Here is a 109,923-nt window from a genome sequence, read left to right on the forward strand (position 1 = left end):
AGAAGGCCTGCGCTTTGCCATCCGCGAAGGCGGCCGCACCGTCGGCGCCGGCGTCGTCGCAAAAATCATCGCGTAAGGAGCGGGTATGTCCACCAAACAAAAAATCCGCATCCGCCTCAAGGCCTTCGACTACAAGCTGATCGACAGCTCGGCCGCCGAGATCGTTGACACCGCCAAGCGCACCGGCGCGATCGTCAAGGGCCCCGTGCCCCTGCCGACCCGCATGAAGCGCTTCGACATCCTGCGCTCGCCGCACGTCAACAAGACCAGCCGCGACCAGCTCGAAATCCGCACCCACCAGCGTCTGATGGACATCGTGGACCCGACCGACAAGACGGTCGACGCCCTGATGAAGCTCGACCTGCCGGCTGGTGTGGACGTCGAAATCAAGCTGCAGTAAGTTTCTCGCTTGAGCACCGTCGGGCCAGTCGCCCGGCGGTGCTTGCAGAGAAAAAGCCCGCCGGTTATACTGGCGGGCTTTCCGGCTTCTGGTCGGAGATTTCGTGGTGCCGTTTGATCCTGAATCATCGGCCCTTAGCGCGGAGCCTCGGTTCCGCACCATCAGCCCCGGCCAATTGAAGTCGGGAACGGAGAAAACAATGAGTCTTAGCAACTCCCTCGGGTTGTTGGGTCGCAAGGTGGGCATGATGCGTCTGTTCACCGATGACGGGGACGCAGTGCCTGTCACGGTGGTCGATGTGTCGAACAACCGTGTGACGCAGGTCAAAACCCTGGCCCATGACGGCTACGACGCGCTGCAGGTCACCTTTGGTGCCCGCCGTGCCTCCCGCGTGACCAAGCCCGAAGCGGGCCACCTGGCCAAGGCCGGTGTCGAAGCGGGTGAAATCATCCAGGAATTCCGCGTCGCCTCCGACGTCGCTGCCCAGTACCAGCCCGGTGCCGTGGTGGCCCCCAATGCGATCTTCGCGGCGGGTCAGAAGGTGGACGTGCAAGGCACCTCGATCGGTAAAGGCTTCGCCGGCACCATCAAGCGCCACAACTTCAGCTCGCAGCGCGCCTCGCACGGCAACAGCCGTTCGCACAACGTGCCGGGCTCCATCTCCATGGCCCAGGATCCGGGTCGCGTGTTCCCCGGCAAGAAGATGACCGGGCACATGGGCGATGTGACCAAGACCATCCAGAACCTCGACATCGTGCGCGTGGACGAAACCCGTCAACTGCTCATGATCCGCGGCGCCGTTCCCGGCTCCAACGGCGGTTTCGTGACCGTGCGTCCCGCCATCAAGGCCAAATCCGGCAAGGGAGCAAACTGATGCAAGTTGAACTCCTGAACGACCAGGGTCAAGCCTCGTCCAACGTGGACGTGCCCGAGACCGTGTTTGGTCGCGACTACAACGAAGCCCTGATCCACCAGCTCGTGGTGGCTTATCAGGCGAACGCCCGTCAAGGTACGCGTGCACAAAAAGACCGCCAGATGGTCAAGCACTCGACCAAGAAGCCGTTCAAGCAGAAGGGCACCGGCCGCGCACGCGCCGGTATGACGTCTTCGCCGCTGTGGCGCGGGGGCGGTCGCATTTTCCCGAACAGCCCTGACGAAAACTTCACCCAGAAGCTCAACAAGAAGATGTACCGCGCCGGCATGGCGTCCATCTTCTCGCAGCTCGTGCGTGAAGGCCGTCTGGCCGTGGTCGATTCCCTGAAAGTGGACTCGCCCAAGACCAAGCAGCTGGCCGACAAATTCAAAGCCATGAACCTGCAATCGGTGCTGGTGATCGCCGAGGAAGTCGACGAGAACCTGTACCTGGCTTCGCGCAACCTGCCCAACGTGCTGGTGGTCGAGCCGCGTTACGCCGATCCGCTGTCGCTGGTGCATTACAAGAAGGTCATCGTCACCAAGGCGGCGATCGACCAGCTCAAGGAGATGTTCGCATGAGCGTCACGAAATACGACGAAGGTCGCCTGATGCAGGTCCTCGTGGCACCGATCGTGTCCGAGAAGGCCACCCAGGTTGCCGAGCAAACCAACGCCGTGATGTTCAAGGTGTTGCGTGATGCCTCCAAGCCCGAGATCAAGGCGGCCGTTGAACTGATGTTCAAGGTCCAGGTCAAGGGCGTTTCCGTGCTCAACCAGAAGGGCAAGTCCAAGCGCTTTGGCAAGACCGTCGGTCGTCGCGACCACGTTCGCAAGGCCTATGTGACGCTGATGCCCGGTCAAGAGCTGAACTTCGGCGGAGAGGGCGTTTAATCATGGCAGTCATCAAGATGAAACCGACTTCGCCAGGCCGTCGCGGCATGGTGAAGGTCACGCGTGACCAACTGCACAAGGGTGCGGGTTTTGCGCCCCTGCTGGAGCCCCAATTCCAGAAGGCCGGCCGCAACAACAACGGTCACATCACCACCCGCCACAAGGGCGGTGGTCACAAGCACCACTACCGTGTGGTCGATTTCCGTCGCAACAAGGACGGCATCCCGGCCAAGGTCGAGCGCATCGAGTACGACCCGAACCGCACGGCGCACATCGCGCTGCTGTGCTACGCCGACGGCGAGCGCCGCTACATCATCGCCCCGCGTGGCGTTGAAGTGGGCGCAACCTTGCTGTCCGGCTCGGAGTCGCCGATCCGCGTGGGCAACACCCTGCCGATCCGCAACATCCCGGTCGGTTCGACCATCCACTGCATCGAGCTGCAGGTCGGCAAGGGCGCGCAAATCGCCCGTTCCGCCGGCGCCTCGGCTGTGCTGCTGGCCCGCGAAGGCATCTACGCCCAGGTGCGCATGCGCTCGGGTGAAGTGCGCAAGGTCCACGTGGATTGCCGCGCCACCATCGGCGAAGTGTCCAACCAGGAACACAGCCTGCGCCAGTTGGGCAAGGCCGGTGTGAAGCGTCACATGGGCATCCGCCCGACCGTTCGCGGTACCGCGATGAACCCGATCGACCACCCGCACGGTGGTGGTGAAGGCAAGACCGGCGAAGGCCGCGCTCCGGTGGATCCGTGGGGCAACCTGACCAAGGGCTATCGCACCCGCAACAACCGCCGCACGCAGTCGATGATCGTCTCGCGTCGCAAGAAGTAAAGGGTTGACAACATGACTCGCTCACTCAAAAAAGGTCCGTTTGTCGACCATCACCTGTTGGCCAAGGTTGAAAAAGCCCAAGCCACCAAGGACAAAAAGCCCGTCAAGACCTGGTCGCGCCGCTCGATGATCCTGCCCGATTTCATCGGCCTGACCATCGCCGTGCACAACGGCAAGCAGCACGTGCCCGTGTACATCACCGATCAGATGGTGGGACACAAGCTCGGCGAGTTCTCGCTGACGCGCACGTTCAAGGGCCACCCGGCCGACAAAAAAGCGAAGAAGTAAGGACTAACCATGGAAACCCGTTCAATCGTTCGAGGCGTTCGCCTCTCGGTCGACAAAGGCCGACTGGTTGCCGACCTGATTCGTGGCAAGAAGGTCGACCAGGCCCTCAACATCCTGGCGTTCACGCAGAAGAAGGCCGCTGGCATCGTCAAGAAGGCTCTTGAGTCCGCCATCGCCAACGCGGAACACAACGACGGCGCCGACATCGACGAACTGAAGGTCAAGACCATCTACGTCGAGCAAGGCACCACGCTCAAGCGCTTCTCGGCCCGCGCCAAAGGCCGCGGCAACCGCATCAGCAAACCCACGTGTCACATCTACGTGACGGTTGGCAACTGAAGAGGTCACAGGAATATGGGACAGAAAATCAACCCCACCGGGTTCCGCCTCGCAGTTTCCCGCAACTGGGCCAGCCGCTGGTACGCGAGCAACCGTGACTTCGCCGGCATGCTGGCCGAAGACATCAAGGTGCGCGAGTACCTCAAGGGCAAGCTGAAGAACGCCGCCGTTTCGCGCGTCGTGATCGAGCGCCCCGCCAAGAACGCCCGCATCACCATCTACTCGGCGCGTCCGGGCGTGGTGATCGGCAAGAAGGGCGAGGACATCGAGAAGCTGAAGAAGGAACTGGCCGCCAAGCTGGGCGTGCCGGTTGCGGTCAACATCGAAGAAGTGCGCAAGCCCGAAATCGATGCCAAGCTGATCGCCGACAGCATCACGCAGCAGCTCGAGAAGCGCATCATGTTCCGCCGCGCCATGAAGCGCGCGATGCAGAACGCCATGCGCCTGGGCGCACAGGGCATCAAGATCATGTCGTCGGGCCGTCTCAACGGCATTGAAATCGCTCGTTGCGAGTGGTACCGCGAAGGTCGCGTGCCGCTTCACACCCTGCGCGCCGACATCGACTACGGCACGTCCGAAGCCAAGACCACCTACGGCATCATCGGTGTCAAGGTCTGGGTCTACAAGGGCGACACCCTGGGCCGCAACGATGCGCCCGTGGTGGCCGAGCCGCGTGTGGAAGAAGAGCGTCGTCCGCGTGGTCCGCGCCGCGAGCGTCCGGCAGGTCCTCCTGCCCGCGCCGCAGTTCGCCGCCCTGGCGCCAATGCCGCTCCGGCCGATGGCAGCGACAAGCCTGCCGAAGCCACCGGCACCGAAACCAAACCCGCCGTTAAGCGCGTTCGCAAAGACGCCGCGCCCGCATCTGCAGCTGCGGACGGCAAAGGAGAATAAACATGTTGCAACCTGCTCGCCGCAAGTTCCGTAAAGAACAAAAAGGCCGCAATACCGGCGTCGCCACCAGTGGCGCCACCGTCGCGTTTGGCGACTTCGGCCTGAAGTCGACCGACCGCGGTCGTCTGACGGCTCGCCAGATCGAGGCCGCACGCCGTGCGATCTCCCGTCACGTGAAGCGTGGCGGCCGCATCTGGATCCGCGTGTTCCCGGACAAGCCGATCTCCCAGAAGCCTGCCGAAGTCCGTATGGGCAACGGCAAGGGCTCGGTGGAGTACTACGTGGCCGAGATCCAGCCTGGCAAGGTGCTCTACGAAATCGTGGGCGTGCCCGAACAGCTGGCCCGCGAGGCATTCACGCTGGCGGCCGCCAAGCTTCCGTTGCGCACCACGTTCGTGACGCGCATGTTGGGTCAGTGATTCAGGAGAACACAAGATGAAAACTGCTGAACTGCGCCAAAAGGATGTGGCCGGCCTCGAAGCCGAAGTGAAGGCACTGCAAAAGGCCCACTTCGGTCTGCGCATGCAAAAAGCCACGCAACAACTCAACAACAACGCCACGCTGGGTGACACCCGCCGTGCGATCGCTCGCGCCAAGACCATCCTGGCCGAGAAGCAGCGCGCCGCCGCCGCGGCCAAATAAGGAGTGACCATGACGGAAGCTAAAACATCCCTCAAGCGCACCTTGGTTGGCAAGGTGGTCAGCGACAAGCGTTCCAAGACAGTGACGGTGTTGGTGGAGCGCCGTGTGAAACACGAGCTCTACGACAAGATCGTGGCGAAGTCCAGCAAGTACCACGCTCACGACGAAAAGAGCGAGTACAAGATGGGCGACGTGATCGAGATCACCGAGAGCCGTCCGCTGTCCAAGACCAAGAACTGGGTCGCCACGCGCCTGGTGCAAAAGGCCGCGCTGGTCTGAGCCCCATTGCGTTGCTTGCAGCGCAGATCGAAAAAGCGACCGACAATCCGGTCGCTTTTTCTTTTTCCGGCCCGGCATGAACGGGCCTTCCAGCCACGGCCTGCGGGCCACACAACGAGGAGCACGACATGATCAAAGTGGGTGACAAGATTCCGGCGGCCACGCTGATGGAATACAGCGAAGTCGAAGGCAATGGCTGCAGCATCGGCCCGAACCCGGTGGACGTGCAGAAGGCGTCGGCGGGCAAGACGATCGCCGTGTTCGCGCTGCCCGGTGCGTTCACGCCGACCTGTTCCGCCAAGCACGTGCCGGGCTTTGTCCAGCACGCCGCCGACTTCAAGGCCGCGGGCGTGGACGAGATCTGGTGCCTGAGCGTGAACGACGCTTTCGTGATGGGCGCCTGGGCGCGCGATCAGAAGACGGGTGACAAGGTGCGCATGCTGGCCGACGGCAGCGCCGATTTCGCCAAGGCCACGGGCCTGACCCTGGACCTGACCGGCCGCGGCATGGGCCTGCGCAGCAACCGTTACTCGATGCTGGTCAAGAACGGCGTGGTGCAGTCGCTGAACGTGGAAGGCCCCGGCAAGTTCGAGGTGAGCGACGCCGACACCCTGCTGGCCCAGGCCAAAGCCGGCGCCTGATCCGCCACCCAAGAAAAAAGCCGCCGGTGTCGCCACCTGGCGGCTTTTTTGTGGGCGCTTGTCCGGCTAGAGATCGACCTTGAGGTAATGCGCACCCGGAATGGGGTTGTGGTAATACGGCGCCACCTCGACAAAACCCATCTCCTGGTACAGCGCGCGCGCCGTTTCCATGTCGCTCAGGGTGTCGAGCAGCATGGTGGTGTAGCCCGACAGCTGGCCGTCCGACAGCACGCGCTCCACCAGCAGGCGGCCCAGGCCGAAGCCGCGAAAGGCCGGGCGCACGAACAGGCGCTTCATCTCGCAGGCGTTGAGGTGGTCGGTGTTGTAGAGCGGGCGCATGGCGCAGCAGCCGGCGGGTTCGCCGTCCACGCAGGCCAGCAGCAGCGTGCCCGCCGGTGGGGCGTAAGCGCCGGGCAGTTCGGCGAGCTCGGCGTCGAAGCCCTGGAAGCACAGGTCGATGCCCAGTCCTGCCTGGTATTCCAGGAAGAGCTGGCGAACGGTCTGCAGATCGTCGGGAAACTGGGCCGGTCTCAGCGAGATCACGGCGGTTCCGGTGTCGGTCATGGCGGTGGGGAGGGCGGGCGCGAGGCCCGGTGGGTGGCGTGGCTGCCACTATACGACAGCATGGGCCGACCGCCGCCTCAGAAGGCGTTGCCCAGGCTGACCAACCAGCTCACCGCCGCGGCGCACAGGCCAAGCACCACCAGGGCCAGCAGGCGCGTGCCCGCCGTGTCGCGGGTGCTGGGCACGGGGACCGGCACCTGCTTGTCGCCCACCACCATGGGGCGCACGAGGCCCTGCTTCTTCACCCACTTGTAGTAGGCGATGGCCAGCAGGTGCAGGCCCACGAGCACGAAGACGATGAGCTTGCCGACTTCCTTGTGGTAACCGGTCGCCAGCGACACCGTTTCGCCCGAGACGAAGCGCACCAGCGGGCCGAAGAAGGCGATCTCGTCGTCGCTCATGAGACCGGTGCCCACTTGGGCGGCGAGGATCAAGAGGAGCGCGAAGACCGAGAGGGCCCCCAGCGGGCTGTGGCCCACCGAGTGCTCGGGCCGGCCCCGTCCCCGGAGGTAGGCCACCAGCGACGAGGGGGCATAGATGAAGCGGGTGAAGCGCGACCAGTGGCCGCCGATGAAGCCCCAGACCAGGCGGAACAGCAGCAGGGTCAACACCGCGTAGCCCAGGCGAAGGTGCCAGTTCATCCAGTTGCCGCCGATGCTGCCGGTGACGATCAGCCCGATGACGCAGGCCGCGAGCAGCCAGTGGAACAGACGGGTGGGCAGGTCCCAGACGCGGATGGTGTGCATGGTGATCGTGGAGGGTTGGATTCGGAATCGAGGAATAGAGAAGGTATATCGGAAAACGTTCCAGTGGAACTTTGGCCAATTCCCTACACTCCTGAGCGGGTGGCTCCCGGAGCCACGCCGCAACGCCCCACAACCTCCTCAGGAGTTTTCATGAAAATAATCGCTCCCCTCGCCTTGGCCCTGGCCTTCGGCACCCTGTCGGCACCCGCCTTCGCGCAATTCCAGAAGCCCGAAGACGCGGTGAAGTACCGCAAGGGCGCCTTGACCGTGATGGCCAACCACTTCAGCCGCATCGGTGCGATGGCCAACGGCCGCGCGCCCTTCGATGCCAAGGTGGCCGCCGAGAGCGCCGCGATCGTGGAGACCATGAGCAAGCTGCCGTGGGAAGGCTTCGTGCCGGGCACCGACAAGGGCGACACCGGCGCCTTGCCCGTGATCTGGACCGAACAGGCCAAGTTCAAGGAGAACTCGGAGAAGCTCCAGAGCGCCACCGCCCAGCTGGCGGCCGCCGCGAAAACGGGCAACCTCGACAGCGTGAAGACCGCGTTCGGCGCCACGGCCCAGACCTGCAAGGCCTGCCACGACGCGTTCCGCAAATAAGACGGATCGCCTCCAAACAAAAAGGCCGGGAACGATCCCGGCCTTTTTTCATGGAAGCTCGCGCGTGAAGGTTCAGGCCTGCTGGGCCAGCAGCTCTTCGATCAGCTTGTGCAGCGCGGGAAAATCGGGTTCCCCCACATAGCGTTTGACGATGCGGCCCTGTTTGTCCACCAGGTAGGTGGTGGGCGTGAGCTTGACGTCGCCCCATTGCTTGGCGATGTCGCCGGTGTTGTCCAGCGCGACCTTGAAGGGCAGCTGGCGCGACTGCGCGAAGTTGAGCACCCAGGCCGGCGGGTCGTACTCCATGGCCACGGCCACGGTCTCGAAGCCCTGTCCCTGGTACTTCTGGTACGTGGCGACGATGGAGGGCATTTCCTTCACGCAGGTGACGCAGGTCGTGGCCCAGAAATTCACCAGCGTGACCTTGCCCTTGAGGTCGGCGGTGGTGGCCTTGCTGCCATCGAGCAGCACGAAGGTGGATTCGGGCGCCGCGTCGCGGCCCGCGCAACCCGCCAAGCCCAGGGCGCCGAGGGCACCCAGCGCGGCGGCCGCTTGAAGGGTGCGCCGGCGGTGCTGGCCGCGGGGGCTGAGATCGGTCATTGTCTTTTCACTTCCCGGGGGCTACATTGCCCCACGTCATTCATTGAACAGCTTGCTTCCCGGAGGAACCGCCATGCAGCGCCGCCAGTTTACCCAGTCCACCACCGCGATGATCGGCCTTCTGGTCCTCGCCGCCCATCAGCAGGCCAGGGCCTTGTCCTTGGGCGATCTCACCGAAGGCGACGCCAGCCAGGGCATCAAGGTGGCCTTGGAAAAGGGCGCGCTGGCCGCGGTGGCCTTGCTGGGCAAGACGGATGGATTCCTGGGCAACCCAAAAGTTCGGATTCCCTTGCCCGGATTTCTCGAGGATGCGTCCAAGCTGCTCAAGATGACCGGCCAGGGCAAACGGGTCGACGAACTCGTCACCAGCATGAACCGGGCTGCCGAGGCGGCCGTGCCGATGGGGCGCGATGTGCTGGTGGGGGCGGTGAAGTCCATGAACGTGACCGACGCAAAGAACATCCTGGGCGGGGGCGACAACGCCGTGACGCAGTTCTTTGCTGAAAAAACGCGCAGCCCGCTGGGCGAGAAGTTCCTGCCCATCGTGACCAAGGCCACCGAGAAGGTGGGTCTGGCCAACCAGTACAACAAGGTGGCTGGCAAGGCCGCGGGCATCGGGCTGGTCAAGTCGGAAGACGCCAACATCCAGCGCTACGTCACCGGCAAATCGCTCGACGGGCTCTACACCATCATTGGCGAGGAAGAGCGCAAGATCCGCCAGGACCCGGTGGGCACCGGCAGCGCCATCCTGAAAAAGGTCTTTGGCACCTTGAAGTAAGCGCCTCCTTGCGATACTTTTTCGAAATTACTTGAGCTTCTGCCTGGCCTCGGCCAGGCGGGCCTCCAGGTACTCACCGTAGAAGTCGGGCACCGCAATGCCGACCAGGCGCTCGGCGAGTTCCCGCCCGTCCGGGCCGAAGAACAGCACCGTCGGCGTGAAGCGGGCCTTCCACGCCCGAGCCTGCTCGGCCGGCGTGCTCAGTTGCCCATCAAAACCTTGCAGGTTGCCGGTGCGGTCCATCACGTCGATCTGCACCGCGTGGACCTTACCTTCTCGCCGCATGGGCAGCAGGTAGTGGTTGCGCACGATGGCGCAATAGGGGCAGCCGGTCAGCGTGGTCATCACCACCAGAGGCTCGCCGCGGGCGGCCGCGGCTTGCGCGGCGCCGCGCAGCGAGGTGGGGGTGGGCAAGGCCTGCGCGGCGGTGGCGGGTGGGGGCGTGGCGATGTCGCTCATGGGTGTCACGAAGTTGGGGCGTCGTGGTTCAGACCGCGCCGCGGCGTTGAAGTTCGGCCAGGCGCTCGGGCGGGCAGGCCAGCCAGTCATCCAGCACCTCGGCCGTGTGCTGGCCCAACAGCGGTGGCGGCAGGTCGTTGCGCACCGGCGTGGCGCTGAGCTTGAGCGGGCTGGCGACGAGGTCGACCGCCTCGGCCAGCGGGTGCGACCAGGTGTGCACCATGTCGCGCGAGCGCACGTGCCCGTCGGCGAACACCTCGGCGAGGTTGTTGATCGGGCCGCAGGGCACCTTGGCGGCCTCCAGCGCGGCCAGCCAGTCGGCTTTGCCGCGCGTCTTGAGCAGGTCGGCCAGCAAGGGCACCAGCACCTCGCGGTGGCGCACGCGGTTCTGGTTCTGCGCGAAGCGCGGGTCGGTGGCGAGCCCGGGCCGTCCGGCCACCGCGCAGAACTTGGCGAACTGGCCATCGTTGCCCACGGCCAGGATGATGTATTGCGCCTGACCTTGTGCATCCGGCGCGACCTCAAAGGCCTGGTACGGCACGATGTTGGCGTGGGCATTGCCCGCCCGGCCCGGCACCTTGCCTTCATCCCGGCCGCGCACCAGGTAGTTGGCGCCCAGATTGGCGAGCATGGCGACCTGGGTGTCAAGCAGCGCCATGTCGATCTGCTGGCCTTCGCCGGTGCGCTCCGCGTGGCGCAGCGCGGCCTGGATGGCGATGGTCGCGTACAGGCCGGTGAACAGGTCGGTCACCGCCACGCCCACCTTCTGCGGGCCGCCGCCGGGCAGCGCATCGCGCTCGCCGGTCACGCTCATGAGGCCGCCCATGGCCTGGATGGCGAAGTCGTAGCCCGCGCGGTCCTTGTAGGGACCGGTCTGGCCGAAGCCGGTGATGGAGCAGTAGACGAGTCGGGGGTTGATCGCGCGCAGCGCGGCGTAGTCCAGACCGTAGCGCGCCATGTCGCCGACCTTGTAGTTTTCGACGAACACATCGGCCTTGGCGGCCAGCTCGCGGATCAGGGCCTGGCCCTCGGGCGTGGCGATGTCGCAGGTGATGGAGCGCTTGTTGCGGTTCGCACCCAGGTAGTAGGCCGCCTCGGCGGTGTCCTGGCCATCGCGTCCCTGCAGAAAGGGCGGGCCCCAGCCGCGGGTGTCGTCGCCGCCGGGATGGCCCGCGCCCGGAGGGCGCTCCACCTTCACCACATCGGCGCCCAGATCGGCCAGCGTCTGCGTGCACCAGGGGCCGGCGAGCACGCGCGAGAGATCAAGTATGCGGATACCATCCAGAGCATTCATGTTGCCATTGTGCGCGACCCCGCCTTCGCTGCGGTGTCCCGGCGGTGGCCTCTCTGGCTGGAATTCCATGTCTGTCCCCGTTCCCGGCGGTGCGCCGCGCCGCCGCCTGCGCCCGCTGGGGCTCGCGCTGTCCGCCGGGCTGGTCCTCAGTGCGTGCAACCCCACCTTCAACTGGCGCGAATTGCGCCCCGAGGGCACGACTTTGCTGGCGCTCATGCCCTGCAAGCCCGAGTCCGCCGCGCGGCCGGTGCCGCTCGATGGCGGTGCGCCGGCCGAGTTGCACATGCACAGCTGCGACACGGGTGGCCTGACCTTCGCCTTGGCCTGGGCCGAGCTGGGTAACGCCGCCCGCGTGCCCGCCGCGCTGAACGGCTGGCGCCGCGCCTCGCTGGGGGCCGTGCGCGTCGACCCGGCGCGGGCCGACGACCCCGCGACACGCTGGCCGGCGGCTGTGCCCGGCGCCACCCAGGCCCTGGGCCTGGCGGCGCAAGGCACCGACCACCAAGGCCAACCGGTGCAGGTGCGCGCGGTGCATTTCGCGCGCGGCACGCAGGTGTACCAGGCGGCGGTCTATGGCCCCGCGCTGCGCGACGACGTGACCACCGCCTTTTTTGACGGACTCAAGCTGCCATGAACCCGACTGTTCGACCCGGTCCCGTGCGCCTCGACGGCGCGGTGGCGCCGCGCCCCCCGCAAAGCGAGTTGCTCGCGCCGCGCACGGTGGTCATCGTCTTCCTGACCTTCGCGCTCGCGTATTTCCTGTCGGCGCTGTTGCGCGCCATCACGGCCACGCTCTCGCCCACCCTGAGCGCCGAGATGTCGCTCAATGCGGGCGATCTCGGCCTGCTGGCCGGAGGCTATTTCTTCGGCTTCGCGCTCACGCAACTGCCGCTGGGCAACTGGCTGGACCGCCATGGCCCGCGCACCGTGATCCTGTGGTTCCTGGGGGTGGCGGTTGCCGGCTGTGCCGCGTTCGCGCTGGCCACCAGCTTCACCTGGCTGCTGGCAGCGCGCGTGCTCATCGGCATGGGCGTGAGCGCCTGCCTGATGGCCCCGCTCACCGGCTATCGGCGCTGGCTCACGCCCCTGGCGCAGATGCGCGCCAATTCCTGGATGCTCATGACCGGCTCGTTCGGCATGGTGGCCGCCACCTTGCCGGTGCAGTGGCTGATGCCGCTGACCGGCTGGCGCGGCCTGTTCTGGCTGCTGGGCGGGTTGATCCTGCTGTCGATGGTGGGCATCGTCTGGACGGTGCCGCGCTGGCGGCGGACCGAGCCGGCGGAGCCTGCTGCCCCAGTCTCCGAGCCGGGTTACGGCATGGTCTGGCGCCATCCCTATTTCCGCCAGATGGTGCCGATCGGCTTCGTCAACTACGGCGGCATGATCGCTGTGCAGACGCTGTGGGCCGGGCCCTGGATGGTGAAGGTCGCGGGCTACACGCCGGAGCAGGCGGCCGGCGGCCTGTTCGGCATCAACCTCTGCATGCTGTGCACCTTCTGGCTCTGGGGGGTCTTCAACCCGCGGCTGGCGCGCCAGGGCTGGCTGCCCGAGCGCCTGATCGCCTGGGGCCTGCCGCTGAGTTTCGTGGTGCTGGGCGCCATCGTGCTGCTGGGCGAGCGCGCCGGGTGGCCGCTCTGGGCCCTGTATTGCGTGAGCTGCACGGTCGGCTCGCTGTCCCAGCCCGCCGTGGCCCTGGCCCTGCCGGCCGAGGCCGCCGGGCGGGCGCTCTCGGGCTACAACCTGGTCATCTTCGGTGGCGTGTTCGTGGTGCAGTGGGGCATCGGGCTGCTGATCGACGCCCTGGGGCTGTTCGTGGACAACGAGGTCGCCCGCTACCGCGGCGCCATCACCCTCTTTGGCGTCTGTGGCGTTCTCGCCTACGCCGTGTTCCTGCGCGCCCACCTGCGCCGCGCGGCCGGCCGCGCGGGCTAAACTGGGGCCATGAACGGCATCCTCATCATGGCGCACGCGCCGCTGGCCTCCGCACTGCGCCAGTGCGTGCTGCATGTGTTCCCCGACAGCGCCGACGCGGTGTCGGCGCTGGATGTGCAACCCAACGTGCCGCCCGAGGAGTCGCTGGCGCAGGCCCGCGCGCTGATGCGCCAGATGCACCTGCCGCAGACGCTGGTCGTGACCGACGTGTTCGGCGCCACGCCCTGCAACGTGGCGCAGAAACTCATCGACGGCATCAATTCCAAACTCATCACCGGCGTGAACCTGCCCATGCTGTTGCGCACCGTGTCGTACCGCCATGAATCGCTGGATGCGCTGATCTCGCGCGCCATGATCGGCGCCACGCAAGGTGTCATCCAGGTGGCGGTGACCGCGCCCCAGAACCAGGCCAAACGAGCCACGCATGATCAAGACCACCGTGACCATCAGCAATAAGCTCGGGCTGCACGCGCGCGCCTCGGCCAAACTCACCAAACTCGCCGGCGGCTTCGCCTGCGATGTGTGGATGTCGCGCGGCGAACGGCGCGTCAACGCCAAGAGCATCATGGGCGTCATGATGCTGGCCGCCGGCATCGGCAGCGTGGTCGAGATCGAGACCGATGGCAAGGACGAGCAACCTGCCATGGACGCGCTGGTGGCGCTCGTCAACGACAAGTTCGGCGAGGGCGAATGACCATCTCCATCCACGGTCTGGCGGTCTCCCGGGGCATTGCCATCGGGCGGGCCGTGATCGTGGCGTCCAGCCGTGTGGACGTGGCGCACTACTTCGTGCAGGCCGAGCAGGTCGAGAGCGAGATCGAACGCCTGCGCCACGCGCGCAACGCGGTGGCCGAGGAAATCGTGAAGGTGCAGCACAGCCTGCACGACCTCGGCCCCAATGACGCGCACCCCGAACTCACCGCGCTGCTCGACGTGCACCTGATGCTGCTGCAGGACGAGCAGCTCACCAGCGGCGTGAAGCACTGGATCGTGGACCGCCACTACAACGCCGAATGGGCGCTGACCACCCAGCTCGAGGTGATCGCGCGCCAGTTCGACGAAATGGAAGACCCGTACCTGCGCGAGCGCAAGGCCGACCTGGAGCAGGTGGTCGAGCGCATGCTGCGCTTCATGCGCGGCGTGGCCTCGCCGGTGGCGCCGGGTGGCGAAGCCAAGGCGGTGCACGACAGCAGCATCGAGGCGCCGCTGGTGCTGATTGCGCACGACCTGTCGCCCGCCGACATGCTGCAGTTCAAGCAGAGCGTCTTCGCCGGTTTCGTCACCGACGTGGGCGGCAAGACCAGCCACACCGCCATCGTCGCGCGCAGCATGGACATCCCGGCGGTGGTGGGCGCGCGCTCGTCCAGCCAGCTGATCCAGCAGGACGACTGGGTCATCATCGATGGGGATGCCGGCGTGGTGCTGGTCGATCCCTCGCCCATCCTGCTGGCCGAGTACGGCTTCAAGCAACGCCAGGGCGAGGTCGAGCGCGAGCGCCTCTCGCGCCTGAAGAACACGCCGGCCGTCACGCTCGATGGCCAGAAGATCGAACTGCTGGCCAACATCGAACAGCCCGAGGACGCCGTGGCGGCGCTCAAGGCCGGCGCCGTGGGCGTGGGCCTGTTTCGCAGCGAGTTCCTGTTCATGGGGCGGGCCGGCAAACTGCCCGACGAGGAAGAGCAGTACCACGCCTACCGGCGCGCGGTCGAGGGCATGCAGGGCCTGCCGGTCACCATCCGCACGGTCGACGTGGGTGCGGACAAGCCGCTGGACCGGGGCGCCTCGCGCGCGGGCGAGGACCACCTCAACCCGGCGCTGGGTTTGCGCGCGATCCGCTGGAGCCTGGCCGAGCCGGCCATGTTCCTGGTGCAACTGCGCGCCATCCTGCGTGCCGCCGCGCACGGCCCGGTGCACCTGCTCATTCCCATGCTGGCGCACGCCAGCGAGATCCGCCAGACCCTGGCGCTGGTCAACCGCGCCCGCGAACAGCTGGACAACGCCGGCATCGCCCATGGCCACGTCAAGCTCGGCGCGATGATCGAGGTGCCGGCCGCGGCCTTGACCATTCCGCTGTTCCTGCGCTATTTCGATTTCCTGTCCGTCGGCACCAACGACCTGATCCAGTACACGCTGGCGATCGACCGCGCGGACGAAGCGGTGTCGCACCTCTACGACCCGGTGCACCCGGCGGTGCTGCACCTGCTGGCCAGCACCATCGAGCAATGCCGGGCCAAGGGCAAGGGCGTGAGCGTGTGTGGTGAGATGGCGGGCGACGTGAGCCTCACGCGGTTGCTGCTGGGCCTGGGGCTGCGCAGCTTTTCCATGCACCCCTCGCAGATCCTGGCGGTCAAGCAGCAGATCCTGCGCTGCGACACCACGCGCCTGCAGACCTGGGCGCAGAGCGTGCTCGCCGCGGAAGACCCCGCGGCCCTGATGACCGACTAGTTGCCGTGCTCCGGCGCCGGCTGCGGCTGGTGCGCCGAGATGCCCGCCAGCACGCTGGCGCTCACGAGCACCATGGCCAGGGCCTCCAGCGCGGTGGGCCAGCGCGCCTCCCACAGGAAGCCGTAGAGCAGGGCGAACAGGGTCTCGAACAGGATCATCTGCCCGATCATGGTCAGCGGCAGCAGGCGGCTGGCCCGGTTCCAGAACGCGTTGCCGAGGATCGAGGCCACGATGGCCATGCCGGCGGCCACGCCGATGAAGCTTCCCCATTGCGCGCCGGTGTGGTCGCTCAGGCGGCTGCCCATGAAGGCTGGCACCGCCAGCAGCAGGGCCAGCCCACCCGTCACCAGGCCTGTGAGCAGGCTCCAGTCGTGCGAGGACACATGGTCCAGGCGCACCAGCCAGCGGCTGTTGCTCACGGCGTAGGCGGTCCAGGCCGCCAGCGCACCGAGGGCGCAGAGAAAACCTGTGAGGCGGTCGGCCACCGGCGCCTCGGACGGCACGCCCAGCGCCTGCCAGGCCACGCAGGCGATGCCCGCGATGCCCAGCGCCAGGGTGAGCGCGAGCCGGCGCAGCGGTACGGCCCCGTGGCCCCGGCTGCCGATGAGCGTGACCGCCACCGGCAGGAAACCGATGACCAGCGAAGTCATGGCCATGCCACCGAGCTGAACGGCGGATGCCAACAGCACGTAGTACAGGATGTTGCCCAGCAGGCTCAGGCGCAGCAGGGCCCACCACTCCGGTCGGCCCAACCGGGGCGCCACGGCGCGCCAGCGCGGCGCGATCAGGGCCAGCGCCACCAGGCCATAGGCCAGGTAGCGGGCGGCCGAGAGTTGCAAGGGCGAGAAGTCGCGCGCGAGTTCGGGGGCCAGGAACACGAAGCCCCAGGCGGCACCGGCGGCGGCGCCAAAGCCGATGCCCAGTGCCAGGGAGTGGTTGGGCCGGCTCATCGGTGGCCGGGCAGGAAGGAGAGGCTCATGCCCGGAGCTTAGCCCGGGCCTTCGTCGCGATCCGCTGGTGTGTCGTCGCGTTTCGCGGGTCTTGAGTGGCGCTCAGCCGCGGGGCGGCTCGCGGCGCAGGGCGGCCGTCAGGGCCGAGGGCGAGCGGTAACCGATGCGCCGCGCCGTCTCGGCCACGCTCAGCCCATGGGCGCGCCAGGCGCGGGCCTGGGCCAGGCGCTGTCGGCGCAGCCACTGCATGGGGCTGTCGCCCTGCTCGGCCTGGCAGCGCGCGGTGAACTGCGATGGGCTCAGGTGCACCTGCGAGGCCAGGTCGGCCACGGTCAGCGGGGTTTGCCAGCGCGCTTGCAGCCACTGGTTCAGCGCGGCCCAGTCGATGGGGCGGCGAGGCCGTTCCAGGGGCAGGGCGGTGGCGGGGCCGTGTTGCAACCAGGCTTCGAGCAGCAGGCCGGCGCCGGCCTGGCGGGCGCGTGGCAGGCCCGCCGACACGGCGGCGGCCAGGTAACGCGCCAGGGGCTGCACGCCGGGGGGCGGCGCCGCGACGGCCCGGGCCCAGGCGGGGTCGTGCGAGTCCAGCACCAGGCAGCGCGTGGCGTCCCGTCCTTCGAAATCGTGGTGTTCGCCCGGCGGCACCACGCAGCCGTCGCCGGCGGCGATGCGTTGCCCGCGTCCCGCCACCTCCAGTTCGAGCACACCTTCCAGGCCCACCAGGATCTGGAAGTGGTCGTGGTCGTGGCTGCCGTGCGAGGCGCCGTAGTCGCGCACGCTCAGGTGGTCGTGCGCGGCGGGCATGTCACTTCACTTCGGGGTTGAGCACGCCATGGGCCTGCTGGTCGGCGTGGTACGAGCTGCGCACCATGGCGCCCACGGCGGCATGCGTGAAGCCCATTTCGTAGGCCTTGGCCTCGAACATCTTGAAGGTGTCGGGGTGCACGTAGCGGCGCACCGGCAGGTGGTGGCCGCTGGGGGCGAGGTACTGGCCGATGGTCAGCATGTCGATGTGGTGCGCGCGCATGTCGCGCATCACCTCGAGGATTTCCTCGTCGGTCTCGCCCAGGCCGACCATGAGGCCGCTCTTGGTCGGCACGTGCGGGAACAGCGCCTTGAACTTCTTGAGCAGGTTCAGGCTGAACTGGTAGTCCGAGCCCGGGCGCGCTTCCTTGTACAGGCGCGGCACGGTCTCGAGGTTGTGGTTCATCACATCGGGCGGCGCGGCCTTGAGGATGTCGAGCGCGCGGTCGTCGCGGCCCCGGAAGTCGGGCACCAGCACCTCGATCTGCGTCTGGGGCGACAGGGCGCGGGTCTTCTCGATGCAGGCGACGAAGTGGCCGGCACCGCCGTCGCGCAGGTCGTCGCGGTCCACGCTGGTGATCACCACGTACTTCAGGTTCAGCTGCGCGATCGTCTTGGCCAGGTTGTCGGGCTCGTTCACGTCCAGCGGATCGGGGCGGCCGTGGCCCACGTCGCAGAACGGGCAGCGGCGCGTGCACTTGTCGCCCATGATCATGAAGGTGGCTGTGCCCTTGCCGAAGCACTCGCCGATGTTCGGGCAGCTCGCTTCCTCGCACACCGTCACCAGCTTGTTGGTGCGCAGGATGTCCTTGATCTCGTAGAAGCGGGTGGTCGGGCTGCCGGCCTTGACGCGAATCCACTCGGGCTTCTTCAGCACCTCGGCCGGCACGATCTTGATCGGGATGCGCGCGGTCTTGGCCTGGCTTTTCTGCTTGGCCGTGGCGTCGTAGCTGGCAGCGGGCTGGGCGTCGCGGACGGTGCTGCTGGCGGGGGCCGTGGGGGTGTCGAGGCGGGTCATGGCATGGGCGCGGTTGGGGTCAGGGGCTCAGGGTGGCGATGAGCTTCTGGCTCAGCACCGCCGCGGCGTCGTCCCAGGAAGCCGCGACCCCGATTGTAGAAAGGTCGACCGTGGGCAGGCCCGCGTAGCCGCAGGGGTTGATGCGATCGAAGGGTTGAAGATCCATCGCCACATTGAGCGCCACGCCGTGGTAAGTGCAGTGGCGGCTGACCTTGATGCCCAGCGCGGCGATCTTGCCCAGGCCGGTGAAGTCGGGTGGGGGCAGGGGTTCGCCCGGGTTCCGTTTCTGCGGCCGCTGCGGCAGCAGGGCGTGGCTGCCGGGGTCGTCCAGCCGCACGTAGATGCCGGGCGCGCCAGCCACGCGGTGGCCGGTCACGCCGAAGGTAGCCAGGGTGCGGATCACCGCCTCTTCCACGCGGTAGACATACTCCTTGACGAAGTAACCCGCGCGCTGCAGGTCGATCAGCGGGTAGGCCACCACCTGGCCCGGCCCGTGGTAGGTCACCTGGCCGCCGCGGTTGGTCGACACCACCGGGATGTCGCCCGGGGCCAGCAGGTGGTCTTCGCGACCCGCCAGGCCCTGGGTGAAGACGGGGTCGTGTTCGCAGATCCAGAGTTCGTCGGGCGTGTCGGCCGTGCGCGCCGCGGTGAAGGCCTGCATCGCCTCGTAGGTGGGCGCGTGGTCCACCCGGCCCAGTGTGCGAATGATCACAGCACGACTTTGACCATCGGGTGCGTGGTCAGCGTGCGGTAGAGCTCGTCGAGCTGCTCGCGGCTGGTCACGTGCACCGTGAGCGTGAGGCCCAGGTAGTTGCCGGCCTTGCTCGGGCGCTGTTCGATCGTGCTTTCGTCGAAGCCGGGGTCGAAGGCGCGCGCCACATGCGTCATGGCGGTGGCAAAACCTTCCACGTTGGCGCCCATCACCTTGATGGGGAAGTCGCTCGGGTAGGTGATGAGCGATTGTTCGGGGGGGATGTCGGGCGGGAGTTCCATCGGTCCATTTTCCAGTTCTTCAGATCGATTGCGCGGCCACCGCGCGCTGGTAGCCCGCATAGAGGCTCGCGCAGACGGGGCCAGGCTGGCCGCGCTGGGCGCCATGCCCCACCGGCGCGCCGTCCAGCGTGGTGATGGACAGCACTTCCTTGGTGGCCGAAGACAGCAGCAGCTCGTCGGCCGACAGCACCTCCGCGCGCGTGACGCGGCGAAGCTCGTGCCGGAGGCCTTGCTGCCGGCAGAGTTCCTCGACGAGCCCGAAGCGGATGCCCTCGAGCACGAGGTTGTCCTTGGGCGGGCCCATGACCACGCCATCCTTGACCGCCCACACGTTGCTGGACGCGCCTTCGCTCAGAAAGCCGTCGCGGAACATCACGACCTCCACCGCGCCCGCATCGGCGGCGATCTGGCGCGCCATCACCGAGCCCAGCAGGCTGGTGGCCTTGATGTGGGCCTTGCGCCAGCGAAAGTCATCGGCGGTGACGCAGGCCACGCCGTGGGCGCGTTGCTCCGGGGTGGCCAGCTTCATCGGGTTGGCCATCGCGAACACCGTGGGTTGGAGGCCGGGCGGCATCACGTGGTCGCGCGGGGCCACGCCCCGGGTGATCTGTATATAGACGAGCTGGTCGTGCACGCCGCGGGTCTGCTGGTCGGCGATCAGGCGCCGCGCGATGCCCAGCCATTCGTCGGGCGAAAACGGGTTGGGAATGCGCAGTTCGCGCAGCGAGCGCTCCAGCCGCGCCATGTGTTCGGCGAAGCGGAACACGCGGCCGCCATAGGCGGGGAGCACCTCGTAGATGCCGTCGCCAAAGATGAAACCGCGGTCGAGCACACTCACGCGGGCCTCCCGCAGCGGACCGTAGTCCCCATCCAGGAAGCACAGGGAGTCGGGCAGGTCGGTCATGGCGGGATTATCGGCCGCACCCTCAGGGCGCGTGGCGGGCACGGTTATCCCGTCCGCCGAATATTGACGGAGGGCTGGGGTTTCTACGTATAATGAGCGGCTTTGCAACCCAGGCGCTTTGTCGTCTGTTTGTCACGCGCGAGGTCGAACATGACGCAAGGCCATTCGATCCCGCCCGGTTGGACAGACCAGGAAGATGGGGAGCAGGAATCCGATTTCAAGCCATTGACGCGCGAAGAAGCGCAGCAGTGGCGGGTTGGCCAGCCAGTGCTCTCGCTCTGGCGGCTGGTGATGGTGCAGTGGCTGGTGGGGCTGGCGGCGAGCATCGTGGGTGGACTGCTGTGGCAGTCGTCCTCGGTGGCGTGGTCGGTTCTGTATGGCGCGGCGGCGGTGGCAATTCCTTCGGCTCTCATGGCCTACGGGTTGACCTCCAGTGCAATGTCCCGTGTGTGGGCGAAGCACGCCAACGCGGCATTTGCCGGCTTCCTGCTGTGGGAGGGCGTCAAGATCCTGTTGGCGGTGGTCATGTTGGCCGCAGCCCCCTGGGTGGTCTCTCCCTTGAATTGGTTCGGCCTTCTGGTCGGGCTTGTGTTGGTTCTCAAGGTCTATTGGTTTGGATACCTCATCCAGGCCAAGCGATCAAATGCAAACGGTTGACTCTCCGGCTCATCGGACACACGAACATGGCTGCTGAAGGCACTTTGACCCCGGGCGAATATATCCGCCACCACCTCGTCCACTTGACGAACCACAAGCAGGAATCCATCGTCGATTTCTCGGTGATCAACCTCGACTCCGTCGTGGTGAGCGCGCTGCTGGGTCTGCTCACGGTGTTCGTGCTCTGGCGTGCCGCCCGCGTGGCCACGGCCGGCGTGCCCGGCCGCTTCCAGGCCGCCGTCGAAATGCTGGTGGAAATGGTCGATTCGCAGGCCAAATCCGTCATCCACAACGCCCAGAGCCGCAAGCTCGTCGCCCCCCTGGCGTTGACGGTGTTCGTCTGGATCTTCATGATGAACTTCATGGACATGATCCCGGTGGACCTGATTCCCCAGATCTGGCACAGCGCCGGCCCGGCCATGGGCTTCAAGGACTACCTGCGCGTCGTGCCCACCGCCGACCTGTCGACCACCCTGGGTCTGTCGGTGTCGGTGCTGCTGATGTGCCTGTTCTACAACATCAAGATCAAGGGCCTGGGCGGCTGGGCGCACGAACTCGTGAGCGCGCCTTTCGGCACCAGCAAGAACCCGGTCTGGGCCCTGCTGCTGGGCATCGTCAACTTCCTGATGCAGATGATCGAGTTCGTCGCCAAGACGGTCTCGCACGGCATGCGGCTGTTCGGCAACATGTTCGCCGGCGAGCTGGTGTTCATGCTGATCGCCCTGCTGGGCGCCTACGCCACCCTGTCGCTGGGCGGCTCGCTCTTCTTCATCGGTCACCTGATCGCTGGCACGGTGTGGACCTTGTTCCACATTCTGGTCATCACCTTGCAAGCGTTCATCTTCATGATGCTGGCCCTGATCTATCTGGGGCAGGCGCATGACGCGCACTGACGCGGCTCTCTAGGTCGCATTCGGTTTCTCTCGTTTCTTTCCTTTCTCAACAAACTTCCACTTCATAGGAGTCATCATGGAAAACGTTCTGGGTCTTGTCGCACTGGCTTGCGGTCTCATCGTCGGTCTGGGCGCCATCGGCGCATCCATCGGCATCGCGCTGATGGGCGGCAAATTCCTCGAATCGTCGGCCCGTCAGCCCGAGCTGATGAACGACCTGCAGACCAAGATGTTCATTCTGGCCGGTCTGATCGACGCTGCCTTCCTGATCGGCGTGGCCATCGCCCTGCTGTTCGCTTTCGCGAACCCGTTCACGCTGTAAATCGGCTCGCTGCCCCGCGCGGGCTGGTGTTGCGGTGACGGCCTTCCATCCCGTCGCCACCATCCGCCACCCGTGTCGGCAGTCGGTGCGTCACCCCTCTTGTCAACACACAGAAAGGCGTTGCGATGAACATCAATGCAACCCTCTTTGCGCAGGCCATCGTCTTCGCGATTCTGGTGTGGTTCACGATGAAATTCGTGTGGCCACCCATCGCCAAGGCGCTCGATGAGCGTGCGTTGAAGATTTCCGAAGGCCTGGCCGCTTCCGAAAAAGCCAAGACCGAACTGGCCGTGGCCAACAAGCGGGTGGAAGAAGAGTTGAGCAAATCGCGCAACGAATCCGCCACCCGCCTGGCCGACGCCGAGCGACGTGCCCAGACCGTGATCGAAGAAGCCAAGGCCCGTGCCACCGAAGAGGCTTCGAAGATCGTGGCGGCCGCCCGCCAGGACGCCGATCAGCAGGTCGTCAAGGCCCGCGAAGCCCTGCGCGAGCAGGTGGCTGCCTTGGCCGTCAAGGGTGCCGAGCAGATTCTCAAGCGCGAAATCAATGCCGGCGTTCACGCCGAATTGCTGGGCCGCCTGAAGACCGAGCTCTGATCCGAGCCTGACGCCACCGACCGGCATTCAAAGGACCACCATGGCAGAAATCGCCACCATTGCCCGCCCCTATGCGGAAGCGCTGTTCAAGGCCGCAGGCCCTGACGCGGCTGGCGCCGCGGCCTGGCTCGACGAGCTGGCTGCCCTGGCCGCCAATGAACAGCTGCGTCAGTTCGCCGACAGCCCCAAGACCGAACCCGATCAGGTGCTTTCGCTCATGACCGGCCTGCTCAAGAGCAGCCTGCCCGCCATCGGCCAGAACTTCCTGCGCACCGTGATCGAGAACGGCCGCATCGAGGCCCTGCCCGAGATCGCCGCCCAGTTCCGCGCGTTGAAGAACGCGCAGCTGGGGGCGTACGACGCGGTGGTCCACAGCGCCTTCGAGGTGGACAGCGCCACGCTGGCCGAGCTCTCCGGGGTGCTGGAAAAGCGCTTTGGACGCAAGCTCAACCTCCAGGTGAAACTGCAGCCCGATCTGATCGGCGGCATTCGCGTGGTGGTGGGCGACGAGGTGCTCGACACCTCGGTCAAAGCCCGCCTGGAACAAATGAAGATTGCCCTGACGGCCTGACGGCTGTTTTTCCGGGCGCGCCTGCACACCATTTAACGAAAGAAGGAAAGAGTCATGCAACTCAATCCCGCCGAAATCTCCGAACTGATCAAGTCCCGCATCGAGGGTCTGGGCGCATCCAGCGATGTGCGCAACCAGGGCACTGTGGTCTCGGTCACCGACGGTATCGTCCGTGTCCACGGCCTGTCCGACGTGATGCAGGGCGAAATGCTGGAATTCCCGGCCAACAAGGATGGCGTGCCTTCCTTCGGCCTGGCGCTGAACCTCGAGCGCGACTCCGTCGGCGCCGTGATTCTGGGCGAGTACGAGCACATTTCCGAAGGCGACACCGTGAAGTGCACGGGCCGCATCCTGGAAGTGCCGGTCGGTCCCGAGCTCGTTGGCCGCGTGGTCAACGCCCTGGGCCAGCCGATCGACGGCAAGGGTCCGGTCAACGCCAAGATGACCGACGTGATCGAGAAGGTCGCCCCGGGCGTGATCGCCCGCAAATCGGTGGACCAGCCGGTGCAGACCGGCCTGAAGTCGATCGACTCCATGGTGCCCGTCGGCCGTGGCCAGCGCGAGCTGATCATCGGTGACCGCCAGACCGGCAAGACCGCCGTGGCGATCGACGCGATCATCAACCAGAAGGGTCAGAACATGACCTGCGTCTACGTCGCGATCGGCCAGAAGGCCTCGTCGATCAAGAACGTGGTGCGTGCCCTGGAGCAGGCTGGCGCGATGGACTACACCATCGTCGTGGCCGCTTCGGCTTCCGAATCCGCTGCCATGCAGTACCTGTCGGCCTACTCCGGCTGCACCATGGGCGAATACTTCCGCGACCGTGGCCAGGACGCGCTGATCGTTTATGACGATCTGTCCAAGCAGGCCGTGGCCTACCGCCAGGTCTCGCTGCTGCTGCGCCGCCCACCAGGCCGCGAAGCCTACCCCGGCGACGTGTTCTACCTCCACAGCCGTCTGCTCGAACGCGCAGCCCGCGTGAACGCCGACTACGTCGAAGCCTTCACCAAGGGTGAAGTCAAGGGCAAGACCGGTTCGCTGACCGCACTGCCCATCATCGAAACGCAGGCCGGCGACGTGTCCGCTTTCGTGCCGACCAACGTGATCTCGATCACCGACGGCCAGATCTTCCTGGAAACCAGCCTGTTCAACGCCGGTATCCGCCCCGCCATCAACGCCGGTATCTCGGTGTCGCGCGTCGGTGGTGCTGCCCAGACGGACCTGATCAAGAAGCAGTCCGGCGGCATCCGTACCGACTTGGCCCAGTACCGTGAACTGGCTGCGTTCGCGCAGTTCGCTTCCGACCTGGACGAAGCCACCCGCAAGCAGCTCGACCGCGGTGCCCGCGTGACCGAACTGCTGAAGCAGGCCCAATACGCGCCGCTGTCCATCAGCCTGATGGCCGCCTCGCTGTTCGCTGTGAACAAGGGCTATCTGGACGACATCGACGTCAAGAAGGTGCTGTCGTTCGAAGCCAGCCTGCACGCCTTCCTGAAGGACAAGCACGCCGCCCTGCTGCAGAAGATGGAAGGCGGCAAGGCGCTGGACAAGGACAAAGAAGCCGAAGCCCAGCTCGCCGCCGCGGTTGCCGATTTCAAGAAGACCGGCACGTACTGATCCGCCCCATTGACCAGCTAAGGAGCCCCAATGGCAGCAGGTAAGGAAATACGCGGCAAGATCAAATCGGTGGAGAACACCAAGAAGATCACCAAAGCCATGGAAATGGTCGCCGCCTCCAAGATGCGCAAGGCGCAGGAGCGCATGCGCTCCGCGCGTCCCTACGCCGAGAAGGTGCGCCAGATCGCTGGCAACCTGAGCCGGGCCAACCCGGAGTACACGCACCCGTTCATGCAGACCAACGACGCCAAGACCGCCGGTTTTGTCGTGGTCACGACCGACAAGGGTCTGTGCGGTGGTCTCAACACCAACGTGTTGCGTGCGGTGACGACCCAGCTCAAGGAACTGCAGGCCCAGGGCGTGAGCGCCGAGGCCGTGGCCATCGGCAACAAGGGCCTGGGCTTCCTCAACCGCATCGGTGCCAAGGTGGTGTCCAGCGTGACCGGGCTGGGCGACACGCCTCACCTGGAAAAGCTGATCGGCCCCGTCAAGGTGCTGCTCGATGCGTACACCGAAGGTCGCATCAACGCGGTCTACCTGTCGTACACCAAATTCATCAACACGATGAAGCAGGAATCGGTGATCGAGCAACTGCTGCCGCTCAATGCAGGCACCTTGCAGGACAACGCCGGTGGCCGCGACTGGGACTACATCTACGAACCCGATGCAGCCACCGTCATCGACGAACTGCTGCTGCGCTACGTGGAAGCCCAGGTGTACCAGGCGGTCGCCGAGAACATGGCGTCCGAGCAATCCGCCCGCATGGTGGCCATGAAGGCCGCCACCGACAACGCCGGCAGCGTCATCGGTGAACTCAAGCTGGTCTACAACAAGACCCGTCAGGCCGCGATCACGAAAGAACTTTCGGAAATCGTCGCCGGTGCCGCCGCGGTCTGAAGCAGCCGCCCAACCGAATCCAGAGAAAACAGAAGGTATCCATCATGTCTCAAGTACAAGGCAAGATCGTCCAGTGCATCGGCGCCGTCGTGGACGTGGAATTTCCGCGCAACCAGATGCCGCGCGTTTACGACGCGCTGAAAATGGAAGGCTCCACCCTGACGCTGGAAGTCCAGCAGCAGCTGGGCGACGGCGTGGTGCGCACCATTGCGCTGGGCTCGTCCGACGGCCTGCGCCGCGGCATGGTGGTGTCCAACACCGCCAACCCCATCATGGTCCCGGTCGGCAAGGCCACCCTGGGCCGCATCATGGACGTGCTGGGTGCGCCTATCGACGAGCGTGGCCCGGTCGATCAGACCCTGACGGCTTCGATCCACCGCAAGGCTCCCGCCTACGACGAACTGTCCCCCTCGCAGGAACTGCTGGAAACCGGCATCAAGGTGATCGATCTGGTCTGCCCGTTCGCAAAGGGCGGCAAGGTGGGTCTGTTCGGTGGTGCCGGTGTGGGCAAGACCGTGAACATGATGGAACTCATCAACAACATCGCCAAGGCCCACAGCGGTCTGTCGGTGTTCGCTGGTGTGGGTGAGCGCACCCGCGAAGGCAACGACTTCTATCACGAGATGGCCGACTCCGGCGTCGTGAACCTCGAGAAGCTCGAGGACTCGAAAGTGGCCATGGTCTACGGCCAGATGAACGAGCCGCCGGGCAACCGTCTGCGCGTGGCCCTGACCGGCCTGACCATCGCCGAGTCGTTCCGCGACGAAGGCCGTGACGTGCTGTTCTTCGTGGACAACATCTACCGCTACACCCTGGCCGGTACCGAAGTGTCCGCCCTGCTGGGCCGCATGCCTTCCGCCGTGGGCTACCAGCCGACGCTGGCCGAAGAAATGGGCCGTCTGCAAGAGCGCATCACCTCCACCAAGGTCGGCTCGATCACCTCCATCCAGGCCGTGTACGTGCCTGCCGATGACTTGACCGACCCGTCGCCCGCCACCACCTTCGCCCACTTGGATTCCACCGTGGTGCTGAGCCGTGACATCGCCGCGCTGGGCATCTACCCCGCCGTGGACCCGCTGGACTCCACCAGCCGCCAGCTCGATCCGCTGGTGGTGGGCCAGGACCACTACGAAACCGCCCGCGCCGTGCAAGGCACGCTGCAGCGCTACAAGGAACTGCGCGACATCATCGCCATCCTGGGCATGGACGAACTGGCGCCGGAAGACAAGCTGGCCGTGGCCCGCGCCCGCAAGATCCAGCGTTTCCTGTCGCAGCCCTTCCACGTCGCTGAAGTGTTCACCGGCTCGCCCGGCAAGTACGTGCCGCTGGCCGAAACCATCCGTGGTTTCAAGATGATCACCGCCGGTGAATGCGACCACCTGCCCGAGCAGTCGTTCTATATGGTCGGCACGATCGACGAAGCCTTCGAAAAGGCCAAAAAGGTGGCGTAAAGCGGCGCCCCGGGGCGTCTGGCGTTGTTGCCGTGCTCGCCGTACCTTGGTACGGCTCCGCGCGGCGCCTAGCCAGCCACCCCGCTGCTTGCTTTCCACTCACCTTTTTTATTGGAGTAACTATGAGCACCATCCGCGTCGATGTGGTCAGCGCCGAAGAATCCATCTTCTCCGGCGAAGCCAAGTTCGTGGCGCTGCCGGGCGAGGCCGGTGAGCTGGGCATCCTGCCCGGCCACATTCCGCTGATCACCCGCATCAAGCCCGGCGCCGTGCGCATCGAGAAGGCCGATGGCGGTGAAGAATTCGTGTTCGTGGCCGGTGGCATTCTGGAAGTGCAACCGCACCACATCACCGTGTTGTCCGACACCGCGATCCGTGGCCACGACCTCGATGAGGCCAAGGCGACCGAAGCGCGCCGGCAGGCCGAAGAGGCCGTGAAGAACGCCAAGAGCGATCTCGATCTGGCCAAGGCCACGTCGGAACTCGCGGTCATGGCCGCGCAGATCGCCGCTCTGCGCAAATACCGCCAAAAGAAATAAGCGACGACTTCGTGTCGTTTATCAAAGAAGGACCGGCCTCGTGCCGGTCTTTTTGTTGGCTTTTGCGGCGAGCCGTGTGACAGTCCGCATACCATCTCGGACAAGACAAGAACACGTTGGGAGCATCGCCGATGTCATCCATTTTTGAGAGCCCCGACATGGCCCCGGAAGAGGTGGCAGCCCGTTTGCTGGTCACCTCGTCGGCGCTGGCCGACCTCACCCTGAGCGATGCGTTGAAAGTGGTGGGCTACATGCGGCCCAAGCTCATCAAGGCGGGCGCGGTCATCATCCAGGAGGGGGAGGTCAAGCAGACCGACTACATGCTGCTGGTGCTGGAAGGCGACATCGCGGTCGAGAACGAGTTGCCCGGCCTGCATGAGAGCATGGTGGTGAACATCATGGGCCCCGGCCACCTGATCGGGGAAATGGGCGTGCTCGATGGCGCGCCGCGCTCGGCCACCTGCACCGCCAACACCGACATCGCGGCGGCCGTGCTCTCGCGCACGGCCTTGATGCGCCTGCTCAAGGATGACCCGAGGTTGGGCGCCCGCTTGCTGCTGGCGATCTCCAAGCGCATGGCCGATCGACTGCGCGAGACCACGCGCAAACTCAAGACCTTTGCCCAGATGAACAAGGCGCTGCAGCAGGAGTTGAATGTGGCGCTCAACAACGGCCGCACCGCGCAGGACAAGCGGCGCGGCTGAGTCCGCCGGCGCTCTTCAGCGGCGCACGACGCCGTCGGCCAGCTCGTTGCGCCGGGTGGTGCCGGCGTCGGCCGGGAAGTGCAGCACCAGCAGGGCGGACACTTCTTCCAGGGCCTGCGTGAGCCCATCCTCGAACGCCCCCTCGCGCAGGCGCGCGCCCAGACGGTCCACGATGGCCTGCCATTCGGCCGGCGCGACGCGTTGCGCCAGCGCCCGGTCGGCCACGAACTCGATGGCGTGCTCGGCCAGCAGCAGGTAGATCAACACACCGTTGTTGTGCTCGGTGTCCCAGATGCGCAGGCGGCCGAACCAGGTCAGCGCGCGCTCGCGCACCACGGTGGACAGCGGGGTGCTGGCATTGATGCGCCAGAGGTAGCTCAGGGGCAGGGCGGCTTCGACGCACAGCCGCACCTCGCCGCTGTGCCGGCCTTCGCTGGCGGCCACGCGCCGCGCCAGGCGCTCGGCCATGTCGTCGGGCACCGCGCGCGCGGTGTCCGAGGCGTCCAGCCAACGGTGCTTCAGGATGCGGGCGAGTTTGTTCATGGCCTGTTGCCCTCACCAGCCGCCGGAAGCGCCGCCGCCGCCGAAATTGCCGCCACCGCCCGAGCTGAAACCACCACCGCCAAAACCCCCTCCGCGTCCTCCGCCCCCACCTCCGAAGCCGCCACCGCCCCAGCCGCCGCCACGCCCGCCGCGGCTGGAGCCTCCCGAAGTGGGTGCCGGCAGGAACTGCAGGAACAGCGCGGCCAGCATGCCGAGCAGGCCGGCGCCGATGGCCACCCAGACCACGGCGGTCAGCACCCAGGCCAGGCCACCGGCACCGATGCCCGTGAACACCGTGCCCAGCTTGTTGCCGAAGATGCCGCGCAGCACGGCCGAGAACATGGGCACGGCAAAGACCAGGAACACCAGCACCTCCATGCCGTCGAAATCGTCGAGGCCGGCGCCATCGCGCGTGGCCTGTTCCGCGGGCAGGGGCAGGTTCTCACCCCGGATGCGCGCCAGGATCTGATCGACCCCGGCCTCGATGCCGGCGGCGTAGTTGCCGATGCGGAACGCGGGCGTCACCGCGCCGTCGATGATGCGCTTGGCCATCAGGTCGGGAATCGCGCCTTCCAGCGCCTTCGCGGTGGCGATGCGCAGGCGCCGGTCGTCCTTGGCGATCACGAACAGCACGCCGTCGCCCACATCGCGCCGCCCGATCTTCCAGGCGTCGCCCAGGCGCTGCGTGTAATCGGCGATGTCTTCGGGTGCGGTGGTGGCCACCATCACCACCACCACCTGCGAGCCGTTCGTCTTTTCAAAGGCCGCGAGCTTGGCTTCGATGGCGGCGAGGCTCGCCACATCGAGCGTGCCCGTCTGGTCGATCACGCGCGCGCGCAATTCGGGGATGGGCTGCAGGCCTTGAGCCAGCACCCAGGTGGGGAAGAACCAAAGCCCCAGGGTGGCCAGCAGCCACCGGGCCAGGCGCAGCGTCATGGCTTCTTGAAGTCCACCGTGGGTGGTGTCGAGATCGCGGCCTCGTTGGCGACCTGGAAGTTGGCCTTGGGGCTGTAGCCGAAGACCATCGCGGTGAGGTTGGTGGGGAAGCTGCGCGCGAGCACGTTGTACTCCTGCACGGTCTGGATGTAGCGGTTGCGCGCCACGGTGATGCGGTTCTCGGTGCCTTCGAGCTGCACGCGCAGGTCGCTGAAGCCCTGGTTGGCCTTGAGGTTGGGGTACTGCTCCACCACCACCATCAGGCGGCTGAGCGCGCTGCCCAGTTCGCCTTGCGCGGCCTGAAACTGCTGCATCGCCGCCGGGTTGTTCAAGGTCTCGGGCGTGACCTGGATCGACGTGGCCTTGGCGCGGGCCTCGATCACGCGGGTGAGCGTTTCCTGCTCGAAGTTGGCCTCGCCCTTGACGGTGGCGACGATGTTGGGGATCAGGTCGGCTCGGCGCTGGTATTGGTTGAGCACCTCCGACCAAGCCGACTGGCTCTGTTCGTCCAGGCGCTGGAAGTCGTTGTACCCGCAGCCCGTGAGGCTGGTGGCGAGCAACAGGGCGGCGGCCCAGGTGGACAGGCGTCGAATGGATGTGCGCATAAAACCTCCGCTGGATGAGATCAGGTCGATCAGCGGGAATATACCCGGGGGTGCACCCGGGCAACCGGGCACTGGCGGCAAAATAGCCCACATGCGAAAACCCAAACTGCCCCCCGGTTCGGCGGACGACACGGAGGCGGCCTTCTACGACGCGCTGCAACACGCCGACATCGAGCGCCTCATGGCCTGCTGGGCGGACGAGGACGACATCGTGTGTGTGCATCCGGGTGGTCCCCGGCTCGTGGGGCACGCCGCGGTGCGCGCCGCGTTCGAGACCATGTTCGCCAGTGGCAGCGTGCAGGCCCAGCCCGAGAAGGTGCGCCGGCTCGATGCCGGTGGCTGCAGCGTGCACAGCGTGGTCGAGCGCGTGGCCGTGATGACGGACGATGGCATGCAACACGCCTGGGTGGTGGCCACCAACGTCTATGCCAAGACCGCCCAGGGCTGGCGCATGGTCGCGCACCACGCCAGCCCCGGCTCACGCACCGAGCCGCTCGAGGCCTTCACCACCCAGCCGGTGCTGCATTGAAGTCCGACCGCTTTTCCTACCGCGCGCCGTGGTGGTTGCCCGGAGGCAACCCGCAGACGGTGTGGGCCGCGCTGGCCAGCCGCCGCCATTTCGGACCACCGCCGCGCTGGAAGCGCAGCCGATGGAAGACGCCCGATGGCGACTTCATCGACGTGGACCAGGCCTTGCACAGCAGCGCGCCGGAGGCGCCCCTGCTGGTGCTGTTCCATGGGCTGGAGGGTTCTTCCGCGAGCCAGTACGCCGTGGCCTTCGCCGATTTCGCCGCCGCCCACGGCGTGGCCTACGCGGTGCCCCACTTCCGGGGATGCTCGGGCGAACTCAATCAGGCGCCACGCGCCTACCACTCGGGTGACTTCCAGGAGATCGACTGGATCCTGCGCCGTTTTGCCGAGGAACACCCGGGCCGGCCGCTGATCGCCGTGGGCGTGTCGCTGGGTGGCAATGCGCTGATGCGCTGGGCCGGTGAGATGGGCTCGGAAGCGACCTCCTGCGTGCGCGCCATCGCGTCGGTGTGTTCCCCGCTGGACCTGGCCGCGGGCGGCCACGCCATTGGGCGCGGCTTCAACCGCGTGGTCTACACCCGCATGTTCATGCGCTCCATGGTGCCCAAGGCGCTCGGCAAGCTGGAGCAGCACCCTGGCCTGTTCGACCGGCAGAAGCTGCTGGCCGCGCGCGACCTCTACGAGTTCGACAACCTCTTCACCGCGCCCCTGCACGGCTTCAAGGACACGACCGACTACTGGGCGCGTGCCTCGGCCAAGCCGGTGCTTCACAGCATCCGCGTGCCCGCGCTCGCGCTCAATGCGCGCAACGACCCCTTCGTGCCCGCCGAGTCCCTGCCGACCCAGCAGGACGCGGGCCATCACGTCACCCTGTGGCAGCCCGAGCAGGGCGGCCATGTGGGCTTTCCGGTCTCGCACGGACCCCTTGGCCTTCCCGGGCATGTGCGCGCGATGCCCGAGGCCGTGGGAAACTGGCTGCTCGCCCACCTTTGAGGAGCCTCGCCATGGACGACATCGTCAAGGCCGCGATGGCCAAGTGGCCCAATGTGCCGCACTGTTATGGCTGGCTGGGCCTGGATGCCCGCGGCAACTGGTACATGCGCGACGACCGCACGCAGGCGCAAGGGCCTTTTCCCGCCAGCAAGGGCTCGCTGCTCAAGCACGACAAGCTCATCGAGTTCATTCACCGCAACTACGCGGCCGACGCGCAAGGCCAGTGGTACTTCCAGAACGGGCCGCAGCGTGTGTACGTCGAACTCGAAGCCACGCCGTGGATCTGGCGCCTGCAGCCCGAGGGTGGTGTGTTGTCCCACACCGGCCTGCCGGCGCGCGTGCAGGAAAGCCTGCTGGACGAATTGGGCCGGCTGTACCTGGTGACCGATCTGGGTGTCGGGCTGGTGCACAGCGCCGACATGAACCTGGCCGCCGACGCGGTCGAAGCCGGCCGCTGGCGCCCGGCCGAGGTGCGCGCCGATGCGCTGCCAGCGCGGTTCGGCTTCATTCCCCATCCCCAGGCGCTACAAGCCGCCTGAGGGCGGCCGCGCGCGGGCACAAAAAAGCCGGCACGGGGCCGGCTTTTTGGGGGGAAGGGGACGCGCCTTACTTCACCGCGTTCAGCATGTACTGCACGGCGGCCTTGATGTCGGCCTCCGCGGCGGCGCCTGCGCCGCCCTTGGGAGGCATCGCACCCTTGCCCTTGATGACCGTGGCGGTCAGGGTGTCCAAGCCAGCGCCCACGCGGGGTGCCCAGGCGGCCTTGTCGCCGAACTTCGGTGCACCGGCCACGCCGGCCACGTGGCACACGGCGCAAGCCTGCTTGTACAGGGCCTCACCGGCGCCAGCGGCCACGGTGGCCGAGGCGGCAGGTGCGGGCGCAGCGGCAGCGGGCGCCGGAGCCGCTGCGGCCACGGCAGGAGCGGGGGCAGGCGTTGCAGCGGCCGGCGCAGCGGCCGCGGGGGCTGCTCCAGCGGCGGGTGCCGGTGCCTGGGGTTCGGGGAACTTGCCGCCAGCGGCGTTGGCCAGGTGCACCACGGCGCGGCCGATCTCGGCGTCGCGGAAGGCGCCGCCGCCTTGCGCGCCCATGGCGCCCTTGCCCTTGAGGGCGGAGGTCAGCAGGGCTTCATAGCCGGTGGCGATGCGGGGGCCCCAGGCGGCGGCGTCGCCGAACTTGGGCGCACCGGCCAGGCCCGCCGCATGGCAGGCCGCGCACTGGGCGGTGTACACCGACTCGCCGGAAGCCAGCGGGCGGTTGGCGTCGCGCAGCTCCACCGTGCCCACGCGCTGGATGCGCTGGGCAACGGCTTGCTCCATGTCCACCGCGCCGGCCGCCGGCTTGTTGGCCGAGACCACGTAGTACACCAGGCCGATGATGATGAAGATGGGCGCGACGAACGCAAAGAAGGCCGTCCACATCAACTGGGTTGGCGTCTTGATGGGACCGGTATGGTGTTCTTCGTGCGCGTGGTCGCTCATGATGTCCTCAGGGGGTGGCGAAGCAAGGCCTGTTCGGGTGTGGGGCGTGCCCGTGTCAGGCCGGGCAAACAGCCTTGGATTATAGCCAAGCCCCCTTGGCACCCACCGGGCGCCGCCCCCTCGGCTGATAGAATCGCTGGCGTTGCGGCTGTAGCTCAGTGGATAGAGTATTGGCCTCCGAAGGTTGTCGTCATGGCAGCTGGCAGCAACGAAACGAGTATTGGTCTTTTTACAGCATGCGGCTGTAGCTCAGTGGATAGAGTATCGGCCTCCGAAGCCGAGGGTCGTGGGTTCGATCCCCGCCAGCCGCACCAAGTCTCAACAAGTCCTTGATCGAGCAGGACTTTCCCGGCTAGAACGCCCCTGCAGCACCACCCTAGAGCAAAGGGCGGATATGCAGAACCTTGAACGGCGTACCAGCGGGGTCTACGTCGCACGACTTACAGTTCCCATGCGGCTTCGCACAGTCGTGGGCGCGAGCGTATTTGTGGCGAGTACGGGAAGCCGTAATCTCGCGGTTGCCAAGGTGCTCGCAGCCGAGCAGATCGCGCGCTGGCGGCGTCACCTGTTTGACCTTGACCGGCTCAGCCTATTGGGACCCTCGATGACCCCCGAGAACATCCTCAAGATCGCCGACGGCCACCCGCTTCTGGTGGCCGGTGGTTACCTTCCCATCACGCAGGCCGCAACCGTCGTCGGGCTGACATCCCAGGACCTGCTGCGCCAGGCGGCCGACGGTCAACTTGCACTCTACTGCCGCCTGCAGGGCGAGATGGGCTATGTGACACCCTCGTGGTCGTTCGAGCCAGATGACCCCGAACTTGGGACGGTGCTGGTGCCGAGAACACGTCACCGACCCGCCGGATCAAGAGCTCACCGTGCGTACGGCATGTACCGGATTTCGCGCAACGAGACGGACGCCGTGGCCAACTTGCTGCTGACCAAAGGCTCTGCCTCGATCTTGGCGTTTGACGAGCAGGCTCTAGGTGCCGACGAGCTCGTTTTTGTCCCCGAGGTCATCTTCGAACTCAACGAGCAGCTTGTCGAGGTGTCCGCGGTCGAGGTGGATGTGTTGCGCAGAAGAATGGCCGATGCCATCTCTCCTGCTGCGCTGGAGGCAGCCCGCCAGACGCTTCAGAGTGGGACAACACAAGCATCCGCAAGTCCGAAGGCGTCGCTTCCTCTTTCTCAAGCCATTGAGGAGTACTGCCGGGCGCATCTACCGCAGTCGATCAGCTCTCCCAAGGAGGTCGTGCGAATCCGCAACGGGCTCCTGTTGCTTGTCGAGTTCGAGGGCGATTTGCCGATCCTGCAGTTCAGTGCGGATATCTTGCGCAGCTTTCGCGACACGCATCTTGCCCTGATGCCCGCGAAGGAAAACCAGGTGCGCCAGAAGTTCGGCACGAAAACCATGGCCGACTCCATGCGTGTCATCGAAGACACGGACTGGCCGCGCATGTCGGCGAGCGAGCGTGACCTTCGTATGCAGTGGCTCTATCGTATGTTCCGATGGTTTCATGCGCAGAAATGGATCCCTGACGATCCTTGCACCGGGTTGAGGGGTGAATCCGTCCTGACCAAGGTCGAGCGAAAGCAGGCAGCCGTTGTTCGCAAGGAGCGGACGGCGTTCAGCGAAGAGGAGATCGCCAGGATTTTTGCCGCACCGGTCTTTCAGGCTGGAGCATGGAAGGCCACTCAAGCAGGAACATTCCGGACTTTCCAGCCGTTCCACTACTGGCTCCCTCTGCTGGGACTCTTCACGGGTGCGCGCATAGGTGAGTTGTGCCAACTCTACCTGGATGATGTGCGCTGCGAAGACGACGCGTGGTTCATCGATATCAATCAACGCACTGTAGACAAGAGTCTGAAAAACACTTGGTCTGCACGGAAAGTGCCTTTGCACCCTAGGCTTGTGGAGCTGGGTTTCATCCGCTGGTGTGATCAGCTCCGCAGCGACGGATACAAACGCGTTTTCCCAGAACTCTCATGGAACCCGACCAACCGCTACGCGAAAGAGCCCATACGAGCCATGTCGCAGTTCCTCGAGAAGCTGGGATTGCCGCGCGACGGGACTAAGGTTTTTCACTCGTTCAGGCACGGCGTAAACGATCAACTGCAGAAGCGCTCCTCCATGCCTGACATCATGAGGAAACGGATGATGGGGCACGAGCCGGGCGAAGGTGTGAACGAGCGCCACTACCTGACTGACCCCAAGCCGAAGGACATGCTGCAATTCATCGGCGAATTGGGTGCAGGATTGCCAGAACTGAGTCCCTTTGATCCAGCTGTCGGTGCTGCTGCGGTTCGGGATGCCTTGCGCCGCAAAAACGGAGGGCGAGGCGCCGAGGAGACCTTGGGTGCGGTAGCGGCATCGTTGGCACTTCTGCTACTACCTCTCCGGCACGAAACTTGAATTCACGATAGTTATTCAAATGCGACGCCAGCAAGGGCGCTCCTGTCCCCTCGCGTGCGCTTGAGTGCCTACTAGGTCTCCAAGTACAGCCGGAGCGAGGTTTTCGCAATTATTTATTCGCAGGCGAAGTGTAGTAGGTGGTGGTTTGAGCTTTTGCTTGGTGCGTTGCAGCAGCTATTGACGAAGCCTGATGTGACAAGGGACCACCGCGCCGAATGCATTCTGGGAGTCCGTCGTATATAGGTATGAACCGCCCTCTCAGGGCATCCACTAGGGAGCACATCATGAGTAGACCCAGTCGCGGCAGACCTCCTGAGAGGACCTCGCAGGACGATGTCCCTGAGAGCTTTTGGCGATCAGTTTCTTACATCGACACAGTCGAGATCGTGCTGATGGAGCGTATGGACGATGAGGAGTTCAAGAGATTCTGGGCGTCCCGCCTTGGCGAGCCACAACAGCACGATCCGCGATACCGCGTTCGAAAGATTTGGACGACGGATGTTTTCTACTTTTTTAAAGTCGTTCTGCACCAGCCTAGCGGGGCCGAGTTGCTTGTGCTGAGCGACATGGAAGCCCAGGGCACATGCAAGCTGACTAGGGTGCACGTTGCGCTGGACCTACATACACGTGATGGCTGCTCGCCCGACGAGCTCCGGCGACACATTGAATCGCGCCTTGTGCCTACTACACGCGCAAGGCATTTCGTGCGAGGTCGCTATGACAGGGAAAAGAGGAGATCAGTCGACCGCCGAGGAGAGACCACTTACTACTTTAGACCCGTACCTGCTGGTGTTGAGATCGCTCTTTACTCTGATCGACATTCAAAAGCGGGGTTTGGATGGCAGTGCTGTCACCTTGAGTTTCGTATCAAGGGCGCAAAAGCGCTCGAGGTGTCAGGGCTTTCGACCCTTGGCAACGTGTACTCCCTTGATCACAGGAAGTTCTGGGACTCAAAGTTAGAGTTTTGGCGCCCACCTACTGCCGCAGCATTGGCCCGATGCAGCAACGGTGCAGCTCGATCACGAACACAAGAGTCTCTGGGCGATGACAGAAATCAAAGACATGCGCACGCAATGATCAGGCTTGCTACGCATCATCACTTGGGGTTGCTGAACGCTTACCAACTGCTTCTAGAGCTGCATAAGTGCGTGCATAAGTACCACCCGCGCCCGCTACGCATGTTTCAGAAGGTTGACCATACATGGGCACTTCCGTCGCCTCGGAACTACATGTGGCCTGTCCGAACTCGCATTCTTGCAGGGTATGAGTAGTAGACGATGAGCCAGTTAATTGTGCTCATGTAGCCAAAACACGCAGTGAGCAGGATAGAGCTAATGCAGACTAAGACGCAGGTCTGAATTCCAGTAGTGCGTAGCTGCTCGGTAGTGAAAATGGCAATGCGCGGGAGAACTCCATGAGGACGTGAAATCGCTTGGGCGTCGATTCGATCTGGAGAAGGGCTGGAAACGAAAACCTAGAAGCCTTGGCGATTGCGAACATGCCGAGTGAGGGCTCTTCTCCGCGATTCACCAAGTGGCAGTGGTCGCGGTCGAGGCGGACTACGGAATCCGTCTACGAGACCCTTGGCGGCCGCTAAGTGCGGTGGATAAAACGTCTATAGCCGCGGCCGGTTCTAAGCCAAGCGCGCGAGTCCACTCCACGTACTCAAGGACGTCCAGTCGCCTTTCAGGTCTCTCAACCTTTGCAACAAACGACTGCGGCTTCCCGAGCGCGGCCGCTAAGTCGGCTTGAGTGATTCCAGCGCTTTTACGCTGCTCACGTAGCCATCGCATGTGGCGCTCGTAGGCAAGGAAGTGGATTGTTTTCAAGGCATCGCAACGCAAGTAAGCCTTGATGCTCATCCCATCTCAGGATAATCCCAAAACAGGATTTTCTAGGTAAAATGGGCCCAGCAGTCGCTGGGTAGACGGCTTCTGGCGTCTCGTCTTATGGCCAGACCATTAACTGTGATGAAGTGAGAAATTCGCCCAAGAAAATCCCAAAACAGGATTTTGGTTTGGGGCTGTAGACAGAGAATAGAAGAGAGGCGTATGAAGAAGTCCTATGTTGTTCAGCTCATTCTTACCCTCTTCCTGGGCCCGTTGGGACTGTTCTACTCCAGTACCCCCGCTGCTCTCGGATTTCTTCTGACAAGCATCGTGCTTGTCCCGCTAAGCATGGGACTCGCAGTTCTACTGATCTGGCCCATTTGCATATTGGTAGGTTTTGCACAAGTTGCTAAGCACAACGGAAGAGTGGCACTGGACCAGGAGCGCCATGAGCAGCTACTCAAGGCTGTCCGTGCAAAGCAGAGTCCATAGCAATGTGAGCAAGGGTGACCCGTCCCCGTGTTTGGACCCGGCTGGCTACAGAGAGGACCGGCATAGTTACCCTTGCCGCAATGTCGATCGCGTCAAGCCCCTTCCCCGCCTGCCCGCAGAGCGTCGAGCACCGCGGACCAATAGCGAGATGTAGCCGTCTAGGATTCAGCTCCCAGGAGCCTGGTGAGGCGGCGTTGGCGATTATCAAAGCGATCGATTTTTAATCATGCGTGACATCGAACTTGTAAGACCGCTGGAGTCCTTGGAGAGCCGCGGCTTCTCGCAGCCAGGCTGAAGCCGTCTTCGATTTTCGAACTGCGACTTTGCAGGGCGGATTCAACCGGGCGAACCCACATCGTCTCCTTCCATCCATCTCACGGTCATATGTGGATTCCCGAGCTGATGGCGAATGCGAGGGAGCGACCTTGGACATGCTTTTGCTCCCAATATTCTTCGCTAGTCTCTCGGTCAGCGGCTCTGCAATTCGGATCGGCATTTAGTGCCGGTAGAAGGCCTCAAATTGCTCAGGGGTTCCCCCCACGGTGGCGGATCACCCTTCTTACGAAGGAAATCGAAGTCAGCCGACAATATTTTGCAAGGAAAGCTGTGCAGCGGCGTTCACGGTGCCTCCCAATGGCGTGGCCTCCGAAAACGCAAAGTCCGCCTTGTCCAGCGGACTGAAAGGATTTCCCTTGATGTCGATAGCGTAGTAGCGCGCCTGACCGCCGAACTTCCCCAAGGCCACCCCCGTAACCTGGGCGGCGCCACCCGCACGTAGGAGTGCGGCCGCGACTCCGAAAGACACCCCATAGGTTGTGCAGTCGTCCACCACGATGACATGACGACCATTCAGTCGGCCCTTCTCGGCGTAGTGAGGATTCAAGTGGAGCGTCAGTAGCTGTTCAGTCGGGTCGGTCCGGTCCACGCCACCGCCTGCGGATCGCTTGGCTGAAGGCTTGTGCCGGATGAACAACGGTTCGCCGCGGGATGCCATGCGGACCTGCGAAACGGTAGTCCGCAGGCGGTGAACGAAGTCACTGAGAACTTCGGTGTCGTCATTGTCACTCGCAGAAGAGGGATACGCACCAAAAAGAAGGCGGCTCTCGTCCACGAAACCTTCCATAAGCAAGGATCTGGCCGTTACCGCCAAGAGGGCTTTCAATTGACTACCGCCGCCTTTTACCGTGGCAGTGAGCGCTTGAGCGAACGCTTGCTGCGGAGCGGAAAGACCATATTTCTTTGTTGACAGGTCGGACAATGCTCGTACATGGTACTTTTCCGCAGATGCGGAAAAGTACCATTGGCCGCCCCAGTTGGCTGTTAGCTTGACGATGTTGAGCAAGTCTGCCGGGTCATCTATTTGGACACCGAGCGACTTGACTCTTTGATCCTCTGCCCAGCTCGCGCCAAGCAAGAGGGCGCCGCCGTTTTTGCCCATGGCTACATCGTCGGGCTTGCTCGCAAGGGTAAGCACGTCAAACGGGCGCAAGGCGAACTTCTTCGCATTGCGCCGGACGACGCCGCCGTCTTGTCTTCCAATGTCGTGGATGAACTGAACCTTGCTGCCGCCGAAGACCTGATCAAACCAGCTTGGCTCGCCTTGATTCGAGATAACCCCGACAGGGTTACCCGCGTCCCCGATCTCTCTCAATGCTTTGACCATCTTTTGGTCAGGCACGCCATTGCGCAATACTGCATCCGGTGAAGTCATAACTATCAGCATGCGGCCCCTTCTCTCGATTGTCCTACGGCTGAAGGCACTCCACTAGTTCGAGCTCCCTGCCGGCCTGCGCCAATGGCGGATGGGTAGTATCAGGCGGTGGTAAGCACAGATCGGGAATTGCGGCTGCAGAGGGCGGCTGTGGGCCCCTTCGGCTGGACGATACATGCGCGCTGAGCGAGAATGGGTTACGGAGGAATGATGCAGCAGGAGAGATCGACGAGCAACCAGGAAGATTTGCCCAGCCCTACGGCTTCATCGCCTGTTGATCCGGCATTTGGCTATTTTGGCTCAAAGCACAAGATCGCAGGGCAGATTGCCGCCTTATTGCCGCCTCACACCGCTTGGGTCGAGGCTTTCTGCGGTTCCGCCGCAGTCACACTTCGGAAGGCTCCAGCCAAGATTGAGATCATCAATGACCTTGATGACCAGATCTTCAATTTGTTCTATCAACTCCGAACTCGACCAAAGAAGCTGCTTGAGCAGGTTGCGCTCACGCCTTACTCGCGGAGTGAGTACCTGAAGGCTTGGCATGAGCCACCGCCGAAAAGTGACCTCGAAAGGGCACGACGCTTTTTGGTGGCCTCGATGATGACCATCAACGGTTCAGTTGGCAGTGACCATGCGGGCTTCTCGTTCACCGACAGCTATGAGCGCGGAGGTCGAGAGGCGCGCGTGAATCGCTGGTACAACCTGCCGGAGCGGCTTGCCGACGTGGTGGAGCGCCTCCGTTCTGTGCGAGTGGAGAAGATCGATGCAATCAAGCTGCTGAAGAATTTTTCAGATCGGCCCGCAACGCTGGTCTATCTCGACCCGCCCTATCTTATGGATCGCGACCACGGATATTCGGTCGATGCGAACTGCAAGGACTTTCACACTGAGCTGCTTGCCGTAAGCAAGAAAGCCAAGTGCATGGTAATAGTGAGTGGATACAAGAGCCCCTTGTACTCCCGCATGCTTACGAAAACGGCGGGATGGATTTCGAAGACGATTGTTGCAAGCACGCGAGCGACGGACGGCATCGATCTTGAGCGGCAGGAGATGCTCTGGATGAATGAGCCGTTCCAACGGGCCGCGCGGAGTGGACGGCTCCCTGTGTCACTTAGCGCGACGGAGCGACGGCTAAAAAAAATCAACCCAAAGCGTCGCTAGCAAGCAAAAAGGGGAGAGAGGATGTCGAAGCTTGATAAGAGTACGGTTGCGCTGACGTTCAAGTTTGATTGCGATCGGTTCCTTCGATACCGTTTGGCAACGACGCACGAGATCAAGTCGAAGCTGGTGCCGGACTCGGTGGAGATGCGAAGCCGGTCGAGGCCTGGCATTAATCTGATCACTGCCCAGGGACGGGCATGGGAGGCCTATTGCTACGACGACATCGTCATTGCCGCCAAGGATCAGGTCGAGTTCAGGAAGGGCGAATTTGATTCCGAGATTGACCGGCACAAGTATGCGGAACTGGATGTGCTCGGACTGCTTGCCAAACCAACCCCTCCCACATTCATCATTGAGGGAAAGTTTTCGGTCCCTGGTGCGCTCAGCCCGGGACTGAAGGCGGCTCTGGATAGCAAGCGCCTTGAGGAGGCTAGCGGGCGACCGGATTTGCTCTGGATCCGGCCCTACTCCGCCGGAGTACCTTTGGTGAAGGCGGCCGCAAAAGAATGCGAATTCATCATTCATGTCATTGACGTCAAGCTTGCGGCAGAGCCTTCCCTGCGGCACTTCGTCGAGGTCACGTTCTACGCTTTGGGTCTTCAAGCTTTCCTTGATGAGCGGGGGCTGTCGGGGCGGTACGGCGTTGCCGCCGCAGGACTGGTGTGGCCGGGAACTCACGAGGCATCTGCTTTCAAGAACCTCATCGCCAAATTGAAGGCCGATGGGGTCGATGGCCCGTTAGCGGCGGCCCTGGACCAGACTACTCATGCAGTGCCGTATGAAGTCTATAAGCCACGCTTGCAGCAGTTTCTCGATCAGCGGTTGCCGCGCGTGCTGGGCACAAAGCCTGGCGATGCGGGTTGGCACGTGTCCAAGAAGTGTCAGCTCTGCGAATTTTTCGACCATTGTCAGAAGGAGGCGTTGGACAGCGACGCGCTCGCCCAGGTACCGACGCTGACGGCGGGTCAAGCGGCAACGCTGACGAAGGCAGGCATTGCAACCCTTTCGCAGCTGCGCGCCGCTGTTGGCGCGCAATCGCCCGAATGGCAAATTGCGCGGGCGGAGAGTCACGCGCTTAGGGCACAAGAGTCAGCGATCGACGCGCGCTGTAGCGCGCTTTTTGAAAAGAAGGTGGTTCCGATTCCGGGGCGCCGCACCGCTGCGACGCCAAAGTTCGCACACCTGAACATCTTCATTACCGCGCATTTCGATCCTGGGACCGGCATCACATTCGCGTTTGGCGCACACAAGGTGCATTTTGCGGGTGATGGCTCGAAGCCAGATGTTGAGGAGGTGCACCTCCCGGTGGACAGCATCGATGTGCCGGGAAACATCATGTCGCCCAGGTCCGAAGGAATTCGGCTTGCAGAGTTGTGCCAGAAGCTACGGGGGTGGCTCGAGCAGCTCGACGCTGGCAACAGCGTGTCTACGAAAGAGGACCAGCAGTTCGCCCACATCTATGTCTGGGAGCAAATGGAGGCTCGTCAGCTTGCACGCGTAGTCGCACGACACCTGGGGAATGAGGAAGTGATGGAACACGCAGCATTCCTGCTGCGCGTGTTTCCACCAGAGATGGAACTCTCGGATCCCGATGCCTGGAAGTCTCAACCGCTCACCGTCCTCAAGCCCGTTGTCCGGGACCTGTTCGCGCTACCCGTGCCTTTCGAGTACACGCTAATGGACGCTCGCAACTGGCTTGCGCCATTCATAAATGACCAGCAGGAGCACGTCATCATGCGCCATCGTTGGGGATTCGCCACGGCCATGAGCGATCAGATCCCTCTAGAGCGCGCATATGAGCTCTGGCAGGACCGTCCGATGTTGCGCAAGTTCCATCCGACGAAGCCTCCGGCCGAGTGGCCGAGGTACACCAAGGAGGAGATACGTGATGGGATCAAAGAGGCGCTTCGCCAGCACTTGAGCGCGTTGCGCGCCGTTGTGGGAGTTCTGGGGACAAAGCATAGAGAGAAGTTGCTGCTGCGAAAGGAGCCGTTCTCGCTCTTGAAGGCTCCGCCAAAGCCGAGACTACCACTGAATTCGGTGTACGTGATCACCATGGAAAAGCTCGGCTCGATCGCCGAAGAGCTTGAAAATCGGCAAATCCTTGCGATGCCCGTGGAAGAGCGCGAGGCGCAATTCTTCTCAATGCGGGGCATACGCGTCGCGTCGGGATCTGTGCAGGCCACTCGACTCGAAAACGCCGTTCGAGCAGACGCGCGCTATGCAGGACAGCTCGCTGGGAACGGAAAATTGCTCAAGGTGTTCGAGTTCAGTTCGGATTCGCGTGACACGCGGCTTCGAGATGGCACATTTACCGTGGTCTTGAGGAATGAGGACAGCCAGGATACGTTGGAGACGAAGTGGTATCGCGCCGCTGGCTTTGAAACGTACGAGGACGCTGCGTTGGCGGGGCATGCTCGGCCAGCGAAGTGGCTTCAGTACGAGGCGTTGAAATCGCTTCTTGGGGTGACGATCGCCCGGATCGATTCCACGGGGGACACACCTCTTGTCGCGCTGATTTTCGATAAGGAGCGACTCAGGGTCGCAAAGGCGTGCGGAATCCTGAAGACGAGCGAGCCAATGGTCCTCGACCCGATTCACCGGGACTTTAGTACCGACTGGATTGAGAAGGCGGTACGTCGCGTGGGAGGAAAGGCGAAATGAGTGCGACTCTTGAACCGGCGTACTCTTTTTTCTATGCACCCAAAACCCTTAAGGTTGTGCATACCTGCGACGCTGAAGCAGCGATCGCCGCCGTTAATAAATACGTGCGATATCCGCTCAACCTTTCGCAGGAAGCGGCAATCAAGCAGTCTTTTGCGGAGCGCGTCTCTCTTCTGTGGGGCCCGCCCGGAACTGGAAAGACATGGACGCTCGCCGCACTGATTGCCACGTGGGTGGAAGCGGCCCTCCAAGGAGGGGCGCCTATCACCATCCTGGTTGGTGCAGCCAATTACAACGCGATCGATAATGTTCTCTTGCAGTTCAAGGATTTGCTCGCTGAACGAATGTTGGAGGCGCCTGCGGTTCGCATCATGCGGGTGCGAAGCGACTCATCGGAGCCGCTTGATGTTTTGCCGATCGAAGACGTTGTGCAGAGGGACGCAAAGGATCTTCGCGCAAGGTGGGTCAAGCCTGCGCAGTGCACAGTCGTCGGAGGAACGTACCTTCAGCTTCTCAAGGTTTCGCAGGACTACATTTCGGAGAAAGCAATCGGAGCGCCATTCTTCGACGTCGTCGTGTTGGATGAAGCCTCGCAAGTGAGTACCGCTTCTGCAATGGCCTACGCTGCTTTGGCCAAGCAGAACGCGCATTTGGTCGTTTGTGGCGACCACAGGCAACTCGGTCCCGTACAGCACGTGAAGCTCGAAGACACTCGAAGCGGGCTTCTCGAGTCGGCGTTCTCCTATCTGCGTGAACATCATGGGATCTTGCCGGTGTCGTTGTCGGAAAACTACCGGTCCAACGAGGCCATCACTGGCTGGCCATCGCAGCGGTTCTACGAAGACGGGTTTGTGTCGATTCGCAGCAAGCGCCGGCTCGAGATGCCGGTCAACGCGCCTGGGGTGCCAACTGGATGGCCTTCAGAGGCTCCCTGGGCTGACGAGTTTGATGACATCCTTTCTCCTGATGAACCGGTCTCTGTCATCGTCTACGACGATCGGAGTTCTACGGTCTCAAATCAGTTCGAGGCCTGGATTTCAGCGTCCCTCATTCGTACGTATTTCCTCCGCCTGAAGGCCCAGAACCCGGACCTTGATCTCAAGCACTTTTGGAAGGAAAACGCCGGCTTGGTTACGCCACATCGAGCACAGATCGCCACCATCCGCAATCTGATTGGGTCGGAGATGATGCCCGAGCATGGAGGTCTCTCATTCGTAGATACCGTCGATCGGTTCCAAGGCCAGGAGCGAGATCTCATCATCGCCTCCTACACCGTGTCCGATCCGGATTTCATCGCGAACGAAGAGGATTTCATCCTTGACCCCAGGCGGTTTAACGTCACATTGACGCGTGCACGATGCAAGTTCATTCTGCTGGTGAGTCGCACGCTCTTGACCTACTTGCCGGCCGACCTTAAGGTGGCTAACGACGCGGCGCACCTCCAGCTCTTCACTGAAAACTACTGCGGCATGCCGCGTTTCGTGCAACTGCCTTTTCGAAACGTGGCGGGCACGGTTGAAACGCGCACTTGTGACCACTACGTCAGGGCATTCCAGCTTGATACGTAAAACCGAAGGTGGCTTGGCAGTTCACACGCCAGTCTTGCGGTAGCTCCCTCAAGTAGTCCAGCTCTGCGTAGATGGCGCGCACCTTGGCTTCGTCGACATACCCACTGTCTAGAAATGCCTTTACCAACTGGTAGCCACTCCAGGCATCACACAAGTCAAGCTCTTGAACGGTGAATCGAACGCCTGCATCGTCGGAGACTACGACCGCTCGTTTGCCGTGCACTTCGGAGATGGTGATGGCGTAAGCAATGAGCAGGCAGTCGGCAGGGGAGGGTACCGTGATGTTCCGCTTTCGGTACTCAGCAGAGTTCATGCGGGCGTATCCCTGAACCTGTGAGCGCCATTGCATAACTGGCTTCATCCCTACGCTGAGAGCAGACAGAAGATTGCCCGTGCGGTTCGCGCAATAGCTTGGCTCAGTCACCCAGTAGAAGGTGCGCGCAAGGGACTGCTTGTCTTCAAACTCCCGATCCACTTCGCTGATCGTTCTGCACAAGCGAGGCGGCGTCCCGACGGACCGACCTAGAAGCGGATCGAGCGCTCTTCCTACCTTGAGGTAGGTCGTCGTATCAATCAACGCTACGCTCAAGTGGCGCTCCTCGCAATTCTTCATGGAGCGCGATTGCGTCTTTCATCGAGCAATGAAGCACTCGGCGGATGAATGCAGGTCCGCTGGCAGAAGTCTCTAGATATTGGGCAAGTACCTGAAAGAACTTGGTTCCGAATCTGGACTCGCACGCGGCAACGTATTCCTTCGCTGTGGGCGAGTCGCCGAAGAAATGTCTTCTGATCTTGCCGATTCGCCGGTCGAGAAGTCTGCGGGTTTGATGCAGTCGCTCTGGCTTGATCACAAGTGGTGCAGTTCCTTTTGCCTTCGCGAGTCGGTCGCATTGCATGAAGACCGTGTTCAATGAGACGCCGGCCTCAGTGGCTGCGCGTTCCAGTGCCTGCATGCTCTGCGTCGGAGTCTTTGCGCTTACCGCTGCGCGATATGCAGCAGCCGCTAACCGCTGGGGAAACAACAACGCGCCGGCAAACACGTCGGAGAAATCTTCCCCCTCGTCAGTTCCGACCAGCGATGGCGTCAGCATGTGCGCCATTTCATGGGCCAGCCAAAACTTGAAGTCAAGTTCTTCGCTATCGAGGTTGATGTAGATGAAGGTGTGTCCGCTCGAAGGGAGGTGAATGTGCAGCGCGTTTCCGTGATTTTCACGCTCTCCCCAAAAGACGGGCACGAGGATCGCTTGCTGTTTGGCGAACCACGCTACGAGCGCTGACCACTCGACTGGGCCTGAGTCCTTTGCGGAGATTTCGGGACGAACGGTTGCTGCGAGCTCTTCGATGTGGTCGTAGGCAGTGGTGGGATTGCTGAACTCCCGAGGCTTGAATAGCCGCGGCCCAAGGAGCGTGGCAAGTCTTTCGAGCGCGAAGCCTTGATCGAGCGCCTCATCCTCTTGAAAGGCCGTTGTCTGTTGTTGGCCCTTTCGCCTGTATGCCACCAACGGCTGGTCCGATGCGACTGCGTCAGAGATCAACAGCCTGTCGACGGGCGCGCCGAGGGCCATGGCGATCTTGAGCAACATGCCGGGCCTGGGCAAATGCTCCCCACTGAGCCACTGGCTCACCGCAGCATCACTCACTCCAACCGTCTGGGCAAGTTCAGCCTGCTGCCAGCCTCTTTCGGTGAGGGTGGCGCGTAGGTACGCGGTATCGAGGTGCCTGTCCATTTAAGTAATTTTAAGTTTAGTGTACCATTTGTCTCGGCCGGTCCAATGGGGAAACACGCGTGCCGCTGCGTTAACTCCTGCTGAGAGGCGAGAATGCATGAAATGATTTGCGTGCATACGCGGCGCCGCAGCAGTATGCGCAACGCGCCTTCTTGAGATGAATCTGCCTTCCGACAAGACCCTATTTCTGCTGAGACTCTCATTTCTAAAGGGTGTGGGCCCAGCCACGCTCAAAAAGGTTGCTGCGCTTCCGGCATTTGAGACCCTTAGCCTTGATGATCTGGCGGAAGCTCTGCCACAGATCCGTCGCTCGATCGTTTCCGTTGATGCGTGGGCGAAAGCGGCGCAGGAAGTAGAGCATCAGGTGTCACTGGCCAGGCTTTCGGGCGCGCGCATCTTGTCGGGCGCGGATCCGGGATATTCCAAGCTGCTCGCAGAGACATCGGACGATCCATTCGTCCTGTTCGTGAAGGGGGAGCTTGCTCCGGACGCAAAGAACGTAGTCGCTGTGATCGGCACTCGTGAACCGACTGCACATGGCGAGCAGATTGCATCCCGCGTAACGGCCTACTTTGCGGAGCAACAGTGGAGCGTTGTGAGCGGCCTGGCGATTGGCTGTGATGCAGTGGCCCACCGAACGGCGATCCAGTGCAAGGCTCACACGGTTGCGGTCTTGGCGCATGGGCTTCACATGATTGCTCCGGCTCGGCATAAGGACTTGGCGGCGGAGATTGTTGAAAGTGGCGGAGCACTGGTGACTGAGTATCGGTTCGGCCAGGACGTGCAAAGGCAGCAGTATGTCAAGCGTGACCGCATTCAGGCCGGCATGTCGCTGGGCGTTGTTATGGTGCAGTCCGATACTGTCGGCGGGAGCCTTTACGCGACACGTGCGGCGCTGGAGTACGGAAGGTGGATCGGGGTGCCGTACCCAACTGACCGTGATCGGGAGCAACAAGAGCCAAAGGTGCAGGCGAACTTGCTCATTGCGGAAGGTAGCGAAGAGGAGCGATGCAGGCTCTTGAAGTGCGATCCACTGTCCCTTGGCAAAGTCATTGTTCTCCGCGGCAAGGAGGATTACCTGCGCATGACCGTTGGCGTCGCAGAGTCTGAGGCGTCGCATCTCACCAAGCAAGCGCCATCCTCATCGGCGTCCGCTAGGCAGTTTGACATGCTCGCCGATGCGGCCCCGGAGACCCGCTCTCCTTTGGATAGTGTGTTTGTGGACGATCCGAGTGCTGAGATGGTTCGAGCGAGGGGGAAAATTGCACTGTCGAAGATTGCCGAGGTCGATGTCATGCTTCAGTGCTTAGCAGACCCAACGACTGGGATAGCACCGATAGAGGCACGTATTGAACTTGAATCGGCGTTGCTCCAGATGCGTACGTATGTGTGCGCAGTCCGAAGTGCGCAGGGCCACGACCGAACTCTCGCGAACGCTGCTAAGGAACTGCTCAAGGAGCTCGACGAACTAGAGGCGGTGATCGGGATGCACAGCGATTCGCGATCCTCGCTGGCTCTGCGGTTAGGTGCGCAAAAACCCCGCCAGAGCTATGCCCGCTTGACTTCATTGTTCAAGCAACTTGTCGCGAAAGTGAACGGCGCCGTTCTTCCCGCGTAGGCTATTGCGGCCTGTCGTCATTCTCCATGTTCATGCTATGGCTGCATGCTGGTGTCTGATTCCACCCTGTACAACTCCAGAACTTCTCCAAGGTCCTGCGGTTTGTGTTCACTCTCATATCGCGTCCGCAAAGAGGGCATTGCTTCTTGACCAGTGGCTCGCTATGGCTGCAGGGACTCAACGGGCTACTGAACCCCGAGCAACCCCAGAAATGGTCCCCTGTCTTGCTGTTGCGCTTTACGCGCATCGTTCGGCCGCATTGCGGACAGGGTCGCTCGTCCTCCATGATGCTCACGGTCTTTGCGAGAGCTAGACCATAAACAGACGTGGCTCCGGCTGACAATGCCAAGGTGCGCGCGCGAGTCAATGTCGAGCCCGTTGTGGTTACGTCATCAATGACGAGTACTCGCTTGCCAGCCAAGGCTAGCGCCCGTCCGGTGCTTTGCAACGCGCGGTTGGCCTCGAAAGAGCGCTCGTTGCGAGGCAGGAACTTCTGGCTTTGTGCATCGGGTACGAAAAAGAATACATCCGGAATGAACTCAGGACGATTGGCGTCGCCCTGCATCCGCTGTGAGATGCCATCGAGCAGTCTCTCAAGACGTGGGTCCTTGCCCTGCTTCGAGGGGATGATGGTGACAACGTCGAAGCGCGATTGCTGATCGAAGACAAACGCCGCGCCGTGCCTGATGGCATGGACCAGCAAGTCATACCAATGCGCTGGAATCTCGAACGAATCCTCTTCTTCCTTTCGCTGGATCTCGCGGGACAGCGCGTGTCTTTCATGGAACCAGGATGTGACAGCGCCCTTCTGGCTGAAGTAACGCCCAAGGCAAAACGCAGTCATCTCCTCCTTGACCGTCACGACATTGGCTGAGTCATCGAGCGGCAAGAAGTAAACACCTTTCCGCTGGTAATTGGCGCCCCCGGTTTCAGCAGCACGCTCTGCGAACAGCTTGTACTCGGCAGGGTCATTCAAGTAGTCGAGCAGTTGAGCCGAACTCATCTCGATTGCTGGCGCCACGGAAACCGGCTTTCTAGTTGCCCAAGACGGCATGACCGGCGTGATCCCTGCTCTGTAGGCGGCAACATGATCATGGTTGTCATCGCCGACGTAGAGGATTTCTGGAGACGCGTCGATGCCCAGTTTCGCCAAGGCGAGAAGAATGCCCTTGTTCGAGGGCTTCATTCCCTCTGCCTTGACATCCGTATACGTCACGATGGCGTCGAAGGAATTCTGCAGCCCTAAGTGAGCCAGAACTGGACCGACGTACCCCGCGCCTGAGTTCGTCACGATCGCGAGCTTTGTGCCCGTTGCTCGTATGGCTTGCAGTAATGCCAGAACTGGGTTGTAAGCGACTACTCCCTGCAAAGCTTCTGCGGTGAGGCGTTCGTACGCTCCCGTTTCGCGAATTTCCCGGAGGCTGTCAGTGGCAGCAATGGTGTTGTCGAAGTCGAAAATAATGGCCGGAATCATTTGCCCTCCCGTGCACGTTGTTTGTGCGCTTGGGGATTATGTGACGATTTGTTTCATCCTCCAAAGTTACGTCAGCTCCTCCACCCTCCGAGCGGTGGGAGCTTGCAACTTTGGCCCGCAGCTGGAGGCCCTGGACATTGGCTGTTGAATTCCGCCGATCTCTGACCCGAGATTTCCATCGAATACTGACCCACCGCTTTGTGAGCAAAGCAGCTCACGGTGTGGATAAGTGCTTCGTTTTCTCCTTTTCAGATCTAGGGATCGCAGAGCTATTTTTGAACCGATAGCTATCGTTTCCAGTCTCCAGGATATGGCATCGGTGAGTCAGCCGGTCCAAGAGCGCGGTTGTCATCTTCGCATCACCGAAGACGCTAGACCATTCTCCGAAGCTCAGGTTCGTGGTGATCACCACGCTGGTTCTTTCGTAGAGTTTGGACAACAGATGGAACAGAAGGGCCCCTCCTGACTCGCTGAAGGGCAGGTAGCCCAGCTCGTCCAGGATGACCAAGTCGACATGCATCAGTCGATTTGCCAAGTGCCCTGTGCTTCCATTCGACTTCTCGACCTCCAGTGCATTGACCAGTTCAATGGTCGAGAGGAAGCGAACGCGGCGATGCTGGTTCTCGATGGCCTGGACACCGATCGCAGTGGCCAGGTGGGTCTTTCCGGTTCCAGGTCCACCGACAAAGACGGCGTTGTAGGCCTTGTCAAGGAAGTCACCTCTGTGGAGCTGCCGGACCATGGCCTCGTTCACTTCGCTCTGCGCGAAGTCGAACCCAGCAAGATCTCGATAGGCAGGGAACCGGGCCAGCTTCATTTGATACGCCATCGAACGCACTTCCCGTTCTGCGGTTTCTGCCTTCAGCAGTTTTGCCAGAATGGGTTGAGCCGCTTCGAAGGCAGGCGCCCCTTGGTCACCCAGCTCCGCAACCGCATGGGCCATGCCATGCATCTTCAGGCTTTTGAGAAGAGCCACGATGGAAGTCGTTGCGGGATCATGTCCCATGGCGAACCTCCTCGTTGAACCGTGCCTTGCGCAAAGAGTCGTACCGCTGGACGTTCGCTTGAGGTTCCGTCGAGAGCTTCAACGCCTGGGGCGCCTTGACTTCCGCAACGGCCGTCTTCCCGTCCACGAGGCGGTGCAGGACGTTCAATATGTGAGTTTTCGTGGCCACACCCACTTCCAGAGCCGTCTCGACCGCTGCAAGGACAGCTTGCTCGTCGTGGTGCAGGACCAGGGCCAGGATCTCCACCATCTCCCGGTCACCTCCTGGCTTCTTGAGCAACATCGCCTGGAGTCGTTTAAATGACGTCGGCAGCTCTGCAAAGGGCGCACCGTTCCGAAGTGCTCCCGGCTTTCTCTGCAGAACAGCGAGGTAGTGCCGCCAGTCGTAGATAGTCTGCCCTGTGCTGTCGTGACGCCGGTCGATGATCCGCTTGTGCTCGCAAACGACCTGGCCCTCCGCGACAACCACCAGCCGGTCGGCATACACCCGCAGGCTGATCGGGCGGTTGGCAAAGGATGCCGGGACGCTGTAGCGAGTGCGCTCGAACGTGACTAGGCAGGTCGGAGAAACGCGTTTGGTATGTTCCACGAAGCCGTCAAACGCAGGCGGCGGTGGCATCAGGTAGGGTTTTTCCTGGGCCCAGATGTCCGCCACGGTGCCTGGCAACTGGCCATGCGCAATCTCGTTCCACAGTGCCTTGCAGCGGGTTTCCAGCCATGCGTTGAGTTCAGCCAAGGACGGGAAGGCTGGGATGGGCTGCCAGAGGCGGTGTCGAGCGTCCCGAACATTCTTCTCAACCTGGCCCTTCTCCCAACCGGAAGCCGGGTTGCAGAACTCGGCCTCGAACAGGTAGTGGCTGACCATCGCATTGAAACGGGCATTGACGTCGCGGTCTTTGCCGCTTCGGACTTTATCCACAGCCGTCTTCATGTTGTCGTAGATGCCGCGCTTGGGCACGCCTCCGAACATCACGAACGCGTGGTTGTGCGCGTCGAACAGCATCTCGTGCGTCTGCAGCAGGTAAGCACGGACACTGAAGGCCCGGCTGTGGCTGAGCTTGACGTGCGCTACCTGGAGCTTGGTGCGCTCCCCATCGATGACAGCCCAGTCTTCGCTCCAATCAAACTGGAACGCTTCGCCCGGCCCGAAGACCAGCGGAACAAAGGTCCCGCGGCCAGCCGTGCGCTGCGCTTCCTGCCGTTCGGCCTGCCACTTGCGGTGGAAGGCCGCCACTCGCCCGTAGGAGCCGTCGTAGCCTAAAGCCACCAGGTCTGTGTGGAGCTGCAGCAAAGTGCGCCGCTGTTTGCGCGACTTTGTTGCCTCGATCGACAGCCAGGTTGAAAGTTTGTCGGCGAATGGATCGAGCTTGCTGGAGCTCGCACGCCTGGCGTAGCGGGGTTCTTCATCGCCCGCCCGCAGGTACTTCTTAACGGTGTTGCGAGCCAGGCCTGTACGCCTGGAGATCTCGCGGATGGACATCTGCTCGCGCAGTGCCCAGCGTCTTATGACACTCAGTGTCGCCACGTCTATCACTCCTGAAATCTCCTGCTGCCAAAAGCAGCAGGATAGGGTTCTTACGTGGGTCAGCTTTAAATGGAAATTGCAGCTCTAACTGGGTCAGTTTTCAGCGGAAGACAACAGGGGGCCGATTTTTCACTGAAATTTGATCCATCTGCGTGAAGTTTTCCGTTCAGGATTGCCCCCCATTTTTTTGCTCTGTGTGCGCTTGCAAGTGGTGGGTGAGGGGGTCAACAGTGCATCAAGAGGCGGGTCATGCGAGGATGAAAATCGACGGGCTCAACACCACTTGCAAGCCCTGACAATGGCACGGTCGAGAAAGGACCTCTGTCTACGGCCGGGTCATCCACCAGGATGGAGGGAAATCTGCGCTGCTGTGGCAACCTTCGCGGCGGTAAAAGCCCAGTACAGCAATCTCGTGGTGCAAACGCGAGGGGCTTAGCCGATTGCTCGCAGGTGGCGGGAGAGTTGGGGTCATCCCCTTCAGTCGGCAACGCTTCACAAAAGCTCACGTGAGCGATCAGGAGGATGCACTTCGATCGCTCTCAAGTTGCTTCGTCTGCTTTGCTGACGGTGGTCGAACTGGCGGAGGATGGGACATTGCTAGCGCTGACCGTTTCGTCAATCTGGTGTTCGAAGGCATACCGCAAGGCCTTTGCATGCGCCGCACGGAGAAAAATGCGGAAGTGTTCATCGCGCCAGAATGGAAGGCGACGTGATCCAGAAGATCACCATCGCGCCGTGATTTCTCGGCATCGCGGCGTCGCGGAACCGGCCGTCTGCAGTGTGGTACGTTTCGACTTGGAGAGCTGGTCGGTCTCCTTAAGCCAATTGCGGAGCTTTGTGCAAGGAAGTCTCCACGCCCCCAGCGGCATCCTGAGCTCCGGGACGTTACGACCTCAGCAGAGGTTGGCCTTGGAAATCTCACCAAGAAGTTTCCGTACAGCAAAACCCTAATGCAACTGACTAGGGGTCGCTATGTGTTCAAAGGTGCAGCCAGAGTTCGGGTCAATTCACGCAAACCGCGCTAAATCTCGAAAGATCAGGCCAACATGATGCGGCGGATCTGACCATGCCCGCCTTCAACGAATTAGCTTGTCACTCTAGCACCAGCTTTCCCTTTGCTTGAAATGGGCTTCGCCAAGACTCGTAATCGTCTCGGACCGGACGAGTCGGTAACAATCTGTCTTGAAAGGTGCAAGTCATGGAAAAGACACTGATTGACATTGACGGAGCCGCGACAGCGCTCAGGCAGTTTGCAGAAGAGCGAGACTGGCAGCAGTTTCACTCGCCCAAAAACTTAGTCATGGCCCTCTCGGGCGAGGTCGGCGAGCTCACCGAAATATTTCAATGGATGACGGAAGCAGACTCGCACGTTGCGGCGGCCTCTCCGAAGACCGCCCAGGCCGTGCGCGATGAACTCGCGGATGTTGCGCTGTACCTGATTCGGCTCGCCGATGCCCTGGGCGTCGACCTCAACGCAGCCGTCACCAGCAAGCTCGCATCCAACGCCGCCAAGTACCCCATCGAGGCCTCTCGGGGCGTTAGTACCAAATACGACCAATTGCCTAAGCCATGATCGTCTATCAGGCTGACAAGAGGGAGTTTCTGCGCGACTACAACGACCGCGACATCGAAGAAGTCATTCATGCCAAGTACCGAGCAGCGACGAGCCGCAAGGTCGCCCAGGCAGAAGTAAGGTCCTGGCGGGAATCACTGGGGTACGTCGCCCGTGTTCTAAGTGATCCGGACATTGCCGATGACGTGGGGGTGGCCATCGAGTTCATCCTTCCCCAGTCGGCCAAACGCATCGACGTGATTCTCGCGGGACACGCTGACGATGGTTCGCGGCGTCTGATCGTCGTCGAGTTGAAGCAGTGGTCATCGGTGGATGCTACAGACCGGGATGCGATCGTGCTGCTGCGTGGCGGCAGCCGATCGGACCAGGTGCGCGTCCATCCCAGCTATCAAGCGTGGTCGTACACGGCGTTCTTGGAGGGCTTCAACGAGGCGGTCTATGACGGCGGGCTTCAGTTGCGCCCCTGCGCCTACCTGCACAACTATGAGGCCGATGGCGTCATCGACGCGCCCCACTACCAGCCGTACATCGAGCGCGCTCCGTTGTTCCTGAAGGGTGACGAGGACCGCAAGCGGCTCCGCGAATTCATCAAGCAGCACATCCGCCATGGACGAGGTCGTCAGGTGCTGTTTGACCTTGAAAGCGGCCGCCTGCGGCCCTCCAAGGCGCTAGCGGACGTCGTCGGCAAGCTTCTCAAGGGCAACGAAGAATTCGCGCTAATCGACGATCAAAAGGAAGTTTTTGAGGCAGCCAAAGCTGCATGTCGTCAGGCCAATGCCTCTAACAAACCTCGTGTCGTGATCATCGAGGGTGGGCCAGGAACGGGCAAGTCGGTTGTTGCAGTTAACCTGCTGGCGGCATTGCGCGAAGGCCTGACCGTCAAGTACATCTCGAAGAACGCCGCCCCGCGTGCGGTCTACAGCGACAAACTCGTCCAAACCCTTGAGAACGCGCACCTCGTCAACCTCTTCGGTGGGTCAGGCTCATTTACCGAAGTCGCACAGGATGCCTTTGACGTGCTGGTCGTGGATGAAGCACACCGCTTGACTGAGAAAAGTGGTTTCTATGGCAACCTTGGCACCCACCAGGTGAAGGAGCTGATCGATGCGGCGAAGTGCAGCATCTTCTTCATCGACGAGGATCAACGCGTAACGCTAAAGGATGTGGGTTCCAAGGCCGTCATTCGCGACTTTGCTGCCGCCCGCGGCGCGGAGGTTGAAGAGTTTTCGTTGACCTCACAGTTCCGCTGCGCAGGCTCCGATGGCTACCTTGCGTGGGTGGACGAGGTGCTGCAGATTCGACCCACAGCCAATAGCACGCTGGGCGGCATCCCATTTGATTTCCAGGTGTTCGACGACCCCGCGAAGATGCATGCGGCGATCGAGGCGAAGAACGGTAACAATCGCGCGCGCGTGGTCGCCGGTTACTGCTGGCCTTGGCTCAGCAAGAAGAACTCAAAACTGATGGATGTGGTGATTGGTGACTACGAGCGCCAGTGGAACCTAGACGAGGACGGCAGCCTCTGGATCGTTGCCCCCGAATCCGTCCACCAGGTGGGATGCATCCACACATGCCAAGGACTGGAAGTGGACTACGTGGGGGTGATCATCGGACCCGACTTGGTGATGGATGGGGACAACCTGAAGTCTGTGCCCCGAGCCCGTGACCGGCACGACAAGACCATCAAGGGTTTCGTGAAGATGTCAAAAGCGCAGCCTGCCGAAGCCGCCCGGTTAGCCGACACGATCATCAAGAACACGTATCGCACGCTGATGACCCGGGGCATGAAAGGGTGCTACGTCTACGCCACCGATGCGAATTTAACGGAGTACCTGAGGGCAAGGACCTAGCCAGCACATAGGCCTTTGTCATGAGGTCAAAACCTGGGTCATTGAGGCGGCGATCTGAACCGCAGCACCGTCACACACGACCAGCGCGAGCCCCTACAGGTCGCATCGACAAATCTCGCTCAGTCCCTCAAGTTGTTCCAACGAAACAATGGACGAGAGGCCTCGAATGCCACCGCGCCAAGAAGGCCGGCAGACAGCTGAAGCATCCATGAATCACCCGCCTGCTCTATGGAGTGTATGAGATGCCGATTCATGCTATCCACAGAATGCGATGCGCAGAGCTGGCGTAACTACCCGAAGTGATCGCGAGTTGTGCCGTTTGCCGACTAACGTAAAGTTCCGCGGCCACGGTCTAGCGTTTAACGTAGCAGTGCCGCCGTCGTTAGTGACAGCGTGATCAATTACCGGTTCTCGGTTTATGCTGCGCGCAAGCATTGAATTCTCGTGCTTACATTGTGGGCGAGGTGCACTTCAAGCGACGTCCACATCGTCGCCGTAGAGACCGGTTGTGTTGTTTGACGAAGAGAGGAAATTGAATGCAAACACTTCGCCGAGGGGCGATGGAAGAAATACTGCGAAATTTGAATCGACAATTTCTAACAAGCCAGCATTTCTCCGTAAAGTTCAACGACGTGAACGGGACGGTTGTCCACATTACCTACCTTGATCAGCCAGAATACACTTTCCGGATGCTGCAAAGAGGTAGTGAGCCCTCCGCATGGCAAACAATAGAAGCACCTGGGCGGATCTTTACGGGTGCTGAGACTACGGAGCATCACCATCGGTACGACTCTGCTCTTGGCTCTGTGTATGCATGGATAGATCGCGTGTGCGATGAGATTCTTTTCGCCGCTAAAGAGCACGGAGAGCACGGGCCTCTTGACTCACTGCGGGATCAGGTCGCCGCCGCGGCCAATGAGCTCCCCAATCCCGAAAAGCCGTTCACCAGTGCTGAACTGGATGAATGGATGGACAAGCTCAAGGCGTTGCTTGCCAAGATCCAAACGCTGGAGCACTCACATGAGATTCAGCAAGCTCGGATTGATCAAGTACTGCGTGAGCTGGACGAGTTGAAAACAATGGGGACAACCATCCCCAAGCGGACGTGGCTAAAGACTGCTGGCAACAAGGTATTAGATCTCATGAATACCGCATCGACTGAAGGCGTCAAGAAGCTGGCCACTGAAGGCGCGAAGCTCTTGGTGGATTACATGCGTTCAAGCGGATAGCCCATGCAACTTCTATCTACTGCTAGTAGCTTTAAGAGGCACCTTACACGGCTCATCCAAACCTACCCGAACATTGCCTTTGGTGTGGCGTGGGCTTCCGCCTCCACCAAACCCTTTGAGTTGCTCTTAACGCACAAAGGAAAGGTGAAAGTCGGAGTTATCGGTACTCATTTCTATCAGACTCATCCTGATGTGCTGGACAGCTTCATCAAGAGCAAGGAAGTGAAGTTCGCGCTTCAACCCAAGGGGGTTTTCCATCCCAAGCTTTATGTCTTCTGGGGGAAAAACCGGTGGGAGGCCATCGTTGGCAGTGCTAACTTCACGGCTGGTGCCATGGGAGAAAACACCGAGCTCAGCACACTCCTTACTAATGAGGATGGTGACCACCTTCAGGCGCTGCTTCAACTCATCGAAGGCTATAGCGTTGACGCTAAGGTCATTACGGCGGAGGAGGCCGCGAACTACCGTAGGATTTGGAGGGCCAAGCAACCCGTTCTACGCAAGTTGGTCGACCAATATGGTGACAACGCCGCTACTAAACCTGCTATTCACAGCCATGTAATGGGCATGGACTGGCCGCTGTTTTTGGCGGCAATCCAGCAGCAGGATGAAACGCACGGTTTTGATGAGCGCTTAGATCTCCTCGCCAAAGTACGGCAAGCTTTTGCTGATTACGACACCTTCAATGACATCCCCATCGACTTGAGATTGGGTATTGCAGGTCTTAAGAGTAAGACGTTGAAGCATTCCCTGTGGTTCGGATCTATGGTGGGCGCAGGGACGTTTTACAACCGCATGAATGCTAGTGATTCGGCTTTTTCCCTTGCCTTGGACGAAATTCCTGCCACTGGCACCGTGACCAAAGAACAGTACCGCAACTTCATCGCCCATTACCTCAAAGCGTTCCCTGAGGGACGCGATGGCATCGCAACTGCCACTAGGTTGCTCAGTATGAAGAGACCAGACCAGTTTTTGTGCGTGGACAGCAAAAATAGGCGAAAGCTGGCCAAAGACGTAGGTATGACTAACCCTGCGCAGCTTGACTATGAGCGCTACTGGGACGAAGTTGTAGAGAGACTCATGGACTCGCCCTGGTGGAAGTCGCCTCCTCCGAAGCACGGAAAAGTTCTCCAAGCGTGGAATGCACGCGCAGCCATGCTGGACGCCATCTTCTTTGAAGCTAGCAAATGAAGCAAAGCGATCATGTGATGAAAGTTGTCTTGCTCGCGGCGCTTGCCTTGATGAGCCACGACGCCGCAGCGGAGACCGTGCAGGTCAAGTACCACGGGGCGGTTTCACTGGACTCGTTCGCTTGCGCTGAAGTCAACGAGCACAGTGACGTGTCTCGGATTTGCTATGACGGCGCCGAGCGATACATGGTCATCCGCCTGAAAACGACCTACTACCACTACTGCGAAATCGACGCTGCCACCGTGCGTGGTCTTCAGGGGGCCAGTTCGAAGCGGCAGTTCTTCGAGGCTCGCGTACGGGGTAGTGGAGCGGATGGGCCGTTCGACTGCCGGACGCATCCCATCCCGAAGAAATATCGGCGGTAGAGTTCGTGCGGCTCATGAGCGTCTGAGGAGACTACGATGACGCTCGACCTAGTCGACAGTGCTTGTATGCATGATCAATTGGTTCGATAGAGCGCTGATACCCTCAGAGAGGACAGGAGTTTGAGACAGTCTTCCAAGGAGCGACATGACATCCGGTCAACAAGAGGTGAAATCAGCAGCGTTTCGGGCACTGGTCTCTTCGGCCGACAGATTCCTTGAAACTTGCGATGGCGGCGACATCGGGTCATTCGACTCACCGTCAATTTGGTTGATGGGCGTGGAGCCGGGATGGTCGCTTAAGGACCAGCTACGCGAAAAGAAGGGAGCGGCGGCCTCTCAAGATCACGACGAAAGCTATTCTGTCGACCTTCAACTCGGCTGGCCCTTCAACCGTACGGCCTTCAAACTGCTCAGTGCCATCGAGGGTGGGGCACCAGAGGACTACGTCGATTTCGCCAAGCGCGCGCGTCCCTTCGAGCGCGGGTCACAAGGCTACTTCAAGGCCAATCTGTTCTCCGTGCCCTTCCACAACTTGGAGGCGTGGGACGACGAGGCAAAGCAAGATACCGGCTTTGACACCAAGTCCGCCTACCAGGATTGGGTGAGGACTGTCCGATTCCCTGTGGTGTCTTCCCACCTCGAATTGCACCGACCTAAGCTGCTCATCGCAACCGGGTTGGCCCACCTGCAGGACTTTCGTCATGTGGTCAATGCGTCGACATTGATTGAGCACAGCTTCACAGTCAACGGTCACACAAAGCGAATGTTCGTATCCACCGATGGGCTGGTGCCACTGGTGGTGGTGCCTCACCTTTCAGGTGGGCCCGCGGGCCTCAACAGCAACGCAGCAGTCGCTCAGGCAGCACAGGTGATTCTGAAATCAACTTTATAGAAGCGCCCTTAAAGGATGTAGATCAGCATTGTTCGGCGGCACCATCAAGGCGGGAGGCTCCGGATGCTGCTAACCACTCACCATCACGAGCATTTATGCAGTTTCGACACGTCAAGTTTTTTGCGCTTTGCACGTTCATCACCCAGGTCTCAACCGCTCAGGCCGCAAGCTTCAACTGCGCCGCCGCGCGCGAAGCATCGGAGATTCGGGTCTGTGCGAACCCGACGCTGGGTGCTCTCGATGAACAGTTGGCTGAGGTCTATCGAGACGCCTCCTCACGCACATCGGACATCAGGTCAAGCCAGCGCGCGTGGCTGAAATCGCGCAACACCTGTGTAGACGATGCCTGCATCCAGACACATTACGAACAACGAATAGGGGAACTCAGCGTCGCGCAAGCCCCCGCAGTAAGTGCGGCTGACGCTGTTTCGGACAATGCACAGCGGCGGCCCGCTCTGGCCCCCGATGTGACGGTCGTGGCAGTCATCCCTACCACCCCCGTCCCAATTGTTTCCTCCGGGACCGCACAGCCGGCGTCTCCCATAGCGGAGCCCTTGCCCCCGGCGACATCGGAATTCCGTGGCCCTGGACCCATCCAATCGGCGCGCCGTGCATCCGAAAGCGACACTGGGCCCGAGTCCATGAGTTCGCTCACCTCCGAAGTCTGGAAGGAAATCCGGGAAAACTACGCCTACATATTGCTCGTCCTCGCCGCTCTGGGCGGTCTCGCTGCCTATGGCTACAGCAAGCGCTGCCCCAAGTGCCAGAAGTGGTTCTCTGCAGAGGAGGTTGACAACGAGTTATTGAGCAGAAAAACCGGGTTTAAGACGGTTACCCGCCAAGACCGGCATCGCGACTCGCAGGGGAAGACAATCAAGACGGTGGAGCGCAAAGAGCAAGTTCAAGTAGAGGTGTCCACATGGAAGGATTTCTACAAGTGCAAGAGCTGCAACCATGAATGGATCGGGGTCTCGCAAACTGAGCGCACCTAGGTCGGCAACGTATGGCGCAGCAGCTCCTTGCTGTCGTCGGCCGCCGCCGCCGTAGTTTCACGCCAAAAGTTCGAGGGCACCACACCGAAACTGGGCAAAATTTCTCCACACCAAGTTCTGCTGTCCGCCATGCTCCACCTGTGGGTTGGGTGCGTGGTGGGTACCACCGGCGTGCGCATGTTCCAACATTGCGCCCTGGGCCGATGCCCAAGTCTCCATAGACGGCCCCGTTGGGTGGGCGCAGGGCGCTCAGCTCCACGGACCCTCCGGCCGCACCGCACTATAGGTCTATGTTCAGGATTCCCTGTGGCCGGCAGAAGCAACACTTTCCAGTTCGCCGATGCCTACGTCTGAGATGAATTGAGATAGCGATCGGCAAGGCTTTTCGCGGTTCGCTCTGTTCTCCGAGGGGCGCCTCGAAATCGTAACGGGCTTAAGTTGCCGCTAAAATCCCAGTACAGCAACCTCGTGGTGCAAACGCGAGGGGCTTAGCCGATTGCTCACAGGTGGCAGGAGAGTTGGGGTCAATCCCCGCCAGCCGCACCAAACCTCGCGTTTCGAGCAAGTGCCCGCACACATCGGGTGAGACACATCATCTTTCGCTGCAACTGACTCCCACGGAATGGGGCACATCGCATTGATGGACCTAGAGTCGGGACTGATCTATCTGAAACAGCCTGTGCCCGATGCGTGCCTTGCTTGTGCCGCGCCCCCCAACTCAGTTCAACTTAGGTGGTTGAAAACGACCCTTGCACTTGTGCCGTTGCATGGCCGAGGAAGGACTCGCTCCCTCACGGACATTGACTTAACACATCTGTTGGGCTTATTTGCAGCGGTTGCTGCCAGTCTTGATTTGTTGCGGATCGACCGATCTGCGTCGCGTTGCAGTCGTGGGGTCCAAGCCGGCTCGTGGACTGAGCGGCAGCTCTTTTGCTCGCTGGAGACCATGAGGGGTGAACTGCCTCCCACCTCAATTCCGGCTTTGCTTTCGGTACGACGCCTGCTCTTACGACCCCAACATCAACACAGTACATGCCAAGATCGTGGGCACTCCGGACCTTAACGTTCATGTGGAGTTCGACTTCTTCGGCATCATTTGCTGCAGAGAAGTAGCTGAAGTTCCACGGATCCCCGTTGGTGCTTGTCTTAACCGCGAAGTACGCCTTGCCTTTTGGGTTGTGGACCCGAACTTCGAAGCTTTGTGCCTTGTAGTGTTCGGCAAATCCAGTGATCGAAGCAAGTTCGAGAAGCTTTGATTGACTTAAACCAATAGCCTCGAACGCTTGCGCGTGCCTGCGAATCACGCGCTTGATAGCAGACTGAACTTTAGCGAGGTCCATCGCCTGCTAGCTGCTGAATGAGTTCAACGTAAGATAGTTCGAGAAGTTCCTTGACCTCCTCGCGCGCAAGGACGTTCTCGATCGCCTCAAGAGCACTCCTGAGTGACGAATGCAGTTGGCCTCCGCGCGAGAAGTCCTGTGCGCCAATGCGAATACGGGTCACATCAGCGGTCTGGAGTAGAGCTGCGGAGTTGTCGAGTGCCCAATAGTTTGAAGCAACGAGACCGTGGAACTTCTTAATGCCGGCCAAAAAAACCACCTGATCAGCGAGATCCTGCCTCGGGGCAATGCCCGCGTCAGCGAAAATTGCCGGCAAGGCAAGTTTGACGCTCTCTGCATATCCCTTGATCTGCTCGCGCAATGCGAACGGCAGTTCAGCCACTGTAGAGGACAAGAGAACGATGGACATGAGGAATGAGATCTAAAGCGCGAGTTAACCGGAGCAGTAGGGTATAGCGACGGCTGGACCAGAATGAAAGGCGGGCCCGGACTGCGGCATGCCCCACTGTTTCCAGCTGAATGAAAGGTTACCGGCCCTCGAGAGCGAAAAGGAAGAGCGCCGCAAGTGAACTCGGAACGACGCTGTGCAGCGCCGTCGAACCTAGTCGCCTCCGATGCGGCGCAAACCCTGCGGGAAGAGAACGAGCGACTGCGCGGTGGGGTAGCGTACGAATACATGAACTACCTCCTGGTCGTCCAGGTATTTGTCCGCACCCCCACTGGGTCCACTTTCAGTGGAAGACAACACGGTATGTCAAGCGCGTGGTACGACCGGCAAGGAGCAGGCTCGGCCTCGGATCTGGCTTCCTTGTTATCTGGTCGAGTATCTACTGGAGATCGAGATGACAGACAGGCAATGCGCTCGGAGCAGCACCAAGCGGCATCGGCAAGGTTCATGGGGTAGCGATCCGCCGTCTTGTCACGGCAGACCCCTTGACCCTGCGCGCACAGGTGTGTGACAATTTCAATCACAGGAACACCGTACCGATTATAGGAACACATGACCACCAATCAATCTTTGTCGAGAGGCCTCCAACTGCTCGACGCTATCAATGCCAGCTCGGAACACCTGGGGATTCGCGAGGTCGCGCGCTTGCTCGACATCAGCCCTTCCATTGCGCAACGGCTGGTCAATACGCTGGTCGAGGCCGGGTATCTGCAGCAGGTCGTGGAGACACGCAAGTACCGGCTAGGTGTGAGTGCACTTGCCCTGGGTTCGAAGATGGTGCGCAGCGACGAGCTCTATACCAACGCCTCGAGCGAGCTGCGCATCCTTGCCGAGCAGCACCAACTCAATGGCTTCCTGGGCGTGATCCAGCAGCACGCGGTCGTCTACCTGCACACGGTGCAAAGCCATGGTTCCATCGCCATCCGCGCTGCGGCGGGGCAGCGCATTTCGCCGCACGCCACGGCCTTGGGCAAGGCCCTCATGGCCGAGTTGCCGTCGGATCGCGTTGACGACGTTCTGGGCGCGGCCCCCTACGCCGCACGCACCCCGCACACGCTCACCACAGCGCGCGCCTTCGCCAAGGAACTGGAGCAGACCCGGCGCCGGGGCTACTCGATTGCCGACGAAGAAAACGAGCTGGGCGTCGTGTCCATCGGTGCGCCCATCCGCAACCATGACGGCATGGTGGTGGCGGCCATCAGCGTGGCTTTTCTTAAGGCCCAGCGTGGGCCTAAGGAATGGCCCGAGATAGCCGACCTCGTCGTGCGTGCCGGGCTGCGCTGTTCCGCCGCGCTCGGCTTCGCCTTCCCCTCTCCCTCGCAGGCCGCCGGCGTTGCGGCATCGGCTCCTGCGCGCCGCATCACCACCACCCACTGAGACCTATGGAAACGCTTCTGAACAAACCGCGATTGAAATCGCTCGCTGCCCAACACCAGCTCGATGCCTTGGTGGCCACCTCGCCAGAGAACGTCACGTACGCTAGCGGCTACTGGGCGCTCTCCCAGTGGATCCGACGCGGGCCGCAGGTCTATGTCCTGCTGCCGGTGGACGATGTCGAGCAGGCCCGGGTCATCGCACCCACCTCGCTGCTCGATCAACTCGTCGATCAGGAAGACGTATGGGTGCAGCACGTCACGCGGTACGGCTTCTTTCACGTGGACCGTTCAGAGGGCCCGATGACGCCGCTGGACAGCCGTCTCCTGGGCTTCTTCGAACAGCCGGACGAAAAGGATGCCATCTCGGCCCTGGTCCAATCCATCCGGTCGCACGGACTCGAAAAGGGCACCCTGGGCATCGACGAAATGGGTTTGATGCCCGGCCATTGGGAGCGCATCCAGCAAGCGCTTCCCGACGCGAAACTGGTTCCTGCCATGAAGCTGTTTCGCGAGATCCGTGCCGTCAAGACCCCGCAGGAAGTCGAGCGGCTGCGCCGCGTCGCGACGATCGCGGAAGAGTCGGTCGCCGCGGCCCTGCAGGTCGCGCGGCCGGGCATCTCGGAGATCGAAATGGCGCGCGTCTTCCACGCCACCACCGTGGAGGGCGACGCAACGCCCGTGCTCGGGTGCCTGGGCTTCGGAACCAGATCGGCCATGCCCAACGTCTACCCGTCCCACGCCAAGCTGCAGGCCGGCGATGTCATCCGCTTCGACTGCGGTGGCCGCTATGGCAACTACCGTGCAGACATCGCTCGCATCGCGGTGTTGGGCGAGCCGGACAAGAAGCTGGTGAACTACCACAAGGCCTTGCACAACGGTGTGATGGCGGCCTTCGAAACGATCCGGCCGGGCGTGAAGTCATCCGCCGTGTACGAAGCGGCCATGGACGCCACGCGAAAGTCGGGCATTGCGCACTACAAGCGCAGCCACGTCGGCCATGGCATCGGGCTCGACGGCTACGACATGCCGGACCTCACGCCCAGCAATGACCAGGTCATTGAAGAAGGCATGGTGATGTGCGTCGAAACGCCGTACTACGAATTCGGGTGGTGTGGCCTTCAGGTCGAGAACACCGTCGTCGTGCGCAAGGACGGCGTGGAACTGCTGCACCGCGAGGACGGCGCCCTGAAGGTGATCGCGTGACCCGACCTATGGCCTTGCAGTGCCTGCGTTGCGGCACGCTGTACCCACCCGAGGCCCAGCGCTGCGGTTGCACGGCTTGCGCCGGGAAGCTGGCGAGCAACCTGCGCGTCGTGTACGAGCCGCAGGCGGTATCGAGCTGGAACTTCAAGGAGGCCAACGCCAGGCCACCCGGCATGTGGCGCTACGGCGAGATGCTGCCAGTGCCCGCCGCGCAGGCGGTCACGCTGGGCGAGGGTGGCTCGCCCCTGCACCACGCGAGCCGGCTGGGCGAGGCGCTTGGCCTGAAGGCCCTGTACATCAAAGACGAGTCCTGCAACCCGACGCACTCGTACAAAGACCGCTTGAGTGCCGTGGCCGTCTCGCACGCCCTGCAGCAGGGCGCGTCCGTCGTTGCCACGGCCTCATCGGGAAACGCCGGGGCGTCCCTGGCGGCCTACGCCGCGCGCGCCGGCCTCCAGTGCGTGGTTGCGTCGATGAGGGGCGCGTCCGGCCCGATGATGGCGCAGATCCGCAAGTTCGGAGCGCACCTCGTGATGATGGACGACAAGTCCTTGCGCTGGCCGCTGCTCGCGCAAGGCGCCGCGCAACACGGCTGGTATGTCACATCGCCGCATTCGGCGCCCGTCGTGGGCAGCACGGCAGTGGGCATCGAAGGCTACAAGACCATCGCCTATGAAATCGTGAGCGACCTCGGACACGCACCCGACTGGGTCGTGATGCCGGTCTGCTATGGCGACGCCCTTGCGGGCGTGGCGCAGGGGTTCGAGGACTTGCTCCAGGCCGGCGAGATTCACCAGCGCCCGAGGCTGGTGGCCGCCGAAGCCCACGGCTCGTTGGCCAAGGCCATCGACGCCCATGCCGAGAGCGTGGACGCGGTCGATGCCGGCTGCGCCACGCTGGCTGCATCGGTCGGCGCGAACCAGAGCACCTACCAGGCGCTTCATTGGCTGCGCGCAACCAACGGCCTGGCCGTGCGGATCGGCAACGATGGCCTGATCGAACTTCAAGAGCTTGTGGCCGCCCGGGAGGGCTTGTTGTACGAGCTGGCCAGCGTCATGCCAATGGCGGCCGCCCGGCAGCTTGCGCACGGGGGTGCGATGGGGCCGGACGACACCGTCGTCTGCGTGGCCACGGCCTCCGGCCTCAAGGACACCGACAAGTCGACCGGCCACTGGGATGCCCTGCCGGTCGTCGAGGTGCGACCCGAGCAGATCGCAGCGCTTGCGAATGCCACCCAAAGCCTGTTGCAGCAGCGTGCCGGGTCGGGGCGCTAGCAGGAACAACCCGCGCCCGACCTTCTCTTGGCTTCAGTTTCCTCTTGCCATTCCAGAACCCCGTTGTCCTTTTCAGGAGTGCTTCCATGCTTCGACGTTCTCTCATTGCTGCTGCGGCAGTGGTCCCCGCAGTGCTTGTGCACCACACCGTGTGGGCGCAACCTGAGTTTCCATCGCAACCGATCAAGATCGTCGTGCCCTTCGCGCCTGGCAGTGGGCCCGATGTGTTCGCACGGCTGATCGGCGAGAAGTTCAGCGCAGCCTACAAACAGCCGGTGGTGGTCGAGAACCGCGTCGGTGCGAGCGGCATGATTGGCAGCGAGTTCGTCTCGCGTGCGCCCGCAGACGGCCACACGCTGCTGGTCGCAACGCCCTCGAACACGATCGCGGCGGTGGCTGGTCGCAAGCTGTCGTTCGATCCCGTGAAAGACTTCGCCCCCATCGGCATGGCCGTGGCGCTATCGCCGATCTTTATCGCCCATCCGGATGCGCCTTGGAAGAGCCTCAAAGAACTGATCGCCGCTTCGAAGGCGCGCCCGGGTCAGTTGACGGTGGCGTCGGGTGGTGTCGGCAACTCCCAGCACCTCGCAGCCGAGTTGCTCATGCAGTCCGCCGGAATCGAGATGCTCCACGTGCCATTCAAGTCGAGTTCAGAGATCGTCACAGCCGTCATCAACAAGTCGGTCGACGTCTCGTTCGTGGACCCGTCGGCCATTCCCATGGTGAAAAGCGGTCGGGTCAGGGCGCTCGCCATTGGCCCCGGTGTGCGCTCCAAGGTGCTGCCCGATGTCCCGACCGTGGCCGAAACCGGCCTGGCAGGGTACGACTACACCAGTTGGTACGGGCTGGCCGCCCCAGCCCGCACGCCTCAGAACGTGATCGCCTCGCTGAACCGAGAACTCGTCAAGGCGCTGGCGGACGCCGACGTGCAGGCCAAACTGGCAACCGCCTCGATGGAGGTGAGGGCCAGTTCGCCCGAGGCGCTGGCCACCTTCATGGCCCAGGACGTGGCGCGCTGGAAGCAGGTGGTCGACACGGGGCGGATCAAATTCGAATGAGCTCCAACGGAATGTGAGCGCCATGGGTGTAGTGAGCGTCTCCCTCGAAGAACTTGAGACCGTGATGGAGACGGCGCTGATGTGCCACGGGGCGTCCCGCGCCGCCGCCAGCGCGGTCGCGAAATCGCTGGCGCGCGCGGAGCAGCTCGGGAACACCTCTTGTGGCCTCTTGCATCTGGAGAGCGACTGCGCGCAACTGCGCAGCGGGCGCGTGAACGGTGCGGCCGTGCCGCAACGGATCGACATTCGCCCTGGCGTGGTGCAGGTCGACGCCCACTTCGGCTTCGTGCAACCGGCCTTCGCGCTCGGCTTGAGCGAGGCCGTGCAACGGGCGAGGCAACTCGGTATCGCGGTTCTCGCGATCAGCCGCGCGCACACCAGTGCCAGACTCGGCTACCTGCCGGAGCAAATCGCCGAGCACGGGCTCATCGGAATTGCCTTCACGAACGCCTCCGCGAGCGTGGCGGCACCTGGGGGGTCAAGGCCTCTGCTGGGGACCAACCCCATCGCGATGGCCGTGCCGGACGGCAATGGGGGCATCGCCTTCCAGTTCGACCAATGCACCAGCGCGGCGAACCTGCGGCACGTGCGCGAAGCCGCGCGCGACGGCCGCCCCATTCCCGAAGGTTGGGCCGTGGCGCGCGACGGCCAGCCCACCACGGACCCGGTGGCGGCGTTGGGCGGCGCCCTGCTGTCCGCTGGCGGGAGCCGCGGCTTTGGCATCGGCCTGATGGTGGAGGTGCTGGCATCCTTCTACACAGGATCTGCCATGTCGATGGACACCCGCAGTCTGCAGGCGGTCGATGGCGCGCCGCACTCGCTAGGTGTGTGCAGTGTGCTCATCGATCCGACCGCGTTGGCGCGTGAGGGCTTCTGGTCCGCCCTTGCTCGACTCGAAGCCGCTATGCGTGAAGAGCCTAACACCCGGCTACCGGGGGCAGGAAAGACGAAGCGCCAAGCGATCAGTGTTAGCCGAGATGCTTGGATGAAAGCCGTGCACCTCGCAGAAGCAGTCCGAGAAAACCGATAGCGTATTCACGCGGGGTGACGATAGCCTTTTCCTCACTCTTGCCTCTTGTTGCCTTCGCACCCGCAGCACGCTTCGCGTAGGCACCTCAAGGTCGGTTCGTGACTGCTCTTGTTTGGTTGCGTCACATCACGAGGGGCGCGAGCGCTGACCTAGAATGGGCCTCCGTGCTGCCGCTCGTATATCGAATTGAGGGCGGGATGGAGGCGAGGTTGCGGTTCGAGCGCGAGGTGTTGGCGCCAGCTGCGGGAGCGTTCGAGGCGGGACAACGCGAGCACGCGGTGATGCTGCTCACCGACGGCATCAACGGCGTGGGGCAAGGGCCAAGCCAGTACCTGCCGGGGCGCGAACGGCGGCTGCGCGACGCCGTTCCATGCACGCTCTGCTCATCTTTTCGAATGCATTTCCCGCGCTTTACGAGGACGCTTTGATGCCGTTGGCCACGCTGACGCAACCGCTGCATGGCACGAAGGTGCTAGACGTGAACCGAGCTATCGAGGCGGATGCCGCAAGCGCGACGCATGCATGTGCCTGAAAGGAGACCCGGCGTGCATCGGGACTATCCATTGGCTCTTCAATGGGATCGTGTTGGACTTTCCCGCAGTTTCTTTCTGATGATCGCATTTCGACACGCAGGCTGAGGAGGCAATCGGTTGAGCATTAAAAGGGTCGATTGATTCAAGGAGCGATGCCTGTCATCGACGCGAGCGTCAATGGGTGAAACTGCTAGTCCCCGGTGAATTTTCGAGATGTCGCTAAGGGCTTTAAGCATTCGCGTAGCCGGTCGTGCGATAGAGGCTCATCGGGCTTCAGGGCTGCTTCCACATGGCCGATGTGAGAAATCATGCGTTCGCGCGCAAGCAAAATATCCCCTGTTCCGAGCGCCTCCACGATAGCTTCGTGCTCTGCGCAAGACTGGCTGGCGTCGTGCTGCGATTGGTACAGCGAGGCGGCCAGGGTGGTGCGGGCGGTGAGATCTCGCAGAATCTCGCTGAGGCCACGGTGGCCCATGGCCTCAGCTAGGCAAACATGAAAATCGGCTAGGAGAAAGGCACGGGTACCGGCATCGGCACCTTCTATCGCGCGCTGCTCGTCGGCAATGTGCGCGCGCAGGCGAGGAATCACCGCTTGCAGGGGGCGGCCCATGTCGGTGAGGATGCCCGACTCGATGATGCGCCGCGCGGAAAACGCGTCGCGCGCGTCCTCCACCGAGGGCTCCACCACGTACCACCCCTTGCGCGGGCGCACCTCCACGAAGCCGCGCGCCTGCAGCTGCATGAGCGCTTCGCGCACTTGTGTGCGGCTCACACTGAATAGGTCGGCAAGATTCTGTTCACCCAGGCGTTCACCCGGCGCAAGCTTCTGGGCGAGGATGGACTCCACAACCTGCTGAGCGATCTGTGTCTGGTTGTTGCTCATGAGGTCGATTGTGGCTGCACCACCGGAGCTCCTCCGGCCTGTTCGATCAGGGGCTCGATCGGCGCCACGTTCTGACCATCCAGCACGGCATGCGCGCGTTGCCGGTCGATATCGCCCTCCCATGCCGCAATGGCCACGGTGGCCACGCAGTTGCCGATCAGGTTGCCCAGCGCGCGCGCGATGCCCATGAACCAGTCTACCGACAGCACGAGCACCAGGCCGATCGCCGGAATGGCCGGGATGGCCTGCAGCGTGGCCGCCAGGACCACGATGGCCGATCCAGGCACGCCGTGCGCGCCCTTGGAGGTCACCAGCGAGATGGCCAGGATGGTCAGCAGATCCGTCATTGTGATCGGCGTGTTGGTCGCCTGCGCGATGAACACGGCCGCCAGCGTGATGTAGATGGAGAAGGCATCCAGATTGAAGGAGTAACCCGTTGGGATCACCAGACCCACGGTCGAGTCGCGGATGCCCATGTGCTTGAGCTTGCTCATGATCTGCGGCAACACGCTGTCGGACGACGTGGTGGCAAACACCACGGCCAGTTCTTCGCGGAGATAGCGCAGCAGCTTGAACAGACTGAAGCCCGACACCCGCATGATGAAGCCGAGCACCACCACCACGAACACCAGCACCGCGCCGTAGAACAACGCCACCAGCATGCCCAGTTGCTTGAGCGAACCGATGCCGTACTTGCCGACCGTGAAGGCGATCGCACCCAGCACACCCAGCGGTGCCAGCTTGATGATCAGGCCCATGGTCTTGAACAGCACGATTGACAGGTCTTCGATCAGCCCCGTGACGCGCCGACCGCGTTCGCCGACCATCGCCAGCGCACAGCCGAACACGATGGAGAACAGCAGCACCTGGAGCACGTCGCCCGTGGCGAAGGCGCTCACGGCGGTGTTGGGAATGAGCTTAAGCAGGAAGTCCGTGAAGCCGCCGCCGGTGAGCTTGCCCGCGTTCTCGGCATAGACGCCCATGGCCTTGGGGTCCAGCGCCCGCGGGTCCACGTTCATGCCCACGCCGGGCTCGAAAGCGAAGGCCAGCACCAGGCCCAGTGCCAGCGCAATGGTGGTGACCACCTCGAAGTAGATGAGCGACTTCACCCCCACCCGGCCGACGCGCTTGAGGTCGCCCGTGCCGGCGATGCCATGCACCACCACGCAGAAGACGATCAGCGGGATCAGCATCTTGATGAGCTTGATGAAGCCATCGCCAAGCGGCTTGAGCGCTACCGCCGTCTCGGGCCACGCCAGCCCCAGGACAACGCCTGCGATGAGCGCCAGCACGACCTGGCCAAAAAGGGATTTGAAGAACCTGGACATGGAAACTCCTCGATTTAGCTTGCCGACCAATCTTGCATACAAGAAATGTAGGCAAGAAGCCGATATCACAGACTTAGGGAAAGCCCGAATCGTTTTAATGTTTTGTATCCACGTATGACCTACTTCGATGGCGCGTTCGGCATCAATGACACATGGAGCTAGGCGGCGACGGTCGGTTGGTCGGCGATAGCGATAAATGACGCGTCGGGCGGCACGCTGCTCGGGTCAAGCGGCGGGATGTATGCAGTACCTAGACTTCGACCTCCTTCCAAGCGCCTCCCAAGGAAACCAACTCGCAAATTCCACCAAGCTGCCGACGAAGGGCTGCGTTCGCATGGCCCTCCTGACGTCACGGCATCCTGTACCGTCAGCAAAGACGACAGCGACGACAGCGGTAGCACTGGTTGTAGAAGGAACGCAGGCTGCCCCCCGTGCACGGGCCGAATCGCCACGTCGACGTGCGTAAGAGGTGTACGCCGACGCACACCGGCAAGAAGCCATCGTGCGCGCAAGCGCACTCGACCAGGTGCTCGTTCGACCTTCAGTGCTTAACGGCGAGCCAGGTGGCCTTGCGGTCCTCGCTCAAGTTGATCCTTCCGGTTCCCATGGCGTCGCCATTTGGCATGCGCACATCGCCACATTTGTTCTGAATCAGGTGGAACACGGAAGCTGGTAGCAGCACTCGCCACAAATCAGGTGGTGCAAGCTAACACGTCGCGAGAGCGATTTCCACATGCCCTGGAGCGATCCACGTTTGCATTGTTCTTAGTGGATTTAAGTTCCACTCGCAGTTCATCATGACCAAGACCATTTCTATCTCAGGTACGCATTGAAGCGGTCACGGATCAGGGCCGGAGCGTCAGGTCTTCGCCGCTTCGCCGTGCAGCCATGACAGGAACGCCTCGACCGAAGGTCGCTTGGCATGGCGCTCCGGATAGACTGCGAAGTGCGCCTTCACGCGGATCGCTTTGTCCACTCCGAATACCGCCTTGAGCCTGCCGTCCGCGAGGTGGCCAGCCGCGTTCACCGCACTCTCCAGCGCAACGCCCAGGCCTTGCGTCGCCGCGTCGAGCGACATCTGGGCCCGGTCAAATCGAACGGGAAATCGGTCCGGCGCGCGAAGGCGGGTGAAACGTGCAAACCAGTCAGACCATTGCACCACGCTCACATTGCTCTGGATCAGGGGAACCTCGAGCAACTGCTCAACACGATGGAGCGCGTGAGCCTTGATGAACGCCGCACTCGCCATGGGCACGATGGCCTCTTCGAACAGGGGCTCCACCACCAGTTCACCCCATTGGGGTATGCCGTAGCGCAGGTCGATGTCCGACTGGCCGAGGGCGAAGTCGCTGGGCGTATGGGCTGCTGAGAGGTTGAGGGAGATTTCGGGGTAGGCCTGCGCAAAACGGTGCAGGCGTGGCATCAGCCAGAGGCTGGCCAGGCTGGGGGCCGAATGTACATAGAGGCTGTTGCGAATTCCCTGCCGCAAGTCGTCGGTTGCCGAGGCGATGGCCGACAGCGCGGCACCCACGTGCAGCAGGTAATGCTCGCCCGCCGGGCTAAGGCGCACACCATGCGCGCTGCGCTCAAAAAGGCGGATGTCCAGCTGTGATTCCAACCGCGATATCTGGTGGCTGATCGCCGACGCGGTGAGGTGCAACTCGGACGCAGCCAAGGAGAAGCTGCGGCGGCGCGCCACGGCCTCAAAGGCTTGCAGATTGGCAATCGGGGGCAAGGCAGGCATGGGAACAACCCTGACATCAAATGACAAATCATCATCTTACGCTGACATCTAATCGCTTGCCATCATCTTGAGTGGCTCTGAGAATCCGTTTCCAGAACAGGAGACAAGGCCTCCAAATGCCACGCCATAGAACCCCCGTCCGGGGCGGCGCGTCCCCCTGCTCTTGTTCAACACACAGGAGACAAAACACATGCTGCTCAAAGATCAGGTTGCCATCATCACCGGCGGTGCCGGCGTCAATGGCCTGGGTTTCGCCACCGCCCGCCTGATGGCCGCACAGGGCGCCAGGGTCGCCATTCTCGATCTCGAACGGGCTGATCCGGCCGCGGCCGCCGCCCTGTTGGGCGAGGGGCACATTGGCCTGGTGGCCGACGTGACCAACAAGAATTCGTGTGAGGCCGCCGCCGCCGCGGTGCTTAAGGCATTCGGCCGCATCGATACGCTGGTCAACAACGCCGGTATCACCCAACCGGTCAAGACGCTGGAAATTACCGGTGCCGACTACGACCGCATCCTCGACGTGAGCCTGCGCGGCACGCTCCACATGTCGCAGGCCGTGCTGCCCGCGATGCGGGCGCAGAAGAGCGGCTCCATCATCTGCATCTCGTCCGTGTCCGCGCAACGCGGCGGCGGCATCCTGGGTGGCCCGCACTACTCGGCCGCCAAGGCAGGCGTGCTCGGCCTGGCCCGCGCCATGGCGCGCGAGTTCGGGCCCGAAAGCATCCGGGTCAACTGCATCACACCAGGCTTGATCGGCACCGACATCATCAAGGGCAAGCTCACCGAAGAGAAGAAGGCCGAGATCGCCGACACCATTCCGCTGGCCCGCCTGGGGCGCGCCGACGATATCGCGGGTGCTTGCGTGTTCCTGGCCAGCGAACTGTCCACTTACTGCACTGGCATCACGCTCGACGTGAACGGCGGCATGCTGATCCACTGATTTTTCCTTCCCACCACAAACCGACAGGAGACAAGACCATGCAACGCAAAACCTTCACCCGCACCCTGCTCGCTGTTGCCGCACTGGCCGCTGCATTGCCTCTGGCCGCCCAGGCCCAGGCCGTGAAGCTGACGCTCGGCCACGGCGCTGCGCCAGGCAACCCGCGCCATGAAGCCGCCGTCAAGTTCGCCGACGTGCTCAAGGCCAAGTCGGCTGGCCGGATCGAAGTACAGGTAGCACCCTCGGGCCAACTTGGCGACGATGCCGCCATGGTGACGGCGGTGCGCACCGGCGCGCTCGACATGACGGCCAACTCGCAAGGTGCGGTGTCGTCCGCTGTGCCCGAGTACGCGGCCTACGGCATGCCGTTCATGTTCTCCACGCCGGCGCAGGCCTTCCAACTGCTCGACGGCCCGCTGGGCAAGGAGCTGGCGCAGAAATCAGGCGACAAGGGCATGGTGGTGCTGGGCTACTGGGACAACGGCATCCGTCACATGACCAACAGCAAGCGTCCAATCAGCAAGGTCGAGGATATGAAGGGCCTGAAGATGCGCACCCCACCCGACGCGGTGCTGGTGGACATCATGCAGGCGCTGGGCGCTGAGGCACAACAGATCAAGTTCGCCGAGCTCTACGTGGCGCTGCAGCAGGGCGTCGTGGATGGCCAGGAAAACCCGCTGGTCAACATCCACGCCAGCAAGCTGTACGAAGTGCAGAAGCACCTGGCGCTGACCAGCCACATGTTCCAAATGACACCGTTCCTGATGAGCAAGCGCACGTGGGACCGCCTGTCAGAGGCCGACCGAAAGGCCGTGACCGAGGCTGCGGCGGAGGCCACCGCACTGCAGCGCAAGCTCTCTGCCGAGGCCGACGCCAAGCTGCTGGACGACCTCAAGGCCAAGGGCGTGCAGGTGACCACGGTCGACAAGAGCGCCTTTGCCAAGGCCACTGCCGCGGTGGACGACAAGTGGCTGGCCACGCCCATCGGCCCGTACCTCAAGAAGGTCATCGCCGCCACGCGCTGATCGCCACCCGCATTCCAGTCAGTCTTTCCCTGTAGCCGCTGCATGGGCAGAGTCCGCACGCGGACCCATGCAGTCCAAGGAGTACTCCGATGAACTTCATCGAACGGGCCGTTGTCGCCTTGTGCCGTCTGCTTCTGTGGATCAGCACGGCCGTCATCTTCGTCATCCTGGTGGTCAACACCGTGCTGCGCTACGCCACCGGCAGCAGCCTGCAATGGGCCAACGAAGTGCCCGAGCTGCTGTTCCCCTGGCTGGTCATGTCGGGCGTGGTGCTGGCGGCGGCGTACGGTGCCCACATCACAACCAGCTTCCTGATCGACACCCTGCCGGCCGCGTTGCGCCGATGGACGGCCATCGGCACCTGGCTGGTGGTGGCGGCTCTCTACGGGACGCTGGCCTGGGCCACCTTCCAGATGCTGGGCATCGTGCACGACGAGCGGTCGGCCATCCTGCAGGTGCCAGGTTCCGCCACTTACGGATGCGTCATGGTGGGCTTGCTGATGCTGAGCCTGCTGGCATGCAAGTCGGCCTGGAACGCCTGGCAGGCACCGCCAGTGGAGCACCACGCCGGCGAAGAACCTGTCGTTCCCACGGCGCACTGGTAAACAAGCAGCACCCACGCAAAGGAACAACCATGAGCGCTTTGATTCTTCTGGTCTTTCTCGGGGCGGCCGTGCTGGCTATGCCCATCGCACACGCCTTGCTGGTGGCCGCCATGGCTGCTGCCGCCACCTCGGACCGCGTCCCGCTGGACCTGCTGGTGCAGCAGATGGTGGCGCAGGTGCAGAGCTTCCCGCTGATCGCCATTCCCTTTTTCATGCTCACCGGCTCGCTGATGATGGGCGGCCGCCTGGGTGCTGCGCTGGTGGGGGTGTTGTCGACGCTGATCGGCCGTTTCCACGGCGGCCCGGCGCAGGTGGGCGTGCTGTCGTCTACGCTGTTCGGGGGCGTCTCGGGCTCGGCGGTGGCCGACGCATCGGCCATCGGTTCGCTGCTGATCCCTTGGCACAAGCGCCTGGGCTATCCCCCGGCCTTCTCGGCCGCCACGCTGGCCGCGGCCGCGACCATCGACATCCTGATCCCGCCATCGATCCCGATGATCCTATTCGCGCTCACGGCCAACGCGTCCATCGCAGCGCTGTTCGTCGCGGGCATCCTGCCCGGCCTGCTGATGTGCGGCGGTTTCATGTTCATGTGCTGGTGGGTCGGGAAGCGCCGGAACTTCCCGCGCGATCTCACGCCCATCGACTGGAGCGTGTTCCGCACCCACCTGCTGTATGCGTCACCCGCGCTGCTGCTGCCCGCGCTGATCGTGTTGTTCCTGCGCTTCGGCATTGCCACGCCGACCGAAGTGGCCGTGCTGTCCACGCTGTATGCAGGCGCCGTGTCGGTGGCGATCTATCGTGACCTTTCTTTCAAGCGCCTGAACGACGCAGTGGTGTCCGCCGGTTTGGCCACGGGCGTGGTGCTGCTGGTGATCATGGCCTCTGCCGCCATCGGCTGGCTGCTCACCTACGACCAGATGCCTTCCGGCATCGCACAGTGGGTAACGCAGAACGTGGACCAGGACTGGATCGTGATCCTCCTGATGAACCTGCTGATGCTGTTCCTCGGCATGTTCATCGACCTGCCCGCCGCCATCCTGCTGCTTACACCGGTTTTCCTGCCCCTGGCCCAGAGCATCGGCATGGACCCAGTGCAACTGGGAATCATGATGGTCGTGAACCTCGCGGTGGGGTTGTACACGCCCCCGGTGGGTACCACGCTCTTCATCACCAGCGCGCTGGCCAAGGTCAAGGTCGGCCAGACGGTGCGTGAACTCGGCCCCTTCTACTTCGTGGCCTTCCTCGTGCTGGCTCTCGTGTCGTACGTGCCCGCATCCATCTTGCGCTGAGCTCACTCATTCTTTTCAGGAGCATCTCCATGACTTCATCCATTGACCAATTGCCTGCGCTCGCGCAGTGCGCCCACCGCATCCGCCGCTTTGCGCTGCGCATGGGCGAGGTCCAGGGCCAAGGCTACATCGGCCAGGCCCTAGGCTGGGCCGACGTTCTGGCCGTGGCCTACGGCCACGCACTCAAGTTCAAGCCAGAGGACCCCGAGTGGGAAGGCCGCGACCGTTTCCTGCTCTCGCACGGCCACTACGCCATTGCCCACTACGCCGCATTGATCGAAGCGAAGATCGTCCCGGAAGAAGAGCTCGAAACCTACGGCAGCGACGACAGCCGCCTGCCCATGTCGGGCATGGCCACCTACACGCCGGGCATGGAAATTTCCGGAGGGTCGCTCGGCCAGGGCTTGCCCATCGCCGTGGGCCTCGCCCTGGGTCTGCGCCACCAGCACAACCCCGCCTTCGTCTACAACTCCATGTCCGACGGGGAGCTCGATGAAGGCTCGACCTGGGAAGCAGCCATGTCGGCCGCGCACCATGGCCTGGACAAGCTGATCTGCTTGGTGGACATCAACAACCAGCAGGCCGACGGGCCGTCGAGCAAGGTGCTGGGCTTCGAGCCGCTGGCCGACAAATGGGAGTCCTTCGGCTGGCATGTGCAGCGAATCGACGGCAACGACCTGGTCGCCGTGCTCACCGCATTCGACGCGGCGCGCCATCTGAAGGAAGCCAAGCCGCGCGTGATCCTGTTCAACACCCTGATGGGCAAGGGCGTGCCCTTCCTTGAAACACGCGACAAAAACCACTTCATCCGCGTCGATCCGCCCGAGTGGCAACAGGCCCTCGCCGTCCTTGACCAATCCGCGCCCGCAGGAGCCGCAGCATGAACGCCGTCGTTGAAAAGAAACCCCGCCTTACCACCTCGGCCATGATCGCTTCCATCGCGAGCGAAGGCCAGCGCGTGAAGGCCGCACCCTTTGGCAAAGTCCTGGTCGAACTGGCCGCGAGCCGGCCCGAGATCGTCGGCATGACCGCCGATCTGGGCAAGTACACTGACCTGCATCTGTTTGCACAGGCCTATCCCGAACGTTACTTCCAAATGGGCATGGCCGAGCAGCTGCTCATGGGGGCGGCCGGCGGAATGGCCAAGGCGGGCCTGATGCCTTTCGTGACCACCTACGCCGTTTTCGGCACGCGCCGCGCCTACGACTTCATCCACCAGGTGATCGCAGAAGAGAACCTCAACGTCAAGATGTGCTGCGCGTTGCCCGGCCTCACCACTGGATACGGCCCCAGCCACCAGGCGACTGAAGACCTTGCCATGATGCGCGGAATCCCAGGCCTGACGATCATTGATCCCTGCGACGCGCTCGACATCGAGCAGGCGGTGCCTCAGATGGCCGCGCACCACGGCCCAGTCTACATGCGACTGCTGCGTGGCAATGTGCCGTTGGTGCTCGATGAATACAACTATCGGTTCGAGCTAGGTAAGGCCAAGCGCCTGGTGGACGGTGACGACGTGCTCATCATCGCCAGCGGTTTCCTGACCATGCGCGCGCTGGAAGTGGCGCAGAAATTGAAAGCCGACAACATCGGTGTCTCGGTGTTGCACTGCCCGACCATCAAGCCGCTGGATGAGGTGACCATCCTCGCTGAAGTGCTGCGCAAACCGCGCTTGGTGGTGGTGGCCGAGAACCATTCGGTGATCGGTGGTCTGGGCGAGGCCGTGGCCAGCGCCTTGCTGCAGAACGGCGTACAGCCCGCTTGCTTCCGCTTCGCAGGCCTACCCGACGCCTACCTCGACGCTGGCGCCCTGCCCACGCTGCACGAACGTTACGGGATCAGCACCGACGCACTGGCGAAACGGGTCAAGGCGTGGTTGGGCTGAATTCAACAAACGTCGGTCGTTCCAATTCATCTTGCCTGCAGCCAGCTATCTGCGGCGCGGCAGCGCTTACACATCTAGTGGTACACGAGACGCGGATCAAAATCCGACTGTTGCAGCGCGTGCTTGCGTCGCTGCATGTTCGGGGAGTACTGGTGAGCTCAACTGTCTGCGCTCACGGCTGTTGACCAGGTGAGAGCGCATTGCAAGGCTGGCGCCTTCTGTGTCGCCCATCCCTGATGGCATTGAGTATCTTGGCATGTTCATCATTTACGTGCCGCAAGTAGTCAGCTCTCTTGGCCGTGATTTCCTCGCGTTTGTTTAGGCGTGCACGGGGAATCATGCTGCCCCCCATGGCGGACATCAGGTCGATGAATCTTGAGTTGTGGGTGGCTTTGGCGATCTGCAGGTGAAATTGGAAGTCTGGCTCCACCGCGTCTCGTCGCCCCTCGACGGCGGCGGCAAAGGATTCCAGAGCTGTCGCCATCGCTTGAAGCTGCTTATCCGTGCGTCGCTGTGCTGCGAGAGCGGCTGCTTCGCTTTCAACTCCAATACGAAGTTCGAGCACTGTCAACACATCTTCGAGCGTTGCGATTTGGTCAGGGCGAATTCGGAAAGTCTCAGCAGCTTCAGAATCCACAACAAAGCTCCCGATGCCGTGCCGGGTCACGACTTTACCTGCGGCCTGCAGGCGAGACACGGCTTCACGCACCACCGTCCGGCTCACCCCATACTCCGCGAGCAAAACCGCCTCGCTCGGTAGCTTTGCGCCCGTAGGCCATCTACCGTCACGAATGCCCTGTTCTAGGAGGGCTTCGAGAGTGGCGGCGAGCGGACGCCGTCGGCCATTGAGCTGTCTGATTCCTGACATGCTTAAATTATGAATGTTTCCCTACAGAATAGAGCTGTGCAAACCATCCTGGACTCGAAATGGCACTTGTTTGCGAAAGTCGCTGAGCTGGGCAGTCTTTCCCGCGCGTCCGCGGCCCTTGATATGCCCCCATCAGTGGTCAGCAGACACATCGCACAGCTCGAAGAGGAGTCGGGCAGTCGTTTGTTTAGACGTACGGGACGAGGTGTGGTGTTGACGGAGCTTGGGGAGCGAATCTATCCACGTATCAAGGCGATGATGCTGGAGGGCGAGCAACTCGCCGACGACATCCGTTCGAGCAGGGGCGTACCCATGGGGGAGGTTCGGCTTGGGTTGTTGCCTTCGACTGTGACATTGCTCGCCGGCCCGCTCTTCGCTGAAGTGAAGGAACAGTTTCCCGAGGTGCAGCTGCACATCACGGAAGGCTCCAGCGCGCAATTGGAGGAGTGGCTTAAGGAAGGACGACTGGATCTCTCCCTGCTGTTGCGAGAGGAAAACTCTGCTCGCTCGGATGAACCGGTACTGACGAAGTTGCCGCTTTTGCTGATCGTCCCCCTCGACCACCCACTTTCGCTTCGCAAGACCATCCCGTTCGACGAGGTCCTGCAGCTGACCCTAGTGCTTCCGCCCGACCCTCACCCCATGCGCGCGAGGCTGGAGATGCTCGCTCGGAAGAAGGGCGCTGCGCTCAATATTGGAGCGGAAGCGGACTCCATCCATCTTCAGCACGAAATCGCCGCGTATGGAGGCGGCTTCGCCATCACTGCGGGACAACTTAGCGAGCCTGAACGAAAGCGGCTTGCAACGCTGAACATTGTCGACCCTGTTCTCTCGCGCTCGGTGGTGTTGGGAACAACATCACACCGCCCATCCACTCATGCGCTGCGCGAGGTATCCAAGCTGATTCTCAGGGCGGCCCCAGCTTTGCTGAATTCGTAAGGTAAAAATTCCAAGCCAACCGGATTTCGGAAATCTGCTTTCGCGTCTCGACTCTCGCTCACAACGCGGTTGATCCCTAGCATGCGCTCCTATCTACAGGAGACATGCCTTGGGAACTTCCCTCCTCGATGCGGCCATCGTTGTGCCGCCGACCCTCTTCATTTCGGATGCCGATGTCGCGCAGCTGGCGGACTGGAGTTCTGCGGTTCAGGCTCTGCGCCAAGCCTATGGCAGTTCCATCAACCCCGCCATGGTGCCTCCGCGTTCGATGGCCCGGGGCGATGGCATCTGGTTGCGAGGACTCACCGCGATATCGCCCACTGGCGGCCACTTGGGTTGTAAGCTGATTTCGGCTTCCGTCAAGAACCGTCGGGCGAGCTACCTTATCTCATTGTTCGATGAAGCCACCATGGGCTTGACCGCCCTGATTGACGGAAATCGTGTCACAGGAATCCGAACGGCAGCTACCGCTGCGGTTGCTGTTGACAAAGCCGCCCCCAACAAGCCACTTCGCGTAGCTGTCATCGGCTCAGGTTTTGAAGCGCGTGGCCTCCTGCTTGCCATCGCATCCATTCGCGAGATTGCGCATGTCAAGGTCTTCAGTCCCACGCCCACCAGTCGTGAGCGGTTTGCCGCAGAAATGCGAACTCAAGAGGGTCTGGTGGTCGAAACGGCAGCCTCCGCGCAGGAGGCAGTTCAAGGTGCCGATGTCATTCTGTGCGCTGCGCGCAGCCGTGACGAGTCCCCGGTTCTTCGAGGTGAGTGGTTGGAACCCGGGATGACGGTGGTCTCCATTGGCTCTACGCTCCCAGAGCAGCGCGAGGTTGATGAAGAAGTCCTGGCCAGAGCCCATCTGATCGTCGCGGACATGGTCGATGAGGTGGCTCACGACACGGGTGACATGTTGGCTGCAGCTAGGGCCAACATAGATCTGACTTCCAAGTTCGTCTCACTCGCCGAGTTCATCGCTGGTAGAGCAGCGCGCCAGCATGCGTCCGACATCGTCGTCTACAAGTCAGTCGGCTCCGCTTTGCAAGACGTCGTCACCGCAGAAATGCTTTTGATCCGTGCCCGTGCGAGAGGCATTGGAACCCCCCTCGCAAACAGCATCGTTCCTGTCTCCAAGTAACAAACATCGTTTTAAAGGAAAGAAATGGCCTCGTACAAGCGCAAGGACGCCCGCTCATGGGCACGTGAACACTTGGTTGGTTGCTCTGCAGTGACCAACCCCTCTTTCTCTGCTGATCACTCCAAGCTCAACGAACGCGGCATCCGTCACGACATCGAACTCGCCAAGAAGTTGGGATATACCTACACCCTTCTGTGCACGGAAGTTGCCATCACGCCCGAAGAGAACGCGCAGTTCACCTCCTGGGCACGTGATTCGGGTGGAAAGGATTTTGGTCTCTTCTTTCACGCTGCTTTCGGCACTCTGGCCGAAAACATTCGAGCGGTAAAACTCGCTGAGAAGGCTGGAGCAGACATCGTCCTGCTCTCGTATCCACCTCAATTCTGGCCGACGACCGAACAGGAAATCTACGACTACACGAAGGAGTTTTGCGACTCGACCGACCTGGCCGTGATGCTGTTCCCGATTCCCCTCTGGGGTTTTGAGCGTGTGCATCCCGCAGGCATGTCCGTGGAATTTGTGCGTCGCGTCCTGAAGGACTGCCCCAACATCGTGGCCATCAAGTCCGAACAGGGCTTCCCCTTGCCGGCGGGTCTCTGCGAGATGTATCACCACTTCCGTGATGAGGTGGTCATCAGTTGCCCCATCGAAGGCGATGCCATTCCACTGATGAGCCTGATGAAGCTGCAGTTCTCCGGCACGAGCAACACGCAGTGGATGAGCGACTACTACCCTCGCGCGTTCAACCTCGCTCGCAAAGGCGAGTGGGAGGCCGCGATGACACTGTACTGGCAGGTCAACCCCGCGCGCAATGCCAATGGCGCCGCAGCGCAGTCGTATGCAGGTGGTACCGGCGTCCTGAACCGCACCATGTGGAAGTATCAGGACTGGCTGGCTGGCTTTAACGGAGGCCCGCTTCGGGCTCCTGCGATGCGGGTGCCCGACCGCTTCATGAAACAGCTTCGCCAAGGCCTCGTTGCCTCGAAGCTGCCCGTCACGGACGACCCCGACAGCCAATACATGGTTGGTCGCTTCCCATGCTGATCGCGGCCGTCGCATGAAAACGCTCCTCAAAGACGAAGGACTCTGGCGCGAAGCGGCGCTGATGGACGGGGAATGGATTTCCGAAACCCCTCACGGCGTTTCGGATCTCATCAACCCTGCCACAGGGGAACTTCTCGCTCGGCTGCCGCGCTGCAAAGAAGAGGAAACCACTCGCGCCATCTTGGCGGCGGACAAAGCATTCCGCACGTGGCGCAAGACCACAGCGAAGTACCGATCGCAAGTTCTCTATCGGTGGTGGCAACTCATCGTTGACGCCAAGGAGGATTTGGCCACCTTGATCACGCTGGAGGAAGGCAAGCCTTTGTCGGAGGCCCGGGGTGAAATCGACTATGCGGCGGGATTCGTTCAGTGGTTTGCCGAGGAGGCCAAGCGCGTGCGCGGTGACGTCATTCCCGCGCCGAAGGACACGCAGCGCATCGTCACGCTCAAACAGCCAATCGGCGTCTGCGCCGCCATTACGCCGTGGAACTTCCCCGCCGCGATGATCGCTCGAAAAGCCGGACCTGCTCTTGCCGCTGGGTGCTCGATGGTTGTGAAGCCTGCGAGCCAGACCCCGCTCACCGCACTGGCCTTGGGCGAGCTTGCCTTGCGCGCCGGTGTTCCCGCTGGCGTCTTCAACGTGGTCACAGGCTCGGACACACGAGCCATTGGTGGCGTGCTGACATCTCACCCGTTAGTTCGCAAGCTTACCTTCACGGGATCTACGGAAGTGGGTCGTGTTCTTCTGGAGCAGTCGGCCACGACCATCAAGAAGTGCTCCATGGAGCTTGGTGGCAATGCACCTTGTATCGTCTTCGACGATGCCGACCTCGACCTTGCTGTTGAGGGCATCTTGGTTGCCAAGTTTCGCAATACAGGGCAATCGTGCATCGCGGCCAACCGCGTGATGGTGCAAGACGGCATCTACGACGAGCTGGCCAAACGACTTGTTGAGCGCGTGACCAGCCTGAAGGTTGGAAACGGCTTGGACGACGGGGTGCAAATCGGCCCGATGATTGACGCAGGCGCTGTGAAGAAGGTGGAAGAGCACGTGGACAACGCAGTCGCTGCCGGCGCGCGAGTTCTCACTGGCGGCAAGCGCCATTTTCTTGGCGGCAGTTTCTATGAACCGACGGTTTTGATCGACGTGACGTCGAGCATGGCCATCGCCGTTGAGGAGACATTCGGTCCCGTCATGCCCTTGGTGCGCTTCAAAACAGAAGACGAGGCGGTCACGATGGCAAATGACTCCGAATTTGGTCTGGCTTCGTACCTTTTCAGCAAGGATGCTTCGCGCATTTGGCGCACGGCCGAGGCCATCGAGTCGGGCATGGTGGGTATCAACACCGGTTTGATTTCAACGGAGGTCGCTCCGTTCGGCGGGGTGAAGCAGAGCGGCCTGGGGCGTGAAGGCTCGCAGTATGGCATCGACGAATTTCTCGAAATCAAGTATTTGTGCTGGGACGGCATTCCCAGTCACTAGAACCACAAATTCGATCTACAACAGGAGACTCAAATGTTCAACGGATTCAAACGCGCATTCCTTCAATCGCTGGTCGGTGCCGCTGTTCTTGGCATGACTTCAGGCGCATACGCACAAGTCAACCAGAACGTCATCAAGGTCATTGTTCCGTTCGCGGCCGGTGGCATCGCTGACCAGATTGCACGTGGTGTGTTGGAGCGCATGTCCAAGACCCTTGCGCAAACCATGATCATTGAGAACAGGCCAGGCGCAGGTTCACGCATCGGCTCTGAGGTGGTGATGCGTGCGACACCGGATGGCATGACGCTGCTGTTCACCAATCCGAGCTACACCATTCTTCCTATCACTGACTCCACCGTAAAGTACGACCCGATCAAGGCACTGGTTCCAGTGGCCCAGGTCGGAAAGTACGGTCTGCCAGTCGTCGTGAGCACGAAGTTGCCGGTGAACAATCTCAGCGAGTTCATCGCGCACGCAAAAAAGAACCCCGGGAAGCTCAGCTACGGTAGCGCAGGCATCGGCAGTGGTTCTCATTTTGCTGGTGAGTTCTTCCAAAGCCTGACAGGGATTGAGATGGTTCATGTTCCCTACAAGTCAACCTCTGCGGCCATCATCGATGTCGCCGGTGGCGTGTTGGATATGACGTTCGATGCAACGGCAAAGTCATACGCCGATGCCGGCAAGGTGAAGATTATTGCCGTCACCGGAGATCATCGAGACCCGCGTCTGCCCAATGTCCCCACTGCGGCAGATAGCGGTCTGAAGGACTTCGTTCTGAGTTCATGGCTTGGCATCTTTGCTCCTGTCGGCACGCCTGCAGCGGTTGTCGAGAAGCTCAACAAAGCAGTCAATTTGGCATTGGCAGATCCAAGTCTGGTTAAGCAGATCGAGGACATGGGCATCACAGCGACAACTGGTGCTCCTTCAGCTCTTGCGACTTCGGTCCAACAAGACATGACGGTATATCGGCGAATCGTCACCGATGCCAAGCTGACCTTCAAGGAATAAGAGCCACATGACCCGCAGCATGAACTTGTCAGCCGAAACTCAAGATCTGCTCGCGAGGCTTCGCGAAGCGGTAGGCGGCGAGGCAGCACGGGTAAGACTCAGTGCTGAAGACCTTGTCTCCTATGGACGCGATTTTTCCTATGTGGTCGACAAGGCACCGCCCCGATTTGTGGTGTTGCCCAAGACTGTCCAAGAGGTGTCAAAGCTAATGGAATTGGCGACCGAGTGTGGACTTCCCGTGACGACACGCAGTGCTGGACTCGGCTTGGGAACTACCATGTCCACGGAGATGGGACTCGTCATCGACTGCACGCTGATGAATCGGGTCATCGCGATTGACCTGGATACAGAGACCGTGGTTGTGGAATCCGGCGTATCTTTTGAAGAATTGGCGCCCGTCCTGGCCGCCAAGGGCTACGCAGTTTCCGTTCCCGATGCCCCGCCCTCTGCTTCAGTGATGGCCAACCACCTGAACTTCGGCGCGGGTGGCTACCTCACGCGTCATGGCCTGGGCGCAGATCTTGTGGTCGGGCTGGAGGCAGTCTTGCCCGATGGTCAGGTGATTCGTACCGGGACCGCAATGGCTGACGGAGTACGACCTTTTGGCCGATACGCCAGCAATCCCATTCCTGATTTGACAGGGTTGTTTCTTGGCAGCCTCGGCACGCTGGGCATCGTCACGGCCATTGCCATCAAGATGTTTCCAAAGCCCAAGGCTGCTGCTCATCATAAGTTTGGCTTTCCAAGCATGCAGTTGGCATCTCGCGCAGCCAAACTGGCAGCCCAGCGCCAACTGGCAGACCAAGTGACGGTGTACAGCTGGTTCTTTCTGGCGGAAGCTACGGCAAAGTTAGCCAGCCGTGTTGATGGACGCCCGATTGACGATGCGACCATCAAAGCTATGAGAGGTGAGGTCGGTCATCTGCCAGAGGCCTATGCCTTCTTCACGGTTCACGGTGATCAACATGATTTCATGGGGCGGATAACAGCGCTTGCTACCCTACTGAAGGACGAATGTGGCGCAACACCGCTGACCATGAGCACCGACGAAACAGCCAAGTGCGACCAGATTGCCTTTGGACAGCCACACGAGTTTTCTCGACGAGCGCTGTTGGGCCAGAAAGGACGCTACAAGGGCGCGTTCGGCAACTATTCAGTCTACGCGCCGTTGACTTCGTGGGAGTCTCTGTACGTCGCTTGGGGTGCTATTGGTGCGAAGTTCGGGCACCCGATAACCATCTACGCGAAACTGATGCCGCGAGGCCGCTTTTCCATCTTCGGTTTCTTCTTGTCGTACTACGACCAGGAGGACCCAGTGGACCGCAAGCGAATGATGGACCTTTGTCTTGCGCTGGATGAGGAGACGCGGCGGCTCGGAGCAGTTCCTGCCATTGCGCTTCCGGGGCAACTTCCACAGATGGCTGGATGCGATCTGTATCAGACCCTCAAGCATGCCTTGGACCCCAAGAACATCATGCGACCCTCACTTGTCTCGCGCCCCAGTCAGTCCACGCCGATCGTCTGAAGTCCCGCCATCAAAGACATCGATGCGGAATCCAGCAGAGCACTCTCAAATTGGCGCTTCAACGCGCTCTAACCAATTCAGAAGGAGTTTCAGTATGGCTTTTCCCCCTATCCATCGTGTTGTGACTGGCCACAACGAACAAGGTCGAGCAATTGTTGTCTCGGACGGGCCATTGCCAACCGTCAAGGAAGTTGCTGCGATTCCCGGTACGATTTTTCATGAAGTCTGGAGCACGGAAGCAGCGCCCGTGGTCGTGAACAACGCACCTGATCCAACAGTCGGAGCTCTTATGCTGCCCCCGCCGAAGATGGGCACGCGATTTCGCTTCGTGGACATCCCGCCTGAGACAGCAGAATTTCTTGCGAGCAGCCAGGCTCAAATGAAGGCGGCCTTCAGTGAAATTGGCGATGAGGGCGCATCAAAAGTGAAGGCTGATTCCCCGCATCCTTTGATGCACAGAACCGAGACTGTCGACTATGGTGTGGTTATCGAAGGTGAGTTGATCTTGGTGCTTGATGAGGGAGAAGTCTCTCTAAAGCCAGGGAGTGTGGTCATTCAACGCGGCACCAATCATGCTTGGGCCAATCGCTCTGGCAAGCCATGCAGGATGCTGTTTGTCTTGATCGACGGCACGTACGAACCGGCCATCCAAGCATCTCTGGAGCGATCTTGAGCAAGGCTTCAGGCCTTTTCGACTTGCGAGGGCGCCTCGCGTTGGTCACTGGCGCAACAGGGGGCCTGGGTCGCGAGATCGTTGAGGCGTTTGCCATGCATGGAGCCAAGGTGGTTGCCAGCGACTTGGACGCAGAATCATGCCGGCGAGCTGCGGAAGGTTGGCGTGTAGCGGGACTGGATGTCCATGTCTGCGCAGCGGACCTTCGGGACACTCAATCCATTGAGCAGCTCACCGAGAGTGTTCTTGGGGAGTACAAGTCGATCGACATTCTGGTGCACAACGCGGGAGTTCAAGGACCTGCCGCTCCCATTTGCTCCACGACTGCGTCGGACTGGGACATGGTGATGGACATCAACCTACGCTCAGCGCTCACACTATCGCGAGGAGTGCTGCCTGTCATGGCTGAGGCGGGCGGCGGCAGTATCGTGTTCATGTCCAGCATCGCGGGAATGCGTGGAAACGGTGCGATCGGCTTGTACGGGCTTTCGAAGGCAGCGCTGTCGCAAATGGCGCGTAACCTGGCGGTGGAATGGGGGCCGAGAGGGGTTCGCGTCAACGCCATTGCTCCGGGGCTCATTCGCACGCCACTGTCGGAAGAGTTGCTTGCCGACGATGCGTTCATGGAACGTCGAATGGCCATGACTCCATTACGCCGCGTTGGAGATCCCTCGGAAATTGCCGGAGTGGCCGTCATGCTTGCAAGCCGTGCCGGCGGATTCATCACCGGGCAAACCATTGTTGTCGATGGAGGTACTGTCGTCACAGACGGAAGTTGAAACGGTCGCACCCTAAGCGACATGCCTTGCACCTCCATAGTCTTAGAACAACAGAAAGCAACATGAAACTCGCAACACTCAAATCCGAGAAGAAAGACGGTCGACTTGTCGTCGTGTCTAAAGACCTCAAATGGGCCGTGGACGCCACAAGCGTGGCGCCGAGCCTCATTGCCGCTATTGAAAGCTGGAGTCGTTCCGAAGCGCAGTTGAATCGCATCTACTCTGACCTGAGTACGGGGGCATTGCAGGGCAGTTTTGCGTTTGACCCCAAGCAAGCGATGGCGCCACTGCCTCGTGCACCGCAATGGTGTGACGGCTCCGCCTTTCTCAATCATGCTCGGCTGATGGAGAAGGCGTTCAACATGCCTCCCATCCCAGACGTAGACACTGTTCCGCTGATGTACCAGGGCGGCTCCGATGACTTCATCGGCCCCCGCGACGATGTGCCGCTGCCCGATGAATCGCATGGTATTGATTTCGAGGGTGAGTTCGGTGTCGTCCTTGATGAAGTGCCGTTGGGGTGTTCTGCCGAGCAAGCGCGCAGTCGGATCATTCTCCTCACGCAAATCAATGACGTGAGTCTTCGTTCCTTCGGTCCTCGAGAAATGAGGACCGGCTTTGGCTTCTTTCAAGCCAAACCGTCCTCTAGCTTCGCGCCTGTGGTCGTGACGCCGGATGAAATCGGCGACTCTTGGCGCGATGCCCGCATTCACCTGGACCTCAGTGTCGAGTTCAACGGCAACTGGTTTGGTGACCCGAACGGCAGCGAAATGAGCTTTGGCTTCGATGAGCTCGTCGCCCATGCCGCAAAGACTCGGAGACTGTCCGCCGGAACCATCGTAGGCTCTGGAACGGTCTCCAACGCGGGTGGAAAGAAGGGTTCGGCGTGTATTGCAGAGCGCCGAGCCATTGAGGCGATTGAAAGCGGGGTCGCGAAGACATCTTTCATGCGATTCGGAGACCGGGTGCGCATAGAGGCCCGAAAAGACGGGCTTCCGGTGTTTGGCGCGATTGACCAGCACATCGTGCACGCGCAACTCTCTCAAGGATGAGAAGGAATCAACATGCCTCGCTTTGTTGACTTGTCCATCTATCTCGAAAACGACGTGCTTTCCGACCCACCGCCTCTGGCGCCTCGAATCGAGTACCAGAAGCACCATGACACATTGCCGGAGTTCATGAAACTGCTGCCTGGCACCAAGGCTGATGACTACCCCGACCGGGAAGCCGAAGCTGCCGAGTGGGTCCACCTCAGCACCCACAACGGCACACACCTGGATGCCCCATACCACTTCCATTCGACGATGGATGGAAAGGACGGTGAGGGAAAGCCGTCGATAACCATCGACCAGGTGCCTCTTGACTGGTGCTTCCGACCTGGCGTCAAGCTTGACTTCCGGCACCTGCCTGATGGGTACGTTTGTACAGCGGCAGATGTCGAAGCCGAACTCAACCGAATTGGCCACACGTTGAAACCTCTCGATATAGTGGTGGTCAACACCCGTGCTGGGTCGCGGTATGGACATGACGACTTCATCAATGCGGGCTGCGGCATGGGCTATGAGGCCACGATGTATTTACTGGAGCGGGGGGTAAGGCTAACGGGCACCGACGCATGGAGCTGGGATGCACCGTTCTCGTACACCGCCAAAAAGTTTGCAGAAACCGGTGACAAGAGTCTCCTGTGGGAAGGTCACAAGGCGGGACGCGACATCGGCTACTGCCATCTGGAGAAACTTCACAACCTCGAGTCCTTGCCCGGCGATGGTTTCACCATCTGCTGTTTCCCCCACAAGATTCGTGGGGCATCCGCAGGTTGGACTCGCGCTGTTGCCATTTTCGAGGAGTAGGGTATGCGGGTTCTGGTAACGGGAGCTGGTGGGTACATCGGCTCAACCCTTCTGGCACTTTTGAACAAAGAGCGAGTTCTGGGCGCGGATCGCATAGAGTCGCTGGCGGCTGTGGATCGCCAGCTCCCCTTCGCACCGACAAACGTGATGGCGATCTCTGGCGACCTTGGCGAAGAGACCACCCTGCGCCAGGTGCGGGAATTTCGACCTCACGTGGTTTTTCATCTCGCCGCGGTACCTGGTGGCGCTGCGGAGGGGGACTACGAGACGGGGCGCAGCGTCAATCTCAACGCAACCCTGGGATTGTTTGAAGAACTTGCGTCCACCGCGCTCTCGGGTGCAAAGCCTCCAGTAGTCGTGTACGCCAGCACGGTGGCCGTCTATGGTATCGATTTACCAAAGGTCGTAACGCCGCAGACGGCACTTCGGCCACCCTCCACCTATGGCGCGCACAAGCTGGCGTGCGAGATCCTTTTGGCCGATTTCTCCAGGCGCCAATGGCTCGACGGCCGTTCGGTACGCTTGCCTGGCATTGTGGCTCGACCTAGGTCGCCGTCTGGGCTCGTTTCCGCATTCATGAGCGACCTTCTGCATGCGCTCGCGGCTGGCGAACCTTACACCTGTCCGGTCGGGCCGGATGCCACGGCCTGGTGGATGTCGGCGCATCGCTGCGCGCAAAACCTGATGCATGCGGCGGTGATGGATGTGAGCAATGCGAACCCTAGTCGGGCTTGGCCTCTGCCGGTCCTTCGATTGTCAATCCATGAAATTGTGCAAACATTGGCCGAGATGTATGGTCACGACCGCTTGGATCTCGTTCACTACGAGCCCAAGGAATGGATAGAAGCAACATTTGGCCGTTATCCAACACTTGATGATAGTGAGCCTAGGGCCTTGGGTCTCAAAGACGATGAGTCCCCTCAAGCGCTTGTTCGACGAGCATTTGGCGAAGGTCAGTAATTTTCCAAGAAGCAGACTGCCCGTGACCGCCTGTGTGCTTCTTTGTAGTCCCCTCGAAAACCCAACGCCCGAAGGCGTGCTCAGAGCCCTGAACACCAGGGGCGAGCTCAAGCTGGGTGGTGTCTACGTGAATTGCTCTTCCACGGCCCGACGCGGCTGGAGCTGTATCGGTCTGACCAATATCGATTCGGCGGGCAAACTCGTGCTTGAAGAGCTGACATTGTCCATATGGCCTTCCCTTCGCAGCATCACATGCACCCGGCGGTAGCCGTAGTGCACACGCGTATCGGTGATCTCCTTGAGCTTGCTCTTCTTCGCGGCATGCTCCTGCTCACTGGACCTTCATCATGCCGGGTTTCTCTGTAGCAAAACGGTTCGAAACTCAGGGACAGGGTCAACGGCTACAGGGCTTGCTCCAGTGATTCGAGCACGAAGTCCTTCTGCATCGAACTGCTCATCTGCCAGCCAACGATGCGACGGGCGAACACGTCGATGAATAGACCACGTACAACCAGCCTTGTCAGGTCGAGACTTACGTGAAGTCACTGACCCAAAGCTGGTTCGGCCGATCGGCCCTGAACTGTCGATTGACTCGGTCCGGCGGACACGGCGCCTTGGCATCTCCGATGGTGGTTCGTTCGACCTCGCCTCGCACCACAGATGCGTAACCCCATCCTGCGCATCAAGCGTTCGACTGTGCAGCGGGCCACCGTTACGCCTTCGCGCGCCAGTTTCCCCGTGCATTGCCGCGGCGCTCCGTGTCGATGAAACTATCCTTTTTTCTCGCCCCTCGCTTGGAGGCTCCTCGCGCAGCCCCCGCTCAGCGCTTGTACAGCTCACGCCCGTGGTTGGAGTAGGGGTCGGTCTGCGGGTTGTACAGCAGCCGGACCTGCGCGCGCAGCCACTGGCAGGCGGGCTCCTTGTGCGTGCGCCGGTGCCAGTACTGGTAGATGGTGAACACCGGCGGGCGAAAGGGCAGCGCCAGCGCCACCAACTCGCCCGGGCGGGCGAAGTCCACTGCGGTGCTTAGCGGCAAGGTCGCAACTAGATCGGTCTGAGCGATCGTTGCCGGGAGGCTTAAGTGGTTGGGCGAGCTCAGCACGATCCTGCGCCGGATGCGCTGGCGCTCGATCGCGCCTTCGAGCAGAGCGTTCGGCCGCGCCGCCATGGAAACCACGGCATGCCCGAGCGACTGGTAGGCCGTGCGCGTCATGCCGGTGGCTAGCACTGGGTGCCCGCGCCGCACCACGCAGGCGTAGGTGTGACTGAACAGGGCTTGACGGAAATATGCGTCGCGGTCGAGGTCCGGGAAATAGCCGATACCCAGATCGACGTCGCCGTTAGCAAGGCGCTCGCGCAGTGGCGTGATGCTGGGCGAGGCCACGTGCATCGACACGAAGGGCGCGTGCTCGGCCAGGTGCCGGATCAGGCCCGGCATGAAGACCAACTCGCCCAGGTCGGTCAGTGACAGGCGAAACGTGATGTCGGCGCTGCGTGGTTCGAACGCGGCCTGGCCCAGCACGTCGTGCTCCACCTGCTGCATCACCGTCTTCGCCGTCTCGCTCAGCATCAGCGCGCGCGGCGTCGGTCGCATGCCTGCGCCGGTGCGGACGAACAGCTCGTCGCCCACGCGCTGTCGCAGCCGCGTTAAGGCGGTGCTGAAGCCCGACTGGCTCATACCCAGCAAATCGGCGGCGCGGCCGACGTGGCGGGTCTGGTCGAGCGCCGTCAATATGCGCAGAAGGTTCAGGTCAAAGGGTTTCATCGCTTCTGCAGATAAGGCATTTCATTTGTTTCCGATTGCAAGATCTTATCTGCCGCCGCAATACTGCAGCAGCAACAACAAACAAGCAGGAGAGATTGGTTTGCATAACCTGGCCGATCCATTGCAAGAAGAACGCCTCAAGCACCTGGCCGCGCTGCGGCGCGCGGTGCCAATCACCCGTATGGTGGATTACGGCGTTTTCTTGGGGGACGCACTGGCCGTCCATGCACGGACGGCGGAAGGCGAACGTGCAACCTGGGACGAGGCCTGCGAGCACTTGGCGCAACGACATCGCCGCACGGCCGAGCAGGCCGAGCAGGACGGCCGCAATGTCACCGCCTCGGCCGCATGGAGGGCGGTATCAGCCTTGCTGCACTGCGGGCAATTGGCCTTCAATGCCGACCAGCCACGCAAAACCGCCCTGTATGAAGAAGCGCATGACGCCCTGGCAAACCACGCCCGGCTCAGCGGCGACCTGGCCGCGCTCACCCTGCCGACCGCCGCGGGCGACGTCCATGGCTGGGTGGTCCGGCCGGCGGGCGGGCCAGCGCGCGCGGCGGTGCTGCTGGTCGGCGGCCTGAGCGGCTGGGGCGCTGTCTACTTGGACATGGCGCGCGCGCTGGCCGCGCGGGGCGTGCTGGCCATTCTGGGCGAGGGGCCGGGCCAGGGGCTGACCCGCATGCGCGGCGGCCTGCACCTGGGCGCTGACACCCTGCCGGCGTTCCAGGCCTTTTTGGACCACGCGCGGCGCTTGGGCGCAGCCGGCCTGGGCGTGTGGGGCAACAGCTTTGGCGGCCTGCTGGCGGCCCATGTGGCGGCCGCCGATCCGCGCGTGCGTGCGGTCTGCATCAACGGCGCGGCCCCGGTTTCGACGCTGCCGTCGTTCCGCACCGCGCGCGAGCAGATGCAGGCCGTTTTCGGTGTCGAGGGCGGCGAGGCAGTCGAAGAACGGCTGCGCCAACTGGCCTTCCGTCCGGAGCAGCATCGCAAGGTCGCGGCCGTGCTGGTGGTGGAGGGCGGGGCCGACCCATTGGTCGCGCTGGGCGAGCAGGCCCCGTTCCTCGCGTTCGCCGAGCCCGGGCACGGCCGCACGCTGACCTGGGAGGACGGCGAGCACACCATTTACAACCACGCGCAGGCCCGCAACGGCCTGGTGGCCGACTGGTTTATCGAGCAGCTGCTGGGACCCGGCTGCGACAAGGGCCCGGGCTGACGCCGGGCAACCCCAACGCCCCGACCCGCGACGACATCGACAGGAGACAAGCAGCATGAACACGAACACGACGACCCCCCGCACGGGCCCTGAGACGACCGACGGGTTCGACGTCATCATCGTTGGCTACGGCCCCACCGGCTTGGTGCTGGCTTCGCTGCTCGGGCAGCGCGGCCACCGGGTGGCGGTGGTCGAGCGCTGGCCGGCCCTCTACGGCAAGCCGCGGCTGACCCACATTGACGGCGAGACGGCGCGCCTGATCTCGGTCACGGCCGATGGCGACCACGCGCTGCGCGACGCCTGGACCACGCCGTCCTACGCCTGGGTCAACGGCAAGGGCCAGTTGCTGATGGACATCGCCACCGGCAACACCCGCCGCATGCTCTGGGACGACCACCTCTCGGTGCACCAGCCGCACATCGAGGAGGCGATTCACGAGCGTGTGACTGAGCAGCCCAATGTGCGTCTGTATCGGGGCTACATCGCCACCGCGCTGGCGCAGGATGCCGATGGCGTGAGCCTGAGCTGCCAGCCCTGGCGCAAGGGGCAGGATCTGGCCGCACCAGCCCAGGGCCAGCTCACGCTGCGGGCGCGCTACCTGGTCGGCACCGATGGCTCCAAGAGCTTCGTGCGCGAGAGCCTGGGCGCGGAGCGCATCGACTTCGGCTTCAACGAGCGCTGGCTGTGCGTGGACACCGAGCCGCTGCGCCCCTTGCCGGCCAAGTTCGACGCCAACGCGATGCAGTTCTGCGATCCCAAGCGCGGGCACATGTTCATCCCCATCGGCCGCAAGCGCCAGCGCTTCGAGTTCGCGCTGCTGCCCGGCGAGCGTACCGAGGACATGTCCACTCCCGAGGCCGCGTACCGTCTGCTCCAGCACTACCACGGCCTGGGCCCCGAGGACGTGGGCCTAATCCGCAACCTGGTCTACACCTTCGAGTGCCGGCTGGCCAAGGCCTGGCGCGTCGGCCGCGTGTTCTTGGCCGGCGATGCCGCGCACACCAACCCGCCTTATCTGGGCCAGGGCGCCTGCTCGGGCATGCGCGACGGCGCCAACCTGGCGTGGAAGTTCGATCTGGTGCTGCGCGGCGTCGCCGACGACGCCCTGCTCGACAGCTACCAGGTCGAGCGGCTGCCGCATGCCCGGCAACTACTGCTGGATGCGCGCTCGCTCGGCCTGGTGGCCAACACCTCGAACCCGCTCAAGGCCCTGGTGCGCGACCTGCTGTTCCGCTTCAACCTCACGCCCAAGCCCAAGTTCCCGATCCTGACCGACGGCGTGCTGGCGCGCGGCGCCGACGGCAAGCCGGCACCCGAGGTCGGCACGCTGCCGGCCCACGGCCGGGTGGCGGTCGGCGGGCAGACCATGCGCTTCGACGAGCACGCGGGCTTCGGCTTCACACTGGTCAGCCGCGGCGCGGTGCTGGCCGCGCTGCCGGAGGGCCTGCGCTCGGCCTTGCAGGCCGTGGGGGTGCTCGAGGTGGTGCTCGGCGCGCAGCCGCCCCAAGTGAAGGACGTGGACGGCGTCTATGGCCGCTCGCTCAACGGCCTGGGCGCCGACGCGATGCTGATCCGGCCCGACTTCGTGCTCTATGGCCATGCGGCGAAGGCGGGCGTGCCAGGCATGCTGCAAGGCTTCTTGCGCGACCTTCATCACCGCCAGGTCGCGGCTGCGCCGCGGCGCCGCGCGGCCGCCGCTGCCCAGGAGGCCAGCCTGTGACGGCCGCAGCGCACGCCGCCGACTGGCAGCCGAGCCGGCGCGATCTGATGAAGGCTGCGCTGGCGGGTGCGGTCCTGGCCGGCGGGCCTGCGGCCTTGGCGGTCGAGGCAGCCCCCTTGGCGGACCGTGCGTTGAGCGTGCTGGCGGACGAGCGCTTGCCGGCTTCGCTGCGCTGGTCGGCCCTGCTGGGCGCACAAGGCTGCACGGCGTGCACCGCGAGCGACGATGCCGGCACCCTGTGGAACGGCGGCCCGCAACCGCTGCGCGAGGGTCGTTGGCTGGCTGGACACCGACGCCTGGCTGACGTTGTGCCTCGAGCAACTGGCCGCCAGCCAATGGTATGGCGTGCGGGTGGCCATGGAACACCGGCTGGACGATGCCGGCTGGACACACCGCGTGCACGCGCCAGGCACGCTGTCGCCAGCGATCCGGCAGGCGCTGGCCGGCCGGCACCTGCGGGACGAGGCACTGGCGCGGGTGTTATGCCATGCCCCACCGGGCCATTGGAAGGGGCCGCGCACGCATTTCGAGATCCGCGCAGGCCGCGACGCGGCGTCGACGGACCTAGACGGTCTGACCACCTGGCTGTTGACACCGGTCAGACTCTGATAACGCAAAAGAACACAACAACCTCACCATGACCAGGACAAGCTTGACCACACTGCCCCCCGGCGTCGACAGACGCACATTCGACTGGGCGCTTGGCGAGTTTCGCGCCGCCGTTGGCAAGGACTGGGTCTTTGCCGACGAGGAAAGCGTGGCGCTGTACCGCGACCCCTACTCCCCGTTGCAGGGCGAACCCGAGGAGCGCGTGGCCTCCGCCGCCTTGGCGCCCGCGTCGACCGAGGAGGTCCAGGCCGTGGTGCGCATCGCCAACCGCTACCGCATTCCGCTGTACCCGATCTCCACCGGCAAGAACCTGGGCTATGGCGGCGCAGCGCCAACGCTGTCCGGCTGCGTGGTGTTGGACCTGAAGCGCATGAGCCGGGTGCTGGAGGTCAGTGAGAGGCCCTTAAGCATGTTGCATTGCCACTCCAAAATTACCGTAGCATCCCCGGTAGCGCCTTTCTCGGGATCGTAGGGCACTTGTTGAAGAGATGTGGGTTGAAGTAGACGGCGTCGCCTAGTCGCACACAGAACGTCGGTCATCGGCACACGATAGGACACCGCTGATCCAACGGCCCTCGGGGCAGTTTCGACTGCGACCGGTACCATGGGTCAGCACATCCAGCGGTGCGCGATCATGGGTTGTCTACTGTTACGTTGTCGAACCACCAGCGCCTCTAGAAGGTTTTAAATCTTCTTGCTAGGTCTTCATCGCGAAGAGCGTTATCTCTAAAAGCGATCTTCAGAGAACTCGGTTTGCGGTTACGCTGCAGCCTGTAAAGGGTTTGGCCCACAAGCTACTCTCGACCATCCCTTCCGACCCAAAAGCCCCCTATATCATGAGATCCAGCAAACTGCGACGTCACAACTACCGCAACATCGCCACTGGCGATCTGCTCGCCTACATGCGGAGCTTCCCTGTATCGGCCTGGGTTTCGCTGCTTCACCGGGTGAGCGGCGCACTTATGTTCATCTTATTGCCCGCCATCATCTGGGCGTTCGACACGTCGGTGTCCTCGGAGATGTCGTTTTCGAGGTGGGTCGCTGTGTTCGAGAATGGCTTTTGGCTAGCGCCTGGGTGGTTGTTCAAGCTGGTGGTGCTGGCGATGCTCTGGTCCTACCTGCATCACCTTCTCGCGGGCCTGCGCTTCCTGGCTCTCGATTTGAACCATGCTGCGGTAGACAAAGCACGGGCTAGACGCTCAGCGCAGGTGGTCCTTCTGGCGAGCCTCGGTCTCACTCTGGTTCTGGGGGCAAAGCTTTTCGGCCTTTATTAGTGTTCGCTGACTAGACCAGCATCGGAGTAGCCAGCCCCGAAGTGGGTCAACTCCAACTCCAGTAGGCCACGAAGGCGGTGCCTAGCCCGGCGTATTCTGGCAGCATGTCCAACTCGAAGCCACGGCTCCACTAGAAGTACACGCTTTGGACGGCGGCTACGGGGGAGCGCAGCATGTGGGCGTTGCAGCGTGTCGCCCCACACCGTGGCCAAGCCGATGGCCGCCACCTAGCCGGCGATGACGAGGTCGCTCATCGCAGTCAACACATCTTCGATGTGCACCACTGGATTGCGGCGGTGGTCGTAAGTACAGACCGATGCATCCCACCCTCAGGCGCAACAAGGAAACCTCGCAAGCGGTGCGAATAGTGACAGGTGAGTTGTCAATGCCTGTCCATACGACCGGCCGCGCGGCACCGCCCCGCCCCACACAAAGGCCCAACAGCGATTGCTTTTGATCCAGGTCGTAGGTGGCGGTCGAATCGGAATGCGTTACATCCAATCACGAGGCCTCTGCAGCGTACGTGGCGAGGCCACGTCGTTTGTCATACCATGACCAGCTGAGGCATATACAGTCAGGCCGGCGGAGGATGTCACGACGCACGATGCGCGCTCGGTGTTGCTTCATCATGGGCTTCTTGTTAGGAAGTGTTTGGTTTTCCCGTATTGCGTCGACCACGGACTGGCAAGATCCACCCATGCCGTCAAATACCTCAGGTGCGCCTACTCGGCGCGAATCTGGCGTGCTCGAATGAGTTCCGCCCAGCGTCGCTGTTCCGACCGCCACAGCGCTTCGAATGACTCGGGACTGGTGGGTGTCGGGTCGGTTGCGGTCCTAGCGAAGAACTGTTTCATCTCAGGGTGTTCGACGGCCTTGGCCAACGCCTGGCTCAGTTGCCGCACCATGCCCCCGGGCATGTGAGGCGGTCCCGCCAGCCCCATCCAAAAGTCGGCAGGCGCATCGAGCACTTTGTTCTCGACCAGCGAAGGCACCTCCGGCAGCAAGGCCGATCGTTTGCTGGAGACTACTCCCAGTGGTGTCAGCTGGCCAGCTTGAATCCAGGGCATCGCGGTGGTGATCTCGCCGAACAGCACCTGCACCTCGTTGCCCACCGCCGCCTGCAACATAGCGGCCCCGCCCCTGTACGGAATGTGGACGATGTGCATGCCGGTGCGCTGCTTGACCAGTTCCATCACGAGGTGCGGATTGCTGCCAACGCCCGTTGAGCTGTAGTTCAGCTGCCCCGGCCGCGCTTTGACGTAGCTCACAAAGCCCTGGAAATCGCGAACAGGCACCGCCTTGTTCACCAGAAGAACGGCGGTCGTGCGGATGAATTGGCCGATCGCGGTGAAATCCTTGGCGCCATCGTAAGGAGGCTTCTCAAGCATCAGCGGAGCGGTAATCTGCGCTGACGGTAGAGACAAGAGCAGTGTGTAGCCGTCAGCCGGCGCCTGCAACGCCTGTGCCGTCCCCAAGGTTCCGGCAGCACCTGCCCGGTTGTCCACAACCACCGGTTGCCCCAGTTCCTCGCGCAAGCGCTCGGCGATAGCGCGTGCGGCCAGATCCGCCGGACCGCCCGGCGGCACCGGGACGACGAGGCGAATTGGCCGCGAAGGATAGGCTTCGCGCCCCTGGCCCATCGACAGATCCGGCAGGGCTGCCATGGCGCCCAGTGCAAGAAGTTTTCTCCGCGTCGTGCTCATTGGGGGTTCCGTCCGATGAAGAAGGCGTCGTCGGGGTCCGAGGTGGGTGTCAGGCCGCAAGCCTCAAGGCCGCGCCGCAGCGCGACCATGTCCCGAGCGTGCAGGCGCGGCGTCGGGTGCGGAATGGGGCCACCGTTGTAGCCTTGGAGCCAGGCTTGGTATTTCCAAATCGTGCGGTTGATAAGGCCACTCATGGCCATGGGAACACTGCTGAAGGCTTTTCGCGCAGGGTCGACCTTGTACCAGGCTTGGGTGGCTTCGTCGTACTTGCCTGCCTGGATGAGTTTGTGTACCCGCGGTAGCCACGGGCCGTAGTAGGCGGAGTAGTTGGTGCCGCAAAAGGGAATGGGGATCACCTGCGCCAGGGGAACGTATTCGTACTCCAGCGGGCAAGAGATCACCACTTCCTTGTGGAACTCGCGATGCACCTCAATGGCCGACATGATGTAAGGCATACCACCTTCGGCCTTGATCGAAACCACGTTGGGGCAATCGTCCACCAGCCGACGCAGGATCGGCAGTGGGATGTCCGCAGGGTGGAGACTGCCGAAGCCCCAGGCCGGTACCGGAAACAGGATCACGCCAAGCTTGGTCGCGTCGCAAAACGCCTTGGTGTAGGTGTAGATGTCTTCCAGCGACTGAGGGTGGAAGAAGGGGGGGTAGCCCAGCAGCACGAGATCTGCGCCGGCTTCCTCGGCCAGTTTGACCGCTGTGATGTTTTCTTCGAGCGAGTTGAACACGGCATGGTGGATCACCATGATGCGGCCGGCCGCCTGCTCCACCATGGCCCGCATGAACTCGGTGTACTGCTCGAGGGTGATTGCGTGCTCCGAACAGGCCAGCGTGCCGACGAAGCCATGGCCGATAGCCGTTTCAACGTCGTGCTTCGCCGCCTTGACGTTGATCCGCTGATAGTCGGACGTCATCGTGGGGATCGTGACATTCGCGACCCCGTTCATGTGCTTTCGAGCCCATGCTCGCGATTCACTTCGTGTGTATTGAGCCATCTTGTACTCCTCGGGTGGGTTGGGGGTTGCGCATCAGCGCTTGGATTCGAACTGGATGGGAAGCGGTGTTGCCAGGCCAGTCTGCAGGGCCTTGCGCACGAGAAGCTCGGCGACGACGATGTCCTGGAGTCCACCACCGACCGACTTGAACATGCGGATGCCGGCCGCACGGACGCGGCCGTCACACCCTCCGCTGACCAGGTCGTTGAGACTGAAGGACTTGCTGCGGAACGCCATGCCTGCAGCCGCGGCGGCCAGCATGTCGCCGGTCTCGGTCAACACTTCCTCGAGACTGTCGCAGACGATCAGGTCGCTGCGTTCGACGACGCTGACGTCGATCTCACGCTGCTGGGGAATGGTCGAACCGATGGAGACGACGGTGGCACTGGGCTTCAGCCATGGGCCAAAGAGAATCGGCTTTTCCCCCTGGGAGCGGGCCGCCGCCAGCACGATGTCCGCGCCGTCCACTGCAGCCTCGCCGCTGGCGACCGCGCGCGCCGGCACACCGAGGTCGCGCGTCAGCGCTTCGGCAAAGGCAGTACGGCGCTCGGGAGTCGGGCTGTGCACCACCACCTCTGTCAGTTCGCGGACCGCCGCGAAAGCCCTCACGTGGTGGGAGGCCTCCAGACCGCTGCCAAGCACCGCCAGCCGTGCAGGCGATTTCGGGGTGAGCCCATCGAGCGCGAGTGCAGACGTGGCGGCCGTGCGGAAGGCCGTGATCGCGTTCGCATCTAGAAAAGCCGCAATGCGGCCGGTTTCTCGGTCGAACAGCACGATCACGTACTCGATGCCGGCCGACACCCCCTGAACGCCTGCGCCCATCAGCTTGGCTCCGAAGTAGCGGCCGGCCGGTGGGAGCGCCGGCAGAGTGCGCAGCCAGGCCTTGCCCACGGTGGCAACGGTGCGAGGCGGCGTGGCGCCCGCCTGCTCGGGCGAGTGGTAGGTGGCGCGCAACGACTCGATTGCTTCGCTCCAGGTGAACACCCGGCGGGCGACTTCGCCGGAGACGAAGACAGGGCTGTCTGAAAGTGTGGTCATGGTGGGCGTGTCAGTTGATGAGGTCGTGCAAGGTGGCTATCGCGTCAGCCGAAGGTTGGATCGAGCCCATCCCAGCACAGGTACTTCAGTTCGAGGTACTCGTCCATGCCGTAATGTGAGCCTTCACGGCCAAGCCCGCTTTGCTTGATCCCGCCGAAGGGGGCGATCTCGTTGGAAATCATGCCGGTGTTGATGCCGACCATGCCTGACTCGATCGCCTCGGCCGTGCGCCAAATTCGCGCCGCGTTCTTGCTGAACAGGTAGGAGGCCAGGCCGAATTCCGTGTCATTGGCCATCGCGATAGCCTCGTCATCGGTCTGGAAGCGCACCAGTGGCAGCACGGGACCGAAGGTCTCTTCCACCGCCACCGCCATGCCCACCGTCACGTTCGCCAGCACGGTGGGTTCATAGAAGCCTCCGCCGAGCGCGTGGCGCTTGCCTCCGGTTAGAACACGCGCGCCGCCAGCCACGGCATTCTGGACGTGCTCATCGACCTTGCGGACCGCGCCACCATCGATCATCGGGCCGATCTGCACGCCCGCTTCCAGGCCGTTGCCCACCTTGAATTGCTTCACGCGCTCTGTCAGCCGGGCAGCCAAGACATCGTAGATGCCGTCCTGCACCATGACGCGGTTGGCGGCGATGCACGACTGCCCGGTGTTGCGAAACTTGGCCACGAGGATGCCCTCCACCGCCAGGTTGAGGTCTGCGTCATCGAACACGATGCAGGGGGCGTTGCCGCCCAGTTCCATCGAGCACTTCTTGATGGTAGAGGCCGACTGCTGCAACAGCACACGGCCGACCTCAGTCGATCCGGTGAAAGTCACTTTGCGCACCAGCGGATGGGCGGTCAGCACGCCGCCGATGACACGTGTGTCGTTGCCCGTGACCACGTTGAACACGCCCGCAGGCATGCCTGCGCGCAAGGCAAGTTCTCCCAGGGCCAGCGCCGTGAGGGGCGTCTGACTCGCGGGCTTGACTACCAACGTGCAGCCTGCGGCGAGCGCCGGTCCAGCCTTGCGCGTGATCATGGCCGCCGGGAAGTTCCAGGGCGTGATCGCCGCACACACGCCGATGGGCTGCTTGAGCGTGACGATGCGCTGAGTCTCCTTGGGGGCCTGGATCACATCGCCGCGAACGCGCTTGGCTTCTTCGGCGAACCACTGCACAAAGCCAGCGGCGTAGTCGATCTCGCCGCGCGCTTCAGACAAAGGCTTGCCTTCTTCCAGCGTGATCAGTGTTGCCAGATCCTCCTTGTTTTCGACGATCAGCTCCCACCAGCGGTGCACTACCTGGGAGCGGTGCTTGGCTGTGGTCTTGCGCCAGGCATGGAATGCCTTGTCGGCTGCAACGATGGCACGCGTCGTTTCTTCTTCCTTGCAGCGAGGCAACCTGGCCAGCACTTCACCGGTGGCAGGGCTGCGCAACTCGGAGTGGCCGTGCGGCGTCTCGGTGATCCATTGCCCATCGATCAGTGCGGCTTCGCGAAGCAGATCGGGATTTTTGAGAAGGTGGTGAATCACGGCGTTCCTTGAGGCAGCTTTCTGTTCATGCATTCACGCGCTGGGCAGCACTGCGAAACTTTGAGGGCGGTCAGTGGGATAATTACGATACGGTCCGTATTGTATAAATGCAGTGCCAGATTAAAACGGGGAAAACCCTATGCCGAGCAAATCGATGTCTGTCTGGTGGAATCCAGGATCTCGGCCTCGTTGTTCGGGTTTCTACCGATACTTGTGTCGGCCACAACGAATACTATGACTTCAACGATACAACGCGTATCGTATTTGTGATAGCCGGCGGCATTCCTGAAACCTTTTCCATAGAGACTGGACTCCATGAATATCATCGGACCTGACGAGCTTGTATTCGGCGTCAATGACGTCGCGGCCTGCGAGCGGTTTCTTGTCGACTACGGCCTGCTGCCGCAAGGGCGGGGGCGCTTTGAAGCGTTGGACGGTACGGCGGTTGTCGTGAAGGCGGAGGGCGATCCCTCGCTACCTGGCAAGACGTTGGATACGGCGAACATGTTGCGAAAAACGGTGTACGGCGTCGTCGACGCTGAGACCCTTCGCGCTATCGCCGATGAAGTTGGTCGTGACAGAGAGGTGAAGCATCTGCCGGATGGTTCGATTGAATGCGTGGATGATGTCGGCTTCGTCCTGGGCTTCAAGGTGGCTCAGCGGCGCCCCGTTGGTTTGCCGGCAGAAAGGGTCAACGCTCCAGGCGATCCCAATCGACCGGTCAATATGCCCATGTCACCTGCGGCGGGGCCAGGCGTGCAGCCGCGGCCACGCACCCTGTCCCACGTTGTTTACTTTGTCCCGGACATCGAGCGCGCCGAAGCGTTCTACACCCAGCGACTGGGCTTCCGTGTCAGCGATCGCTTCATCGGGATGGGGCCTTTCCTGCGACCGGCTGGCACTTTCGACCATCACACGTTGTTTTTCATCAAGACGCCCCCGCACATGCAGGGCTGCGAGCACTTCACCTTTCACATGGGTGGCCCGGGCGAGGTGATGACGGCCGGCTGGGGTCTTGCGAACAAGGGCTACCAGTCCTACTGGGGCCCGGGCCGTCACCGCTTCGGCTCCAACTGGTTCTGGTACTTCAACACCCCATTCGGTTGCCACATCGAGTACGACGCTGACATGGATCTTCACGATGACAGCTGGGCGCCACGCGAGACGATGGCCGAAACCGACAAATCGCAGATCTTCCTGTTCGACTGGCGTGAAAAATGGGCTCCAGGGGGCCCGCCACCAAATGCCGGTTAGGTCATGACCCGTTTCCCGCTGTGCCACTTCGATGAACTGGAAGAAGGTTCCTCTCGGGGCTTTCTGCCAGAAACTCCTGGCCGAGACAGGATGTTCGTGGTGAAGCACCAGGGAAGGCTGCACGCCTGGCTGAATAGCTGTCCACACTGGCCAGGCAGCCCAATGGCGTGGCGGCGTGACGCCTACCTGAATCGCGAAGCCACTCGCATCGTGTGCAGTGGTCACGGCGCGGAGTTCGACATTGCATCTGGCGTCTGCACGCTGGGCCCTTGTTTGGGTCAATCGCTGACGCCAGTGGCACTGGAGATCGACGCGCAAGCCTGGGTCCATGCTGGGATTGACCCAGCCCAATCTGGATATCAAAGTTGAATCCTATGCACACGCTGCGCGTTCTCTGGTTCGTTCCTACGCCATTGGCCGTTCTGGCCGACACGTGGCAGCTGGCGCCTGACGTCGCGCTGCAAGCTGAGAGAAACCCCTCTTCCGATGCGCAGTTCGAGAGGCTGGCATCCGGTGAGATCGATGCGGTTGTCACGGCCATGGACAATGTGATGGACTGGAACCTGCGCGCAGGCCCACAGGACCTGCGTGTTGTCGCACAGATGGAGAGCACGACTCCCTTGACGCTCGTGGGTCAGGCGGGACGGGGTCGAATCGAGGACCTGCGCGGGGCCAACATCCTGGTCGATGCGCCGCGCAACGGCTTTGTCGTGGCCCTGCGCGCGATGCTGGCGGACAAGGGCATGGGGCCGGAGGCGTATTCACTGGAAGCGGTCGGCGGCGTCAAGGAGCGCTTCGATGCACTGGTGAGCGGCCGAGGCGACGCCACCTTGCTCGGCCCGCCCTTCGACGCCATGGCCGTTCAGTCGGGACTTGGCCGCATCGCCAGTATTCAGGAGCTCTATCCTGCATTCCCGGGACAGGGCTTAGTCGTGAGCGCTAAAACCGTCGATCGACTGCGTCCCGCTTTGATGGCATGGCTGACTGCAATTGACAGCGCGCGAAAGCGCGCTTTGAGCGATCCCGAAGCGGCGCGTCAAGCGCTCGCCTTTGCAGGTTTCCCGGATGCAGCGGCGGAAGCCATGATCCGCGCGACCGCGGTTTCACTGCGTCCGGATCGTGAGGGCGTTCAACTGCTCATCGAGCAGCGGCACAAAGCCGGCTTGCCTGGTGCGGACATCACCTACGAAGACTTGGTCCACGGCACTTTGTTGCCACAGGATTGAGGCCCGCCGTCCTTGTGAAGCTGACGCCATCGCGCATGGCCTTCTTCGCAGAACAGGTGTCTTTCAGATGGCCAGAACCAGGCCGCGCACCGTTGCCGCCTCACGCAGGGTGGCGGCCGATGAAGAATGCTTCGTCTGGGTCGCTCGTCGGGTCCAATCTCGACGCTTCGAGGCCTTTTCGCATGGTGGCCATTTCGCGTTGATAGACGCGCTGGGTCGGATGTGGCATAGGACCGCCGTTGTAGCCTTGTAGCCAGGACTGGTACTTCCACATCATGCGATTGATAAGGCCGAAGCTTGCGACCGGCACACTTCCAAAGGCTTTGCGTGCGGGGTCGATCTCGTACCAGAGTTGGGTGGCATCGTCGAACTGGCGAGCCTGAATCAACTTGTGCAGCCGCGGCAGTGTTGGGCCGAAGTAAGCGGAATAGTTGGTGCCGCAGAAGGGAATGTCGATCATCTGCGCGAGGGGAACATACTCGAATTCGAGGGGCGAGGAGATCACCACTTCTTTGTGGAACTCGCGGTGCACCTCGACAGCAGACATGATGTGCGGTACGCCACCTTCCGCCTTGATCGCCACGACGTTCGGACAGTCGTCTACCAGGCGCCGCAGGACCGGCACGGGAATATCGGCAGGGTGCAGTCGGCTGTGGGGATCTACGAACGGGTACCAACGCGCGGGCGCATAACGTCTCCACCCCCCGATTTCGGCTTTTCGTTTCTTGTGCCCCGGGGGAATTCCACATAGGAATCACATGATCCGCCTGGGTGGCGGTCAGACCCCGCGCACACGCTGACGTTCACGGTTCACCAGATTGAAGGATATCCCGCTATGGCACGGTACAAAAAGATGGAGGCCCGCGAGTGGGCTCGAGAGCTGTTGTCTTCCACTGAAAACTGACCCAGTTAGAGCAGCAATTTCCATTGAAAGCTGACCCACGTAAGAACCCTATCCTGCTGCTTTTAGCAGCAGGAGATTTCAGGAGTGATAGACGTGGCGACACTGAGTGTCATAAGACGCTGGGCACTGCGCGAGCAGATGTCCATCCGCGAGATCTCCAGGCGTACAGGCCTGGCTCGCAACACGGTTAAGAAGTACCTGCGGGCGGGCGATGAAGAGCCCCGCTACGCCAAGCGTGCGAGCTCCAGCAAGCTCGATCCCTACGCTGAAAAACTCTCCACCTGGCTGTCGATCGAGGCAACAAAGTCGCGCAAACAGCGGCGCACTTTGCTGCAGCTCCACACACCCTAGATCTGAAAAGGAGAAAACGAAGCACTTATCCACATCGTGAGCTACTTTGCTCACACAGCGGGTGGGTCAGTATTCGATGGAAATCTCGGGTCAGAGGTCAGTGAAATTCAACACTCGAGAGCATCTTCTCGGTGTCGGCAATGTGACGTTGCCGACGAAGACATCGGACTTTAAGCACCTCAACGAGAAGGCGATCCGGCACGACATGGAGCTGGCCATCGAACACGGTTTCGTCGGCAGCCTCTCTTGTTCGGAGATGGCCATCACCAATGATCAGTATGTTCGGTTCTGCGAGATCATGGCAGACCAGGCTGCTGGTCGAGCCTTTGTTGTCCATCATGCGGTGTTCAATACGCTGCAGGAAAACATCGAGATGGTTCGCTGCGCCGAGGCTGCAGGCGCCGAACTTGTTTTGCTGAGCTATCCGCCCTATTTCTATCCAAGTTCCTACGATGAGGTATACGCCTACTCCAAGGCAATCTGCGATGCGACGAATCTTGGCGTCATGCTGTTTCCGCTGCCCGCCTGGGGCTTCATGCGAAGCGGCTTACTGGACGCCAGGGCAATTGATTGCGCATCACACATGCAACGGATGCAATCTGCAGCCTGGGGACTTGCTCGGCTCAGGCACCCTGTCCGGGAAGCAGCCCGACGCGGCCGGCTCCCTTTTGGAGCTCACGAACGGGGGCATGCAACCGATTCGGCTGCCCGGCGGCGAGTCTCGGACGTTTCTCGAGGATGGCGACACGCTCACCCTTTCTGCCTCCTGCGAGCGGGCCGGATTTCGCAGGATTGGCTTTGGCCAGTGCACTGGAACTGTCTTGCCGGCACCCGTGACCGAAGCGGATACTTGACGACAGCTCTCTTGGGAATGCTCGCTCGGGCCGGAGCGATGGTGGTGTCGCATCGATGGCCCTTGAGGGGGCATTTTCTTCCGACGCTGCTCAGGCCGTCTTGCGTCGCTGCGTCGACTTCGCGCCGGCGATGGCTTCAGGTGGGGACAGCATCTGCATCATGGTCGCGCAATGCGCGTCTGCGAACTTCTTGTCCAACGGGAGGTGGCCTACCAGGAGTCGGAAATAAATGGGTGCGTAGAGGATGTCCATTTGCAGTTCTGCCTCCATGTCGCTGCGGAACTCGCCGCATCGGCGTGCGTCCTCGACTACCTCTCGCACGACCGCGCGTCGCCCATACCAGAAGCGTTCGCGGAATTCGCGCAACACGTCTTTGTCGCCCTGCCCCTCGGCGAGCAGCTGCGCGACAATTCGTCCCGACCAGCCGCTGTACTCTTCGACCAGGAGGTGGATGTGCCTGATCAGCGCTTCGCGAGGACTCCCGCCCTTCTGCATCGGCGTGTGGCTGACGTGTGCGTGCAAAAACGCCTCGATGACGACGGCAGCTTTCGAGTTCCACCAGCGATAGATCGTGGCCTTGCCAACGCCGGCCTGGCGGGCAATGGATTCGATGGAAATCTGCTGAAGCGGCGTTGTTTCCAACAGCTTGAGCGTGGCATCCAGAATGGCAACCCGAGAGGAATCGCTGCGCGCGCGTCCGGGAGGGCGCGCACGAGGCGATCCCGCCCCGACTTTGCCAGAGCGAGTGGAAGAACGGGCCGCAGAATGGGTGTCAGCTTTGGCTGCTGTCCCTTTAGAGGTCGATTTGGTAGACAAGTTGGTCCGCAAGCGTATATGACGAGGCCATTATCCGGGACATGACTACCCAGCGCTATGCCAGACAAAGAGCCGTGCTTCGGACGTTGTACTCGCGCTGCAACTGCACGTCATACTCGGCTCAGCCTATCGCACCTGGTTCCAGGTCCAGCAGTACGAAGGCCATGCGGCAAGGCTTGCCGGAGCGGTTCGACCAGCTGTGGTTTGTGGCTCGCTGGATCAGGATGTCACCCGCGCGCATGAGGGTCTCGCCTTCATCCATGAGTGCGTAAATCTCGCCGTCCAGCACGATGGCGTAGTCCAGCGATGGGGTTTTGTGAAACCAGAAGTGCCGCGCATTGCCGTGGTCGCGAACGCCGTGCTCATCGAGGAAGCGTGCCAGCTCCTGGGTGTCGTAGCTTTCGTCGGGCGGAAAATCGACGACACGCAGCAGGGAGCCCCCCTTCGAATGAAATGCGAACGCTTGGCCGGCAGGGGCTGGATCGGCACCGGGCGCTGCGGCCTCGCCCGTCGCCCAGACCACCTGGGCTGGGGGAGAGCCTTTCCCGTCCGTGTGGTTGGGTGTAGGGGCGTCTGAGACAAAGACGGATTTGCCGAGTGCGTTCTCGCCCGTGACGATCCGGCGAACCGGTCGCAGGTGCACCGATGCTTTTTCCGCTTGATTTTCGATGAAAGTTTCAGTGGTCACGTCGAGTTCTGCCTGTTGAGGTTGTTGGGGGGGGGCGGGTGACGAGTCACATGGGCTGACCAAGGTACTGGTAGGACTCCAGGAGCAGAGCCGCCGACCGTTGCGGATTCGGCACAGGCTCTTGCTCATACCTGCACAGTTGCAGGGATGCTTCCCAGACGGTTCTCACGCGCTCAAAACGGCGCTTTGAATAGTGCGCCAGGGCATCAGGGACCTTGTCCGTCTGGGACAGGCATTCAGCAAGCACCACCGCATCTTCGATGGCCATGCCTCCTCCGGAGGTCATCTGGGGCGTCGGTGAATGCGCCGCGTCTCCTAGCAAGACCACCCGTCCACGGTGCCAGGGCGCTGGAACCAAATTGACATCGAAGGGTCGAAATATCACCTGGCTCGCACTGGTCACGTGCGCTAAAGATTCGCGAAGAGCGGGGGCGCTGAACGCCTCAAGGCGCTCGTACAGCAGCGTGTGCAACTGGTCATTTGCCAGATGGATGTGTTCCGCGCTGCTTTCGAGGAAGAAGAAATAGCAGGTGTGCCTGGACGTGGGGAAGGCACCCACGGTGCGTTTGCCGTCGGACGATCGCCACAGGCAGAAGGCATCCACATCGCTGGGGCGGGGCGCATTGAATCGCCAGCCACTCTGGCCCGCAAACCAGACTCGGTGTTCCAGGCCGAAGACGCGATCTCGCAGTTTTGAGTAGGCGCCGTCCGCAGCGACGACCAGATCGTAGGTTTCTTGGCGACCATCCGACAGGGTGACTTCCACCCGGTCACCGCGGTCGGTCAGATCGGCAACCGTCAAGCCCTTCTCGAGCGTGGCCCCGGCCGACTCCGCCGCTGTTTCGAGAATCCGAGCGAGCTCGGGTCGGCGGATGCCACAGCAGGGTGGGGCGGGGTTGGTCATCAGCAGTTGCCCAGCGGCCGCGTGCTGTTTGAACGCGTTGAATGG

The 109,923-nt window shown here is 62.1% G+C and carries 116 protein-coding genes, 1 tRNA gene and 4 pseudogenes (1 of these 121 only partly in view); 83 read left to right on the forward strand and 38 right to left on the reverse strand.

The features are described from left to right. The 13 genes from AC1Q9M_RS18530 to AC1Q9M_RS18590 all read left to right on the forward strand — a co-directional run. A partial coding sequence (locus tag AC1Q9M_RS18530) for an EF-Tu C-terminal domain-related protein (protein ID WP_198556962.1) occupies positions 1 to 76 on the forward strand: 76 nt, incomplete at its 5' end. A gap of 9 nt (positions 77 to 85) precedes the next feature. Then, positions 86 to 400 carry a 30S ribosomal protein S10 gene (gene rpsJ / locus AC1Q9M_RS18535; protein ID WP_056266806.1) on the forward strand — a complete coding sequence of 105 codons (315 nt, stop codon included), beginning with the start codon at positions 86 to 88 and terminating at the stop codon, positions 398 to 400. 199 nt (positions 401 to 599) lie between these two features. Further along, on the forward strand, positions 600 to 1,274 hold the full coding sequence (rplC, locus tag AC1Q9M_RS18540) for a 50S ribosomal protein L3 (protein WP_137918338.1): 675 nt from the start codon (positions 600 to 602) through the stop codon (positions 1,272 to 1,274). After that, the gene (rplD, locus tag AC1Q9M_RS18545; protein ID WP_291114572.1) at positions 1,274 to 1,894 is read left to right on the forward strand and encodes a 50S ribosomal protein L4; all 621 of its coding nucleotides are present in this window, start codon (positions 1,274 to 1,276) and stop codon (positions 1,892 to 1,894) included. Before rplC ends, rplD begins: the two co-directional genes overlap by 1 nt. After that, positions 1,891 to 2,205 carry a 50S ribosomal protein L23 gene (gene rplW, locus AC1Q9M_RS18550; protein WP_068174618.1) on the forward strand — a complete coding sequence of 105 codons (315 nt, stop codon included), beginning with the start codon at positions 1,891 to 1,893 and terminating at the stop codon, positions 2,203 to 2,205. The genes rplD and rplW overlap by 4 nt, the downstream gene beginning before the upstream one ends. Positions 2,206 to 2,207: 2 nt before the next feature. Then, on the forward strand, positions 2,208 to 3,032 hold the full coding sequence (gene rplB / locus AC1Q9M_RS18555; protein ID WP_291114567.1) for a 50S ribosomal protein L2: 825 nt from the start codon (positions 2,208 to 2,210) through the stop codon (positions 3,030 to 3,032). 12 nt (positions 3,033 to 3,044) lie between these two features. Beyond that, complete coding sequence (rpsS, locus tag AC1Q9M_RS18560; protein WP_204735724.1) at positions 3,045 to 3,320, forward strand: 30S ribosomal protein S19; 276 nt, start codon at positions 3,045 to 3,047, stop codon at positions 3,318 to 3,320. A gap of 9 nt (positions 3,321 to 3,329) precedes the next feature. Continuing rightward, on the forward strand, positions 3,330 to 3,659 hold the full coding sequence (gene rplV / locus AC1Q9M_RS18565; protein WP_137918325.1) for a 50S ribosomal protein L22: 330 nt from the start codon (positions 3,330 to 3,332) through the stop codon (positions 3,657 to 3,659). A 15-nt stretch (positions 3,660 to 3,674) separates the two neighbouring features. Next, a complete protein-coding gene (gene rpsC / locus AC1Q9M_RS18570; RefSeq protein ID WP_291114559.1) occupies positions 3,675 to 4,550 on the forward strand; it encodes a 30S ribosomal protein S3 in 876 nt (291 codons plus the stop codon). A gap of 2 nt (positions 4,551 to 4,552) precedes the next feature. Next, a complete protein-coding gene (rplP, locus tag AC1Q9M_RS18575) occupies positions 4,553 to 4,969 on the forward strand; it encodes a 50S ribosomal protein L16 (protein ID WP_066089098.1) in 417 nt (138 codons plus the stop codon). Between the two features lie 16 nt (positions 4,970 to 4,985). Further along, positions 4,986 to 5,192, forward strand: a complete 207-nt coding sequence (gene rpmC / locus AC1Q9M_RS18580) for a 50S ribosomal protein L29 (RefSeq protein ID WP_291114553.1) — start codon at positions 4,986 to 4,988, stop codon at positions 5,190 to 5,192. A 9-nt stretch (positions 5,193 to 5,201) separates the two neighbouring features. Beyond that, positions 5,202 to 5,471 (forward strand): 30S ribosomal protein S17, encoded by a 270-nt coding sequence (gene rpsQ, locus AC1Q9M_RS18585; RefSeq protein ID WP_291114550.1) that lies wholly within the window; start codon positions 5,202 to 5,204, stop codon positions 5,469 to 5,471. A gap of 128 nt (positions 5,472 to 5,599) precedes the next feature. Beyond that, complete coding sequence (locus AC1Q9M_RS18590) at positions 5,600 to 6,112, forward strand: peroxiredoxin (RefSeq protein ID WP_382322840.1); 513 nt, start codon at positions 5,600 to 5,602, stop codon at positions 6,110 to 6,112. A 66-nt stretch (positions 6,113 to 6,178) separates the two neighbouring features. On the opposite strand, the gene AC1Q9M_RS18595 is transcribed toward AC1Q9M_RS18590, so the two are convergent. Both AC1Q9M_RS18595 and AC1Q9M_RS18600 read right to left on the reverse strand, forming a co-directional pair. After that, positions 6,179 to 6,676 carry a GNAT family N-acetyltransferase gene (locus AC1Q9M_RS18595; RefSeq protein ID WP_291114544.1) on the reverse strand — a complete coding sequence of 166 codons (498 nt, stop codon included), beginning with the start codon at positions 6,674 to 6,676 and terminating at the stop codon, positions 6,179 to 6,181. A 77-nt stretch (positions 6,677 to 6,753) separates the two neighbouring features. Then, on the reverse strand, positions 6,754 to 7,422 hold the full coding sequence (locus AC1Q9M_RS18600) for a cytochrome b/b6 domain-containing protein (RefSeq protein WP_382322841.1): 669 nt from the start codon (positions 7,420 to 7,422) through the stop codon (positions 6,754 to 6,756). Between the two features lie 150 nt (positions 7,423 to 7,572). Here AC1Q9M_RS18600 and AC1Q9M_RS18605 point away from each other — a divergent pair, with 150 nt between their 5' ends. Then, positions 7,573 to 8,022, forward strand: coding sequence for a c-type cytochrome (locus AC1Q9M_RS18605; protein ID WP_382163149.1), 450 nt, complete (start codon positions 7,573 to 7,575; stop codon positions 8,020 to 8,022). Positions 8,023 to 8,094: 72 nt separating this feature from the next. On the opposite strand, the gene AC1Q9M_RS18610 is transcribed toward AC1Q9M_RS18605, so the two are convergent. Continuing rightward, positions 8,095 to 8,622 (reverse strand): TlpA family protein disulfide reductase, encoded by a 528-nt coding sequence (locus AC1Q9M_RS18610; protein ID WP_382163147.1) that lies wholly within the window; start codon positions 8,620 to 8,622, stop codon positions 8,095 to 8,097. A 73-nt stretch (positions 8,623 to 8,695) separates the two neighbouring features. On the opposite strand from AC1Q9M_RS18610, the gene AC1Q9M_RS18615 reads away from it, so the two are divergent. Beyond that, positions 8,696 to 9,400, forward strand: a complete 705-nt coding sequence (locus AC1Q9M_RS18615) for a DUF4197 domain-containing protein (protein WP_382322842.1) — start codon at positions 8,696 to 8,698, stop codon at positions 9,398 to 9,400. A 27-nt stretch (positions 9,401 to 9,427) separates the two neighbouring features. Here AC1Q9M_RS18615 and AC1Q9M_RS18620 read toward each other — a convergent pair whose 3' ends face one another. Then, entirely contained in the window at positions 9,428 to 9,859 is a 432-nt protein-coding gene (locus AC1Q9M_RS18620) for a thioredoxin fold domain-containing protein (RefSeq protein WP_382322843.1), read from the reverse strand. 28 nt (positions 9,860 to 9,887) lie between these two features. Further along, a complete protein-coding gene (locus AC1Q9M_RS18625; RefSeq protein ID WP_382322844.1) occupies positions 9,888 to 11,153 on the reverse strand; it encodes a CaiB/BaiF CoA transferase family protein in 1,266 nt (421 codons plus the stop codon). A gap of 67 nt (positions 11,154 to 11,220) precedes the next feature. On the opposite strand from AC1Q9M_RS18625, the gene AC1Q9M_RS18630 reads away from it, so the two are divergent. The 5 genes from AC1Q9M_RS18630 to ptsP are packed head-to-tail and all read left to right on the forward strand — an operon-like array spanning position 11,221 to position 15,530. Then, positions 11,221 to 11,787 carry a hypothetical protein gene (locus tag AC1Q9M_RS18630; RefSeq protein ID WP_382322845.1) on the forward strand — a complete coding sequence of 189 codons (567 nt, stop codon included), beginning with the start codon at positions 11,221 to 11,223 and terminating at the stop codon, positions 11,785 to 11,787. Next, entirely contained in the window at positions 11,784 to 13,085 is a 1,302-nt protein-coding gene (locus AC1Q9M_RS18635; protein WP_444687982.1) for an MFS transporter, read from the forward strand. Before AC1Q9M_RS18630 ends, AC1Q9M_RS18635 begins: the two co-directional genes overlap by 4 nt. Positions 13,086 to 13,094: 9 nt before the next feature. Then, positions 13,095 to 13,541 carry a PTS sugar transporter subunit IIA gene (locus AC1Q9M_RS18640; RefSeq protein ID WP_382163137.1) on the forward strand — a complete coding sequence of 149 codons (447 nt, stop codon included), beginning with the start codon at positions 13,095 to 13,097 and terminating at the stop codon, positions 13,539 to 13,541. Then, positions 13,510 to 13,779: an HPr family phosphocarrier protein gene (locus AC1Q9M_RS18645; RefSeq protein WP_297398850.1), complete on the forward strand. Its 270-nt coding sequence runs from the start codon at positions 13,510 to 13,512 to the stop codon at positions 13,777 to 13,779. Before AC1Q9M_RS18640 ends, AC1Q9M_RS18645 begins: the two co-directional genes overlap by 32 nt. Continuing rightward, complete coding sequence (ptsP, locus tag AC1Q9M_RS18650; RefSeq protein ID WP_382163135.1) at positions 13,776 to 15,530, forward strand: phosphoenolpyruvate--protein phosphotransferase; 1,755 nt, start codon at positions 13,776 to 13,778, stop codon at positions 15,528 to 15,530. The genes AC1Q9M_RS18645 and ptsP overlap by 4 nt, the downstream gene beginning before the upstream one ends. On the opposite strand, the gene AC1Q9M_RS18655 is transcribed toward ptsP, so the two are convergent. The 6 genes from AC1Q9M_RS18655 to AC1Q9M_RS18680 all read right to left on the reverse strand — a co-directional run bounded on the left by AC1Q9M_RS18655 (position 15,527) and on the right by AC1Q9M_RS18680 (position 20,196). After that, positions 15,527 to 16,480 carry a DMT family transporter gene (locus tag AC1Q9M_RS18655; RefSeq protein ID WP_444687983.1) on the reverse strand — a complete coding sequence of 318 codons (954 nt, stop codon included), beginning with the start codon at positions 16,478 to 16,480 and terminating at the stop codon, positions 15,527 to 15,529. The two genes, ptsP and AC1Q9M_RS18655, sit on opposite strands and share 4 nt — an antisense overlap. A 102-nt stretch (positions 16,481 to 16,582) precedes the next feature. Further along, on the reverse strand, positions 16,583 to 17,281 hold the full coding sequence (locus tag AC1Q9M_RS18660) for a helix-turn-helix transcriptional regulator (protein ID WP_382322848.1): 699 nt from the start codon (positions 17,279 to 17,281) through the stop codon (positions 16,583 to 16,585). Position 17,282: 1 nt separating this feature from the next. Beyond that, positions 17,283 to 18,299 carry a lipoyl synthase gene (lipA, locus tag AC1Q9M_RS18665; protein ID WP_291114503.1) on the reverse strand — a complete coding sequence of 339 codons (1,017 nt, stop codon included), beginning with the start codon at positions 18,297 to 18,299 and terminating at the stop codon, positions 17,283 to 17,285. 19 nt (positions 18,300 to 18,318) lie between these two features. Further along, positions 18,319 to 19,011, reverse strand: a complete 693-nt coding sequence (gene lipB / locus AC1Q9M_RS18670) for a lipoyl(octanoyl) transferase LipB (protein WP_382322849.1) — start codon at positions 19,009 to 19,011, stop codon at positions 18,319 to 18,321. After that, positions 19,008 to 19,292: a DUF493 family protein gene (locus AC1Q9M_RS18675; protein WP_382163125.1), complete on the reverse strand. Its 285-nt coding sequence runs from the start codon at positions 19,290 to 19,292 to the stop codon at positions 19,008 to 19,010. Before AC1Q9M_RS18675 ends, lipB begins: the two co-directional genes overlap by 4 nt. Before the next feature lie 19 nt (positions 19,293 to 19,311). Then, positions 19,312 to 20,196 (reverse strand): D-amino acid aminotransferase, encoded by an 885-nt coding sequence (locus AC1Q9M_RS18680; RefSeq protein ID WP_492435011.1) that lies wholly within the window; start codon positions 20,194 to 20,196, stop codon positions 19,312 to 19,314. 150 nt (positions 20,197 to 20,346) lie between these two features. Between AC1Q9M_RS18680 and AC1Q9M_RS18685 the strand changes: the two genes are divergently transcribed. The 10 genes from AC1Q9M_RS18685 to AC1Q9M_RS18730 all read left to right on the forward strand — a co-directional run bounded on the left by AC1Q9M_RS18685 (position 20,347) and on the right by AC1Q9M_RS18730 (position 28,443). Beyond that, a complete protein-coding gene (locus AC1Q9M_RS18685) occupies positions 20,347 to 20,853 on the forward strand; it encodes an ATP synthase subunit I (RefSeq protein ID WP_444687987.1) in 507 nt (168 codons plus the stop codon). A 26-nt stretch (positions 20,854 to 20,879) separates the two neighbouring features. Then, positions 20,880 to 21,746, forward strand: coding sequence for a F0F1 ATP synthase subunit A (gene atpB / locus AC1Q9M_RS18690; protein WP_291114489.1), 867 nt, complete (start codon positions 20,880 to 20,882; stop codon positions 21,744 to 21,746). A 76-nt stretch (positions 21,747 to 21,822) separates the two neighbouring features. Further along, a complete protein-coding gene (gene atpE / locus AC1Q9M_RS18695; protein ID WP_009519254.1) occupies positions 21,823 to 22,068 on the forward strand; it encodes a F0F1 ATP synthase subunit C in 246 nt (81 codons plus the stop codon). Between the two features lie 125 nt (positions 22,069 to 22,193). Continuing rightward, entirely contained in the window at positions 22,194 to 22,664 is a 471-nt protein-coding gene (locus tag AC1Q9M_RS18700; RefSeq protein WP_382163119.1) for a F0F1 ATP synthase subunit B, read from the forward strand. A 40-nt stretch (positions 22,665 to 22,704) separates the two neighbouring features. Further along, entirely contained in the window at positions 22,705 to 23,235 is a 531-nt protein-coding gene (locus tag AC1Q9M_RS18705) for a F0F1 ATP synthase subunit delta (RefSeq protein WP_291114483.1), read from the forward strand. A 54-nt stretch (positions 23,236 to 23,289) separates the two neighbouring features. Then, positions 23,290 to 24,852, forward strand: coding sequence for a F0F1 ATP synthase subunit alpha (gene atpA / locus AC1Q9M_RS18710; RefSeq protein WP_492435015.1), 1,563 nt, complete (start codon positions 23,290 to 23,292; stop codon positions 24,850 to 24,852). A gap of 30 nt (positions 24,853 to 24,882) precedes the next feature. After that, positions 24,883 to 25,749, forward strand: coding sequence for a F0F1 ATP synthase subunit gamma (gene atpG / locus AC1Q9M_RS18715; protein WP_291114477.1), 867 nt, complete (start codon positions 24,883 to 24,885; stop codon positions 25,747 to 25,749). Positions 25,750 to 25,793: 44 nt separating this feature from the next. Next, on the forward strand, positions 25,794 to 27,200 hold the full coding sequence (atpD, locus tag AC1Q9M_RS18720; protein ID WP_444687988.1) for a F0F1 ATP synthase subunit beta: 1,407 nt from the start codon (positions 25,794 to 25,796) through the stop codon (positions 27,198 to 27,200). Positions 27,201 to 27,322: 122 nt separating this feature from the next. After that, positions 27,323 to 27,739, forward strand: a complete 417-nt coding sequence (locus AC1Q9M_RS18725; RefSeq protein WP_291114471.1) for a F0F1 ATP synthase subunit epsilon — start codon at positions 27,323 to 27,325, stop codon at positions 27,737 to 27,739. Positions 27,740 to 27,897: 158 nt separating this feature from the next. After that, complete coding sequence (locus AC1Q9M_RS18730) at positions 27,898 to 28,443, forward strand: cyclic nucleotide-binding domain-containing protein (protein WP_291114468.1); 546 nt, start codon at positions 27,898 to 27,900, stop codon at positions 28,441 to 28,443. A 15-nt stretch (positions 28,444 to 28,458) separates the two neighbouring features. Here AC1Q9M_RS18730 and AC1Q9M_RS18735 read toward each other — a convergent pair whose 3' ends face one another. Genes AC1Q9M_RS18735 through AC1Q9M_RS18745 form a run of 3 tightly spaced genes read right to left on the reverse strand, consistent with a single transcriptional unit; the run spans position 28,459 to position 30,527 of the window. Next, a complete protein-coding gene (locus tag AC1Q9M_RS18735; protein ID WP_492435018.1) occupies positions 28,459 to 28,986 on the reverse strand; it encodes a TPM domain-containing protein in 528 nt (175 codons plus the stop codon). Between the two features lie 12 nt (positions 28,987 to 28,998). Next, a complete protein-coding gene (locus tag AC1Q9M_RS18740; protein WP_492435020.1) occupies positions 28,999 to 29,922 on the reverse strand; it encodes a TPM domain-containing protein in 924 nt (307 codons plus the stop codon). Beyond that, entirely contained in the window at positions 29,919 to 30,527 is a 609-nt protein-coding gene (locus AC1Q9M_RS18745) for a LemA family protein (protein ID WP_382163105.1), read from the reverse strand. Before AC1Q9M_RS18745 ends, AC1Q9M_RS18740 begins: the two co-directional genes overlap by 4 nt. 91 nt (positions 30,528 to 30,618) lie before the next feature. Here AC1Q9M_RS18745 and AC1Q9M_RS18750 point away from each other — a divergent pair, with 91 nt between their 5' ends. From AC1Q9M_RS18750 to AC1Q9M_RS18760, 3 genes are read left to right on the forward strand one after another with little or no spacing between them, the layout of a single operon-like run. Beyond that, positions 30,619 to 31,056 (forward strand): YybH family protein, encoded by a 438-nt coding sequence (locus tag AC1Q9M_RS18750; protein WP_291114456.1) that lies wholly within the window; start codon positions 30,619 to 30,621, stop codon positions 31,054 to 31,056. After that, positions 31,053 to 32,051, forward strand: coding sequence for a YheT family hydrolase (locus tag AC1Q9M_RS18755; protein ID WP_492435023.1), 999 nt, complete (start codon positions 31,053 to 31,055; stop codon positions 32,049 to 32,051). The genes AC1Q9M_RS18750 and AC1Q9M_RS18755 overlap by 4 nt, the downstream gene beginning before the upstream one ends. Before the next feature lie 11 nt (positions 32,052 to 32,062). Continuing rightward, entirely contained in the window at positions 32,063 to 32,590 is a 528-nt protein-coding gene (locus AC1Q9M_RS18760; protein WP_492435024.1) for a DUF2946 family protein, read from the forward strand. Positions 32,591 to 32,657: 67 nt separating this feature from the next. Here the strand turns inward: AC1Q9M_RS18760 and AC1Q9M_RS18765 are convergent, their stop codons facing one another. After that, the gene (locus tag AC1Q9M_RS18765; protein WP_492435026.1) at positions 32,658 to 33,530 is read right to left on the reverse strand and encodes a c-type cytochrome; all 873 of its coding nucleotides are present in this window, start codon (positions 33,528 to 33,530) and stop codon (positions 32,658 to 32,660) included. Between the two features lie 238 nt (positions 33,531 to 33,768). On the opposite strand from AC1Q9M_RS18765, the gene AC1Q9M_RS18770 reads away from it, so the two are divergent. The 3 genes and pseudogenes from AC1Q9M_RS18770 (at position 33,769) to AC1Q9M_RS18780 (ending at position 35,943) form a co-directional block, all read left to right on the forward strand. Beyond that, positions 33,769 to 33,844 (forward strand) — tRNA-Arg (locus AC1Q9M_RS18770). A gap of 80 nt (positions 33,845 to 33,924) precedes the next feature. Continuing rightward, positions 33,925 to 34,083, forward strand: a pseudogene (locus AC1Q9M_RS18775) (DUF6538 domain-containing protein); the annotation flags it as partial. A 51-nt stretch (positions 34,084 to 34,134) separates the two neighbouring features. Further along, positions 34,135 to 35,943, forward strand: a complete 1,809-nt coding sequence (locus AC1Q9M_RS18780) for a site-specific integrase (protein WP_492435398.1) — start codon at positions 34,135 to 34,137, stop codon at positions 35,941 to 35,943. Between the two features lie 1,559 nt (positions 35,944 to 37,502). On the opposite strand, the gene AC1Q9M_RS18785 is transcribed toward AC1Q9M_RS18780, so the two are convergent. Both AC1Q9M_RS18785 and AC1Q9M_RS18790 read right to left on the reverse strand, forming a co-directional pair. Next, positions 37,503 to 37,805 carry a helix-turn-helix domain-containing protein gene (locus tag AC1Q9M_RS18785; RefSeq protein WP_492435028.1) on the reverse strand — a complete coding sequence of 101 codons (303 nt, stop codon included), beginning with the start codon at positions 37,803 to 37,805 and terminating at the stop codon, positions 37,503 to 37,505. Between the two features lie 1,036 nt (positions 37,806 to 38,841). Further along, positions 38,842 to 39,987, reverse strand: coding sequence for a hypothetical protein (locus AC1Q9M_RS18790; protein WP_492435030.1), 1,146 nt, complete (start codon positions 39,985 to 39,987; stop codon positions 38,842 to 38,844). A gap of 180 nt (positions 39,988 to 40,167) precedes the next feature. On the opposite strand from AC1Q9M_RS18790, the gene AC1Q9M_RS18795 reads away from it, so the two are divergent. From AC1Q9M_RS18795 to AC1Q9M_RS18805, 3 genes are read left to right on the forward strand one after another with little or no spacing between them, the layout of a single operon-like run. Next, on the forward strand, positions 40,168 to 41,136 hold the full coding sequence (locus tag AC1Q9M_RS18795) for a DNA adenine methylase (RefSeq protein WP_492435032.1): 969 nt from the start codon (positions 40,168 to 40,170) through the stop codon (positions 41,134 to 41,136). Positions 41,137 to 41,157: 21 nt separating this feature from the next. Next, complete coding sequence (locus AC1Q9M_RS18800) at positions 41,158 to 43,800, forward strand: hypothetical protein (protein WP_492435034.1); 2,643 nt, start codon at positions 41,158 to 41,160, stop codon at positions 43,798 to 43,800. Continuing rightward, the gene (locus AC1Q9M_RS18805; protein ID WP_492435036.1) at positions 43,797 to 45,368 is read left to right on the forward strand and encodes a DEAD/DEAH box helicase; all 1,572 of its coding nucleotides are present in this window, start codon (positions 43,797 to 43,799) and stop codon (positions 45,366 to 45,368) included. Before AC1Q9M_RS18800 ends, AC1Q9M_RS18805 begins: the two co-directional genes overlap by 4 nt. Here AC1Q9M_RS18805 and AC1Q9M_RS18810 read toward each other — a convergent pair. Together AC1Q9M_RS18810 and AC1Q9M_RS18815 are read right to left on the reverse strand one after the other, a co-directional pair. Beyond that, positions 45,343 to 45,957 (reverse strand): hypothetical protein, encoded by a 615-nt coding sequence (locus AC1Q9M_RS18810; protein WP_492435038.1) that lies wholly within the window; start codon positions 45,955 to 45,957, stop codon positions 45,343 to 45,345. The two genes, AC1Q9M_RS18805 and AC1Q9M_RS18810, sit on opposite strands and share 26 nt — an antisense overlap. Continuing rightward, entirely contained in the window at positions 45,938 to 47,095 is a 1,158-nt protein-coding gene (locus AC1Q9M_RS18815; protein WP_492435040.1) for a helix-turn-helix transcriptional regulator, read from the reverse strand. The genes AC1Q9M_RS18810 and AC1Q9M_RS18815 overlap by 20 nt, the downstream gene beginning before the upstream one ends. Positions 47,096 to 47,252: 157 nt before the next feature. Between AC1Q9M_RS18815 and AC1Q9M_RS18820 the strand changes: the two genes are divergently transcribed. Then, complete coding sequence (locus AC1Q9M_RS18820; protein WP_492435042.1) at positions 47,253 to 48,713, forward strand: DNA-processing protein DprA; 1,461 nt, start codon at positions 47,253 to 47,255, stop codon at positions 48,711 to 48,713. A gap of 1 nt (position 48,714) precedes the next feature. Here AC1Q9M_RS18820 and AC1Q9M_RS18825 read toward each other — a convergent pair whose 3' ends face one another. The 3 genes from AC1Q9M_RS18825 to istA all read right to left on the reverse strand — a co-directional run bounded on the left by AC1Q9M_RS18825 (position 48,715) and on the right by istA (position 52,727). After that, complete coding sequence (locus AC1Q9M_RS18825; protein WP_492435044.1) at positions 48,715 to 50,187, reverse strand: HAD hydrolase-like protein; 1,473 nt, start codon at positions 50,185 to 50,187, stop codon at positions 48,715 to 48,717. A 214-nt stretch (positions 50,188 to 50,401) separates the two neighbouring features. Then, positions 50,402 to 51,193 (reverse strand): IS21-like element helper ATPase IstB, encoded by a 792-nt coding sequence (gene istB / locus AC1Q9M_RS18830; RefSeq protein WP_492435046.1) that lies wholly within the window; start codon positions 51,191 to 51,193, stop codon positions 50,402 to 50,404. Then, the gene (gene istA / locus AC1Q9M_RS18835; RefSeq protein ID WP_492435048.1) at positions 51,183 to 52,727 is read right to left on the reverse strand and encodes an IS21 family transposase; all 1,545 of its coding nucleotides are present in this window, start codon (positions 52,725 to 52,727) and stop codon (positions 51,183 to 51,185) included. The genes istB and istA overlap by 11 nt, the downstream gene beginning before the upstream one ends. Positions 52,728 to 53,224: 497 nt before the next feature. Between istA and AC1Q9M_RS18840 the strand changes: the two genes are divergently transcribed. The 8 genes from AC1Q9M_RS18840 to AC1Q9M_RS18875 all read left to right on the forward strand — a co-directional run bounded on the left by AC1Q9M_RS18840 (position 53,225) and on the right by AC1Q9M_RS18875 (position 60,810). Next, positions 53,225 to 53,431, forward strand: a complete 207-nt coding sequence (locus AC1Q9M_RS18840) for a hypothetical protein (RefSeq protein ID WP_492435050.1) — start codon at positions 53,225 to 53,227, stop codon at positions 53,429 to 53,431. A gap of 485 nt (positions 53,432 to 53,916) precedes the next feature. Then, positions 53,917 to 54,291, forward strand: coding sequence for a nucleotide pyrophosphohydrolase (locus AC1Q9M_RS18845; protein ID WP_492435052.1), 375 nt, complete (start codon positions 53,917 to 53,919; stop codon positions 54,289 to 54,291). Beyond that, positions 54,288 to 56,141 carry a DNA/RNA helicase domain-containing protein gene (locus tag AC1Q9M_RS18850; RefSeq protein WP_492435054.1) on the forward strand — a complete coding sequence of 618 codons (1,854 nt, stop codon included), beginning with the start codon at positions 54,288 to 54,290 and terminating at the stop codon, positions 56,139 to 56,141. Before AC1Q9M_RS18845 ends, AC1Q9M_RS18850 begins: the two co-directional genes overlap by 4 nt. Before the next feature lie 536 nt (positions 56,142 to 56,677). After that, positions 56,678 to 57,370, forward strand: a complete 693-nt coding sequence (locus AC1Q9M_RS18855; protein WP_492435056.1) for a hypothetical protein — start codon at positions 56,678 to 56,680, stop codon at positions 57,368 to 57,370. Between the two features lie 3 nt (positions 57,371 to 57,373). Continuing rightward, on the forward strand, positions 57,374 to 58,561 hold the full coding sequence (locus tag AC1Q9M_RS18860) for a phospholipase D family protein (RefSeq protein WP_492435058.1): 1,188 nt from the start codon (positions 57,374 to 57,376) through the stop codon (positions 58,559 to 58,561). Next, positions 58,558 to 58,926: a KTSC domain-containing protein gene (locus tag AC1Q9M_RS18865; RefSeq protein ID WP_492435060.1), complete on the forward strand. Its 369-nt coding sequence runs from the start codon at positions 58,558 to 58,560 to the stop codon at positions 58,924 to 58,926. The genes AC1Q9M_RS18860 and AC1Q9M_RS18865 overlap by 4 nt, the downstream gene beginning before the upstream one ends. Before the next feature lie 145 nt (positions 58,927 to 59,071). Next, positions 59,072 to 59,818 carry a hypothetical protein gene (locus AC1Q9M_RS18870; RefSeq protein WP_492435062.1) on the forward strand — a complete coding sequence of 249 codons (747 nt, stop codon included), beginning with the start codon at positions 59,072 to 59,074 and terminating at the stop codon, positions 59,816 to 59,818. 95 nt (positions 59,819 to 59,913) lie between these two features. Then, positions 59,914 to 60,810, forward strand: a complete 897-nt coding sequence (locus tag AC1Q9M_RS18875; RefSeq protein ID WP_492435064.1) for a lysozyme inhibitor LprI family protein — start codon at positions 59,914 to 59,916, stop codon at positions 60,808 to 60,810. A gap of 791 nt (positions 60,811 to 61,601) precedes the next feature. On the opposite strand, the gene AC1Q9M_RS18880 is transcribed toward AC1Q9M_RS18875, so the two are convergent. Both AC1Q9M_RS18880 and AC1Q9M_RS18885 read right to left on the reverse strand, forming a co-directional pair. Then, entirely contained in the window at positions 61,602 to 62,150 is a 549-nt protein-coding gene (locus AC1Q9M_RS18880) for a hypothetical protein (protein WP_492435066.1), read from the reverse strand. After that, the gene (locus AC1Q9M_RS18885; protein ID WP_492435068.1) at positions 62,137 to 62,559 is read right to left on the reverse strand and encodes a hypothetical protein; all 423 of its coding nucleotides are present in this window, start codon (positions 62,557 to 62,559) and stop codon (positions 62,137 to 62,139) included. Before AC1Q9M_RS18885 ends, AC1Q9M_RS18880 begins: the two co-directional genes overlap by 14 nt. Before the next feature lie 591 nt (positions 62,560 to 63,150). On the opposite strand from AC1Q9M_RS18885, the gene AC1Q9M_RS18890 reads away from it, so the two are divergent. From AC1Q9M_RS18890 to AC1Q9M_RS18915, 6 genes are all read left to right on the forward strand, one after another. Then, a complete protein-coding gene (locus AC1Q9M_RS18890) occupies positions 63,151 to 63,975 on the forward strand; it encodes an IclR family transcriptional regulator (protein WP_492435070.1) in 825 nt (274 codons plus the stop codon). Positions 63,976 to 63,980: 5 nt separating this feature from the next. Further along, a complete protein-coding gene (locus tag AC1Q9M_RS18895) occupies positions 63,981 to 65,177 on the forward strand; it encodes a M24 family metallopeptidase (RefSeq protein WP_492435072.1) in 1,197 nt (398 codons plus the stop codon). After that, positions 65,174 to 66,451, forward strand: a complete 1,278-nt coding sequence (locus tag AC1Q9M_RS18900; protein ID WP_492435074.1) for a pyridoxal-phosphate dependent enzyme — start codon at positions 65,174 to 65,176, stop codon at positions 66,449 to 66,451. Before AC1Q9M_RS18895 ends, AC1Q9M_RS18900 begins: the two co-directional genes overlap by 4 nt. 86 nt (positions 66,452 to 66,537) lie before the next feature. After that, positions 66,538 to 67,509 (forward strand): Bug family tripartite tricarboxylate transporter substrate binding protein, encoded by a 972-nt coding sequence (locus AC1Q9M_RS18905; protein ID WP_492435076.1) that lies wholly within the window; start codon positions 66,538 to 66,540, stop codon positions 67,507 to 67,509. A 22-nt stretch (positions 67,510 to 67,531) separates the two neighbouring features. Continuing rightward, the gene (locus AC1Q9M_RS18910) at positions 67,532 to 68,539 is read left to right on the forward strand and encodes an Ldh family oxidoreductase (protein ID WP_492435078.1); all 1,008 of its coding nucleotides are present in this window, start codon (positions 67,532 to 67,534) and stop codon (positions 68,537 to 68,539) included. 164 nt (positions 68,540 to 68,703) lie between these two features. Beyond that, positions 68,704 to 68,967: a hypothetical protein gene (locus tag AC1Q9M_RS18915; protein WP_492435080.1), complete on the forward strand. Its 264-nt coding sequence runs from the start codon at positions 68,704 to 68,706 to the stop codon at positions 68,965 to 68,967. Between the two features lie 295 nt (positions 68,968 to 69,262). On the opposite strand, the gene AC1Q9M_RS18920 is transcribed toward AC1Q9M_RS18915, so the two are convergent. Both AC1Q9M_RS18920 and AC1Q9M_RS18925 read right to left on the reverse strand, forming a co-directional pair. Further along, the gene (locus AC1Q9M_RS18920) at positions 69,263 to 69,955 is read right to left on the reverse strand and encodes a GntR family transcriptional regulator (RefSeq protein ID WP_492435082.1); all 693 of its coding nucleotides are present in this window, start codon (positions 69,953 to 69,955) and stop codon (positions 69,263 to 69,265) included. Further along, positions 69,952 to 71,283 (reverse strand): C4-dicarboxylate transporter DctA, encoded by a 1,332-nt coding sequence (locus AC1Q9M_RS18925; RefSeq protein WP_492435084.1) that lies wholly within the window; start codon positions 71,281 to 71,283, stop codon positions 69,952 to 69,954. The genes AC1Q9M_RS18920 and AC1Q9M_RS18925 overlap by 4 nt, the downstream gene beginning before the upstream one ends. A 469-nt stretch (positions 71,284 to 71,752) precedes the next feature. Between AC1Q9M_RS18925 and AC1Q9M_RS18930 the strand changes: the two genes are divergently transcribed. Further along, positions 71,753 to 71,959 carry an NAD(P)H-binding protein gene (locus tag AC1Q9M_RS18930; RefSeq protein ID WP_492435086.1) on the forward strand — a complete coding sequence of 69 codons (207 nt, stop codon included), beginning with the start codon at positions 71,753 to 71,755 and terminating at the stop codon, positions 71,957 to 71,959. 183 nt (positions 71,960 to 72,142) lie between these two features. Here the strand turns inward: AC1Q9M_RS18930 and AC1Q9M_RS18935 are convergent, their stop codons facing one another. After that, positions 72,143 to 73,027 carry a LysR substrate-binding domain-containing protein gene (locus AC1Q9M_RS18935; RefSeq protein WP_492435088.1) on the reverse strand — a complete coding sequence of 295 codons (885 nt, stop codon included), beginning with the start codon at positions 73,025 to 73,027 and terminating at the stop codon, positions 72,143 to 72,145. A 190-nt stretch (positions 73,028 to 73,217) separates the two neighbouring features. Between AC1Q9M_RS18935 and AC1Q9M_RS18940 the strand changes: the two genes are divergently transcribed. The 6 genes from AC1Q9M_RS18940 to AC1Q9M_RS18965 all read left to right on the forward strand — a co-directional run bounded on the left by AC1Q9M_RS18940 (position 73,218) and on the right by AC1Q9M_RS18965 (position 78,771). Continuing rightward, on the forward strand, positions 73,218 to 73,967 hold the full coding sequence (locus tag AC1Q9M_RS18940) for an SDR family NAD(P)-dependent oxidoreductase (protein ID WP_492435090.1): 750 nt from the start codon (positions 73,218 to 73,220) through the stop codon (positions 73,965 to 73,967). Between the two features lie 38 nt (positions 73,968 to 74,005). Continuing rightward, positions 74,006 to 74,992: a TRAP transporter substrate-binding protein gene (locus AC1Q9M_RS18945; protein ID WP_492435092.1), complete on the forward strand. Its 987-nt coding sequence runs from the start codon at positions 74,006 to 74,008 to the stop codon at positions 74,990 to 74,992. 89 nt (positions 74,993 to 75,081) lie between these two features. Further along, a complete protein-coding gene (locus tag AC1Q9M_RS18950; protein ID WP_492435094.1) occupies positions 75,082 to 75,597 on the forward strand; it encodes a TRAP transporter small permease in 516 nt (171 codons plus the stop codon). Positions 75,598 to 75,626: 29 nt separating this feature from the next. Then, complete coding sequence (locus AC1Q9M_RS18955) at positions 75,627 to 76,886, forward strand: TRAP transporter large permease (protein ID WP_492435096.1); 1,260 nt, start codon at positions 75,627 to 75,629, stop codon at positions 76,884 to 76,886. A 29-nt stretch (positions 76,887 to 76,915) separates the two neighbouring features. Beyond that, positions 76,916 to 77,770 (forward strand): transketolase, encoded by an 855-nt coding sequence (locus AC1Q9M_RS18960; protein WP_492435098.1) that lies wholly within the window; start codon positions 76,916 to 76,918, stop codon positions 77,768 to 77,770. Further along, positions 77,767 to 78,771, forward strand: a complete 1,005-nt coding sequence (locus AC1Q9M_RS18965; RefSeq protein WP_492435100.1) for a transketolase family protein — start codon at positions 77,767 to 77,769, stop codon at positions 78,769 to 78,771. The genes AC1Q9M_RS18960 and AC1Q9M_RS18965 overlap by 4 nt, the downstream gene beginning before the upstream one ends. A gap of 172 nt (positions 78,772 to 78,943) precedes the next feature. Here the strand turns inward: AC1Q9M_RS18965 and AC1Q9M_RS18970 are convergent, their stop codons facing one another. Beyond that, positions 78,944 to 79,639 carry a FadR/GntR family transcriptional regulator gene (locus AC1Q9M_RS18970; protein WP_492435102.1) on the reverse strand — a complete coding sequence of 232 codons (696 nt, stop codon included), beginning with the start codon at positions 79,637 to 79,639 and terminating at the stop codon, positions 78,944 to 78,946. A gap of 36 nt (positions 79,640 to 79,675) precedes the next feature. Between AC1Q9M_RS18970 and AC1Q9M_RS18975 the strand changes: the two genes are divergently transcribed. The 11 genes from AC1Q9M_RS18975 (at position 79,676) to AC1Q9M_RS19025 (ending at position 91,029) form a co-directional block, all read left to right on the forward strand. Then, positions 79,676 to 80,578, forward strand: a complete 903-nt coding sequence (locus AC1Q9M_RS18975) for a LysR family transcriptional regulator (RefSeq protein ID WP_492435104.1) — start codon at positions 79,676 to 79,678, stop codon at positions 80,576 to 80,578. Between the two features lie 109 nt (positions 80,579 to 80,687). After that, positions 80,688 to 81,707, forward strand: a complete 1,020-nt coding sequence (locus tag AC1Q9M_RS18980; protein WP_492435106.1) for an ornithine cyclodeaminase family protein — start codon at positions 80,688 to 80,690, stop codon at positions 81,705 to 81,707. 24 nt (positions 81,708 to 81,731) lie between these two features. Beyond that, complete coding sequence (locus AC1Q9M_RS18985; protein ID WP_492435107.1) at positions 81,732 to 82,751, forward strand: dihydrodipicolinate synthase family protein; 1,020 nt, start codon at positions 81,732 to 81,734, stop codon at positions 82,749 to 82,751. A gap of 13 nt (positions 82,752 to 82,764) precedes the next feature. After that, positions 82,765 to 84,234 carry an NAD-dependent succinate-semialdehyde dehydrogenase gene (locus AC1Q9M_RS18990; RefSeq protein WP_492435109.1) on the forward strand — a complete coding sequence of 490 codons (1,470 nt, stop codon included), beginning with the start codon at positions 82,765 to 82,767 and terminating at the stop codon, positions 84,232 to 84,234. A gap of 33 nt (positions 84,235 to 84,267) precedes the next feature. Next, positions 84,268 to 85,242, forward strand: coding sequence for a Bug family tripartite tricarboxylate transporter substrate binding protein (locus AC1Q9M_RS18995; protein WP_492435111.1), 975 nt, complete (start codon positions 84,268 to 84,270; stop codon positions 85,240 to 85,242). A gap of 7 nt (positions 85,243 to 85,249) precedes the next feature. Further along, a complete protein-coding gene (locus tag AC1Q9M_RS19000; RefSeq protein WP_492435113.1) occupies positions 85,250 to 86,767 on the forward strand; it encodes an FAD-binding oxidoreductase in 1,518 nt (505 codons plus the stop codon). A 94-nt stretch (positions 86,768 to 86,861) separates the two neighbouring features. Beyond that, positions 86,862 to 87,440 carry a cupin domain-containing protein gene (locus AC1Q9M_RS19005; RefSeq protein WP_492435115.1) on the forward strand — a complete coding sequence of 193 codons (579 nt, stop codon included), beginning with the start codon at positions 86,862 to 86,864 and terminating at the stop codon, positions 87,438 to 87,440. Further along, positions 87,437 to 88,219: an SDR family NAD(P)-dependent oxidoreductase gene (locus tag AC1Q9M_RS19010; protein ID WP_492435117.1), complete on the forward strand. Its 783-nt coding sequence runs from the start codon at positions 87,437 to 87,439 to the stop codon at positions 88,217 to 88,219. The genes AC1Q9M_RS19005 and AC1Q9M_RS19010 overlap by 4 nt, the downstream gene beginning before the upstream one ends. Before the next feature lie 62 nt (positions 88,220 to 88,281). Continuing rightward, positions 88,282 to 89,271, forward strand: a complete 990-nt coding sequence (locus AC1Q9M_RS19015; RefSeq protein ID WP_492435119.1) for a fumarylacetoacetate hydrolase family protein — start codon at positions 88,282 to 88,284, stop codon at positions 89,269 to 89,271. Positions 89,272 to 89,283: 12 nt separating this feature from the next. Continuing rightward, on the forward strand, positions 89,284 to 90,069 hold the full coding sequence (locus AC1Q9M_RS19020; RefSeq protein WP_492435121.1) for a cyclase family protein: 786 nt from the start codon (positions 89,284 to 89,286) through the stop codon (positions 90,067 to 90,069). A gap of 3 nt (positions 90,070 to 90,072) precedes the next feature. Continuing rightward, entirely contained in the window at positions 90,073 to 91,029 is a 957-nt protein-coding gene (locus AC1Q9M_RS19025; RefSeq protein WP_492435123.1) for an NAD-dependent epimerase/dehydratase family protein, read from the forward strand. A gap of 542 nt (positions 91,030 to 91,571) precedes the next feature. On the opposite strand, the gene AC1Q9M_RS19030 is transcribed toward AC1Q9M_RS19025, so the two are convergent. Continuing rightward, on the reverse strand, positions 91,572 to 91,760 hold the full coding sequence (locus tag AC1Q9M_RS19030; protein WP_492435400.1) for a hypothetical protein: 189 nt from the start codon (positions 91,758 to 91,760) through the stop codon (positions 91,572 to 91,574). 89 nt (positions 91,761 to 91,849) lie between these two features. Then, entirely contained in the window at positions 91,850 to 92,794 is a 945-nt protein-coding gene (locus AC1Q9M_RS19035) for a LysR family transcriptional regulator (protein WP_492435125.1), read from the reverse strand. A 25-nt stretch (positions 92,795 to 92,819) separates the two neighbouring features. Between AC1Q9M_RS19035 and AC1Q9M_RS19040 the strand changes: the two genes are divergently transcribed. The 5 genes from AC1Q9M_RS19040 to sdhC all read left to right on the forward strand — a co-directional run bounded on the left by AC1Q9M_RS19040 (position 92,820) and on the right by sdhC (position 97,610). After that, a complete protein-coding gene (locus tag AC1Q9M_RS19040; RefSeq protein ID WP_492435127.1) occupies positions 92,820 to 94,007 on the forward strand; it encodes an alpha/beta hydrolase family protein in 1,188 nt (395 codons plus the stop codon). A 55-nt stretch (positions 94,008 to 94,062) separates the two neighbouring features. Continuing rightward, positions 94,063 to 95,727, forward strand: a complete 1,665-nt coding sequence (locus AC1Q9M_RS19045) for a bifunctional 3-(3-hydroxy-phenyl)propionate/3-hydroxycinnamic acid hydroxylase (RefSeq protein WP_492435129.1) — start codon at positions 94,063 to 94,065, stop codon at positions 95,725 to 95,727. A 225-nt stretch (positions 95,728 to 95,952) separates the two neighbouring features. Further along, positions 95,953 to 96,336, forward strand: a complete 384-nt coding sequence (locus tag AC1Q9M_RS19050; RefSeq protein WP_492435131.1) for a hypothetical protein — start codon at positions 95,953 to 95,955, stop codon at positions 96,334 to 96,336. Between the two features lie 43 nt (positions 96,337 to 96,379). Continuing rightward, on the forward strand, positions 96,380 to 96,808 hold the full coding sequence (locus tag AC1Q9M_RS19055; RefSeq protein ID WP_492435133.1) for an FAD-binding oxidoreductase: 429 nt from the start codon (positions 96,380 to 96,382) through the stop codon (positions 96,806 to 96,808). 364 nt (positions 96,809 to 97,172) lie between these two features. Continuing rightward, positions 97,173 to 97,610, forward strand: coding sequence for a succinate dehydrogenase, cytochrome b556 subunit (gene sdhC, locus AC1Q9M_RS19060; RefSeq protein WP_492435135.1), 438 nt, complete (start codon positions 97,173 to 97,175; stop codon positions 97,608 to 97,610). A 722-nt stretch (positions 97,611 to 98,332) separates the two neighbouring features. Here the strand turns inward: sdhC and AC1Q9M_RS19065 are convergent. The 4 genes from AC1Q9M_RS19065 to AC1Q9M_RS19080 form a co-directional block, all read right to left on the reverse strand. After that, entirely contained in the window at positions 98,333 to 99,313 is a 981-nt protein-coding gene (locus tag AC1Q9M_RS19065; protein WP_492435137.1) for a Bug family tripartite tricarboxylate transporter substrate binding protein, read from the reverse strand. After that, on the reverse strand, positions 99,310 to 100,239 hold the full coding sequence (locus AC1Q9M_RS19070) for a dihydrodipicolinate synthase family protein (protein ID WP_492435139.1): 930 nt from the start codon (positions 100,237 to 100,239) through the stop codon (positions 99,310 to 99,312). Before AC1Q9M_RS19070 ends, AC1Q9M_RS19065 begins: the two co-directional genes overlap by 4 nt. A gap of 114 nt (positions 100,240 to 100,353) precedes the next feature. Continuing rightward, positions 100,354 to 101,358: an ornithine cyclodeaminase family protein gene (locus AC1Q9M_RS19075; RefSeq protein WP_492435141.1), complete on the reverse strand. Its 1,005-nt coding sequence runs from the start codon at positions 101,356 to 101,358 to the stop codon at positions 100,354 to 100,356. A gap of 44 nt (positions 101,359 to 101,402) precedes the next feature. Next, positions 101,403 to 102,878 (reverse strand): NAD-dependent succinate-semialdehyde dehydrogenase, encoded by a 1,476-nt coding sequence (locus tag AC1Q9M_RS19080; protein WP_492435402.1) that lies wholly within the window; start codon positions 102,876 to 102,878, stop codon positions 101,403 to 101,405. A gap of 318 nt (positions 102,879 to 103,196) precedes the next feature. On the opposite strand from AC1Q9M_RS19080, the gene AC1Q9M_RS19085 reads away from it, so the two are divergent. Genes AC1Q9M_RS19085 through AC1Q9M_RS19095 form a run of 3 tightly spaced genes read left to right on the forward strand, consistent with a single transcriptional unit; the run spans position 103,197 to position 105,361 of the window. After that, positions 103,197 to 104,135: a VOC family protein gene (locus tag AC1Q9M_RS19085; RefSeq protein ID WP_492435143.1), complete on the forward strand. Its 939-nt coding sequence runs from the start codon at positions 103,197 to 103,199 to the stop codon at positions 104,133 to 104,135. A 3-nt stretch (positions 104,136 to 104,138) separates the two neighbouring features. Continuing rightward, complete coding sequence (locus AC1Q9M_RS19090) at positions 104,139 to 104,504, forward strand: Rieske (2Fe-2S) protein (protein WP_492435145.1); 366 nt, start codon at positions 104,139 to 104,141, stop codon at positions 104,502 to 104,504. Between the two features lie 5 nt (positions 104,505 to 104,509). After that, the gene (locus tag AC1Q9M_RS19095; RefSeq protein ID WP_492435147.1) at positions 104,510 to 105,361 is read left to right on the forward strand and encodes an ABC transporter substrate-binding protein; all 852 of its coding nucleotides are present in this window, start codon (positions 104,510 to 104,512) and stop codon (positions 105,359 to 105,361) included. Between the two features lie 100 nt (positions 105,362 to 105,461). Here AC1Q9M_RS19095 and AC1Q9M_RS19100 read toward each other — a convergent pair whose 3' ends face one another. Then, positions 105,462 to 105,944: a hypothetical protein gene (locus tag AC1Q9M_RS19100; RefSeq protein WP_492435149.1), complete on the reverse strand. Its 483-nt coding sequence runs from the start codon at positions 105,942 to 105,944 to the stop codon at positions 105,462 to 105,464. A gap of 405 nt (positions 105,945 to 106,349) precedes the next feature. Between AC1Q9M_RS19100 and AC1Q9M_RS19105 the strand changes: the two are divergent. The 3 pseudogenes from AC1Q9M_RS19105 to AC1Q9M_RS19115 all read left to right on the forward strand — a co-directional run. Continuing rightward, positions 106,350 to 106,607: pseudogene (locus tag AC1Q9M_RS19105) on the forward strand (IS21 family transposase); the annotation flags it as partial. Between the two features lie 214 nt (positions 106,608 to 106,821). Beyond that, positions 106,822 to 107,082: pseudogene (locus tag AC1Q9M_RS19110) on the forward strand (dihydrodipicolinate synthase family protein); the annotation flags it as partial. A 67-nt stretch (positions 107,083 to 107,149) separates the two neighbouring features. Next, positions 107,150 to 107,470 (forward strand): annotated as a pseudogene (locus AC1Q9M_RS19115) (fumarylacetoacetate hydrolase family protein); the annotation flags it as partial. 90 nt (positions 107,471 to 107,560) lie between these two features. Here AC1Q9M_RS19115 and AC1Q9M_RS19120 read toward each other — a convergent pair. The 3 genes from AC1Q9M_RS19120 to AC1Q9M_RS19130 form a co-directional block, all read right to left on the reverse strand. Then, complete coding sequence (locus AC1Q9M_RS19120) at positions 107,561 to 108,136, reverse strand: TetR/AcrR family transcriptional regulator (protein ID WP_492435404.1); 576 nt, start codon at positions 108,134 to 108,136, stop codon at positions 107,561 to 107,563. Between the two features lie 271 nt (positions 108,137 to 108,407). Beyond that, positions 108,408 to 108,974 (reverse strand): cupin domain-containing protein, encoded by a 567-nt coding sequence (locus AC1Q9M_RS19125; protein WP_492435151.1) that lies wholly within the window; start codon positions 108,972 to 108,974, stop codon positions 108,408 to 108,410. A gap of 46 nt (positions 108,975 to 109,020) precedes the next feature. Next, on the reverse strand, positions 109,021 to 109,923 hold the 3' portion of the coding sequence (locus AC1Q9M_RS19130) for an FAD-dependent monooxygenase (protein ID WP_492435153.1). 210 nt of this gene lie beyond the right edge of the window; 903 of the gene's 1,113 nt are visible here — the last part of the coding sequence; its start codon lies beyond the right edge, outside the window; it ends in the stop codon at positions 109,021 to 109,023.

The organism is Hydrogenophaga sp. GW823-FHT04C09 (assembly GCF_058796355.1).

Coding starts and splice junctions, on each gene's coding strand:
- AC1Q9M_RS19050 (WP_492435131.1), top strand. CDS start 95,953: ATGCCGGCACCCTGTGGAACGGCGGCCCGCAACCGCTGCGCGAGGGTC.
- AC1Q9M_RS18890 (WP_492435070.1), top strand. CDS start 63,151: ATGACCACCAATCAATCTTTGTCGAGAGGCCTCCAACTGCTCGACGCT.
- AC1Q9M_RS18960 (WP_492435098.1), top strand. CDS start 76,916: ATGACTTCATCCATTGACCAATTGCCTGCGCTCGCGCAGTGCGCCCAC.
- AC1Q9M_RS18655 (WP_444687983.1), bottom strand. CDS start 16,480: ATGAGCCGGCCCAACCACTCCCTGGCACTGGGCATCGGCTTTGGCGCC.
- AC1Q9M_RS18725 (WP_291114471.1), top strand. CDS start 27,323: ATGAGCACCATCCGCGTCGATGTGGTCAGCGCCGAAGAATCCATCTTC.
- rpsC (WP_291114559.1), top strand. CDS start 3,675: ATGGGACAGAAAATCAACCCCACCGGGTTCCGCCTCGCAGTTTCCCGC.
- AC1Q9M_RS18730 (WP_291114468.1), top strand. CDS start 27,898: ATGGCCCCGGAAGAGGTGGCAGCCCGTTTGCTGGTCACCTCGTCGGCG.
- AC1Q9M_RS18635 (WP_444687982.1), top strand. CDS start 11,784: ATGAACCCGACTGTTCGACCCGGTCCCGTGCGCCTCGACGGCGCGGTG.
- AC1Q9M_RS18615 (WP_382322842.1), top strand. CDS start 8,696: ATGCAGCGCCGCCAGTTTACCCAGTCCACCACCGCGATGATCGGCCTT.
- lipA (WP_291114503.1), bottom strand. CDS start 18,299: ATGACCCGCCTCGACACCCCCACGGCCCCCGCCAGCAGCACCGTCCGC.
- AC1Q9M_RS19085 (WP_492435143.1), top strand. CDS start 103,197: ATGAATATCATCGGACCTGACGAGCTTGTATTCGGCGTCAATGACGTC.
- AC1Q9M_RS18925 (WP_492435084.1), bottom strand. CDS start 71,283: ATGTCCAGGTTCTTCAAATCCCTTTTTGGCCAGGTCGTGCTGGCGCTC.
- AC1Q9M_RS18700 (WP_382163119.1), top strand. CDS start 22,194: ATGAACATCAATGCAACCCTCTTTGCGCAGGCCATCGTCTTCGCGATT.
- AC1Q9M_RS18660 (WP_382322848.1), bottom strand. CDS start 17,281: ATGCCCGCCGCGCACGACCACCTGAGCGTGCGCGACTACGGCGCCTCG.
- AC1Q9M_RS18790 (WP_492435030.1), bottom strand. CDS start 39,987: ATGCTGATAGTTATGACTTCACCGGATGCAGTATTGCGCAATGGCGTG.
- AC1Q9M_RS18865 (WP_492435060.1), top strand. CDS start 58,558: ATGAAGCAAAGCGATCATGTGATGAAAGTTGTCTTGCTCGCGGCGCTT.
- AC1Q9M_RS18805 (WP_492435036.1), top strand. CDS start 43,797: ATGAGTGCGACTCTTGAACCGGCGTACTCTTTTTTCTATGCACCCAAA.
- AC1Q9M_RS18885 (WP_492435068.1), bottom strand. CDS start 62,559: ATGTCCATCGTTCTCTTGTCCTCTACAGTGGCTGAACTGCCGTTCGCA.
- AC1Q9M_RS19020 (WP_492435121.1), top strand. CDS start 89,284: ATGCCTCGCTTTGTTGACTTGTCCATCTATCTCGAAAACGACGTGCTT.
- istB (WP_492435046.1), bottom strand. CDS start 51,193: ATGGGACATGATCCCGCAACGACTTCCATCGTGGCTCTTCTCAAAAGC.
- AC1Q9M_RS18950 (WP_492435094.1), top strand. CDS start 75,082: ATGAACTTCATCGAACGGGCCGTTGTCGCCTTGTGCCGTCTGCTTCTG.
- AC1Q9M_RS18785 (WP_492435028.1), bottom strand. CDS start 37,805: ATGAGCATCAAGGCTTACTTGCGTTGCGATGCCTTGAAAACAATCCAC.
- atpB (WP_291114489.1), top strand. CDS start 20,880: ATGGCTGCTGAAGGCACTTTGACCCCGGGCGAATATATCCGCCACCAC.
- AC1Q9M_RS18760 (WP_492435024.1), top strand. CDS start 32,063: ATGGACGACATCGTCAAGGCCGCGATGGCCAAGTGGCCCAATGTGCCG.
- AC1Q9M_RS19035 (WP_492435125.1), bottom strand. CDS start 92,794: ATGAAACCCTTTGACCTGAACCTTCTGCGCATATTGACGGCGCTCGAC.
- AC1Q9M_RS18995 (WP_492435111.1), top strand. CDS start 84,268: ATGTTCAACGGATTCAAACGCGCATTCCTTCAATCGCTGGTCGGTGCC.
- AC1Q9M_RS18815 (WP_492435040.1), bottom strand. CDS start 47,095: ATGGACAGGCACCTCGATACCGCGTACCTACGCGCCACCCTCACCGAA.
- AC1Q9M_RS18845 (WP_492435052.1), top strand. CDS start 53,917: ATGGAAAAGACACTGATTGACATTGACGGAGCCGCGACAGCGCTCAGG.
- rplW (WP_068174618.1), top strand. CDS start 1,891: ATGAGCGTCACGAAATACGACGAAGGTCGCCTGATGCAGGTCCTCGTG.
- AC1Q9M_RS18855 (WP_492435056.1), top strand. CDS start 56,678: ATGCAAACACTTCGCCGAGGGGCGATGGAAGAAATACTGCGAAATTTG.
- AC1Q9M_RS18780 (WP_492435398.1), top strand. CDS start 34,135: ATGACCCCCGAGAACATCCTCAAGATCGCCGACGGCCACCCGCTTCTG.
- AC1Q9M_RS18870 (WP_492435062.1), top strand. CDS start 59,072: ATGACATCCGGTCAACAAGAGGTGAAATCAGCAGCGTTTCGGGCACTG.
- AC1Q9M_RS19090 (WP_492435145.1), top strand. CDS start 104,139: ATGACCCGTTTCCCGCTGTGCCACTTCGATGAACTGGAAGAAGGTTCC.
- AC1Q9M_RS18765 (WP_492435026.1), bottom strand. CDS start 33,530: ATGAGCGACCACGCGCACGAAGAACACCATACCGGTCCCATCAAGACG.
- AC1Q9M_RS18675 (WP_382163125.1), bottom strand. CDS start 19,292: ATGGAACTCCCGCCCGACATCCCCCCCGAACAATCGCTCATCACCTAC.
- rplC (WP_137918338.1), top strand. CDS start 600: ATGAGTCTTAGCAACTCCCTCGGGTTGTTGGGTCGCAAGGTGGGCATG.
- rpsS (WP_204735724.1), top strand. CDS start 3,045: ATGACTCGCTCACTCAAAAAAGGTCCGTTTGTCGACCATCACCTGTTG.
- ptsP (WP_382163135.1), top strand. CDS start 13,776: ATGACCATCTCCATCCACGGTCTGGCGGTCTCCCGGGGCATTGCCATC.
- AC1Q9M_RS19005 (WP_492435115.1), top strand. CDS start 86,862: ATGGCTTTTCCCCCTATCCATCGTGTTGTGACTGGCCACAACGAACAA.
- AC1Q9M_RS18825 (WP_492435044.1), bottom strand. CDS start 50,187: ATGATTCCGGCCATTATTTTCGACTTCGACAACACCATTGCTGCCACT.
- AC1Q9M_RS18940 (WP_492435090.1), top strand. CDS start 73,218: ATGCTGCTCAAAGATCAGGTTGCCATCATCACCGGCGGTGCCGGCGTC.
- AC1Q9M_RS18985 (WP_492435107.1), top strand. CDS start 81,732: ATGGCCTCGTACAAGCGCAAGGACGCCCGCTCATGGGCACGTGAACAC.
- rpsQ (WP_291114550.1), top strand. CDS start 5,202: ATGACGGAAGCTAAAACATCCCTCAAGCGCACCTTGGTTGGCAAGGTG.
- AC1Q9M_RS18945 (WP_492435092.1), top strand. CDS start 74,006: ATGCAACGCAAAACCTTCACCCGCACCCTGCTCGCTGTTGCCGCACTG.
- AC1Q9M_RS18590 (WP_382322840.1), top strand. CDS start 5,600: ATGATCAAAGTGGGTGACAAGATTCCGGCGGCCACGCTGATGGAATAC.
- rpmC (WP_291114553.1), top strand. CDS start 4,986: ATGAAAACTGCTGAACTGCGCCAAAAGGATGTGGCCGGCCTCGAAGCC.
- atpA (WP_492435015.1), top strand. CDS start 23,290: ATGCAACTCAATCCCGCCGAAATCTCCGAACTGATCAAGTCCCGCATC.
- AC1Q9M_RS19095 (WP_492435147.1), top strand. CDS start 104,510: ATGCACACGCTGCGCGTTCTCTGGTTCGTTCCTACGCCATTGGCCGTT.
- AC1Q9M_RS19075 (WP_492435141.1), bottom strand. CDS start 101,358: ATGACCACACTTTCAGACAGCCCTGTCTTCGTCTCCGGCGAAGTCGCC.
- AC1Q9M_RS18990 (WP_492435109.1), top strand. CDS start 82,765: ATGAAAACGCTCCTCAAAGACGAAGGACTCTGGCGCGAAGCGGCGCTG.
- AC1Q9M_RS18625 (WP_382322844.1), bottom strand. CDS start 11,153: ATGAATGCTCTGGATGGTATCCGCATACTTGATCTCTCGCGCGTGCTC.
- AC1Q9M_RS19045 (WP_492435129.1), top strand. CDS start 94,063: ATGAACACGAACACGACGACCCCCCGCACGGGCCCTGAGACGACCGAC.
- AC1Q9M_RS18630 (WP_382322845.1), top strand. CDS start 11,221: ATGTCTGTCCCCGTTCCCGGCGGTGCGCCGCGCCGCCGCCTGCGCCCG.
- AC1Q9M_RS18920 (WP_492435082.1), bottom strand. CDS start 69,955: ATGAGCAACAACCAGACACAGATCGCTCAGCAGGTTGTGGAGTCCATC.
- AC1Q9M_RS18640 (WP_382163137.1), top strand. CDS start 13,095: ATGAACGGCATCCTCATCATGGCGCACGCGCCGCTGGCCTCCGCACTG.
- AC1Q9M_RS18970 (WP_492435102.1), bottom strand. CDS start 79,639: ATGTCAGGAATCAGACAGCTCAATGGCCGACGGCGTCCGCTCGCCGCC.
- AC1Q9M_RS18955 (WP_492435096.1), top strand. CDS start 75,627: ATGAGCGCTTTGATTCTTCTGGTCTTTCTCGGGGCGGCCGTGCTGGCT.
- atpD (WP_444687988.1), top strand. CDS start 25,794: ATGTCTCAAGTACAAGGCAAGATCGTCCAGTGCATCGGCGCCGTCGTG.
- AC1Q9M_RS18750 (WP_291114456.1), top strand. CDS start 30,619: ATGCGAAAACCCAAACTGCCCCCCGGTTCGGCGGACGACACGGAGGCG.
- AC1Q9M_RS18735 (WP_492435018.1), bottom strand. CDS start 28,986: ATGAACAAACTCGCCCGCATCCTGAAGCACCGTTGGCTGGACGCCTCG.
- AC1Q9M_RS19000 (WP_492435113.1), top strand. CDS start 85,250: ATGACCCGCAGCATGAACTTGTCAGCCGAAACTCAAGATCTGCTCGCG.
- rplD (WP_291114572.1), top strand. CDS start 1,274: ATGCAAGTTGAACTCCTGAACGACCAGGGTCAAGCCTCGTCCAACGTG.
- AC1Q9M_RS18595 (WP_291114544.1), bottom strand. CDS start 6,676: ATGACCGACACCGGAACCGCCGTGATCTCGCTGAGACCGGCCCAGTTT.
- sdhC (WP_492435135.1), top strand. CDS start 97,173: ATGAGATCCAGCAAACTGCGACGTCACAACTACCGCAACATCGCCACT.
- AC1Q9M_RS18645 (WP_297398850.1), top strand. CDS start 13,510: ATGATCAAGACCACCGTGACCATCAGCAATAAGCTCGGGCTGCACGCG.
- rpsJ (WP_056266806.1), top strand. CDS start 86: ATGTCCACCAAACAAAAAATCCGCATCCGCCTCAAGGCCTTCGACTAC.
- AC1Q9M_RS18910 (WP_492435078.1), top strand. CDS start 67,532: ATGGGTGTAGTGAGCGTCTCCCTCGAAGAACTTGAGACCGTGATGGAG.
- AC1Q9M_RS18800 (WP_492435034.1), top strand. CDS start 41,158: ATGTCGAAGCTTGATAAGAGTACGGTTGCGCTGACGTTCAAGTTTGAT.
- AC1Q9M_RS18880 (WP_492435066.1), bottom strand. CDS start 62,150: ATGGACCTCGCTAAAGTTCAGTCTGCTATCAAGCGCGTGATTCGCAGG.
- AC1Q9M_RS18820 (WP_492435042.1), top strand. CDS start 47,253: ATGAATCTGCCTTCCGACAAGACCCTATTTCTGCTGAGACTCTCATTT.
- rplB (WP_291114567.1), top strand. CDS start 2,208: ATGGCAGTCATCAAGATGAAACCGACTTCGCCAGGCCGTCGCGGCATG.
- AC1Q9M_RS18620 (WP_382322843.1), bottom strand. CDS start 9,859: ATGAGCGACATCGCCACGCCCCCACCCGCCACCGCCGCGCAGGCCTTG.
- atpG (WP_291114477.1), top strand. CDS start 24,883: ATGGCAGCAGGTAAGGAAATACGCGGCAAGATCAAATCGGTGGAGAAC.
- AC1Q9M_RS19070 (WP_492435139.1), bottom strand. CDS start 100,239: ATGACGTCCGACTATCAGCGGATCAACGTCAAGGCGGCGAAGCACGAC.
- AC1Q9M_RS18610 (WP_382163147.1), bottom strand. CDS start 8,622: ATGACCGATCTCAGCCCCCGCGGCCAGCACCGCCGGCGCACCCTTCAA.
- AC1Q9M_RS18850 (WP_492435054.1), top strand. CDS start 54,288: ATGATCGTCTATCAGGCTGACAAGAGGGAGTTTCTGCGCGACTACAAC.
- AC1Q9M_RS18705 (WP_291114483.1), top strand. CDS start 22,705: ATGGCAGAAATCGCCACCATTGCCCGCCCCTATGCGGAAGCGCTGTTC.
- AC1Q9M_RS18965 (WP_492435100.1), top strand. CDS start 77,767: ATGAACGCCGTCGTTGAAAAGAAACCCCGCCTTACCACCTCGGCCATG.
- AC1Q9M_RS18905 (WP_492435076.1), top strand. CDS start 66,538: ATGCTTCGACGTTCTCTCATTGCTGCTGCGGCAGTGGTCCCCGCAGTG.
- AC1Q9M_RS19065 (WP_492435137.1), bottom strand. CDS start 99,313: ATGAGCACGACGCGGAGAAAACTTCTTGCACTGGGCGCCATGGCAGCC.
- AC1Q9M_RS18685 (WP_444687987.1), top strand. CDS start 20,347: ATGACGCAAGGCCATTCGATCCCGCCCGGTTGGACAGACCAGGAAGAT.
- AC1Q9M_RS18895 (WP_492435072.1), top strand. CDS start 63,981: ATGGAAACGCTTCTGAACAAACCGCGATTGAAATCGCTCGCTGCCCAA.
- AC1Q9M_RS18740 (WP_492435020.1), bottom strand. CDS start 29,922: ATGACGCTGCGCCTGGCCCGGTGGCTGCTGGCCACCCTGGGGCTTTGG.
- AC1Q9M_RS18680 (WP_492435011.1), bottom strand. CDS start 20,196: ATGACCGACCTGCCCGACTCCCTGTGCTTCCTGGATGGGGACTACGGT.
- AC1Q9M_RS19025 (WP_492435123.1), top strand. CDS start 90,073: ATGCGGGTTCTGGTAACGGGAGCTGGTGGGTACATCGGCTCAACCCTT.
- AC1Q9M_RS19015 (WP_492435119.1), top strand. CDS start 88,282: ATGAAACTCGCAACACTCAAATCCGAGAAGAAAGACGGTCGACTTGTC.
- rplV (WP_137918325.1), top strand. CDS start 3,330: ATGGAAACCCGTTCAATCGTTCGAGGCGTTCGCCTCTCGGTCGACAAA.
- AC1Q9M_RS18795 (WP_492435032.1), top strand. CDS start 40,168: ATGGGTTACGGAGGAATGATGCAGCAGGAGAGATCGACGAGCAACCAG.
- atpE (WP_009519254.1), top strand. CDS start 21,823: ATGGAAAACGTTCTGGGTCTTGTCGCACTGGCTTGCGGTCTCATCGTC.
- rplP (WP_066089098.1), top strand. CDS start 4,553: ATGTTGCAACCTGCTCGCCGCAAGTTCCGTAAAGAACAAAAAGGCCGC.
- AC1Q9M_RS18935 (WP_492435088.1), bottom strand. CDS start 73,027: ATGCCTGCCTTGCCCCCGATTGCCAATCTGCAAGCCTTTGAGGCCGTG.
- AC1Q9M_RS18600 (WP_382322841.1), bottom strand. CDS start 7,422: ATGCACACCATCCGCGTCTGGGACCTGCCCACCCGTCTGTTCCACTGG.
- AC1Q9M_RS18875 (WP_492435064.1), top strand. CDS start 59,914: ATGCAGTTTCGACACGTCAAGTTTTTTGCGCTTTGCACGTTCATCACC.
- AC1Q9M_RS18605 (WP_382163149.1), top strand. CDS start 7,573: ATGAAAATAATCGCTCCCCTCGCCTTGGCCCTGGCCTTCGGCACCCTG.
- AC1Q9M_RS18860 (WP_492435058.1), top strand. CDS start 57,374: ATGCAACTTCTATCTACTGCTAGTAGCTTTAAGAGGCACCTTACACGG.
- AC1Q9M_RS18745 (WP_382163105.1), bottom strand. CDS start 30,527: ATGCGCACATCCATTCGACGCCTGTCCACCTGGGCCGCCGCCCTGTTG.